At 32.8% G+C, this 88,161-nt stretch carries 94 protein-coding genes (1 of these 94 running past the window's edge); 38 read left to right on the top strand and 56 right to left on the bottom strand.

The genetic code is table 11. The features are described 5' to 3' along the window. Positions 1-877 precede the first annotated feature (877 nt). The 4 genes from ACYQ5R_RS11010 (at position 878) to cmk (ending at position 4,681) form a co-directional block, all read left to right on the top strand. Complete coding sequence (locus ACYQ5R_RS11010) at positions 878-1,066, top strand: hypothetical protein (RefSeq protein WP_460190994.1); 189 nt, start codon at positions 878-880, stop codon at positions 1,064-1,066. A gap of 48 nt (positions 1,067-1,114) precedes the next feature. Next, positions 1,115-2,521 carry an exonuclease domain-containing protein gene (locus tag ACYQ5R_RS11005; RefSeq protein ID WP_460190993.1) on the top strand — a complete coding sequence of 469 codons (1,407 nt, stop codon included), beginning with the start codon at positions 1,115-1,117 and terminating at the stop codon, positions 2,519-2,521. 422 nt (positions 2,522-2,943) lie between these two features. Next, the gene (gene porQ, locus ACYQ5R_RS11000; protein WP_460190992.1) at positions 2,944-3,963 is read left to right on the top strand and encodes a type IX secretion system protein PorQ; all 1,020 of its coding nucleotides are present in this window, start codon (positions 2,944-2,946) and stop codon (positions 3,961-3,963) included. A 19-nt stretch (positions 3,964-3,982) separates the two neighbouring features. After that, on the top strand, positions 3,983-4,681 hold the full coding sequence (gene cmk / locus ACYQ5R_RS10995; protein ID WP_460190991.1) for a (d)CMP kinase: 699 nt from the start codon (positions 3,983-3,985) through the stop codon (positions 4,679-4,681). Here cmk and ACYQ5R_RS10990 read toward each other — a convergent pair. Beyond that, positions 4,678-5,268 (bottom strand): 7-carboxy-7-deazaguanine synthase QueE, encoded by a 591-nt coding sequence (locus ACYQ5R_RS10990; protein WP_460191004.1) that lies wholly within the window; start codon positions 5,266-5,268, stop codon positions 4,678-4,680. The two genes, cmk and ACYQ5R_RS10990, sit on opposite strands and share 4 nt — an antisense overlap. A gap of 175 nt (positions 5,269-5,443) precedes the next feature. Here ACYQ5R_RS10990 and ACYQ5R_RS10985 point away from each other — a divergent pair, with 175 nt between their 5' ends. Together ACYQ5R_RS10985 and ACYQ5R_RS10980 are read left to right on the top strand one after the other, a co-directional pair. Further along, the gene (locus tag ACYQ5R_RS10985) at positions 5,444-6,016 is read left to right on the top strand and encodes a hypothetical protein (RefSeq protein ID WP_460190990.1); all 573 of its coding nucleotides are present in this window, start codon (positions 5,444-5,446) and stop codon (positions 6,014-6,016) included. 11 nt (positions 6,017-6,027) lie between these two features. After that, positions 6,028-6,393, top strand: a complete 366-nt coding sequence (locus ACYQ5R_RS10980; RefSeq protein WP_460190989.1) for a cupin domain-containing protein — start codon at positions 6,028-6,030, stop codon at positions 6,391-6,393. Positions 6,394-6,457: 64 nt separating this feature from the next. On the opposite strand, the gene folD is transcribed toward ACYQ5R_RS10980, so the two are convergent. The 10 genes from folD to ACYQ5R_RS10930 form a co-directional block, all read right to left on the bottom strand. After that, complete coding sequence (gene folD / locus ACYQ5R_RS10975) at positions 6,458-7,333, bottom strand: bifunctional methylenetetrahydrofolate dehydrogenase/methenyltetrahydrofolate cyclohydrolase FolD (protein ID WP_460190988.1); 876 nt, start codon at positions 7,331-7,333, stop codon at positions 6,458-6,460. 36 nt (positions 7,334-7,369) lie between these two features. Next, positions 7,370-8,701, bottom strand: coding sequence for a signal recognition particle protein (gene ffh / locus ACYQ5R_RS10970; protein ID WP_460190987.1), 1,332 nt, complete (start codon positions 8,699-8,701; stop codon positions 7,370-7,372). 105 nt (positions 8,702-8,806) lie between these two features. Beyond that, entirely contained in the window at positions 8,807-10,300 is a 1,494-nt protein-coding gene (locus ACYQ5R_RS10965; RefSeq protein WP_460190986.1) for a YfcC family protein, read from the bottom strand. Positions 10,301-10,307: 7 nt separating this feature from the next. After that, a complete protein-coding gene (locus ACYQ5R_RS10960; RefSeq protein ID WP_460190985.1) occupies positions 10,308-11,348 on the bottom strand; it encodes an endonuclease/exonuclease/phosphatase family protein in 1,041 nt (346 codons plus the stop codon). A gap of 32 nt (positions 11,349-11,380) precedes the next feature. Further along, on the bottom strand, positions 11,381-12,208 hold the full coding sequence (locus ACYQ5R_RS10955) for a rhomboid family intramembrane serine protease (protein ID WP_460190984.1): 828 nt from the start codon (positions 12,206-12,208) through the stop codon (positions 11,381-11,383). Further along, positions 12,208-12,936: a rhomboid family intramembrane serine protease gene (locus tag ACYQ5R_RS10950; RefSeq protein ID WP_460191003.1), complete on the bottom strand. Its 729-nt coding sequence runs from the start codon at positions 12,934-12,936 to the stop codon at positions 12,208-12,210. Before ACYQ5R_RS10950 ends, ACYQ5R_RS10955 begins: the two co-directional genes overlap by 1 nt. After that, positions 12,936-14,777, bottom strand: a complete 1,842-nt coding sequence (mutL, locus tag ACYQ5R_RS10945; RefSeq protein WP_460190983.1) for a DNA mismatch repair endonuclease MutL — start codon at positions 14,775-14,777, stop codon at positions 12,936-12,938. The genes ACYQ5R_RS10950 and mutL overlap by 1 nt, the downstream gene beginning before the upstream one ends. Continuing rightward, complete coding sequence (locus ACYQ5R_RS10940) at positions 14,777-15,061, bottom strand: hypothetical protein (protein WP_460190982.1); 285 nt, start codon at positions 15,059-15,061, stop codon at positions 14,777-14,779. The genes mutL and ACYQ5R_RS10940 overlap by 1 nt, the downstream gene beginning before the upstream one ends. A 102-nt stretch (positions 15,062-15,163) precedes the next feature. Beyond that, complete coding sequence (ribH, locus tag ACYQ5R_RS10935; RefSeq protein WP_460190981.1) at positions 15,164-15,634, bottom strand: 6,7-dimethyl-8-ribityllumazine synthase; 471 nt, start codon at positions 15,632-15,634, stop codon at positions 15,164-15,166. A gap of 18 nt (positions 15,635-15,652) precedes the next feature. Continuing rightward, a complete protein-coding gene (locus ACYQ5R_RS10930) occupies positions 15,653-16,420 on the bottom strand; it encodes a tetratricopeptide repeat protein (protein WP_460190980.1) in 768 nt (255 codons plus the stop codon). Positions 16,421-16,537: 117 nt separating this feature from the next. On the opposite strand from ACYQ5R_RS10930, the gene recF reads away from it, so the two are divergent. Together recF and ACYQ5R_RS10920 are read left to right on the top strand one after the other, a co-directional pair. Further along, positions 16,538-17,617: a DNA replication/repair protein RecF gene (gene recF, locus ACYQ5R_RS10925; protein WP_460190979.1), complete on the top strand. Its 1,080-nt coding sequence runs from the start codon at positions 16,538-16,540 to the stop codon at positions 17,615-17,617. Then, complete coding sequence (locus ACYQ5R_RS10920) at positions 17,617-17,913, top strand: DciA family protein (protein WP_460190978.1); 297 nt, start codon at positions 17,617-17,619, stop codon at positions 17,911-17,913. The genes recF and ACYQ5R_RS10920 overlap by 1 nt, the downstream gene beginning before the upstream one ends. On the opposite strand, the gene ACYQ5R_RS10915 is transcribed toward ACYQ5R_RS10920, so the two are convergent. From ACYQ5R_RS10915 to ACYQ5R_RS10905, 3 genes are all read right to left on the bottom strand, one after another. Further along, positions 17,905-18,288: a hypothetical protein gene (locus ACYQ5R_RS10915; protein WP_460190977.1), complete on the bottom strand. Its 384-nt coding sequence runs from the start codon at positions 18,286-18,288 to the stop codon at positions 17,905-17,907. The genes ACYQ5R_RS10920 and ACYQ5R_RS10915 overlap by 9 nt on opposite strands. A 132-nt stretch (positions 18,289-18,420) precedes the next feature. After that, entirely contained in the window at positions 18,421-18,840 is a 420-nt protein-coding gene (locus ACYQ5R_RS10910; protein ID WP_460190976.1) for a nucleoside-diphosphate kinase, read from the bottom strand. A gap of 65 nt (positions 18,841-18,905) precedes the next feature. Continuing rightward, a complete protein-coding gene (locus tag ACYQ5R_RS10905; RefSeq protein ID WP_460190975.1) occupies positions 18,906-19,937 on the bottom strand; it encodes an alkaline phosphatase D family protein in 1,032 nt (343 codons plus the stop codon). A gap of 76 nt (positions 19,938-20,013) precedes the next feature. On the opposite strand from ACYQ5R_RS10905, the gene ACYQ5R_RS10900 reads away from it, so the two are divergent. The 4 genes from ACYQ5R_RS10900 to ACYQ5R_RS10885 are packed head-to-tail and all read left to right on the top strand — an operon-like array spanning position 20,014 to position 23,273. Continuing rightward, complete coding sequence (locus ACYQ5R_RS10900; RefSeq protein WP_460190974.1) at positions 20,014-21,048, top strand: DHH family phosphoesterase; 1,035 nt, start codon at positions 20,014-20,016, stop codon at positions 21,046-21,048. Beyond that, positions 21,035-21,586, top strand: coding sequence for a gliding motility-associated peptidyl-prolyl isomerase GldI (gene gldI, locus ACYQ5R_RS10895; protein WP_460190973.1), 552 nt, complete (start codon positions 21,035-21,037; stop codon positions 21,584-21,586). Before ACYQ5R_RS10900 ends, gldI begins: the two co-directional genes overlap by 14 nt. Continuing rightward, positions 21,586-22,704 (top strand): peptidylprolyl isomerase, encoded by a 1,119-nt coding sequence (locus ACYQ5R_RS10890; protein WP_460190972.1) that lies wholly within the window; start codon positions 21,586-21,588, stop codon positions 22,702-22,704. Before gldI ends, ACYQ5R_RS10890 begins: the two co-directional genes overlap by 1 nt. Beyond that, positions 22,704-23,273, top strand: a complete 570-nt coding sequence (locus ACYQ5R_RS10885) for a phosphatase PAP2 family protein (RefSeq protein WP_460190971.1) — start codon at positions 22,704-22,706, stop codon at positions 23,271-23,273. Before ACYQ5R_RS10890 ends, ACYQ5R_RS10885 begins: the two co-directional genes overlap by 1 nt. Here the strand turns inward: ACYQ5R_RS10885 and ACYQ5R_RS10880 are convergent, their stop codons facing one another. The 5 genes from ACYQ5R_RS10880 to meaB are packed head-to-tail and all read right to left on the bottom strand — an operon-like array spanning position 23,274 to position 27,906. Next, on the bottom strand, positions 23,274-23,945 hold the full coding sequence (locus tag ACYQ5R_RS10880; RefSeq protein ID WP_460190970.1) for a hypothetical protein: 672 nt from the start codon (positions 23,943-23,945) through the stop codon (positions 23,274-23,276). It abuts the gene before it with no gap. 10 nt (positions 23,946-23,955) lie between these two features. Next, positions 23,956-25,590: an ArnT family glycosyltransferase gene (locus ACYQ5R_RS10875; protein WP_460190969.1), complete on the bottom strand. Its 1,635-nt coding sequence runs from the start codon at positions 25,588-25,590 to the stop codon at positions 23,956-23,958. Then, the gene (locus tag ACYQ5R_RS10870) at positions 25,587-26,207 is read right to left on the bottom strand and encodes a lipid-A-disaccharide synthase N-terminal domain-containing protein (RefSeq protein WP_460190968.1); all 621 of its coding nucleotides are present in this window, start codon (positions 26,205-26,207) and stop codon (positions 25,587-25,589) included. Before ACYQ5R_RS10870 ends, ACYQ5R_RS10875 begins: the two co-directional genes overlap by 4 nt. Further along, entirely contained in the window at positions 26,207-26,920 is a 714-nt protein-coding gene (locus ACYQ5R_RS10865) for a glycosyltransferase family 2 protein (protein ID WP_460190967.1), read from the bottom strand. Before ACYQ5R_RS10865 ends, ACYQ5R_RS10870 begins: the two co-directional genes overlap by 1 nt. Then, positions 26,917-27,906, bottom strand: a complete 990-nt coding sequence (meaB, locus tag ACYQ5R_RS10860) for a methylmalonyl Co-A mutase-associated GTPase MeaB (RefSeq protein ID WP_460190966.1) — start codon at positions 27,904-27,906, stop codon at positions 26,917-26,919. The genes ACYQ5R_RS10865 and meaB overlap by 4 nt, the downstream gene beginning before the upstream one ends. 165 nt (positions 27,907-28,071) lie before the next feature. Between meaB and cysS the strand changes: the two genes are divergently transcribed. The 7 genes from cysS (at position 28,072) to pepE (ending at position 36,285) form a co-directional block, all read left to right on the top strand. Further along, a complete protein-coding gene (gene cysS / locus ACYQ5R_RS10855) occupies positions 28,072-29,550 on the top strand; it encodes a cysteine--tRNA ligase (RefSeq protein WP_460190965.1) in 1,479 nt (492 codons plus the stop codon). Further along, entirely contained in the window at positions 29,551-29,802 is a 252-nt protein-coding gene (yidD, locus tag ACYQ5R_RS10850; protein ID WP_460190964.1) for a membrane protein insertion efficiency factor YidD, read from the top strand. It abuts the gene before it with no gap. A gap of 46 nt (positions 29,803-29,848) precedes the next feature. Beyond that, positions 29,849-30,802 (top strand): prolipoprotein diacylglyceryl transferase, encoded by a 954-nt coding sequence (gene lgt, locus ACYQ5R_RS10845; protein WP_460190963.1) that lies wholly within the window; start codon positions 29,849-29,851, stop codon positions 30,800-30,802. Between the two features lie 135 nt (positions 30,803-30,937). Further along, a complete protein-coding gene (locus tag ACYQ5R_RS10840; RefSeq protein WP_460190962.1) occupies positions 30,938-33,766 on the top strand; it encodes a TonB-dependent receptor in 2,829 nt (942 codons plus the stop codon). 19 nt (positions 33,767-33,785) lie between these two features. Then, positions 33,786-34,568 carry a hypothetical protein gene (locus ACYQ5R_RS10835; RefSeq protein ID WP_460190961.1) on the top strand — a complete coding sequence of 261 codons (783 nt, stop codon included), beginning with the start codon at positions 33,786-33,788 and terminating at the stop codon, positions 34,566-34,568. 28 nt (positions 34,569-34,596) lie between these two features. Further along, positions 34,597-35,478, top strand: a complete 882-nt coding sequence (locus ACYQ5R_RS10830; RefSeq protein ID WP_460190960.1) for a hypothetical protein — start codon at positions 34,597-34,599, stop codon at positions 35,476-35,478. 87 nt (positions 35,479-35,565) lie between these two features. After that, a complete protein-coding gene (gene pepE, locus ACYQ5R_RS10825) occupies positions 35,566-36,285 on the top strand; it encodes a dipeptidase PepE (RefSeq protein ID WP_460190959.1) in 720 nt (239 codons plus the stop codon). Here the strand turns inward: pepE and ACYQ5R_RS10820 are convergent. From ACYQ5R_RS10820 to ACYQ5R_RS10775, 10 genes are all read right to left on the bottom strand, one after another. After that, positions 36,277-36,954, bottom strand: a complete 678-nt coding sequence (locus tag ACYQ5R_RS10820; protein ID WP_460190958.1) for a hypothetical protein — start codon at positions 36,952-36,954, stop codon at positions 36,277-36,279. The two genes, pepE and ACYQ5R_RS10820, sit on opposite strands and share 9 nt — an antisense overlap. A gap of 31 nt (positions 36,955-36,985) precedes the next feature. Continuing rightward, on the bottom strand, positions 36,986-38,113 hold the full coding sequence (gene ribB / locus ACYQ5R_RS10815; protein WP_460190957.1) for a 3,4-dihydroxy-2-butanone-4-phosphate synthase: 1,128 nt from the start codon (positions 38,111-38,113) through the stop codon (positions 36,986-36,988). Continuing rightward, positions 38,110-39,555, bottom strand: a complete 1,446-nt coding sequence (locus tag ACYQ5R_RS10810; protein ID WP_460190956.1) for an LptF/LptG family permease — start codon at positions 39,553-39,555, stop codon at positions 38,110-38,112. Before ACYQ5R_RS10810 ends, ribB begins: the two co-directional genes overlap by 4 nt. 6 nt (positions 39,556-39,561) lie before the next feature. Beyond that, entirely contained in the window at positions 39,562-40,203 is a 642-nt protein-coding gene (locus tag ACYQ5R_RS10805; RefSeq protein ID WP_460190955.1) for a LolA family protein, read from the bottom strand. Positions 40,204-40,206: 3 nt separating this feature from the next. After that, on the bottom strand, positions 40,207-42,660 hold the full coding sequence (locus ACYQ5R_RS10800) for a DNA translocase FtsK (RefSeq protein WP_460190954.1): 2,454 nt from the start codon (positions 42,658-42,660) through the stop codon (positions 40,207-40,209). Between the two features lie 52 nt (positions 42,661-42,712). Beyond that, entirely contained in the window at positions 42,713-43,042 is a 330-nt protein-coding gene (locus ACYQ5R_RS10795; protein WP_460191002.1) for a diacylglycerol kinase family protein, read from the bottom strand. A gap of 52 nt (positions 43,043-43,094) precedes the next feature. Next, on the bottom strand, positions 43,095-43,592 hold the full coding sequence (tpx, locus tag ACYQ5R_RS10790) for a thiol peroxidase (protein WP_460190953.1): 498 nt from the start codon (positions 43,590-43,592) through the stop codon (positions 43,095-43,097). Between the two features lie 95 nt (positions 43,593-43,687). Next, on the bottom strand, positions 43,688-43,945 hold the full coding sequence (locus ACYQ5R_RS10785; protein ID WP_460190952.1) for a DUF6952 family protein: 258 nt from the start codon (positions 43,943-43,945) through the stop codon (positions 43,688-43,690). 18 nt (positions 43,946-43,963) lie between these two features. Next, the gene (locus ACYQ5R_RS10780) at positions 43,964-44,272 is read right to left on the bottom strand and encodes a thioredoxin family protein (RefSeq protein ID WP_460190951.1); all 309 of its coding nucleotides are present in this window, start codon (positions 44,270-44,272) and stop codon (positions 43,964-43,966) included. Between the two features lie 66 nt (positions 44,273-44,338). Continuing rightward, entirely contained in the window at positions 44,339-44,977 is a 639-nt protein-coding gene (locus tag ACYQ5R_RS10775; protein WP_460190950.1) for a redoxin domain-containing protein, read from the bottom strand. Positions 44,978-45,208: 231 nt separating this feature from the next. Here ACYQ5R_RS10775 and ACYQ5R_RS10770 point away from each other — a divergent pair, with 231 nt between their 5' ends. Further along, on the top strand, positions 45,209-46,594 hold the full coding sequence (locus ACYQ5R_RS10770) for an MATE family efflux transporter (protein ID WP_460190949.1): 1,386 nt from the start codon (positions 45,209-45,211) through the stop codon (positions 46,592-46,594). Beyond that, positions 46,581-46,811 carry a hypothetical protein gene (locus ACYQ5R_RS10765; RefSeq protein WP_460190948.1) on the top strand — a complete coding sequence of 77 codons (231 nt, stop codon included), beginning with the start codon at positions 46,581-46,583 and terminating at the stop codon, positions 46,809-46,811. Before ACYQ5R_RS10770 ends, ACYQ5R_RS10765 begins: the two co-directional genes overlap by 14 nt. A 29-nt stretch (positions 46,812-46,840) precedes the next feature. On the opposite strand, the gene ACYQ5R_RS10760 is transcribed toward ACYQ5R_RS10765, so the two are convergent. Both ACYQ5R_RS10760 and ACYQ5R_RS10755 read right to left on the bottom strand, forming a co-directional pair. After that, positions 46,841-48,625, bottom strand: a complete 1,785-nt coding sequence (locus tag ACYQ5R_RS10760) for a DEAD/DEAH box helicase (RefSeq protein WP_460190947.1) — start codon at positions 48,623-48,625, stop codon at positions 46,841-46,843. Positions 48,626-48,765: 140 nt separating this feature from the next. Further along, positions 48,766-50,145 carry a TlpA family protein disulfide reductase gene (locus ACYQ5R_RS10755; RefSeq protein WP_460190946.1) on the bottom strand — a complete coding sequence of 460 codons (1,380 nt, stop codon included), beginning with the start codon at positions 50,143-50,145 and terminating at the stop codon, positions 48,766-48,768. 214 nt (positions 50,146-50,359) lie between these two features. Between ACYQ5R_RS10755 and ACYQ5R_RS10750 the strand changes: the two genes are divergently transcribed. Next, a complete protein-coding gene (locus ACYQ5R_RS10750) occupies positions 50,360-51,985 on the top strand; it encodes an ABC-F family ATP-binding cassette domain-containing protein (protein ID WP_460190945.1) in 1,626 nt (541 codons plus the stop codon). 29 nt (positions 51,986-52,014) lie between these two features. On the opposite strand, the gene ACYQ5R_RS10745 is transcribed toward ACYQ5R_RS10750, so the two are convergent. The 4 genes from ACYQ5R_RS10745 to ACYQ5R_RS10730 are packed head-to-tail and all read right to left on the bottom strand — an operon-like array spanning position 52,015 to position 55,098. Continuing rightward, positions 52,015-52,485 carry a hypothetical protein gene (locus ACYQ5R_RS10745; protein ID WP_460190944.1) on the bottom strand — a complete coding sequence of 157 codons (471 nt, stop codon included), beginning with the start codon at positions 52,483-52,485 and terminating at the stop codon, positions 52,015-52,017. Positions 52,486-52,496: 11 nt separating this feature from the next. Continuing rightward, the gene (locus ACYQ5R_RS10740; protein WP_460190943.1) at positions 52,497-53,039 is read right to left on the bottom strand and encodes a hypothetical protein; all 543 of its coding nucleotides are present in this window, start codon (positions 53,037-53,039) and stop codon (positions 52,497-52,499) included. Position 53,040: 1 nt separating this feature from the next. Further along, positions 53,041-53,583, bottom strand: a complete 543-nt coding sequence (locus ACYQ5R_RS10735; protein WP_460190942.1) for an RNA polymerase sigma factor — start codon at positions 53,581-53,583, stop codon at positions 53,041-53,043. A gap of 57 nt (positions 53,584-53,640) precedes the next feature. Continuing rightward, entirely contained in the window at positions 53,641-55,098 is a 1,458-nt protein-coding gene (locus ACYQ5R_RS10730) for a TonB-dependent receptor (protein ID WP_460190941.1), read from the bottom strand. 93 nt (positions 55,099-55,191) lie between these two features. On the opposite strand from ACYQ5R_RS10730, the gene ACYQ5R_RS10725 reads away from it, so the two are divergent. Beyond that, positions 55,192-55,953: an MBL fold metallo-hydrolase gene (locus tag ACYQ5R_RS10725; protein WP_460190940.1), complete on the top strand. Its 762-nt coding sequence runs from the start codon at positions 55,192-55,194 to the stop codon at positions 55,951-55,953. On the opposite strand, the gene ACYQ5R_RS10720 is transcribed toward ACYQ5R_RS10725, so the two are convergent. Genes ACYQ5R_RS10720 through ACYQ5R_RS10690 form a run of 7 tightly spaced genes read right to left on the bottom strand, consistent with a single transcriptional unit; the run spans position 55,950 to position 64,043 of the window. Then, the gene (locus tag ACYQ5R_RS10720; protein WP_460190939.1) at positions 55,950-56,609 is read right to left on the bottom strand and encodes an alpha/beta hydrolase; all 660 of its coding nucleotides are present in this window, start codon (positions 56,607-56,609) and stop codon (positions 55,950-55,952) included. The two genes, ACYQ5R_RS10725 and ACYQ5R_RS10720, sit on opposite strands and share 4 nt — an antisense overlap. A gap of 1 nt (position 56,610) precedes the next feature. Continuing rightward, the gene (locus ACYQ5R_RS10715) at positions 56,611-56,931 is read right to left on the bottom strand and encodes a hypothetical protein (protein WP_460190938.1); all 321 of its coding nucleotides are present in this window, start codon (positions 56,929-56,931) and stop codon (positions 56,611-56,613) included. A gap of 2 nt (positions 56,932-56,933) precedes the next feature. After that, positions 56,934-58,193: a dihydroorotase gene (locus tag ACYQ5R_RS10710; protein ID WP_460190937.1), complete on the bottom strand. Its 1,260-nt coding sequence runs from the start codon at positions 58,191-58,193 to the stop codon at positions 56,934-56,936. Next, on the bottom strand, positions 58,190-60,145 hold the full coding sequence (locus ACYQ5R_RS10705; protein ID WP_460190936.1) for a BatA domain-containing protein: 1,956 nt from the start codon (positions 60,143-60,145) through the stop codon (positions 58,190-58,192). The genes ACYQ5R_RS10710 and ACYQ5R_RS10705 overlap by 4 nt, the downstream gene beginning before the upstream one ends. A 24-nt stretch (positions 60,146-60,169) precedes the next feature. Next, positions 60,170-60,907: a 5'-methylthioadenosine/adenosylhomocysteine nucleosidase gene (locus ACYQ5R_RS10700; protein ID WP_460190935.1), complete on the bottom strand. Its 738-nt coding sequence runs from the start codon at positions 60,905-60,907 to the stop codon at positions 60,170-60,172. Between the two features lie 18 nt (positions 60,908-60,925). Beyond that, a complete protein-coding gene (locus tag ACYQ5R_RS10695) occupies positions 60,926-61,591 on the bottom strand; it encodes an ABC transporter ATP-binding protein (RefSeq protein WP_460190934.1) in 666 nt (221 codons plus the stop codon). A gap of 22 nt (positions 61,592-61,613) precedes the next feature. Continuing rightward, positions 61,614-64,043, bottom strand: a complete 2,430-nt coding sequence (locus tag ACYQ5R_RS10690; RefSeq protein WP_460190933.1) for a DUF5916 domain-containing protein — start codon at positions 64,041-64,043, stop codon at positions 61,614-61,616. Between the two features lie 189 nt (positions 64,044-64,232). Between ACYQ5R_RS10690 and sucC the strand changes: the two genes are divergently transcribed. Next, the gene (gene sucC, locus ACYQ5R_RS10685) at positions 64,233-65,426 is read left to right on the top strand and encodes an ADP-forming succinate--CoA ligase subunit beta (protein ID WP_460190932.1); all 1,194 of its coding nucleotides are present in this window, start codon (positions 64,233-64,235) and stop codon (positions 65,424-65,426) included. A 52-nt stretch (positions 65,427-65,478) separates the two neighbouring features. Here the strand turns inward: sucC and ACYQ5R_RS10680 are convergent, their stop codons facing one another. From ACYQ5R_RS10680 to ACYQ5R_RS10660, 5 genes are all read right to left on the bottom strand, one after another. Continuing rightward, a complete protein-coding gene (locus ACYQ5R_RS10680) occupies positions 65,479-65,745 on the bottom strand; it encodes a hypothetical protein (protein WP_460190931.1) in 267 nt (88 codons plus the stop codon). Between the two features lie 505 nt (positions 65,746-66,250). Then, the gene (locus tag ACYQ5R_RS10675) at positions 66,251-66,694 is read right to left on the bottom strand and encodes a DinB family protein (protein ID WP_460190930.1); all 444 of its coding nucleotides are present in this window, start codon (positions 66,692-66,694) and stop codon (positions 66,251-66,253) included. Positions 66,695-66,702: 8 nt separating this feature from the next. Continuing rightward, on the bottom strand, positions 66,703-67,308 hold the full coding sequence (locus tag ACYQ5R_RS10670) for a tRNA (guanine-N1)-methyltransferase (RefSeq protein WP_460190929.1): 606 nt from the start codon (positions 67,306-67,308) through the stop codon (positions 66,703-66,705). A gap of 156 nt (positions 67,309-67,464) precedes the next feature. Then, positions 67,465-67,830: a PUR family DNA/RNA-binding protein gene (locus ACYQ5R_RS10665; protein WP_460190928.1), complete on the bottom strand. Its 366-nt coding sequence runs from the start codon at positions 67,828-67,830 to the stop codon at positions 67,465-67,467. Positions 67,831-67,926: 96 nt separating this feature from the next. After that, on the bottom strand, positions 67,927-69,678 hold the full coding sequence (locus ACYQ5R_RS10660) for an ABC transporter ATP-binding protein (RefSeq protein WP_460190927.1): 1,752 nt from the start codon (positions 69,676-69,678) through the stop codon (positions 67,927-67,929). Between the two features lie 93 nt (positions 69,679-69,771). Here ACYQ5R_RS10660 and nusB point away from each other — a divergent pair, with 93 nt between their 5' ends. The 7 genes from nusB (at position 69,772) to ACYQ5R_RS10625 (ending at position 75,576) form a co-directional block, all read left to right on the top strand. Continuing rightward, positions 69,772-70,710, top strand: coding sequence for a transcription antitermination factor NusB (gene nusB / locus ACYQ5R_RS10655; RefSeq protein ID WP_460190926.1), 939 nt, complete (start codon positions 69,772-69,774; stop codon positions 70,708-70,710). Positions 70,711-70,783: 73 nt separating this feature from the next. Further along, positions 70,784-71,245, top strand: a complete 462-nt coding sequence (locus ACYQ5R_RS10650; protein WP_460190925.1) for a DUF1573 domain-containing protein — start codon at positions 70,784-70,786, stop codon at positions 71,243-71,245. A gap of 9 nt (positions 71,246-71,254) precedes the next feature. Then, entirely contained in the window at positions 71,255-71,569 is a 315-nt protein-coding gene (gene yajC, locus ACYQ5R_RS10645; protein WP_460190924.1) for a preprotein translocase subunit YajC, read from the top strand. Positions 71,570-71,645: 76 nt separating this feature from the next. Then, complete coding sequence (locus ACYQ5R_RS10640; RefSeq protein ID WP_460190923.1) at positions 71,646-72,602, top strand: YbbR-like domain-containing protein; 957 nt, start codon at positions 71,646-71,648, stop codon at positions 72,600-72,602. Beyond that, complete coding sequence (gene coaE / locus ACYQ5R_RS10635; protein WP_460190922.1) at positions 72,602-73,207, top strand: dephospho-CoA kinase; 606 nt, start codon at positions 72,602-72,604, stop codon at positions 73,205-73,207. The genes ACYQ5R_RS10640 and coaE overlap by 1 nt, the downstream gene beginning before the upstream one ends. A gap of 91 nt (positions 73,208-73,298) precedes the next feature. Continuing rightward, positions 73,299-74,870 (top strand): sensor histidine kinase, encoded by a 1,572-nt coding sequence (locus ACYQ5R_RS10630; protein ID WP_460190921.1) that lies wholly within the window; start codon positions 73,299-73,301, stop codon positions 74,868-74,870. Positions 74,871-74,880: 10 nt separating this feature from the next. Next, positions 74,881-75,576 (top strand): response regulator transcription factor, encoded by a 696-nt coding sequence (locus ACYQ5R_RS10625; RefSeq protein WP_460190920.1) that lies wholly within the window; start codon positions 74,881-74,883, stop codon positions 75,574-75,576. Between the two features lie 34 nt (positions 75,577-75,610). Here the strand turns inward: ACYQ5R_RS10625 and ACYQ5R_RS10620 are convergent, their stop codons facing one another. After that, entirely contained in the window at positions 75,611-76,492 is an 882-nt protein-coding gene (locus ACYQ5R_RS10620; RefSeq protein WP_460190919.1) for an alpha/beta hydrolase fold domain-containing protein, read from the bottom strand. Between the two features lie 44 nt (positions 76,493-76,536). On the opposite strand from ACYQ5R_RS10620, the gene ACYQ5R_RS10615 reads away from it, so the two are divergent. Then, positions 76,537-77,157: an L-threonylcarbamoyladenylate synthase gene (locus ACYQ5R_RS10615; protein WP_460190918.1), complete on the top strand. Its 621-nt coding sequence runs from the start codon at positions 76,537-76,539 to the stop codon at positions 77,155-77,157. On the opposite strand, the gene ACYQ5R_RS10610 is transcribed toward ACYQ5R_RS10615, so the two are convergent. Beyond that, positions 77,143-78,144, bottom strand: coding sequence for a glycosyltransferase family 2 protein (locus tag ACYQ5R_RS10610; protein WP_460190917.1), 1,002 nt, complete (start codon positions 78,142-78,144; stop codon positions 77,143-77,145). The genes ACYQ5R_RS10615 and ACYQ5R_RS10610 overlap by 15 nt on opposite strands. A 181-nt stretch (positions 78,145-78,325) precedes the next feature. Here ACYQ5R_RS10610 and ACYQ5R_RS10605 point away from each other — a divergent pair, with 181 nt between their 5' ends. Further along, the gene (locus ACYQ5R_RS10605) at positions 78,326-79,141 is read left to right on the top strand and encodes a 5'-nucleotidase, lipoprotein e(P4) family (protein ID WP_460190916.1); all 816 of its coding nucleotides are present in this window, start codon (positions 78,326-78,328) and stop codon (positions 79,139-79,141) included. Between the two features lie 51 nt (positions 79,142-79,192). Here ACYQ5R_RS10605 and ACYQ5R_RS10600 read toward each other — a convergent pair whose 3' ends face one another. After that, positions 79,193-79,384 carry a cold-shock protein gene (locus ACYQ5R_RS10600; protein ID WP_460190915.1) on the bottom strand — a complete coding sequence of 64 codons (192 nt, stop codon included), beginning with the start codon at positions 79,382-79,384 and terminating at the stop codon, positions 79,193-79,195. A gap of 71 nt (positions 79,385-79,455) precedes the next feature. After that, positions 79,456-79,902, bottom strand: a complete 447-nt coding sequence (locus ACYQ5R_RS10595) for a type I restriction enzyme HsdR N-terminal domain-containing protein (RefSeq protein WP_460190914.1) — start codon at positions 79,900-79,902, stop codon at positions 79,456-79,458. A gap of 29 nt (positions 79,903-79,931) precedes the next feature. Here ACYQ5R_RS10595 and holA point away from each other — a divergent pair, with 29 nt between their 5' ends. Beyond that, positions 79,932-80,936 carry a DNA polymerase III subunit delta gene (gene holA, locus ACYQ5R_RS10590; RefSeq protein ID WP_460190913.1) on the top strand — a complete coding sequence of 335 codons (1,005 nt, stop codon included), beginning with the start codon at positions 79,932-79,934 and terminating at the stop codon, positions 80,934-80,936. An 8-nt stretch (positions 80,937-80,944) separates the two neighbouring features. On the opposite strand, the gene ACYQ5R_RS10585 is transcribed toward holA, so the two are convergent. Genes ACYQ5R_RS10585 through ACYQ5R_RS10570 form a run of 4 tightly spaced genes read right to left on the bottom strand, consistent with a single transcriptional unit; the run spans position 80,945 to position 83,798 of the window. Beyond that, complete coding sequence (locus ACYQ5R_RS10585) at positions 80,945-81,724, bottom strand: ABC transporter ATP-binding protein (RefSeq protein WP_460190912.1); 780 nt, start codon at positions 81,722-81,724, stop codon at positions 80,945-80,947. A gap of 5 nt (positions 81,725-81,729) precedes the next feature. Next, entirely contained in the window at positions 81,730-82,749 is a 1,020-nt protein-coding gene (locus ACYQ5R_RS10580; protein WP_460190911.1) for an iron chelate uptake ABC transporter family permease subunit, read from the bottom strand. A 1-nt stretch (position 82,750) separates the two neighbouring features. Next, a complete protein-coding gene (locus tag ACYQ5R_RS10575; RefSeq protein ID WP_460190910.1) occupies positions 82,751-83,323 on the bottom strand; it encodes a non-canonical purine NTP diphosphatase in 573 nt (190 codons plus the stop codon). A gap of 19 nt (positions 83,324-83,342) precedes the next feature. Further along, on the bottom strand, positions 83,343-83,798 hold the full coding sequence (locus tag ACYQ5R_RS10570) for an Lrp/AsnC family transcriptional regulator (RefSeq protein ID WP_460190909.1): 456 nt from the start codon (positions 83,796-83,798) through the stop codon (positions 83,343-83,345). 147 nt (positions 83,799-83,945) lie between these two features. Here ACYQ5R_RS10570 and ACYQ5R_RS10565 point away from each other — a divergent pair, with 147 nt between their 5' ends. Continuing rightward, the gene (locus tag ACYQ5R_RS10565; RefSeq protein ID WP_460190908.1) at positions 83,946-85,229 is read left to right on the top strand and encodes a cystathionine gamma-synthase family protein; all 1,284 of its coding nucleotides are present in this window, start codon (positions 83,946-83,948) and stop codon (positions 85,227-85,229) included. Here the strand turns inward: ACYQ5R_RS10565 and rlmH are convergent. Then, complete coding sequence (rlmH, locus tag ACYQ5R_RS10560; RefSeq protein WP_460190907.1) at positions 85,220-85,693, bottom strand: 23S rRNA (pseudouridine(1915)-N(3))-methyltransferase RlmH; 474 nt, start codon at positions 85,691-85,693, stop codon at positions 85,220-85,222. The two genes, ACYQ5R_RS10565 and rlmH, sit on opposite strands and share 10 nt — an antisense overlap. Before the next feature lie 81 nt (positions 85,694-85,774). Here rlmH and nadC point away from each other — a divergent pair, with 81 nt between their 5' ends. The 3 genes in view from nadC to kdsB are tightly spaced (at most 7 nt apart) and all read left to right on the top strand, a layout consistent with a single transcriptional unit that may run on beyond the window. After that, positions 85,775-86,635: a carboxylating nicotinate-nucleotide diphosphorylase gene (gene nadC, locus ACYQ5R_RS10555; RefSeq protein WP_460190906.1), complete on the top strand. Its 861-nt coding sequence runs from the start codon at positions 85,775-85,777 to the stop codon at positions 86,633-86,635. A gap of 7 nt (positions 86,636-86,642) precedes the next feature. Continuing rightward, positions 86,643-87,575: a YihY/virulence factor BrkB family protein gene (locus ACYQ5R_RS10550; RefSeq protein ID WP_460190905.1), complete on the top strand. Its 933-nt coding sequence runs from the start codon at positions 86,643-86,645 to the stop codon at positions 87,573-87,575. After that, positions 87,572-88,161: the 5' portion of a 3-deoxy-manno-octulosonate cytidylyltransferase gene (gene kdsB / locus ACYQ5R_RS10545; protein WP_460190904.1), read on the top strand. Its footprint extends 142 nt past the window's final position; only the first 590 of its 732 coding nucleotides appear in the window; its start codon is at positions 87,572-87,574; its stop codon lies off the right edge, out of view. Before ACYQ5R_RS10550 ends, kdsB begins: the two co-directional genes overlap by 4 nt.

The following is an 88,161-nucleotide window of genomic DNA, read 5'->3' as shown; positions in this document are numbered from 1 at the left end:
GTTAAGTCTACCAGCGCAGATGGTACTGCCACTAGGTGGGAGAGTATGTCATCGCCTTTCTTTTTTAAAACCTTCAACAAATACGTTGAAGGTTTTTTTTATAGCTAAGAGTAAGTAATGAATTTTCATAAAAAATTTGTAGGGTTGTGCTATTATTGTTTAAGTATTCTCTCATTATACAATGTTCAATACATTTAGTCTTAAAGCATACATGTTATGCAATTCTCAACTAATTAATGCAACTTATGCAATCTTTACTTACATCACTTTAAAGAATCTTTTATTATTTAAAATTTGCTATTTCTGGAAAGGAAATTGAATTTACTTCTGGAAGTATTCGAAGGGCTATAGTATTTTTAGGATTAAATTGAAAGATTTAGTTTTAAGTTGGGCCGTTATGTTTAATTCGATAAAAGTATCTCTTGGAGGTATTGGTCAGTTTTTAATTGGAACATCTAGCTGGGTCTTTCTAATGCTATTAATGAGTGAATTTAGTAGTGAAATTTTAGTTGGTTTTATCATAGCTATTCGCGTGATGATGTTTGTATTTATACGGCTTGAGAATTGAGTAATGTGGCCCCACATTGGTAGGTCAAAATTTAGGCGTAGACAAGCCAAATCGCGCCGAAAATTCTGTTTGTTAGACTGGTAAATACAATGCCTGGTTTATTGGATTGGTTTCAATTATTTATTTTGTATTTACTCCTGAAATAATAAGTTTTTTAATGATGCACCAGAGGTTGTTTTAAATGGAGCTTTATGTTTAGGAGTAATAGCCTTAGATATATATTACGGTTATAGTATGGTCGTTATACAATCAATTAATGGAGTTTGTGACACCAATACACCTACTTATATTAATTTTATCGTCTTTTGTATGCTACAGTTACCATTTATCTATTTAGTTGGAATTACATTAGATTATCGACCATTGGGAGTATATAGTGCTATTACTTTAGCTGAAATTGTTATTGCAATTGTTAGTTTAATATGGTTTAGTAAGGGCAATTGGAAGTCTGTAAAAGTGCTAGGAACTTGTGCTTCTGCTGATTGTTTTATGGTGTAAAAGTTTTGACTTTGTTGTATTTTTATAGTCTCTAAAAATAAATTTAGATTGAATTTTGCAATAGTAGACATAGAAACCAATGGTAAAAATAAGATAACGGAGATTTCTATATTTATTTATGATGGAGAAAAGGTGATAGATGAATTCACTTCTTTAGTTAACCCTGAATCCTATATTCCTCCATTTATAACAAATCTTACAGGTATTAGTGCTCAAATGGTTGAAGATGCACCGAAGTTTTATGAGATTGCAAAAAAAGTAGAGCAAATAACAAAAGAAGCCGTTTTTGTAGCCCATGCAGTTAATTTTGATTACAATATTATTCGAGGAGAATTTAAGGATCTTGGATTTGATTTTAATCGTAAAAAACTCTGTACCGTAAGATTATCTAGAAAAATTTTACCAGGTCATTCATCATATAGTTTGGGGAATATATGTGGAGATTTAGGAATCTCCATTGCAGCTCGTCATAGAGCTCGGGGAGATGCTGAAGCAACTGTTGAATTGTTTGGGGAATTGTTAAAGAATGATCATCAGAATATTATTTCTTCTTTTTTAAATAAGAGATCTAGAGAAGCAACCTTACCACCACTCTTAAGAAAGGAGAATATTGATAACTTGCCTAAAACCACTGGAGTTTATTACTTTATTAATGAACAAAAGGAAATCATTTATGTGGGAAAGGCTATTGATATTAAGCAGCGTGTAATTAGTCATTTTTATGATAAGGCCCGCAAAGAAATTACAATGTCTTTAGAAGTTGTAGAAGTTAAATTTACAGAAACAGGTAGTGAATTATTAGCATTGTTGCTAGAATCATCTGAGATTAAAAAACATTTCCCAAAGTTTAATAGAAAACAGCGTAGAGCTAGAGAAAGTATCGGTTTATTTTCGTATCAGGATAGAAATGGAATTATTCATTTAGCGTTTAACTCTTTAAAAGTTGTTAAGGATCCATTAGTTAAGTTTTACAATAATTCTTCTGCTCGTAATTATATGGAACAATTATGTGAAAATTTTGAATTGTGTCCTAAGTATTGTCATTTACAATCAAATGTAGGAAGCTGTTTTCATTTCCAACTTAAACAGTGTAAAGGAATTTGTAGAAATCAGGAAGCTATAGAAGATTATAATAATCGCGTTTTAGATGCTATCTCTTCTATGCAATACAAAAGGGAAAGTTTTGTCATAATTGATAAGGGAAGAAATTCTAAAGAAGTGTCGTTTGTTTTGATAGAGAATAATATTTATAAAGGATTCGGTTATAAATCAAAACATAAAAAATTCACATATAAAGACTATCTCAAAAATCTAACTCCTTCAAATGATAATAGTGATATTAAAAGAATATTGAATTCATATTTAAAAAAAGATGATATTCAAATTTTACCTTTAACAGTAAATGAACAATTTACAGTATCTACAGACTTATTCAGTTTTAATTTTGACGATTGATTTATTTACTTTCATACTACAGGATTAAAGCAAACAAAAAGAATATGGTAGTTAAACTATGTGTAAATTTCTGAATTGAAACTAGATTTTCGACAGTATTCAATAGTAAATTGAGAATAATAAAGAACTAGTCAAGTTTTATTTACAGCTTCTTTTTGATAGAAGCTAAAAGTTCTTTACTCATGAGCAGTAAAATAAATATAGATATTCATCGTAAGTTGAAATATTTTAAATTTATTAATAATTCTAAAGATTTCAGTTTTCCAATTGTAAAAATATAATTATTCACTTTCATTTTTTTAGTTTTGAAATATCGAGATGAATACTTTATTTTTTCTTTTAATTTAAATCATAAATTCACTTAAAATACGTTAGTTTAAATGTATTTTAGTTAGAAATATATTTTATGTTTGTGGTTGTTTATGAAAAAACTGTTACCCCTTTTAGGTTTATTTACAATTACTAGTTTTTCGCAGGTAGGAGGTGAGAATGTTTATAATTTTTTAAACGTGCCAACATCGGCTAGACAAGCAGCATTGGGAGGTAAAATTCTCACCTTAGTAGATGATGTAAATCAGCCGTTTTGGAATCCAGCGTGTATTAACCTTGACTTAGATAATCAAGCGGGATTAAATTATCTAAACTACTTAACAGATATCAACTTTGCATCGTTGTCTTTTGCACATATGGTTAATCGAAATTTTGGTACTTTACATGGTGGTGTAACTTATGCCAATTATGGAGAGTTTATTGAGGCAGATGAAGATGGTAATGAATTGGGAACTTTTAAGGCTCATGATATAGCTATTTCTATTGGTTATGCATATCAATTGCCATATTCAGACTTTAAAATTGGAGCAAATGTTAAAGTAATTAATTCAGTTATTCATACCTATTCTTCTTTTGGTGTTGCTGCAGACCTTGGAATTATTTATGAAAATGAGTTCAAACCTTATGTTTTTACGGTGGTTGCTAGAAACTTAGGATATCAAATTACAACCTTTGACGGCACTCAAGAAAAAGTGCCCATTGAGGTTGCATTTGGAGCTTCTTATAGAGTAGAAAATGTGCCCATTAGATTACATCTGACAATAGACAATTTGCAAAAATGGAATGTTGCTAAGCCTAATCCTTCAAACAGTATTGCTGATATTGATGGTAATACTGTAGAGGAAGAAATTTCTTTTTTTGATAATATGATGCGTCACATGGTAATTGGTGCGGAGCTGTTTCCAGAAAGTGGTTTTAATTTAAGATTAGGATATAGCTTTAGAAGAGCGAAAGAGCTAAGTTTACAAGAGGTTAGAACATTTGCTGGATTTACAGCAGGATTTGGTTTAAAGATGGGACGATTAAAATTAAATTATGCCTATACTAAATATCATCCAGCCGAAAATACCAGTACTTTTAGTTTATTGATTAATTTTGGTGATCGTAGATAAGCATTAAAAAACTATTAGCATGAAAAAAATTACAATTGCTATTGATGGATATTCATCTACAGGAAAAAGTACTTTAGCTAAACAGTTGGCTAAGCAGTTAGGTTATGTTTATGTGGATACTGGAGCTATGTACAGGGCCGTTACTTTATACGCTATGCAAAATGGATATATAAATCCTTCAAAATTTGATAAAGACGGTTTAAAGGTTGCTCTAGCGAATATTAAAATACATTTTGAATTTAATGATAGACTAGGATTTGCTGAAGTGTTTTTGAATGGCAAAAACGAAGAAAAGAAAATTAGAACCCTAGAAGTTTCTCAATTGGTAAGTCAAGTTTCTACCTTATCAGAAGTACGCGCTAAATTAGTAGAACAACAGCAAGAGATGGGAAGAGATGGAGGTATTGTGATGGATGGTAGAGATATTGGAACCGTTGTTTTTCCTAATGCTGATATTAAATTATTTATGACAGCAACTGCCGATAAAAGAGCAAAACGAAGATATAAAGAGTTATTAGATAGAGGTGAAGAAGAAGTTACTTTTGAAAGAGTATTGAAAAATGTGCAATCTAGAGATTATATTGATTCTACACGAGACGATTCACCCTTAACTAGGGCAGCAGACGCTATAGAAATCGACAATTCAGATATGGGATTGAACGAACAATTTGAGCGTGTTTATAGCTTAGTTAAAATGAGGATTGAAGTTATGAACTAAGGTATATTTAAGTACTTATGTGTTTGTAATGATATTTTCCATTTAGGTTTGTTCATTACATAATCAATAATTAATGGAATCATCTTATCTCGATTACTCCATTCTGGTTGTAAATATAATTCACAGTCTACACCAACTTTAGCAGCTTCTTCTTCTGCAAACTTAAAATCACTTTTATTGTACACAATCATTTTAAGTTCTTGTGCCTTGGGATAAATTTCTTCTAAAGGCAACTTTACTTTTTTAGGAGATAAACATACCCAATCCCAATCACCCGTTAATTTATAAGCTCCAGAAGTTTCGATATGTACTTGCAGTCCATTTTCTTTTAAAGCCTCTGTTAAAGGACCCATATTCCAAGTTAGTGGTTCGCCTCCTGTAACAACTACTGTTTTGGCCCATTTTTTAGCATTAGAAACAATGCTTTCAATTTGTGTGGGAGGGTGTGTTTCTGCATTCCAACTCTCCTTTACATCACACCAATGACATCCCACATCACAGCCACCAATTCTAACAAAATAAGCAGCTTTACCAGTGTGATTTCCTTCACCTTGTATGGTGTAAAACTCCTCCATTAAAGGTAACATTGTACCTTCTTTTACTTGTATTGCAGTTTGTGTATCCACAGTTTAAAAATATCTGCAAATGTACTCATTGATTGGTTTACAAAAAAGTTTTGAATATTTTAAAATTCGTATAAAATAATAGTATGTTTGTAACGTTCAAGATATAGTATTTATACGACCAAAAATTAGCACTACCATGAAACTCCCTAGAATTATCACCCTTTTAGTTGTAAGTGTATTACTGTATAATTGTTCTTCTGGCGACGACTTTTTAGTCGCAAAGAATAAAGTAGGAAAAATTACCAATAAGAATACTGTTTTAGATATTGCATCTATATTTGCTAATGATTCTATTGTAACTCATATGAGTGAAGGTAATTTAGGGAATGAGGAGAGCGAATTGATTCAGGATAATGATGAATTTTTAATTTACTCTAAAGAAGGAAAGCATTTATTAACTATTGTGCCAAGAAACCCTCAAGATAGTACTTCAGCAATTAAGTATATAGAAGTTTTTGATCCTTTATTTAAAACAGATGAAGAAATATCTTTAATGTCTCCATTTAAGGATGTTAATTTACATTATATGATAGATAAAGTTGAGACTTCACTATCATCAGCTACTTTATATATTGATGAGTTAAATGCAACTTTAGCGATTGATAAAAGAGAACTTGGAATGGGTTCAATGGGGATGGAGCCTATTAGTGTTGAGCAAATACCCGATTTAGCTAAAATAAAATCTATGACTATTTGGTTTGAAGAATAATGTCTGATTCTTTGAACAAATATCAAATTCAAACTTCTCCTTTTATTGTTCCAACAACAGATGGGAAACTAATAGAGGAACATTTCGGAAATGCTTCAATTGATGGAGGCGATTTAAGTGTGGCTCATATGGTGGCACCACCGGGTTGGTCCGAACCATTTCAAACTCCAGAATTTGATGAAATAACCTACATTATAAAGGGTAAAAAGCAATTTAATATTGCTGGAGAGATTGTTGTTTTAGAAGCGGGGCAGTCTATTAGAATTCTAAAAAATGTACGCATTCAATACAGTAATCCTTTTGATGAAGCGTGTGAATATATAGCTATTTGTTTTCCTGCTTTTAGTATAGATAAAGTAAATAGAGAAGCAGAGTAGAGTAGTCCAAAACAAAAAAAACATGCTATTTCTTGCAAGTTTTTAATTTATAATAAAACCTTTTTTACTGTTTACGTTCGCAAGCGAATAAAGTATTCTTCATAAGCATTGCAATTGTCATAGGGCCCACACCTCCAGGAACTGGAGTAATAAAACTACATTTAGGACTTACACTCGAAAACTCAACATCACCAGCCAATCTATAACCACGTTTTTTTGTAGCATCTGGCACTCGAGTAATTCCAACATCTACCACAGTAGCACCTTCTTTAACCATATCACCCGTTAAAAATTCTGGTATACCTAAAGCTGCCACAATAATATCTGCTTGCTTGGTAATTTCGGCTAAGTTTTGTGTTCTACTGTGAGCCACAGTAACGGTAGCATTACCAGCGGCTCTTTTTTGACTCATAAGAATACTCATAGGTCTTCCAACAATATGACTTCTACCAATTACAACTACATTCTTACCAGAGGTTTCAACATTGTAGCGTTCTAATAATTCTAAAATTCCGAATGGAGTAGCAGGTAGGTAAGCAGGTAAATCAAGAGTCATTCTTCCTACATTTGTTGGGTGAAATCCATCAACATCTTTATCTGGATTAATAACCATCAACACTTTTTGCTCATCGATATGTTTTGGTAATGGTAGTTGTACTATAAAACCATCAATGTCATCATTGCTATTTAGTTTTTCTATTTCCGCCAACAATATTTCCTCTGATGTTTCCTCAGGTAATTCGACTAAAGTTGAATTAAAACCAACACGTTCACAAGCTTTTACTTTTCCGTTTACATAAGTCATACTTGCACCATCGTTACCAACAAGAATTGCTGCCAAGTGCGGTGTTTTTTTACCTTGCTCTTTTAATTCTTGAACAGATGCTGCAATTTCTACTTTAAGTTCTTCAGAAGTTTTTTTACCGTCTAATAATACCATTGTGTTGATTTAATTTCGAGCTATAATTATTGAAAATTATCTTTTCATTCCTTGCATCATTTGCATCATCTTACGACCACCACCTCCTTGCATCATCTTCATCATTTTACTCATTTGGTTGAATTGTTTTAATAACTGATTCACCTCTTGAATACTTGTACCTGATCCTTTAGCGATACGTTTTTTTCTACTTGCATTAATAGTTGCAGGGGTACTTCTTTCTTCTGGAGTCATAGAATGAATAATGGCTTCAATACCTTTAAAGGCATCATCATCAATATCTACATCTTTCATCATTTTACCAGCACCTGGTATCATACCTACCAGGTCCTTCATGTTACCCATTTTCTTGATTTGCTGAATCTGTTTTAAGAAATCATCAAATCCAAACTGATTTTTTGCAATTTTCTTTTGAAGCTTTCGTGCTTCCTCTTCGTCGTATTGTTCTTGTGCACGTTCTACTAAAGATACAACGTCTCCCATACCCAAAATACGATCTGCCATACGACTTGGGTGGAACACATCAATAGCTTCCATCTTCTCACCAGTACCAATAAACTTAATTGGTTTATCAACTACTGATTTAATAGATAATGCAGCACCACCTCGAGTATCACCATCTAACTTGGTTAATACAACACCATCAAAATTCAAGACATCGTTAAATGCTTTAGCAGTATTTACGGCATCTTGACCTGTCATAGAATCTACTACAAACAATGTTTCTTGTGGACTTACCGCTTTGTGGATGTTTGAAATTTCAGTCATCATCTCTTCATCAACAGCTAAACGACCAGCGGTATCTATAATCACTACATTTTTACCGTTCGCTTTGGCATGTTTAATGGCGTTTTGAGAAATTTCAACTGGGTTTTGGTTACCTTCTTCGGCATATACTTCTACACCTATTTGCTCACCAACCACGCGCAACTGGTTTATTGCGGCAGGACGATAAACATCACAACCAACTAAAAGTACTTGTTTTGTTTTCTTTGTTTTAAGGTAATTGGCCAATTTACCAGAAAAAGTAGTTTTACCAGAACCTTGTAAACCAGACATTAAAATTACCGTTGGGCTTCCTCCTAAGTTAATACCTACAGTGTCACCACCCATTAATTCAGTTAATTCGTCTTTAACGATTTTAACCATTAATTGACTTGGATTTAACGTAGTAAGGACATTTTGACCAATGGCTTTTTCTTTAACACGTTTCGTAAAATCTTTGGCTATTTTAAAGTTAACATCGGCATCTAATAGCGCACGTCTAACTTCTTTTAAAGTCTCTGCAACATTTACCTCTGTTATACTACCATGACCTTTTAATACGTGTAAGGCTTTATCTAGTTTATCACTTAAATTATTAAACATACAAGTCTTGTTTTTTTGCAGCCACAAAGATAAGAAATCTCTGAAGTAAGTAGGTAGATGTTAACATGAAAAATTAATGGACATTTTGTATTAATTGTAAGGTGATTAAATCATCACCATCACTGTCAAGAACACAATACAGAAAATAGTTAATATTAAAAGTAAGCGCCATACAAACTTTAGCCATTTATCGTAACCTACTTTAACGATTGCCAGCGATGCTAGAATTAAACCAGTTGGATTGATTACTTTAAAGAGTCCCATGCCAAATAGATATGCATTTACCACTATTTCTCTGCCAACACCAATGCCATCAGCCAGAGGAGCCATAATAGGCATAGTTAGCACTGCCATTCCGGAAGATGAAGGAATAAAGAACGATAGTCCGCTATAAACACCCATTAACGAACTAGCAAAAACTCCTGAATTCATCCCTTTAGTAAGTGTGCTTGCATAATAGAGTAGGGTATCACTAATAAGGCCAGCATCCATTAAAACAGTAACTCCTCGAGCAATACCAATAATAAATGCAACACCTAATAAATCTGCAGCTCCACTCATAAAAGTATCTATAAATAAGGCTTCTTTCATTTTAGAAATAATACCAATTAGAACAGCAGCAACTAAGAATATGGCAGTCATTTCGTAAAACCACCAATGCAATTTAGAAACGCCAATTACCATAACTACAAATGCAAGACTGAAAACAACTAAAACCAATTTTAGTTTTGTTGTTAGTTTTTGAGCATTGTTTTTTATTGTTGGAAACAGTGCTGCTATTTCATTATGTTGAGAATAGATAATGGATTTGGTGGGATCTTTTTGAATTTTCTTAGCGTAATGTAAAATGTACCAAATGCTTATAATCATTCCTGTAATCAACATGAGAGCTCTTCCTGTAAAACCTGTCGTCCAGTTTATTCCTGCTGCATTAGAAGCAATTATTACACTAAATGGATTTACTGTAGATGCCAAAGTTCCAATGCTAGAACCCAAATAAATACAAGCTACAGCAACAAGTGCATCATAACGAGCCGCTAAAAATATGGGTATTAAAATCGGATAAAAGGCAATGGTTTCTTCTTCTAAACCAAAGGTAGTTCCGCCTATAGCAACTAGCACAGTAACTAGCATAATTAATATATATTCCCTCCCCTTAAGCGCTTGTGCTAAACTAGCAATACCAGCTTCAAAAGCACCTGTTGCATTCACAATACCAATCAATCCGCCAATAATTAGTACTAGTAAGATAATATCTATAGTACCTTCAATCCCCTTTAATGGTGCCATTAAAAAATCTACAAAACCTTGAGGGTTTTCTTCAATTTGTTTGTAAGTATTTGGAATATTTATAGGTTTGTAAATAGCTCCTCTAGTAAAGTTTTCTAAAGGAATTAGAATATCTAATGCGTCGAGTTCTTCTTGACTAGCATTTATTGTTTTAACACCTTCTACAGATTGTATTTCAAAACTTTGATTATCTGAATTATAGCTTAAAGTATCGTATTTACCCGCTGGCACCAACCAAGTTAATCCAGCAACAAACAACGCTATTAGCATTAAGATTGAATGGGCTGTTGGGAATTTTATCTTTTTCATTGTAAAGTTAGTTTGTATTAGTTGTATTTAACCTCGCCATAATAGGGAAATGGTCTGAATACTCAAACTGATAATACGTTTTAAAGTTGTTTACTTTGTAAGAAGGATCTACTAATATAAAATCTATTCTTGCAGGCAGGATAAAATCATATGTGCGACCAAAGCCACCACCAGCTTCTTTAAAAGCATCGATTTTATCACCTTTTAACTGTTTATAGGTCCATGAAAAAGCAGTGTTATTAAAATCTCCCATCATTAAAATTTTATAGGGACAGTTTGCTTGATGTTCTTTTAATTGAGTGACTTGATCCGCTTGTTTTTCAAAGGTCTTTTTAAAACGTTGAAATAATTTGTCTGAGTTGTCTTGTCCTAAATTATCTTTTTCTAAATCAATATGCTGCGATTCTAAATGTACATTGTAAACTCTTACCGTATCTTTTTCTCTAACAATATCAGTATATATAGCGTTATTGGCACTTCCTCTAAAATTTAAAGAACCCTTTTTGATAATCTTGTGTTTGGAGTATATAGCCATGCCAAAATAGCCAACTTGTTTCTGAGGGTTGCTTTGTACGTATCTATATTTATATTCAGAAAATCGAATGTTGTAGCCAGTTAAGTATTCTTGAAAACAAATAATATCTGGATCTTTTTCGTGTATAAAATCTTTTGCCTTTTGAAGTGTTTCCTTTTTACTATCAGTTTTCCATTTATACATGTCAAATAAGCGTACATTAAAGCTCATTACTTTTAAATCATCATTTAAGAAGACTTTGTTTTCGCTGATTCTAAAAAGACTATTGATTGAATTAAAACCTATAGCTAGAACAATTAGTGACAATATAAATTGTTTTTTAAACCCTAATAACCAATATAGCATAAACAATATGTTCAATACAATTACTACAGGAACTGCTAGACTAAATACCGAAACAGATGGATATGATTTAGGCGAAATATAGGGGAGTGCATAGCACACCAATAATAAAAAAGCTATCAATGAATTAAACAAGTAAACCAATTTGTTTAGCCACGATAGTTTTTTCATAAAAAATTAGTTTTTAGGAGGATTATTATGTGTTATTTTCCAGATTGAAATAAAAAGTCTTTTTCTTCTTTAGACAAACTCTCATAACCTGATTTGCTTATTTTGTCTAAAATAGCGTCTATTCTTTGTTGCTTCAATTTTGATTCTTTGTGGGTAGGTTTACGCTTTATACTCGGATTTTTATACACCGTTTTCATTCGCTTATTTTTACTTGAAGATGGTTTGAATAAATTGGCGAAAGAATTTATGATTACTTCTATCCATTTACCAATATCTCTACCCTGTTGTAATTGCTTGGTATAAAGAAATCCAATGAGTGCACCACCTAAATGAGCAATATTACCTCCAAAATTTTCACCTTCTAAATTTGCGATACTAACAAGCACATAGATAGCGGCAAGTGCCCATAATTTTATTCCACCTATTAGTGCAAGTCTAACTTCGTATTGAGGTACTTTAGTTGCTAGCCCAACAATAATTGCCATTAATCCTGCAGATGCTCCTACTAAAAATCCAGAAGGATTAATTAATAAAAAGGCAATCCCTCCTGCTAGAATACCATATATGTAAAAACTGATGAATTGCTTTTTACTAAAAAAGTCTAAAAATAAGTTGCCTAAAAAGTATAGGAAGATCATGTTAAACATGATATGTGGAAAATTACCATGTAAAAAACCATAGGTGATAACAGACCAAGGTTTGCTAATCACATTGTTAAATACACTTGGCAATGCAAACCACTCATACATAAAACTTTTAGCAAAAAGTGTTACGATAAAAATTAAAACATTGGCATATATAATCTTTTCAGCAATTGTAGCTGTTTTAAAAGAAGTTTTTATATCGTTTTGAAATGCCACTAATTCCAGCGTTTAAATTGATTTTGTTTCCAATACCAAGCAATAATAAACCCAATAAGGGCACCACCAATGTGTGCAAAATGAGCAATATTTCCTACTGAGTAACTTGTTAAGCCAAAGAACAAATCACCCAATAATATCAAAGGAATAAAGTACTTTGCTGAAATTGGAACAGGAAAAAATATGAGTGCCAATTTCGCATTTGGAAACATCATTCCAAAGGCTACTAATACGCCATATACTGCACCTGAAGCACCAACAGCAGGTGTATGAAAAGTACTGTAGAATTCGTACATTTTTTCTTGAGGTAGCGTTATAATATTTTCATTGTACACTCCAGTTTCAAGTATTTGACGAATTTCATCTGGAGATACACCAAAAGCCAATATTTGCTCATACAGTGAATTAAACTGAAAATAGTTTACTGCAGTATAAATCAATCCTGCACCAATACCTGCTGAGAAGTAAAAGAATAAAAACTTATTGCGACCCCACATTTGTTCTAACGGTGTGCCAAAAGCCCAAAGTCCGTACATATTAAAAACAATATGCATAAGGCTACCATGCACAAACATGTGTGTTACAAACTGCCAATAACCAAAAGAGTCATTTTTTGGAAAATAAAGGGCAAGCGAATCACTAATTCCAAGCTTAAATCCAAATACGGCTATAAACACTATTACATTAATAATGATAAGGTGTTTAACGGCTTCTGTCATTCTATTCATCATAGACCAAATCTTTTATCTATTTCTTCTAAATCTACTTTTATAAAAGTAGGCTTACCAAAAGGAGAATAATTAGGTTCTTTGCACAAGAAAAGTTTTGCTACAATATCTTCTTGCTCTTCGCTAGTTAATCTTACGCCCGTTTTAATAGCTAAACTTTTCGCAAAACTTTTTGCCATAACATCTAACTGGCTAAAACTACCTTTAGGTAATTCTTGTTGAACATCGTTCAGTAATTGCTCTAGCACAATAGTTACTTGACTCTCTGTAATAGCAGTTGGTATTCCTTTCACTACTAGAGTTTCTTCTTGAAGGTTGTCGAATAAAAACCCTGAACTTTCTATATCTGATTGCATTTCTTTTAAAAGAATAATTTCGTCTTTTGAGAAGTGCAAAGACAACGGAAACAACAATTGTTGACTCGATGCCTCCTCAACAGTCATCTGCTCTAAATACTGCTCATACAAGATACGTTGATGCGCATTGTGTTGATGTAAATATAATACTCCAGAGGAAACACTGCTTACAATGTACTTATGGTGTATTTGATATGTTTTAGAACGTTCACCTTCATTAAAAAGTTGTACATCTACAATTTCTGACTCAACTTCTATTTGGTTTAAATCTTCGGAATGCTGAATTGTATCCGTATTTGTGTCTGAATAAAGTACTTCCCAAGAGGCTTCTTTTTCTCGCTTATATGGATATTTAATTCCTTTTTGACTTTCTGCCTTAAAAGGGTTAAAACTTGGATCTACTTTAATTGCCGGTTCTTTATTTATTACCTTGTCTTTATAGTTATAAGGAATATCGAGATTAGAATCTCTATTAAAGTCGAGTAGGGGCGCTACATTATATTGTCCCAAACTATGTTTAATAGTAGCCCTCAAAATGGCATACAATATTTTTTCGTTATCAAATTTCACTTCAGTTTTTGTTGGGTGAATATTGATATCAATACTTTTTGAAGGTACATTTAAATAAAGGAAATATGAAGGATGATATCCTTGAGAAAGTAATCCGTCGAACGCGCTTACTACAGCATGGTGCAAATAACTATTCTTAATAAATCTGTTATTCACAAAGAAAAATTGTTCACCTCTTTTCTTTTTTGAGAATTCGGGTTTCGCAATAAATCCAGTTAGCTGTACTACATCAGTTTCCTCTTTTACAGGCACCAATTTTTCGTTGGTTTTTTTACCTAAAATAGCAACAATGCGCTGACGTAAGTTAGCTTTTGGTAGTTGATAAACTTCATTATCGTTATGATGCATGCTAAATGCAATATCATGATGTACCAATGCTACTCGTTGAAATTCATCTATAATATGACGTGTTTCAATAGGATTTGATTTTAAAAAGTTTCTACGGGCAGGAATATTGTAAAACAAATTCTTAACAGCAATAGAAGTGCCGGTTGAGGTACTAATAAAATCTTGAGAAATTACCTCGCTACCTTCTATTTTAATGTGTGTACCTAATTCTTCATCGGCTAGTTTAGATTTGAGCTCCACATGTGCAATTGCAGCAATAGAAGCCAAAGCCTCACCTCTAAATCCTTTTGTTTCTAATTGAAACAAATCTTCAGCTGATTTGATTTTAGAAGTTGCATGACGCTCAAAACTCAATCTAGCATCGGTAGGACTCATACCACTACCATTATCAATTACCTGAACCAACGCCTTACCAGCATCTTTAATTATTAACTTTATATTGGATGCACCTGCATCAATAGCATTTTCTAGTAATTCTTTAACTGCAGAAGCAGGACGCTGAACGACCTCTCCAGCAGCAATTTGATTTGCTACGTGATCAGGTAATAGTTGAATGATGTCTGCCATTAAAACAGTGAATGTAGGTCTAAAATATAAGTTGCAATACCCACTAAAATGGTAATAATGATAGCTAAACGAAGTGTTGTACGGCGGTCTGCTGCAGGTTTTTTAGCTTTTGACCATTCATTCCGCAAGTTGCTTTTGCTAAAGGTAATACGAGTGCTATCGGTATCATTACCCTCACTGTATTTTTTCTTTAGATTTTCAATGCGTTCTTTACGCTCGTCGTAATAACGAGGCTTATAATCAAACACATAGTGCTTACGCGATTTAAATGCACTAAAAAACATAACTATATAAACAAATTAGCGGTATTCAAATTTACAGAATTTAATCTGCCTATTCAAACTTTATGAATAAATTTAAGAGAGTTTTAAGAGCTGAAAAAAATACTATAATGCGGCCATCTTAATGGCTGCAACTGCACACTCAACTCCCTTATTACCTAATGCACCACCAGACCTATCGATAGATTGTTGCATGGTATTGTCTGTTAATACACAGAAAATTGTAGGGGTATTGTATGTTAAATTTAAGTCTTTAATACCTTGAGTAACGCCATCACAAACGAAATCAAAATGTTTTGTTTCTCCTTGAATAACACACCCAATAGCAATAACAGCATCTACATTTTGGGTATCTAACATTCTTTTGCAACCATAAATAAGTTCAAAACTACCTGGTACATCCCATCGAATGATGTTGTTAGGTAAGGCACCATTTTCAACAAGGGTATCTAGCGCTCCTTTATAAAGGCCTTCTGTTATTTGTTCGTTCCATTCAGAAACAACAATCCCAAACCGAAAATCTTTCGCGTTTGGGACTTTTCTTTTATCATATGATGACAAATTTGTAGTTGCCATATGTGTATTTTTTAGTGCTTATTCAGCGTATTTTGCTCTATTGATATAGATTGCTATATCTGTAGCTTCTTTTGACTTAGGGTAATCATTTTGAATTTGTTCAAAATAACCTAATGCCTTTTTACTTTCTCCCAAATCTAAAGCAGTATTACCGGCTTTAAATAAGTATAAAGGAGTAGTAAATGAATTGTCTTTTAATTTAGCAGCTGCTTCATAATAAGATAAAGCATCTTCTAATTGCTCTAAATTAGCAAAAGCGTCTCCAATAGCTCCTTTAGCAATTGGTCCTAAATTAGCATCATCTGAACTAAAGTTCTCTAAATAGCTAATTGCTTCTTCGTATTGATTTAATGCTAAGTATGAAATACCTGCATAGTAGTTCGCTAAATTTCCAGCACTTGTACCTGAGTATTCGTCAGCAATATCAACAAATCCATATTTACCATCTGCACCATCTAATGCAAGCGTGTATAATGAATCTGCAGAAACAGTTGAAGTTAAGGCTTGATTAAAATGTTTTCTAGGGAAAGCCAATTCATCAGCAGCTACTTTTTCTCCTGGATCTGCTACGTATTTAGTGTAGCCCATATATGCAATCATACCAACTACAATTAATCCTACTAAACCAAAAATTGCTTTTTGATTTTTTAAGACCCAAGCTTCAGATCTTGAAGCTGATTCATCAAGAGTGTTAAATACTTCAGCAGTAGCACTTTGTTCTTGTACTACTTTTCTTTCACGCTTTGTTCCTTTCGCTTTATTTCCGCTCTTTTTATACGTTGCCATGCTTTGGTTTAAAATTTTGGTAGGCGCAAAAGTATAATTTTTAATTGTAAAGTAAAAGTCTATGTATCGCAAAATTTTAATAATTTGCACTTCCTTATTTCAACCCGAATTACAGCAATGCATTTAAAGAATTTGAGTTTAGTAAACTTTAAGAATTTTGAGTCGAAATCTTTTGATTTTCAAGATACCATTAACTGCTTTGTAGGGAATAATGGCGTTGGAAAAACAAATGTTCTAGACGCGATTTATTACTTGTCTTTTGGTAAAAGTTACTTTAATCCTATTGCTTCTCAGAACATTAGGCACGAAGAGGCATTTTTTTTAGTTGAAGGTAATTATACCATTAATGATAAAACAGAAACAGTGCTATGTAGCTTAAAAAAAGGGCAAAAGAAGATTATAAAAAGAAATGGAAAGGAGTACGAGCGATTTGCAGATCATATTGGCTCTATACCATTAGTAATTATTTCTCCAGCGGACAGAGATTTAATTATTGAAGGAAGCGAAACAAGGCGTAAATTTATAGATGGTGTAATTGCTCAATCTGATAAGAGTTATTTACAGGCTCTATTGAGCTATAATAATATAGTGGCACAGCGGAATACCTTATTAAAATATTTTGCTGCCAATAGAACATTTGATGCACTTAATTTGGAGGTGTATAATGAGCAAATGGCGCATTACGGGAAAGAGATTTTTGAAAAACGTGTAACGTTTTTAGAACATTTCTCACAAATTTTTGAAGCGAGTTACAACGCTATTAGCAGTGGTAAAGAGAAAGTAGCAGTTACCTATAAATCTCAGTTGCATGATGCGAAGATGTTAGATTTGTTGGTACAACAATTAGAACGAGATAGAGTACTGCAATACAGTAGTGCAGGTGTACATAAAGATGATTTATTGTTTACTATTGAAGGATACCCAGTTAAAAAGTTTGGGAGTCAAGGGCAACAAAAATCTTTCTTGATTGCCCTTAAGTTAGCTCAATTTGAATTTTTGAAAATACAATCATCAATGAAGCCATTGCTTCTACTAGATGATATATTTGATAAGTTAGATGACACACGTGTCGGTCAAATTATTAACTTGGTGAATAAAGATACTTTTGGTCAGCTATTTATTAGTGACACTCATAAAGAGCGAACAGAAGAGGTAGTGAAGAGAACTAATCAACCCTATAAAATATTTGAATTGTAATGGCAAGAAGGAACAATGAAGCTTTTAGTATAAAGGATTTGATGAAGGATGTTTTAAAGGAGAACAAACTTACTAAAGGTATGTTAGAACTTTCTGTTAAAGAAGCATGGGATAAACTAATGGGACCGGGAGTTGTCAGTTATACAGAATCTTTGGACCTAAACCAACAAACCTTAACTGTAAGACTTAAATCCTCTGTTCTTAGAGAAGAGTTAAGCTATGGAAAAGAAAAAATAATAGCAATGATTAACGAGGAAATAGGTCAAATCGCTATTAAGAAAATTACTTTACTTTGATATTGCAGTCAAATTGTTTAAAAATTCAATTTCATCCATATTTTCATATAGGTGATAACTCCAAACTAATTTGTCTTGATGTTTCATTATAGATTTAACCATAGATGCCAAATCTGGCTGCGCTGTAACGCAAATAATATCTACATTGCTATTCCAGCTGCTTGTGTACTGAGTAACGATTTGAAGTTTTTCCAAATAGTCAATTGGTGGCGTATACTTTTCGGTGGCCGTACAGTCATAAATTATTTTAGAAAGTTTGCTAATTCTAACAGTTTCGATTATTTCTACAAATGCATGAATTAACTCATCTTTTTTTATTTCTTTTTCAAAAGTAGCAATTACTGAATTGTCTAAGTAATTGATTTTAAAACTCATGGGGGGGCATGTTTTTAAATTGGTTTAATAAAAAAATAATGAACGTAAAGCAAATATAAGAATGCTTTGCTAAAAAACGAAAAAACCAACCTCAAAAAAAGTTGGTTTAACGATGTATTTGAAAAATTTCTTTTAAAATTGCTGTCTTCCTGCGAAATGAAAATCTCCCTCAATTGCAGCATTATCGTCACTATCACTTCCATGAATGGCATTTTCACCTAGAGAAGTAGCATATAATTTTCTAATAGTGCCTTCTGCGGCATCGTCTGGGTTTGTGGCACCAATTAATGTTCTAAAGTCTTCAACAGCATTTTCTTTTTCTAAAATTGCTGCAACAATAGGTCCTCGTGTCATGTATTCAACTAACTCAACAAAAAATGGACGTTCGTTGTGAATAGCGTAAAAAGTTTCAGCATCAGCCTTTGTCATTTGTGTCATTTTCATTGCTACAATACGAAAACCTGAAGCATTGATTTTTTCTAAAATTGCACCGATGTGACCGTTCTCAATCGCATCAGGCTTAATCATTGTAAATGTTCTATTTGTTGCCATTTATAGTTTTATTTTTTCTCGGCGCAAATTTAGCTTTTTCTTTGAATTTAAAAGTTATTTAAATGCTAATATTTTTGCACGTGGTTTTGTTGAACGCTGTCTTTCACACCGCGCATTTCCATTATAGCTTCTTTACGATCTAAATTCAAAGTAATCAAACCGTAACTTGGTTGATTTACAAGATTTCCAATTCTGTATTTGTTAGGTTCTCCTTTATTCATTGTTGCTGAATGGGTAAGACCACTACTGGTAAAATCAATAACAGGATAAGGCAAACCTTCAACTTCGTTTTTAGAGAAATCTGAAATGTGTCTGTCTCCGGATAAGATAATTGTATTTTTAGTTTGTGTTTCTATAAGCAACTTTTCAAGCTTGTCAATTTCATGTGGCATATTAGCCCAAGTTTCCCAACCATGCTCTCCAGATAAAACCTGAATGCTCGAAACAATTATTGTAAAGTCTGTTGAATTGGTTTCTAGTGTATTTTCTAACCATTGCCATTGCTGAGAACCTAATAAGGTTCCTTCACCATATTTATTTGGTGAATAACGTTTATAAAAAACGCTTCTATCTTCTGGAGTTGTATTTCTGTTTAATGGAGTTCTAAAATATCGTGTATCTAATAAAATAATGTTAATACTGTATTCTCCAGCATTAAATACTTCATTGTGATAAGTACCCTCTCTGTTTCTTCTTTCGTCGTTTTTAGGAACATCGAAAAAATTTAGAAAAAGTTGTTGAGCTTCTACTTTTTTTTCGAATTCCTCACCGCCATCATTAACTCCGTAATCATGATCATCCCATACACCAAGAACGGTTCTAGATTTTATAAATTCGGCATATTGAGGATGTGATTTTTGTTTTTGATATTTCGCCTCCATTTCATTCATATCCTTCGTATCGGCATATACGTTGTCTCCTCCCCAAATCCATACATCAGGGTTGTGTTTAGCAATTTCTTGCCACAGTGTATTTTCTAAATCTTGATTGTTACAAGAACCAAATGCAATAGTAAATTTTGAAGGTGTTTTGACTTCTTTTTTTGAGCAACTTACTAAACTTGTTAAAGCACAAATCGTTATTATAATATATTTCATTTTATGGTTGATTTTGGACAAATATACACTCGTAAAAATAAACTGAAGAATATTTAAAGTTGTATATTCGCAGCTTATGACAAAAGACCAAATTAAAGAAGTTAAGGCGTTATTATCTAAGCCAAAAAAAATTGTAATAATTCCGCATAAAAACCCAGATGGCGATGCCATTGGAGCCAGTTTAGCGATGTATCACTTCTTAAAATTGTCGCATCATGTTACAGTGGTTGCGCCAAATGATTATCCGGTATTTTTGAAATGGTTACCTAGTGAGAAAGGAGCGATTAAATTTTTTGATCGTCAAAACAATCAGTCTAAAAAAGCGTTGAAATCCGCGGATATTGTTTTCTTGTTAGATTTTAATGCGTTGCACAGATTAGGTACTGACATGGAGAAGACAGTAGTAAAGTTTGAGGGGACTTTTATTATGATTGATCACCACCAACAACCAGATTCTCTAACTGAATATATTTATTCGGATACTTCTATGAGTTCTACTTGCGAGATGGTGTATAATTTTATTCATATGCTTAATCTTACAGATAGAATTGATTCTGATATTGCGACTTGTTTGTATACAGGTATAATGACGGATACAGGTTCATTTAGATTTTCTTCAACAACATCTGTAACCCATCGTATAATTGCTGAGCTTATTGAAAAAGGAGCTGACAACTCTAGAATTCATACAAGTGTTTATGATAATAATTCTTATGATAGAATACAATTACTTGGTAAGGCTTTGTCGAACATGAAAATTATTCCAGAGTTTAAAACTGCTTATATTACTCTGACAAGCGACGAATTAGTTGCATTTAACTATCAGAAAGGAGATACAGAAGGTGTTGTAAACTATGCTTTATCTGTTGAGGGGGTTATTTTTGCAGCAATTTTTATTGAAGATGTTGAGCAAAGAATTATTAAAATTTCTTTGCGCTCTAAAGGAACATTTTCAGTGAATCAGTTTGCAAGAAACCATTTTAATGGTGGAGGTCATGATAATGCTGCTGGTGGTAGAACTGAGATTTCTATGGTTGATACTGTAACACAATTTTTAGATTTGCTACCTATGTATAAAGTGCAATTATTAAATAGTGATGTCGAAGTCTAAAGCATTTTTACTTTTAATATTAATATTTGTAGCATGGAGTTGTACTTCGCCAAAGCCAAGAAGACCTATTGCACATCGTTCTGATTCATTTTTTCAAAATTCAGTTGCACTTAATAAAAGGATAAATGAAGCTCAAACTAAGGCGATAAGCGAATACATTGTGTTAGATAGTTTAATTAGTTACACCATTTCTCCTCAAGGATTTTGGTATGCGTCAATTAATGAAAATAATGAATCAAGATCTACACCTACTATTGGAGACGAGGTTTTGTTTGAATACGAGATTTTTTCGATGCAAAATCAACTAATTTACGGAAAATCATTAATAGGGTTGCAAGTTTATACGATTGATAAGCAAGAAATGGAGGAGTCCGGATTGCAGAATGGCTTAAAGTTAATGCAACCAGGAGAGGAGTTTAAATTTATTTTCCCTTCTTTTCAAGCATATGGATTTGCCGGAGATCAAGAAAAAATAGGAATAAATCAACCTTTGATATATTACGTTAAATTAATAGAAATAAATAAAAAAGACGAATAATGAGAATTATGAAATTGGCCATATTAGCTATGGTGTTAGTTTTAGGAATTAGCTGCAAAAATGAAAAGTATACCAATTTAGATGATGGTTTATATGCTGTGTTTGAAAATGTAGTTGATAGCGTTGGGGCACTTAGTCCGGTTGTTGTAAAATTAGATTATAAGAATGTGCCTAGTACTGTTGCGAACTTTGTAACATTGGCAGAAGGAACAAATCCAAGAGTTTCAGAAGAGTATGCAGGTAAGCCATTTTATGATGGATTAAAGTTTCACAGAGTTATGAGTTTAGCAAATGGAGATTCTGATGATTTTATGGTTCAAGGTGGTTGCCCTTTTGGGACAGGAATGGGAGATCCAGGATATAAATTTAAAGATGAATTTCCAGAAGATGAAGAAGGAAATTTAATATATAGTCATGATAGAGCAGGTTTAATATCGATGGCAAATGCTGGTCCAAATGGCAATGGAAGTCAATTTTTTATAACCTTATCAGCACGTCCTCATTTAGATAGAAGACATAGCATTTTTGGAGAGGTTGTTGAAGGTTTAGAAGTTGTTCAGAACAATATTGTGGCGAATACAATTATTTCTCATGTTAAAATTATTAGAGTAGGTTCTGAAGCTAAAGTTTTTGATGCTGTAGCAACTTTTAACGCTATGTTTGAAGAAGAAGACAAGCTTAAAGAAGATATAGTAAATAGATTAAATGAATTGTCTACTAACATGACAGAATCTGAGTCTAAATTGAAATATATAGTATTAGATGAAGGTACAGGAGAGAAACCAGCAATTAATGCCGATATAACAATTGCTTACCAAGTATATCATATGGATGGTACTCTTTTAGATACCAATATTAAAGAAGTTGCTCAAAAATGGGGAACGTATAACCAACAGAGAGAAGTTAGAGGAGGGTACACTCCATTTCCTGGTAAATATAGTATGGAAGGTCAGTTGATTCAAGGGTTTAAAGAAGCTATTCAGCAATTAAATTATGGTGGAAAAGTATTTACTCACGTTCCTTATTTCTTGGCTTATGGTGAGCAAGGAAGACCAGGTATTGCTCCAAAGTCTGATTTAATTTTTGAAATTCAAATTTTTAAACCAGAAGCAAAATAGTGTTAGATCGCATTATTGAAATAGATACTCAATTATTGATTTTTATCAATAATCTTGGTACAGAGCAATGGGATGGATTTTGGTTGTTTATGTCAGCCAAATGGGCATCTATCCCATTGTACTGTATTGTACTTTATTTTATGTTTAAACATCTAGGTACAAAAAAAGCTCTTTTTGCCTTATTATTTATTGGTATTTTAATCGCAATGTCAGATCAAACATCAAATCTGTTTAAGTATGGTTTTGAGCGTTTAAGACCTTGCCACAACGAGTCAATTAAAGATTTGATTCGATTGGTAAAACCAAGCTGTGGTGGTAAATACGCCTTTTTCTCTGCGCACGCGTCAACATCTGTGGTAATTGCCGTATTCTGTAGTTTATTGTTGTCTAGCTCAGAACGCTACCTGCCTTATGGTTTGATTGCGTTTGCTGTTTTGGTAGGTTTTAGCAGAATTTATTTGGGCGTACACTTTCCTTTTGATGTTTTATTTGGCTTTTTTATTGGAGCTTCATATGCCTACCTAATGTATAAATTATACAATTGGATGGCTAAAAAATATGATTGGTAATTAATGTTTATAAACCTCTTTATTGTAGGGATACAGGTAAATAAGTAAGAAAATTACGGCAAAGGCTAATTCGTATAATTCCCATTTTTTATTAGAAGGCATAAAGGCCAAAAAGCCGGTTGCTAAAATGAACGCAAGAATGTGTTGTAATTGAGCTATAGGTACAGCAAAATTATTAACTAGATTTTTTATTACTTTAACTTTTCTATATAAAATGGGTAGTATTATTAAATAAATAACCAATACAATGGTTAGGATTTGACTAAAAACAAGTTTATTTATTTTAGTATCGCCAACAACCATATTATGTAAATTCGTTTCTTGCTGGGCGTTATTTTCTTTAAAATATTCAGAAGATTCAATACCAAAAATTCTCTGACCCCAAGAAATTTCTTCTCCTGCACCAAAAAAGAATAATAAAACCATACCTAGTATCCCCAATTTCCAAAGTATACCCTTGTATTTACCAATTTTAATTACTCTAGAAATCAATAGTATGCTAATGCATAATAATAAAATGGCTGTACCGTATTCTGCAAAGCCATCTTCGTTAGCATAATTCTTTAAAAAGAATTCTTCGTTCGTATTAGAAAAATAAATTCCACCAACATATACCAGTGTTATAAGAGCAAAGGCTATTTTTTCAAAACGAGTTACAACAATTTTTTCCATGTGATTTATTTTATTCAAAAGTACGTTTTTTTGTTACGAGGTAATAATTTTCAATAAGCCTGTTCCTAACTTTACTAGTGTAATTCATATCAAAAATGGTATGTAATTCAACAAGATAATCTTTGGAAATTTGCGTAAGAATATCTGTGTCATTTTCAGAAATGAAAATTCCAAAACGCTCATCATTTACTAATTCAATCTCTTCTACAGAATTTAATACTGGCATTTTTTTACCATAGTGCCAAATCATTTCTGGAGTTAGATTCTTGTAACTATAGCTCAAAATTTCTAATGAAGGCTCTATTGTTGATGATAGCTCAGCAATATTCTTAAAATTTTTATTTGTGAAAGTTGCTTTTGTAAATGGCGTTGCAAACAAGAGTAAGCTTAACATCAGTATTGCATTGGCAAAAAAGGCATTTTTAAAATTACTTAGCCTAAACTGGCTTAATAAATACCACCCAATTGTAAAACAACTTATTGATAAAAGAATGAACCAAAGCCATAAGCCATCAAACACCTCACGAAATGCGACAAATAACAGAATTGGTATGGCAAAAGAAACCACAATCATTAAAATAAAATGGGCTCTAACTGGCAATTTTTGATGCTTTTTGAATTGGTTAAAATGTAAAATAATGTTTTCTATGTATACGCCAATAGTTAGAGATAAAGGAAACAAAACTGGTACTAAATATCTTGATTTTTTCTCTGGTATAACGGAAAGTAAGATCAATGCTGCAATGGTCCAAATAAACGCAAAGCGATACCATTTTCTATCTGATGCATATTTTTTTATAAACCCAAAAAATAGGCTTCCCAATGCTAGTATGGTCCAAATACCTGATTGGGTAAAGAAACTCCAGTAGTAATAAAAAGGCCTCACATTATAACTTCCCCAATTAGAAGTCTCTCTTTCTGTTATTGCTAAAAAAGTTTCTGGGTCTGCCATTCTAACGTAAAAAAACCACCAACCACCAATAATAAGTGCTGCAATAATAACGGCAACAAAAGGAACTACTTTAGATTTGAATTTTGTAGGTTTTAAAACTATAAAGTAGGCAATCAAGAAAGGTAAGAACATCACATACAATGAAACGGGACCTTTACTTAAGATAGAAAACCCAATTAAAATTGATGAGAAAAAAATATTTGTTACAGGGTTACCATTATTTCTAAAATAAGATATCAAGTAAAATAATCCTGCTAGCATAAACCCGTGAGTAAATAAATCCCATGGAGCCTCATTTGTGATACCTACAATGTAAAAAGAGGTGATTAATACAAATGCACTAACAATACTTAATAAATTGTTCTTGGTTATAAACTTGGTAATTTTATAGGTAAATATTCCTGAAAATGGTACCATTAGAATAACTGGTAATCTATAGGCTAAAACACTTTTAATACCAAATAGAGCGGCTGATATTGCCGTTAGCCAAGTCGGTAAAGGAGGTTTTTGATATCTAGGTTCTCCATTCATAGTTGTAAGAATCCAATTACTATCAGTAAGCATTTCTCTTGCAGAAATAAAATTTCTAGCTTCCATTATGGTAACAACCAGTGTATCTAAATTTGGTATTAAACAAATTAAACAGATTAAAAATATACTTGATTTAGGATACTTTTCTATAAAACTGATCATGTTGACTTTTTTAAGAGAATAATATTTCTACCATAAACAATGCTACCAAATAAATGACCAATAAATAGTACAGGGTCTTTTCTTACAATTGCATAGCCTAATATTGCCAAAGAACCAATTAAGCTTAATAGCCAAAAACCAAGAGGTAATGAAGATTCTTTATTTTTTTCAGAATAAAGCCATTGGTAAACAAATCGCAATGTAAAAATTATCTGAGCAGCAGACCCCCAAATAAGTAACCACAGAGGTATGGCATCATTTCTAAATAAATTGGCAACATCTATCTTGTTATTGTTAAATCCATAGAGAACAATTGCTATTGGAACAACAATAATTATTGTTCGTAAAAAAAAAGGAGCTTTTTGCCAAGAACCTTGTAGATGCAAATTTCTTATATAAATAAAATAAGTAAGCGTTTGTCCAAGCATTATTGAGAAGTCGTCACGTAAATATCCATAAATAAAAAGTAGTAAGGAGGCCAGTAAACTCATTTGCCAAAATAGGGCAGGGGTAACTACTTTTTTAGCACGTTCAGATAAAGCCCATTGCACCAATAAGCGACCTGAAAATAAAATTTGGGCAAAAAAACCAATGCTTAAAACAATCCAGGTTTTCATTACCCTCTTTTTTCTATTGAATAATTAATGTATTTCTTTTTCATCCATAAATAGGCAAAACAGTCCATGAGTGGGCCAAGGAGACGATTCCATAAACCATATTTAGCTGTTCCAGCAATTCTTGGAAAGTGACTTACAGGTACTTGTTTAATTTTACCGTTTTGTAATAAAATCATAGCCGGCAAAAAACGATGTAAGCCTTTAAACATAGGAATGTTAGATGCGTAACTTGTTTTGATTACTTTAAGCGGACAACCCGTATCGTCCATACCATCATAAGTAAACGTTCTTCTGATGCCATTGGCAATTGTAGAACTTATATTTTTAACAAAAGAATCTTTCCTATTTGCCCTCACTCCCGTTACCAAATCATATTCTGGAATATCTTGTAATAATAGATTGAAATCTTTTGGATCTGTCTGTAAATCAGAATCGATATAACCAACTAATTCAGTCTCTACTGCTTGAAAACCAGCAGCTATAGCTGCACTCAAGCCACAGTTTTTTTCAAAACTGATAAAAGAGAAATCAAAGTTTCTGCTACATATTTCTTCAATCAATTGCTGGCTTTTATCCTTACTTCCGTCATTTACAAATAAAATTTTTGTCCTTACTGATGCTATTTTTAAATAGTCTGTTAATTCAGTTTCTACACGTTTTAAATTGTCCTCTTCATTATAGACAGGAACAACTATTGTAAATTGGTAGGTCATTCAGCGGTGTTTTTTAATAAATACTTCGCAGCAATAAACGGATGTAACTCTTTTTGTTGAATTTTGTTTTTTACGTTTTCTATTTGATTTTTAGTTGTTTTCGAATTTAGAAAGTGCTGGTAGGCACCCTCCTTTAATGTGTCTAAAAACCATTGAATAGCTTGTTTATTTCTACGTGTGCAAAAATACTCATTCTTTTTAGTCAAGTTAAAAAAGTTATCCATTATTAGTGCAATTTGTTCGATTCCTTTATTGTTTAGCGCGCTACAGGTTGCTACTTGAGGGGTCCAATTATTTTCTTTTGGAGGAAATAAATGTAAAGCTCTCTCAAATTCTAATTTGGCAAGTAAGGCTTGTTTTTCAAATACTCCATCTGCCTTATTAATTACAATGGCATCTGCCATTTCAATGATTCCTCTTTTAATTCCTTGAAGTTCATCTCCCGCATTCGCAAGCTTGAGAAGTAAAAAGAAGTCAACCATATTATGCACTGCCCATTCAGATTGACCAACACCAACAGTTTCTATAATTATAATTTCATAGCCAGCAGTTTCACAAAGTAAAATGGCTTCTCTAGTGTTTCTAGCTACACCGCCTAAAGTGTTGCCGGCTGGAGAAGGCCTTATAAAAACATCATTATTAGATGCAAGTATTTCCATTCTAGTTTTATCACCTAAAATACTTCCACCTTGTAAGGTGCTAGAAGGATCAACAGCCAATATTGCTATTTTTTTATTGAGTTTTAAGTAGTATTTACCAAGCGCCTCAATAAAAGTGCTTTTGCCAACACCAGGCACCCCTGTAATTCCAATTCTTAAAGAGTTATTTTTTATTTTATAGCACTGTTCAAGAATTTTAGTTGCCTTGTTTTGGTGCTTTGGATTTGTACTCTCTACCAAAGTAATCGCTCTACTCAATGCGGTAATATTACCGTTTTGAATTGAATCAACAATTTGATTAGCGGATAACGAATTAAAATTTTGCAACGTTAGTAAGATTCTATTTTTATAAACGAAAATAGTTAAAAATAGAAAATGGTCATGATATAATATTTTTAGGGTTAAGAATTCCTCTATTTATACTGTATTTTTTAGGAACTTCTTTAGAAAAATGTTAGTATTTTTACGGCTGTTTTTAATAGTAATAAACGTATGGAGCTTTACGAAAATCAAGAATTAAAAGTTTATAATTCTCTAACAAAATCTAAAGAACTTTTTACACCAATAAACAAAGGTATGGTTGGTATGTATGTTTGTGGTCCAACAGTCTACAGCAATGTACATCTTGGTAATGTGCGTACGTTTATGTCTTTTGACATGATTTTTAGATATCTCAAACATTTAGGCTATAAAGTGAGATATGTTAGAAACATTACGGATGCTGGTCATTTAACCGATGATGATGCCGAAGATAAGATATCAACTAAAGCTCGTTTAGAGAAACTTGAGCCTATGGAAATTGTTCAAAAATACACGGTTGATTTCCATAATATTTTGAACGAGTTTAATTTATTACCTCCGAGTATTGAGCCAACCGCTACGGGTCACATAGTTGAACAAATTGAAGCAATAAAAGATTTAGTTGCTAAAGGAATTGCCTATGAATATAGGGGATCTGTATATTTTGATGTAAAGAAATACAATGAGCAAGGTGGAGATTATGGAGTGTTATCTAAGCGAAATCTTGATGACATAGTAACAAATACGAGAGCTCTTGATGGTCAAGATGAAAAGAAGAACCCTCAAGATTTTGCTTTGTGGAAAAAAGCAAATCCGGAACATATTATGCGCTGGCCATCACCTTGGGGAGTTGGTTTCCCCGGATGGCATCTTGAATGTACTGTTATGAGTACAAAATACCTTGGTGAAAAATTTGATATTCATGGCGGAGGTATGGATTTGAAATTTCCACACCACGAGTGTGAAATAGCCCAAGCAAAAGGATGTTGTGGAGAAGACCCGGTTAATTATTGGTTGCATGCAAATATGTTGACTTTAAATGGACAGAAAATGTCAAAGTCAACCGGAAATAGCATTTTACCTGGGGAGATTATTTCTGGTAATAATGAAATCTTAGGTAAGCCGTTTAGTGCAAGTGTAGTGCGCTTTTTTGTAATGCAGGCACATTACAGAAGTATTTTAGACTTTTCTAGCGAAGCCCTTGAAGCTTCAGAAAAGGGGTATAATAAATTGATGCAAGCAATTGCAGATTTAGATAAAATCGTTGCATGCGATGAAAGTTCATTTAATGTTCAAGAGTGGCAAGCAAAATGTTATGCCGCTATGAATGATGATTTTAATACACCAATATTAATTGCTCATATATTTGAAGCTGTTAAATATATCAATCAATTAAAAGATCAAAAGACAACTATTTCAAAGGATGATTTAGAATTGCTGAAGTGTACTGTTAACGCTTTTGTTTTTGATGTGTTAGGAATAAAATCTACTGTAGATAATTCTCAGAATCAACAAGTTTTAGTAGGTGTTATAGAGATGTTAATTGAAATGCGTAAAACGGCTCGTGAAAATAAAGATTGGGCGATGTCTGATAAGATTAGAGATCAACTTGCCGAGCTGGGTGTTCAATTAAAGGATGGTAAAGATGGAACTACATTTTCAGTAAACTAAATGGAAAAGATAACTAAAATACTTGCTTTACCTTTTATAGGTTTGGTTAGATTTTATCAATATGCTATATCACCCTATACACCTGCTGCATGCAGGTATCGTCCTACTTGTTCAAGTTATACTATTGAAGCATTAAAAGTTCATGGTGTATTTAAAGGCTCCTGGTTGGCAATTAAAAGAATTATAAGTTGTCACCCTTGGAGTAAAGGAGGCTATGATCCAGTACCTGATAAAAAGAATAAGACTTCTTAATTACTTTTAAAAGTAATACTATATTTACCAAAACTAAAATCTTACTATGTTACAATTAGCTGTAAACTGGAATCCTTCTCCAGAGTTATTTTCAATCGGTTCATTTTCAATTCGCTATTACGGATTAATGTTTGTAATTGCCTTTGTTTTAGGAATTCAAATAATGAAGAGAATTTATAAAAATGAAAATGTTCCTGTTGAATATGTTGACTCTTTATTTATGTATACTGTTGTTGCTACATTATTAGGAGCGAGGTTAGGAGATGTTTTCTTTTATAGTTGGGATCATTATCAAAATAATTTGATTGAAATTTTACTGCCAATTAAAGCAGCTGAAGGAGGTTCGTTATTTGGAGTTATAGATGGTTATAGATTTGTTGGTTTTGCTGGTTTAGCAAGTCATGGTGCTGCTATTGGAATTGTATTGGCAATGATTTTGTACAGAAGAAAGTACAATTACAAAAGTTTACTTTGGATTTTAGATCGGGTAGTAATTGCTGTTGCATCAGGAGCCATATTTATTAGACTAGGTAATTTGATGAATTCAGAGATTGTTGGAAAGGTAACTAATTCTGATTTTGGATTTCGATTTATTCGAGATCATTACAGTAAATCTGAAGCACTCTTTAAAACTGGGACCAACGATTACGAACGAGCTTATACCTTAATAGAGGAGAGTTCTAGATTTAAGGATCTGTTAGAAGCTGTACCACTGCGTTATCCAACACAATTGTTCGAATCTTTTAGTTATGTATTTGTATTTTTAATTCTGTGGTTTACATACTGGAAAACTGATAAAAAGGAAAAGTCAGGATTTTTATTTGGACTTTTCATGATTTTACTCTGGACGGTTAGGTTTTTTATTGAATTTTTGAAAGAACCACAAGTAGATGGAAGAGAAGACTTATTTATGACTTTAAATACTGGGCAATTGTTGAGTTTACCTATGATTATTGTTGGATTGTATTTCGTGTTTAGGCCTATTAAAACAACTACTTGATATTATGCTGGGTTTGTAGAATATTGATTATTCTTTAAAATAATTAGTTGAACAGGTATTTTTATTGAAGAAAATATACTTAATTTCAATAAAAACGTATATTTGTTAATTAACTAATTTAAACAAAAAATAATTATGAAAAACAAACTTTACTTTTTCACCATGTTGCTTTTTGTTTCCTTTTCAACACTGGCCCAGAGCTATGAGGTTAGTGGTGTGGTTACAGATAGTGATAATGAACCTTTGCCGGCCGTTTCGGTTTTGATAAAGGGGACTACAAATGGTACTTCTACTGACTTTGAAGGAAACTACTCTTTAGAGGTTTCTCAAGGAGACGTTTTAGTATTTTCATTTGTTGGTTACTCAGATCAGGAAATTACTATGGATGGTGCAACAACACTTAATGTAGTAATGGAGGAAGGAGTTGCTTTAGACGAAGTAGTGATTGTTGGTTCAAGAAATGCCAACCGCTCCGCTGTAGACACCCCAGTTCCTGTAGATATTATAGATATCTCTGAGTTGAAAGCGTCGAGTCCGCAGGTTAATTTAAATCAAATTTTAAATTACGTGGCCCCATCATTTTCTTCTAACACACAAACAATTTCTGATGGAACAGATCATATCGACCCAGCGTCGTTAAGAGGATTAGGACCAGATCAAGTTTTAGTATTGATTAATGGAAAGAGAAGGCATACCAGCTCATTAGTGAATGTTAATGGTACTTTTGGTAGAGGGTCTGTTGGTACAGATTTAAATGCAATTCCAACAGCAGCTATTGAAGATGTTCAAATTCTTAGAGATGGTGCATCAGCTCAGTATGGTTCTGATGCAATTGCAGGTGTAATAAACATTGTATTGAAAAAGAATGTAAATCAATTATCTATCGGTGCTACTGTAGGCGCTAATTTTTCAGAAAACGCAAATGATTTTAAAGGAGGTGTTGATGGAGAATCAGTTAATATAAATGCCAACTATGGTGTGGGCCTTGGTGATAAAGGTGGATACATCAATTTTACAGGAGATTTTGATATAAGAAATCCTACTAGTAGAATGCAAAGTTTTAATGGGATGATTTTCCATGGATATAACGCTATTGAAAGAATAGCATTTAATAGTGGAGAGGATCCTTCAAATTTAAGTTTTGAACAAATTAAATTTTTCGCTCAAGAAGTTGAGCATTTTACACCAGAATTAAAGTCAGCTATTGATGATGCAGCTAATCAACAAGCAATTGTAGACTTACTTTCTAATGAAAGCGGTCCTATTGATTTTACCGAGGCTGAGCTTTCAGCAAGAGGGCAAACAAGAGAAGACTATAATATGAGAGTTGGTCAATCTGAACTGCGTTCAGGTAGATTTTTTGCAAATATGTTGTTGCCATTGGATGATAATGGAACTGAGTTTTATTCTTTTGCTGGTATGAGTTACAGAAAAGGTAATGCTGCAGGATTTTATAGATTGCCTCATCAGTCTCGTTCTTATTCAGCAATTAACTTAAACGGATTCTTGCCAAATATTAATTCAGATATAAAAGATAAGTCTGTTGCAGTTGGTATTAGAGGACAATTAGGAGAATGGTCCACAGACTTTAGTAATACTTGGGGTAAGAATAGTTTTGACTTTACTGTTTCGGAGTCATTTAATGCCTCTCAAGGTAGAGCTTCTGATACAGAATTTAATTCAGGAGGATTTGCTTTTACTCAAAACACCACAAATTTAGATGTAAGTAGATATTTTGAAGATAAATTAGAAGGTGTAAACGTTGCCTTTGGTGCTGAATATAGATTAGAAAATTATGCTATTAACGCAGGTGAAGAGGCGTCATACACCAATTATGATTCTGAACCTGATTTCTTTGGAAGATCTTATCCTGGTGGAGCGCAAGTGTTCCCGGGCTTTAGACCAGATAATGAAAAAGATGAATCTAGAAACTCAGTTGCCGGTTATTTAGATGTTGAGGCAAATATTACTGAAGATTTATTAGTAACAGGTGCATTGCGATTTGAAAATTATAGTGATTTTGGATCAACTTTTAATTACAAGGTATCTTCTCGTTGGAAGTTAACTGATAACTTCAATTTGAGAGGAGCAGTAAGTACAGGTTTTAGAGCTCCATCTTTACATCAATTGTATTACAATGCTACTGCTACACAGTTTGATGATAATGGAGTGCCACAAGAAGTTGGTACGTTCTCAAACGATAGTAGAGTTGCAAAAGAATTAGGAATTCCTGAATTAAAAGAAGAAGAATCTTTTAGTACAAGTTTAGGGTTTACTGCAGTAATACCAAATGCAAATCTTAGAATCTCTGTAGATGGTTATTTTATTGCAATCGAAGATCGTGTAACTTTAACAGATACTTTTATAGCAACAACGCCAGAACTTGAAGAGGCGTTTGAAAGAGCAGGTGCAAGTAGAGCAGCTTTCTTTGCAAATGCAATTGATACAGAATCTAAGGGTATTGATATTGTAGTTAGTCATAAGGCTGAAGGAGATAATGTAAGTGTAAGAAATGATCTTGCAGCAACATTCTCTCAAACTAGACAGGTTGATGATATTCATGCATCGCAGATTTTAGCAGATGGTGATCAATTAGATAGATATTTCAGTGAATCTTCAAGAATTTATCTTGAAGAAGCAGTGCCAAGAACTAAAATTAACTTATCTCATTTAGTATCTTTTGATGAGTGGAATATTTTCTTACGTAATGTATACTTTGGAGAAGTAACGAGTACTACACAGCAAGTATTCAATCCTAAGATTATTACAGATTTGTCAGTTGGTTATAATTTCACGGATTATATGACTGCAACAGTTGGTGCTAATAATTTATTAGATGTATATCCAGATGAAAATTTCCCTGGAAATAATAGTAGTGGTCGCTTTGTATATTCTCGTAGAGCGCAACAGTTTGGAACTAATGGTAGATTCCTTTTTGCTAGATTAACATTTAATTTAAATTAAAATGAAAAAAAATAAGAATATGAAAAAATTAAGATTTATACCATTGTTCTTAATGGCGATTGCGTTAATCACAACGTCTTGTGCCATTGACGACGATGACCCAGTTGTTGGACGTGAAATAATTACTAAAACAGTAAGTTTGGTAGATACAGCACCTATAGTTGTTTCTCAAAGTGTAACTCCTTATAATTTACCGGTAACAACTGACACCGCTTTTGGTACAGATGCATTAGTTGAATATGATATGGGAGCCATTCAAGGATCTGGTATTATTGAAGCTAGTGATTCTCAAGGAGATTTAATGATAGATGTCTCTGAACCTGGCACCTACGAATTAAGTCTTACAAATGTTTCTGTTTTGAATAAACCAGATTATGTAGATGTAGTGATTGGTGATAATAATAAGGTTACAGTTGTTGTAGTACCTTATGAAATTCCTGGTGGTGATCCCAATGCATTACAAGTTTATATGACTTGGAATAATATGGATGTAAATGATTTAGATTTATGGGTTTTAGATGATGCTCTAACTACGGTGTTCGAAACGAGTCAATCTATTACTCCAGTAGAAGATATATCATTTTCTAATTCATATCCAGATGGTATGTATAGTATTCTGGTAAGAGATTGGGCATCAGCGGATGCAGAAGTTAATGTTACCATGGTAGTGATACATCCAGATGGTACTATAGAAGCGTTTTTGGATCATATTGATGCAGGTACAGACTTTAACTATTTTGTTAAATTTGATAAGGTTGGTAGTACATATACATTAACTCAAGTACCGGCTGAACCAATATAATTGCTAATACAAATTTTAAAGAAAACATATGAAAACTATAAATAATTTTAACTATATTTTTTTACTGGCATTGTTGGTTTTTGCTGTATCTTGTTCGGAAGATGATGAAGTTGCAGTAGCGCCTCTTTCTAGTAATATTCAAATGATTGTACAACCATTTGTTTCGATTTCTGGCGATATTATAGGAGAAGAAGGAGAAAATACTGCCGTTTTTAACTTAGGTTTTAAATTAAATGAAGATGCAACTAGCTATTATGGTAGTGATATTATTATTCACTATGATGGTCAGGAGTATCTGATGCATGTTGAAGATGATGATGATGATTCGGATAATGATAATGAAGTCATTATTGGTGCAACTCCTATTGATTTTGTAATTGATCTTCCAGGAGATAATATTCCTTATAATGGTGCCACTATTGTAAGTGAAATAGAATTTGATTCTCGATATGAAATTGAGGTTGTAAATAGACCAAATGATTTGGTTGTTTTAAAACAAGGGGCTCTTGAAGTTAGTGCAACTGTATATGGCCAATTACCGCCAGTAACAGAAGGACAAATTAATTTTTTATTTGATTGGAATCCTAATGATGATGCAGGTAATGATTTAGATTTATTCTTGAGAAATTCACTGGGTATATCAGTTGATAGTTCATTATCGGTTTCCAATTATGAAGACGTTTCTTTAATGGATTCTGATCCAGATGATACGTATGAGATTTCTGCAGATCCTTGGTCTACTATTGGAGGGACTATTGATGGAATTTTGTTTGCTATGCATCCAGATGGTACATTAGAGGTTTTTGAAATGGATTTGACAGGTATTGCATCGCCAACACTTTTAGTAACAGTTGACAAAATGACTGATGCTGGAACGGGTGAAGTTACGTATACTGTAACTCAAGATTAATTTCAATTAGTTAAAAATATAAGCCCACCGATAGGTGGGCTTTTTCATTTATACATATATCTTTACCCTTAAATTAAATAATGAAGAATGTCTAAAAGAGTTATTATAGCTAGTACTTCAACGTTGCATCAACAGTCTTATTTAGAGTATTTATTACCAAAATTGGAACAACTATTTAAGGGTGTTAATGAATTGATTTTTGTGCCGTATGCGCGTCCTGGTGGGATTTCATATGATGACTATACAAAAGTTATTACAACGGCTTTTAAATCAATTAAAATTGATGTTAAGGGAATTCATGAATTTGATAACAGAAGAGAGGCTATAAAGAATGCTCAAGCTATTTTTGTCGGTGGCGGTAATTCATTTGAATTGGTAAATCAATTATATAGAACTGGGCTTTTAGAAGAAATTAAAAATGTTGTTGAAAGTGGAATTCCTTATTTAGGTACCAGTGCTGGATCTAATATCACAGGTTTAAGTATTAAGACTACTAATGACATGCCTATTGTTTATCCTCCTAGTTTTGATACCATGGGATTGATAAATTTTAATATAAATCCGCATTATTTAGATTCAGATCCAACTTCAACTCATATGGGAGAAACTCGAGAGATTAGAATTAAAGAGTTTCATAAATATAATGATGAGCCAGTATTAGGATTAAGGGAAGGTAGTTGGCTTGAGTTATTTGACGAAGAATTATTTTTAAGAGGTAATTTAACTGCCAGATTGTTTGAAAAAGATAAAGAACCGAGAGAGTTAAAAACAAATTCGGATATTAGTTTTATAAACGAATTAATTTAATATGAGAATTTGTTCGATTATTCGGGCCTCTTGTGTGTTTTTAAAAGTATGATCTATTTGCGCATAAAGTTCTTGAGCCTCATGCATGGAAACACGTTCGTTTTTTAATAAATCATGCAATATCATAATAGAAACAAACGAACTTTCATTTGTCTTAATATAAGTAATGGAATGTTCTAGCTGTCTAGTTTCTATGTTTTTGATAGCATTATTAATTTCTAAAATTTTGTCTGAATCATTTGCTAATCTAGCGCGTTGTATTTCTGGGAAGAATGCATCTATTTGAGCATTAATATGTCTAGATTCATTTTTATATTTGATTAGAGCATTGTTATAAAGATCATTATTAATGAGTACTTCTAGTGGGTTAAAATTATTTATAAAAACTTGAAGCGTATCTTTTGAGGCTATAAATACGTTTAAATCATTACTATTCCCTATCCCAAAGCGAGTAAAAGATGTATTAGGAAAATTAATAGAACTAAACTTACTATTTAGATTTATTGAGTCTATAACTTTTACATAAGGCACTAAACGGTAAAGATATATCCATTCATTGTTTAATATCTCAGAATGAATTTCTAAAGTACACAAATCGTCTTTTATTGATTTGTTCTTTTGAGGAGATTCGGTACAGCCTGTAAAGTCAAACAAAATGATGATAATCAAACATTTTATTTTAAGCCACCGCATACCCAATTTAATAGTTTATATATTCAACCACTTCTAATCCGTAACCTGTCATACCGACACGTCTACTCAAGGTTTTAGCATTTGTTAAGACACGTAATTTTGAAACTCCAATATCGTGCAATATTTGCGCACCAATACCATAATCTTTTTTATCCATTTGTTTTGGTTTGGCTTGTTCATCAGATTTAATTTTATTCAGATGCTTCATAAAGTTCATTTTTTGATTGTCTTGATTTATAAATACAATTACGCCGGCATCTTCAGTATTTATTTTATTAAAAATTCGTTTGAACTTTTCTTCTGAGTTTTGCGTTAATACGCCTAAAGCATTATTAATTAAGGTAGAGTTTACTTTAACCGTGACAGGGTCGTTAGGTTTCCAACTTCCTTTGGTTAATGCAATGTGAACTTGATTGTTGTTGGTTTGTCTATAAGCTCTTAATCTAAAATCACCAAAACGAGTTTTTGTTTGAAAGTCTTCAATTTTTTCGATTAACGAATCGTGTTGCATACGGTAAGCAACTAAATCTTCAATTGAAATTAATTTTAAATCAAATTTTTTGGCAACATTAACCAACTGAGGTAAACGAGCCATTGTTCCATCTTCATTTAATATTTCAACCAAAATTCCTGCCGGCTTAAACCCTGCTAGTCGTGCCAAATCAACTGCGGCTTCAGTATGGCCAGTTCTTCTTAAAACACCACCATTACGAGCCCTTAGAGGAAAAATATGACCAGGACGACCCAAATCGAATCCTTTGGTATTTGGATCTACTAGTGCTTGAATAGTTTTAGATCTATCGTGAGCAGAAATTCCTGTAGTACATCCATGACCGATTAAATCAACTGAAACTGTAAATTGTGTATGGTGCATAACAGTATTATTCTGTACCATCATTTCTAGATCAAGTTCTTTACGTCTATCTTCTGTTATAGGGGCACAAATTAAACCTCTACCATGTGTTGCCATAAAGTTGATCATTTCTGGAGTAACCATTTCTGCAGCGGCAATAAAATCCCCTTCATTTTCTCTATCTTCATCGTCAACAACAATTACGACTTCACCATTTTTAATTGCTGCAATAGCATCTTCAATCTTATTTAGTTGTATCCCTTTTTCTACTGCCGATTTCATATATCCTTTTTCTTTTTACTTAATTGTTTCGTTTTGGCGGCTATTCCACTTATAAAAGTCTTAAAGTTAAATATGCCTTTATCTCTTGCTGCTCTTCTTGTTAAAAGGATTCCAAAAGGTAATAAAATTAGCGTGGCTAACCAGCCACCCAGAGCTGCAGAAACTGCACTTTCCTCTGCTAAATTCTTACCTATTGTAGAGAGAACATGATAGATGACAAAAATAATAATTGCTAAAACCATAGGCAAACCGAAGCCTCCTTTTCTAATAATAGAACCAAGGGGAGCGCCAATAAAGAATAGCACCAAGCACGCCAATGCAAAAGCAAGTCTATAGTGGTATTCCATATCAAACAAATTTAGAAATTTCCTTTTCGACTTAAATTGAGTACGAGTTCTGCCTAAACTAGTAATTTCTCGATCAATATTGTTTATAGCATTTTCATAAACCAAAGCACGATCTCTTATTTCGAAATTCTCAAGAATTTCAGGATTCAATTTTTCACTATGCACACTATCTGTAGCTGGTTTTAATTCTTTAATTTGAGAGCCTCTAAGAATTGAAACGTTCCTACTAATAAGGTATTTATCATATTCAATTTTAGTAGTATCAGAATGTTGTTGTAATTGTTTTAAACTCAGCATTTGAGGGTGAGTTTTAAGTTTTGTATCCTCAATACCATCATTACCAAAAGCTGAAACATCTATGTTAATACTGTAGATATCAAATGTAGCTTTAGACCCAGGCATTTTAATTCTAGTAGCCTTTTTATCTTTTTTGGTGCTGTGTTCCTCAAAATAATTTCCGTCAAATAAATTAAAAGTGAGGTATTTACTGCCTTCTTCTGTAAATATTTCCCCTCGTTTAGCTGTAATTACCTTTATTTTTCCTTGATTATCGCTTATATCAGAAATTTGAACTTTATGAAGCAAATTCTGATTCTCCCCATATTTTTCTTCGAAATAAATAACATATCCCGGAATTGCTGTATTAAATGTACCCGGAATTAAGGCCAAAGCAGGTTGTTTCTTTTTTACATTAAGATACATGTTCTTTTGCTTAAGCGTAGCGTGTGGATAGACGTAGTTTAAAAATAAAAAGTTAATACTACTTAAAAGAAAGGCTAGTATAACTAATGGTAGCATAAATCTTCTAAGTGAGATACCAGCAGATTTCATTGCTGCAAACTCGTAGTTTTCAGATAAGTTACCAACAGCCATGATAGATGACAATAAAATACCAATTGGCATTGCCATAGGCACCACTGTTAATGCCAAATATCCTATGAACTTTAGCACAAAGCCCATATCTACACCTTTACCAGCAAGTTCATCAAAACCTCCCCAAAGTGCAACCATTATCAATACAAATAGTATGACAAAAAATGTAGCGAAAAAAGGTTTTAAAAAACTCTTTATGATATAAATATCAAGTTTTTTCAAGGCGTCTTATTTAGGTTCAGAAATACTATATCCTTTTTCTTCATATGCTGCTCTATCAAAAATAAAAGTTGCAGCGTCTAATGTTTGGTTGGTTTTAAATGTTGTTAAAGTGTAAGTAGTAACCGTATCATCCAATCCAGTTTCGATTACTCGATAAATATGATTTGTTTTTGTATCAATTCCAACCAATACATGTTTGAGTTCAGTTTCTTCACTAGTAGGTGTTAATTTAACAAACTGTAGTTTTTTACCAGTAATAGTTTGTTTAATGTCCATACTGTAGTTAAAACCTTTTTTATAAAAGGTCAACATTTTTGAAGGGGTTAGGGTAGATGCATCATCTTCATTATTTGGCTGCTTTATAACAACTTCTTCATCTTCATGAACCATTAAATACACTTTTGCACCATCAAACATTTGTTGAACTCCCATGTACTCAAAATTGTATAAATCACTTTTTAAAGTTACCTTTCCATTTGTAGATTGATGAATATCTGCAATTTCGTTATCTATTTTATGCTCAAACTCAATATAAATATTGTCGTATGATTTCGCTGTTTGTGCCACTTTATCTAGCAATGTTTTTGCGTCCTGCGAAAATCCTAAGGCAGTAATTAATAGTGCAATTAATACACTTGTTTTTTTCATCTTTTAATTTCTTTCGTTCTCTAATAATTCATTTAAGGCCATTTCGTCTGGAATCAGCACTTGGCGAGCCTTACTTCCTTCAAAAGGACCAACAATTCCAGCTGCTTCTAATTGATCGATAATTCTACCTGCTCTGTTGTATCCTAATTTGAGTTTTCTTTGCAATAAAGATGCCGAACCTTGTTGTGCATTAATAATTACTAAAGCAGCATCTTTAAACAAGCTATCTCTATCATTAATATCAATATCTAAACTTGCTCCAGCTTCTTCGCCAACATATTCTGGAAGCATATGGGCCTCAGGATATGCTCTTTGTGAACCAATAAAATCAGTTATTTTTTCTACTTCTGGCGTGTCTACAAATGCACATTGAATTCTCGTTAAGTCATTACCTCCTGAAAATAGCATATCTCCTTTACCTATTAGCTGATCAGCACCGCCACTGTCTAAAATTGTTCTTGAGTCTATTTTAGACGTTACTCTAAACGCTATCCTTGCAGGGAAGTTTGCTTTAATAATACCAGTAATAACATTAACAGAAGGTCTTTGCGTAGCAACTATTAAATGAATACCAATAGCTCTAGCTAATTGTGCTAATCGCGCAATAGGAGTTTCTACTTCTTTACCAGCTGTCATAATTAAATCCGCAAATTCATCTATAACTAAAACGATGTAGGGTAAATAGCGATGTCCGTTTTCAGGATTTAATTTACGTCCTTTAAATTTGGTGTTATATTCTTTAATATTACGAACCATAGCCGCCTTGAGTAAGTCATAACGGGCGTCCATTTCAATACATAAGGAGTTTAGAGTATTTACAACTTTAGTAGTGTCTGTTATAATGGCATCTTCAGCATCTGGTAATTTTGCTAGGTAGTGGCGCTCTATTTTATTGAATAATGTCAGCTCTACTTTCTTAGGGTCAACTAGAACAAACTTAACTTCGGCAGGATGTTTTTTATACAATAAAGATGTCAAAATAACATTCAAACCAACAGATTTACCTTGTCCTGTAGCACCGGCCATTAGAAGATGAGGCATTTTAGCCAAATCAACAACAAAAGATTCATTCGAAATTGTCTTACCAAAAGCTATTGGCAATTCCATCTGAGCACTTTGAAACTTTTTAGAAGCAATCATAGATTTCATTGAAACCATGGTTGCTTTATTATTTGGTACCTCAATACCTATAGTACCTTTTCCTGGAATAGGAGCAATAATTCTAATACCTAATGCAGAAAGTGAAAGTGCAATATCGTCTTCTAAATTCTTGATTTTCGAAATTCGAATACCAGCCTCTGGTATAATTTCATATAATGTAACAGTAGGTCCAACTGTAGCTTTAATTTTAGCAATCCCAATTTTGTAATTGCTAAGGGTTTGTACAATTCTATTTTTGTTGGCTTCAAGCTCTTCTTGATCTACTGCGATACTCTCGTTAAATTCGCGTAATAGATTTAACGTAGGGAATTTGAAATTACCCAACTCCAATGTAGGGTCAAATTCTCCAAAGTCTTTAACAAGTTTATCTGATAGGTTTTTAGACTCAGTTTCTTCTTCGGTAATAGTTTCTATGGCAATTTCAACATCATTTGATTCATTCTGAGTTTCATCAACTTCTGTTTTTAAATGGATATCTAGACTGAGGTCTTCTCCTGTTTCGTTATTAAGAGGCACCTCTTCCTTTCCTAAGTAATTTTTAATAGTTGGTTGTAAATTTTCTACCGATAGTTCAAAGTCAGATTTTTCTTTGTACTCCGTTTTATCTGAGGTGTCATCTATTTGCTTTTGTTCATTCGCTTGTTCAACTTCAATAGACTCAATAGTCTCATTTGAATTCAAATTCTCAACATCCTTTTTCTTTTTAGTAAAAAGACTTACTAAATGACTGCCGTTAAGTTTAAAACGAATAGCAAGATATGCTAGCATTGCAAAACTCAAAACTAAAGCAATTCCCGTCTTACCTAAAAACGGAATTAAATATTGGTTCAATTCATATCCGACAACTCCACTGAGTAATGAGTGAGCGTCTGCAAACAATCCAAAAAATAGAGCAAACCATGTCATACCTAATAAGCCCCATCCCCAAGATTTTCTCATTTTTATTAAACTAATCTGTAACAAAATATAGGCGCCCGTAAAGAAAATAAGAAAGGGTAGAATAAATCCTGCTGCACCAAAACCTTTGTAGATCAATGCTTCACTAATAACATGACCAAATTTTCCTAAAATATTATTTACTCTGGCGTTTGCATCTGTAAACTCAGAAAACTCACTTTGGTCTACCTGCCAGTTAAACATATAAGAAGTAAAGGCCATAAGCATAAAAACACCAAATGCCATCAAAAACAATCCGATAACCGTTTGGGTCTGTCTATTACTCAAAAAAGTTTTAATTTTTTGAAAAGGATTGGGTTTTGTAGCTATTGATTTGGTTGCTTTTTTCTTTCTTGCCATAGGGTGTTGGTGTATTTACAAAAGTAGCTAAATAACGTGTGATTTTTAGGTTTTAAAACGGAATTTTTGGTAGGTATATTATCAAGCCAATAATAATCGCAAATATAGCCGAAATCATAGGAATTCCGGCGGCAATATCTTTTATTTTGCCTACTTGTTTGTGGTAGTTTGGATGAATAAAATCACAGATATATTCAATAGCTGAATTCGTGTCTTCTGCGATCAATACCAATGCAATTGCAGTAATTTGAAACAACCATTCCATTGTAGATAATCCAATTATAAAACCAACAAAAGTCATAATTATTCCAATAGTGAGCTGTACCATAATACTGTGTTCAGTAGAAATTAATAACCACGCTCCTTTAGCGGCATAGCCAATACTTTTAATTCTACCTGAAACAAAAGATGACTTTTATTGATTCTTCATTTTTTTATAGCACCGCTAATGCGGCATTATAATTTGGTTCGTCAACAGTTTCTGCGACTTGTTCTGTGTACAGCACAGTTCCGTCTGAATCAATAACAATTATACTTCTAGAGTGCAATCCTTCTAACGGGCCTGTTGTAAAAGTCAATCCGTTGTCATTACCAAAATTACCTGAAATGAAATCTGATAGCATCACTACATTTTCAATGCCTTCAGCTCCACAAAATCTTCCTTGAGCAAATGGCAGGTCTTTAGAAATACACAAAACTTTCGTGTTTTCTAGACTTGATGCACTTTTATTAAATGTGCGCACAGATTGTGCACAAGTACCAGTATCTACACTTGGAAAAATATTTAGAACCAATTTTGAATCTGCAAAATCACTTAAGTTTTTTTTAGATAAGTCTCCAGCAACAAGGCTAAAGTCTTTTAATTTAGAGCCTACTTCGGGCAATGAACCTACCGTTTCGAATGCAGTTCCTTTTAATGTTACAGTTGCCATTTTATTTAAAATTTAGGTGAGTATCAAAAATAGCCAAAAAAAGAAAACTCTCGAATTTCTTCGAGAGTTTTATAGTTTGTTTATTAACAAAATTCTTATTGATCTATAGAACCTAATACCCGTTTCATAAACCCGTTCATTGCATCTTTTTTAGAAGTTCCTTTCTTTATTTCTTCATTTACTTCTAATGCACCGTACATATTTGAAATTAATTCTCCAATTACATCTAACTCTTCGTCTTTTAAAGAAGCAACTTCAGTTAAATCTTCTAAAACCTCAAGAGTTTCATGAATGTAATCTTCATCATTATTTTCAATAAAAGCAGTTAATTGTTTTATAATAGGTATTTTCATTATTGTTCTGTTTAATTATCAAGTAATTTCTTCTACCAAACTTTTTAAAACGTCAGCCTTATTTGTCTGCGTTTGATTTACTTTTTCTCCATTTTGAAAAATTGCAAATGTTGGTAAATTATCTACTGTTGCTAGTTTACGAGAATTAGGAAACTTTTCGGCATCTGCAATTACAAAAGTCATGTCTTGGTGCTCTGATGCCATACGCTTAAATTTAGGTTTCATAATACGACAATTTCCGCACCATCCAGCACTATATTGAACAACTACCTTTTGGTTGTCTGCAACAATTTGTTCTAAATTATCTTGGCTTAATTCTGTTAACATAACTCGTTTTTTTAAAGTTAAAATAATCTCACCCCGTATTTAAGGGGTAAGATTAAATAGTTATTTTTAATGAACCGCTAAATATTCTGCGGTACTCAATCTATTGGCGTTCATAGCTTCTTTTCCTTCTTCCCAGTTTGCAGGACAAACTTCACCTTTTTCTTGAACATGAGCATAGGCATCGATTAATCTTAGATACTCATTTACATTTCTACCTAATGGCATGTCATTTACACTTTCGTGGAATACTTTACCTTCTTCATCAATTAAATAAGTTGCTCTAAAAGTAACGTTTGAACCTTCAATTGAAATTGTGTCATACTCTTCATTATATGATTCGTTCTCAATATCTAAAATTCCTAAAATACTTGATAAATTACGTGTAGTATCTGCTAATAATGGGTAAGTAACACCTTCAATACCACCTTGATCTTTTGGAGTGTTTAACCATGCAAAGTGTACTTCGTTTGTATCGCAAGAAGCACCGATTACCAATGTGTTTCTTTTTTCAAACTCAGCTAAAGCAGCTTGAAATGCATGTAATTCAGTTGGACAAACAAAAGTGAAATCTTTTGGGTACCAGAATAATAATACTTTTTTCTTGTTGTTTACAGCTTCTTCTAATACGTTAATTCTTAAATCATCTCCCATTTCAGAGATGGCGTCTACAGTTACGTTTGGGAATTTTTTTCCTACTAATGCCATGTTTAAATATTTATAAAATTGATAATTAATTATTTATTTAACGAGTGCAAATCTAATTAATAATCTATCTTGTTTTACACTTACCAATTTTAATTTCTTATCAATTAATAAATGTTCTTTATAGTCGATATGTTGGTATAATTTATACTTATAATTCATAGATTCAAATCATGGTTATCTAAATTAATTTTACGGTAATAATCGTATTTTCGCACTGATAAAAAAATCTATTTGAACCTTTCTGCTTACACATCAGAATTTAAAACAAACCTTAAACTAGCATCTCCTGTGATGGCTGGAATGCTTGGGCATACCTTTGTAAGTTTTATAGACAATGCAATGGTAGGGCAGTTGGGTACCGCAGAGTTAGCTGCAGTTTCATTGGGTAACAGTTTTATTTTTGTAGCAATGTCTTTAGGTATAGGTTTTTCAACAGCCATAACTCCTTTGGTTGCTGAGGCAGATGGAGGTAATAATACGCTTAGAGCAAAGGCAACGTTTAAAAATGGTTTATTCTTGTGCAGTGTTATCGGAGTTTTGTTATTTATAGCAACTCTTTTGGCGAAACCTGTGATGTACCATATGGATCAACCTGATGAAGTAGTTGAGTTAGCAATTCCATATTTAGAATTGGTGGCGGCCTCACTTATTCCATTAGTTGTTTATCAGGGATTTAAACAATTTTCTGAGGGAATGTCTTTAACGAGATTTCCGATGTATGCGACTTTATTAGCGAACGTAATTAATGTGGTGTTAAACTATATTTTAATATTCGGTAAGCTGGGTATGCCACAATTGGGTATCGTTGGCGCTGCAATTGGTACTTTAATTTCACGGATAGTTATGCTTACTTACTTGTGGTGGATGCTTAGAGGGAAAGAAAAAACTAGGGCACTTGTTACAAACATCAAGTTTTGGATTTTAGATATAGAAATGGTAAAGAAGATTCTAAGTCTAGGTTTTCCGAGTGCCATGCAAATGTTTTTTGAGGTAAGTATATTTACTGCTGCTATTTGGTTGAGTGGAATTTTAGGGAAAAATCCGCAAGCGGCAAATCAGATTGCTTTAAACATGGCATCTATGACATTTATGGTGGCCATGGGACTAAGTGTTACAGCCATGATTAGAGTTGGTAACCAAAAAGGTTTATTAGATTATAAAGCTTTGAGAAGAATTGCTTTTTCGATTTTTTTCTTAACAACGATTTTAGAAGTGGCTTTTGCAATTTTCTTCTTTTTATTTCATGAATATTTACCGTATTTATATATAGATATAGAAGACCCAACGAATTATGTAGACAATGTTGAGGTTGTCGAAATTGCGGCTAAATTATTATTGGCTGCAGCCATTTTTCAAATTTCAGATGGACTACAAGTTGTTGCTCTTGGAGCATTAAGAGGGTTGCAAGACGTTCTAATACCGACTATTCTTACTTTTATAGCTTATTGGGGTGTAGGTTTTCCAACGAGTTACTATTTAGGCTTAAAAACGGATATGGGAAGTTTTGGAATATGGATTGGTTTATTAGCAGGCTTATCAGCTGCAGGAATATTGCTATTTTGGCGATTTAATTATTTGACTAAAAAATTAATTAGAATTAAACATGGAACTACCTAAATTTTTGTTAGGCGATAATTCAGATTATCAACAAGCCATTTTTGTTGTTCATACAGAATATCCTAGATTTATAATTAATCTAGTAGATGATGAAATTGAATGGTTAGAAATATTTAAAGAATCGGATGAAGAAATTCTAACAGGTGAAGTTGCTGGACTCATAGAAGAGGCGAGTGCCTTTTACGATAAAGAAATGGAGCAATATGAAAATGAATAGGGTGGTTTTTAACCACCCTATATATTAAATTACTTTCTTCCTCGGCTTCGGCCTTTTCCGCTATCCCGTTTTCTTCCAAATCCGGAAGCATTGATTTTGGCTTTTGCTCTGTTAGACTCTTTTGCTCGTCTATTTGATTTGTTTCTGTGCTTTCTGTCTCCGCCGCTGCCGTTGCGACCTCTTCGGCCACCGCGACTACCTTTTCTTTTTTCAGTAATTTCTACGCTAACACCACGCCCCTCAAAAACTACTTCATTTTTTAAGAATGCATCAACAGTTTCTTGAGTGAAATTTTTATCCAACTCAAAGAATGAGAAGGTGTCTAAAATATCGATATCTCCAATTTCAATATTTGGTGCAATTCTTTGATCGTTGATTAAGCCCATTAATCGAGATGGATTTAATCGATCTTTTCTACCAATATTGATAAAGAAGCGAGTCATGTTCTCATTGTTCGAATTTCTTCTTCTTTCAGATCCACCACCTGTTAAATCATTCAGATCCTTTGCGTTTTCGTAATAACTTAAGAAACTATTGAATTCGATAGAAACAAATCTTTGAATGAGCTCTTCACGAGATAAACCTTCTAATTTTTGCTCAATAGTAGGAATATAATCAGCAATTTCTGCTTCGTTAATTTCTATGTCATGAACTTTATCAATCAAACTAAAAAGTTGCTTTTCACAAATTTCTTTTCCAGTAGGTACTTGTTTTTGAACAAACTCTTTCTTGATCACTTTTTCGATTGCAGTAAGCTTTCTCTTTTCATTTGGATTTACAATAGCGATAGAGACTCCTTTGCTATTTGCTCTACCAGTTCTTCCGCTTCGGTGTGTATATGGCTCTATTTGATCTGGTAGTTTGTAATTTATAACATGTGTAAGATTGTTTACATCCAAGCCACGAGCTGCTACATCGGTTGCAACTAAAAGTTGTAAGTTCTTTTTTCTGAACTTTTGCATAACGGTATCTCGTTGTGCCTGTGATAAGTCACCATGAAGCGCGTCTGCATTATAACCATCTTCAATTAGCTTATCTGCAATATCTTTTGTTTCTCTTCGTGTTCTACAAAATATGATACCATAAATATCCGGATGCATGTCTGCAATGCGCTTTAAAGCCGGATATCTGTTTCTATCCATTACCATATAAAACTCATGTGATACATTGTCTGATCCTGTATTTTTTTGACCCGCCTCTAATTGTGTTGGGTCATGCATATAGTTGCGAGCTATTCTATCAACTTCTTTAGGGAATGTTGCAGAGAATAATAATGTTTGCTTTGTGTCTGGTGTGACCTCTAAAACTTGATCTAGCTCATCTTTAAAGCCCATATTCAACATTTCATCAGCTTCGTCTAAAACCAACCATTGTACATTATGCAGTTTTAAACTACCTCTTTTAATAAGGTCAACCGTTCTGCCAGGAGTACCAACAACAATTTGAGCACCTCTTTTTAATTTTCTAATTTGCTCTTCAATTGCAGCACCTCCATATACGGTTGCTACGCGCACATTTCTCATGTACTTGGAGAAATCTCTGATGTTATCCGCAATTTGAATTGCTAATTCCCTAGTAGGAGATAAGATGATTGCCTGAACAGTTTCATCATTAGCATCAACTTGGTGTAAAATAGGTAAGCTAAACGCAGCTGTTTTGCCTGTACCTGTTTGAGCAAATGCTTTTAAATCTTGTTTAGATTCAATTACTTGTGGAATTGCTTTTTCCTGAATTTCCGTTGGATTTTCGTATCCTAATTCAGTAAGGGCTTCTGTAATTGTTGGGAGTAGCCCTAAACTTTCAAATGTTACCATGGTCTGTATTTAGTGATTTACAGACGCGCCCGCACCCACAAATCTTATTAAGGGCGCAAAAGTACAGCTAAATAACGGATTAAGCATTGTTATTTTAGATTATTATTTGTTACTGAAAATTAAAGGGTTAGAAGCGAGTCTTAATTTTTAATTAAAACTGTAAGCTGACGCTCTAAGTATGGAGATGATAAGTAGGTAAAACTATTTGTTACTTTACCATTTCTATCAATTAAAATGGTTCTTGGTTCTAAACTTTTTACAAAACCATGTGCACTACTATCTTCTGTCAAAAAATACTGATGCTTTAAGGTATTGTTTAGTTTAAGATTAGAAAACTCTGTTGGCTCCAAATTAATACCAACAAACATTAGGTCTGGATATTTCTTCTCAAGATATTTAACACGTTTAATCAACATGTCTGGACTAATCAACTCAGGAGACCAGAAATAAATGACGGTATTTTTGTTTTTTACAACTTTATTAATTCTTAATGTATTATTGTTTACATCAATAATTTCAAAATTGTCTAAACTTTTGTTATGCACTATTTTTTCGCAATCTTCTGCAAGAGCATTGATTTGCTCTTTCATTTTATTATTTGAACATAATGCATTAAAAGTTTCTAGTACTTCAATGTCAATGCTGCAAGCACCGGGTTTATTCCTAAAATTACCATAAACAACTTGACGCAGTAATGTGTTTTTAAAGCGTTCAACTTCAATATGTTTATCGATAGTGTTTAGAATGGCAACTGAGGTATTTTCATGCTTATCTTTATCACTTCTTGCTAAAGCATGAATATAAATGTTGATATAACTATAATATGGAGCAAAATCTATTAATTGCTCATTATTCATATCAATTCCTTGTCTAAAATCGTAATAAGTAGCAGACAATTCTGGATAATCTTCTAATTGAAATCTACTTTTGTGGATGTAGGGATAGCTCTCAAGTAGTTTATACATTGGATAATTTATAGCAACTTGAGCTAGTTCATCAAATTCTTCAGAAACTTCTGTGCCTGATTCTAACATTTGTTGGTATAAGAAGTTGTTTAAAGAAATATTGGATTGAATCTTTTCTTCAAATCTAAATGGAACTTGATTGTAATACGGACTAATTTCGTGTTCTTCTTTTTCGTTTTGAAGATACAAGCCTATCAAAAAATTATTCTTCTGAGCTCCTTTACCTGAGAAAACTAACGACTCGTCAAAATCCCAAGTATTTAAATGAATTAATATACTGTCTCTTGGCTCAAAATAAACATATTGATATTCTAAACCATGATTGAACATATATAATCCGTGGGTATGTGTATCTAGCTGAGTGATGAAGTTATTTTCATTATCTAAGTACATAGTATCAATAACTACATCATTTTTAGATAAAGTAATAAAGGAGTTTTTTGGATTTTTAATATGACCGCCAAAATAGGTTGCTGAGTGACCTTCTTGTGCCGTTGAGCATGAGGCTAATATCAACATAAAAACACCGAAATATAAGAGTTGTTTTATCTTCATATAGGGACTAACTAAAATAGTCTATTTACAATTACAAAAATACAAACGCCCTTTGCATTCGCTGTTAAACACATGTTAAAAGTAAAACGGATTTTATCGACTTTTTTAACATGTTGTAATAAAGTAATTCAGGTTGTTAAGAAGTATTCGAGTTGATGGTTTAGTCCATAAAATTTGTTACTTTTGCGCCACATTTAAAAATTTGTAATATCCTATGCTTTCAGTATCCAATCTATCAGTGCAATTTGGCAAGCGTATATTATTTGATGAAGTAAACACCAAATTTGTTCAAGGTAATTGTTACGGAATTATTGGTGCCAACGGTGCTGGTAAATCTACATTTTTAAAAATACTTTCTAGTGAAATGGAGCCAACTTCGGGTCAAGTGTATCTTGAACCAGGTAAACGTATGTCTGTTCTATCACAGAATCACTTTGCATACGATGAATTTCCTGTTTTAGAAACTGTAATGATGGGTAATAAACCATTGTTTGATTTAAAGAAAGAAATGGATGCTATTTATGCAAAGCCAGATTTTTCTGATGCTGATGGTATACGTGCAGGTGAATTGGGAGAGCAATTTGAAGAAATGGGTGGTTGGACTGCAGAGAGTGATGCTGCAACTTTATTATCTTCTTTAGGAATAAAGGATGAGCAGCATTATACATTAATGGCCGACTTAGATGGTAAATCTAAAGTACGAGTTTTATTAGCGCAAGCCTTGTTTGGTAATCCTGACGTATTAATTATGGATGAGCCTACCAATGATTTGGATTTTGAAACAATTGGTTGGTTAGAACATTTCTTAGCAAATTACGATAATACGGTAATTGTAGTATCGCACGATAGGCATTTTTTAGATGCCGTTTGTACGCATATTTCTGATATAGATTTTGGAAAAATTAATCATTACAGTGGAAATTATACTTTCTGGTATGAGAGTAGTCAATTAGCTGCAAAACAACGTGCACAACAAAACAAGAAAGCAGAAGATAAAAAGAAAGAATTAGAAGAATTTATTCGTCGTTTCTCTGCCAATGTTGCTAAGTCTAAGCAGGCGACAAGTAGAAAGAAAATGATTGAAAAATTAAATGTTGAAGATATCAAGCCATCAAGTAGAAGGTATCCTGCAATTATTTTCGAACAAGAGCGTGAGGCTGGTGATCAAATTTTGAATGTTGAAAATTTAAGCAAATCGGTAGAAGGAGAAGTATTGTTTAAAGAAATTCATTTTAACTTAAATAGAGGAGATAAAGTAGCTTTCATTTCTAAAAATTCAAAAGCGGTCAGTACGTTTTATGAGATTTTAAATAACAGGTTAGATCCAGATACAGGTAAATTTGCTTGGGGTGTAACAACTACTCAATCTTATTTACCAGTTGAAAACTCAGAGTATTTTCAAGATGCTTCTTTGAATTTAGTTGATTGGTTAAGACAATATGCTCAAACAGAAGAAGAACGTGAAGAAGTATTTTTAAGAGGCTTTTTAGGTAAGATGATTTTTAGTGGAGAAGAAGCCTTAAAGAAATGTAATGTGTTGAGTGGTGGTGAAAAAGTGCGTTGTATGTTGTCTAAAATGATGATGACTAGAGCTAATGTGGTAATGTTAGATGAGCCAACTAACCACTTAGATCTAGAATCTATTCAAGCATTTAACAATGGTCTGAAAAACTTTAAAGGAACTGTGTTGTTCTCAACTCATGATCACGAGTTTGCACAAACGGTGGCAAATAGAATTATAGAATTAACTCCAAATGGGATTATTGATAAGTTAAGTACGTTTGACGAATACTTAGATGATTCAAAGGTTAAGGAGCTAAGACAAAAGATGTATTTATAAAGAAAAAGGGAAGTTTTACTTCCCTTTTTTTATTCTTTTTTATTTTCTCTGTTCTTGCCTTCTTTCCGTAAGCGCTGTAAAATACGTCTATTAAAATCAGCTTCAGCTATATGTAGTTTAAGAATTTTTTTAGGAGAAAGAATACCTGTCAAACTTATGTAAAAGTGTTCTTTCTCTTTTTGAATTTTGGTATCGATACTTATAAAATTGTCAATTATTGCAGCTGCCTCTTCATCGGATAAGGCATCAACACCTCCTTTATCTTTAATGCGTTTAAAACTAGATCGACCTTGCTCTTTCCGATATTTTAACATATTATCTTGATGTGCATTATAGAGTGGCCAAAATTTTTCTGCTTCTTCAGAACTTAAATCCAATTCTTGCGTAATATGCGCAATCTTGAGCCCTTTTAATTGTTCTTCACGACCTTTAGGCCCTTGAGCAAATAGCTGAGTTGTAATAAAAATACTCGCTACTAATATGAAGGTAAATTTTTTCATACTTTTTTATTTTAGTTGGTTAATATCAATGATTCAATATCAATATTGTCTAAGTAATTTAGATAATCATCTTCAGAGTAATCTGAGAACAAATCTATAGTTTCTATTTCGTCTTCTAAATAAACTGCGGCAATATCCTCGCTACTAACATCAATACTACCATCATCAATCCAAGATTCTATTTGAGCAGCATCTAAAGATGCAAATACATCTTGATTAGATGGTTGATTGAACACAGTTAGCATCAATAATAATGTAATAGAGGCTGCGACCAATATTGGAGCTACTTTCTTAATAATAATTTGCCTAAACGAAATAACTTTTACTTGTTGTTCACTGTTTATTTTAGCAAAAACATTGTCTTCTATCGTATTAAAATACCCTTCAGGAATCTCAAAATGGGGTTTATGAATGATTTGGAGAATATTAGATTCAATTGAATCGAAATAGTTTTTTGGGGTCTCAAATCCAGTGCCAACACTTCTGTATTTAAAAAGGGTAGGAGCTTCTTTTTCTAGAGAAAAACTATCATTATTTAAGTTATTTGCTGCCATATTATTGGGCTGTTATAATCTTTTCAATTTTTTTTACTGCATGAAAATACGATGCTTTTAAGGCACCAACACTAGTATCTAGTATTTCAGACATATCTGTGTATTTCATATTGTCGAAGTATTTCATATTGAAGACTAACTGTTGTTTTTCTGGTAATGTGGCAATTGCCTTTTGTAAAACTTGCTGAATTTCATCTCCACTAAACAAGGCATCTTCTTGCAGTGTGGCAACTAAATTTTGCTTGTACTCAGAAATATCAATTGTCTGTTGCTTTGCGCGTTTATTAATGAAGGTAATCGACTCATTAGTCGCAATGCGATACATCCATGAATAAATCTTGCTATCCTCTTTAAAATTATGAATACTTCTATACACCTTAACAAACGTATTTTGGAGCACATCATCAGCATCATCATGTGATACGACTATTTTTCTGATATGCCAATACAACCGCTCTTTATACAACTCCATTAATTGCCTAAATGCAATATCTTGGGTTTGCTTATTTTTTAATTGAGCGATTAGTTGTTTTTCGTTTGTCACCTAGGGTATTTTGAATTAAGACCATTAAAAATACAAAAGGTTTAAAAGTAAATGGATTTAAGATGTAGGTTTTTTAAATTTTCTTCTTGAATAACCAAATAAGCGTTCATCTTTAATGATTTCTGAAATTCCTTCTGGTAACATTTTCTCCCAACCTTCTTCACCTTCATGAATCATTTTAAGAACTTTTCTAGAGAATACATTTAAGATGTCTGGATTATAGTTTTCAATATCAATTACTTTACCATTGTATTTAAAGAATTTGTACAATTCTTTCATACGAGGATGCACTTTTAAGTTCTCACTAGTAATCAATTCATCTTTTTCACCATCTTTTAATGGGTATAAGTAGATTTTTAAATCTTTAAAGAACAATTTACCAAAGGCCTCTAAAATTCCACCACTCAGATTACGGTAATATTTTTCGTCAAAAATTTGAACAAGATTGAATACTCCCATTGCCAAACCTAATCGTTCTTTTGTAAATTCAGCATAGTATTCAACTAGTTTGTAATATTCAGAGAAATCGGTTATCATAACATTCTGGCCTAAAGAGCAAAGTAATTCTGCACGGTCTAAGAAGTCTCGTTCATTTATTTCTCCTTCTGCGGAAAGATTAGATAATGTTATTTCAAAAATGATTTTGGCATTATCTTTATCAACCTTTTTTTCAGCAAAGAAAAGTTCTGTAGCACGCTCGAAAATATCCATGTTTACTTTAGTTACAGGTCTAAAGCTTCCTCTTAAGGTCAATATGTTTTTCTTATACAGTTGTTGTGCAGGTAATAAGTTATTGCCATCTGGACCAAACATTACGGCATTTGTCATACCGTTTTTAACTAACTGTAAACTCATTAAACGATTATCTACATAGGCAAATCGAGCTCCAGAGAAATTAATCATGTCTATTTCAATCTGATCTTTATCTAAATTATCATATAAAGATTTTAATAGATCTTTAGGATTATCGTTTAAATAGAAACAACCGTAAATTAAATTAACACCAAGCGTACCCAGTGTTTCTTGCTGTAATTTTGCATCATTTTCTTTAAATCGAACATGCATGATAATTTCGTTATATCCTTCAAGAGGATTCAATTGAAATTTCATACCAATCCAACCATGACCTTTAAATTTCTTTGCAAAGTCAATAGTTGTAACCGTATTGGCGTATGAGAAGAATAATTTTTCAGGGTGTTTTGCTCTACTTAATCGATCTTCTATTAAATGAATCTCGTGCGTAAGCATTTTCTTTAATCGTGATTCGGTAACGTAACGTCCATCATCTTCTAAACCGTATATAGCATCAGAGAAATCTTTATCATAGGCACTCATAGCTTTTGCAATGGTGCCAGAAGCCCCGCCAGCTCTAAAAAAGTTTCTCACGGTTTCTTGTCCTGCACCAATTTCAGCAAAAGTTCCATAAATATTTTTGTTGAGGTTAATGCGTAATGCTTTTCTTTTAACAGAAGGGACGCTTGCAATTTTAAGGTCGCCTGAAATCACTGATGTCATAGCTGAAATATTCTTTACAATTACGTAACAAAAATACGAATTTCGGTTTTTCAAATCACATTTTAAAAGTTAAATTTGTAGAAAATAGAACACTTGAAATTAACTTTTTTAGGCACAGGTACTTCTCAAGGAATACCTGTCATTAATAGCGATCATCCGGTTTGTCACTCAACAGATAATAGAGATAAGAGACTTAGAGTTTCCATTTTGGTTGAGTGGGATGACGTGGCTTTTGTTGTAGACTGTGGTCCTGATTTTAGGTATCAAATGCTACGGGCAAATGTGCATTCTATAAATGGTATTCTATTTACTCATGAGCATGCAGACCATGTAGCCGGAATAGATGATATAAGGCCTTTTTGTTTTCAAATAGGTGCTGTGCCAGTATTTGGATTGCCTAGAGTTTTAGAAACTCTTGCTCTAAGGTTTGACTATATTTTCTCGAATGAAAATAAATATCCTGGTGCTCCAAGTGTGGCTCAGAACCCAATTGGATATAAATCATTTGAATTGCACGGAGTTACAATTACGCCAATTAAAGTGATACATGGTGATTTAGAAATTCTAGGTTATCGATTTGATCAATTAGCCTATTTAACAGATGTAAAAATAATTCCAGAAACTGAAATTGAAAAACTACAAGGATTAGAAATTTTGGTTATAAGCGCATTGAGAAAAGAGCCGCACTATACTCATATAACTTTAGATGAAGCCTTGAGTTTGATTGAAAAAATTCAGCCCAAGCGTGCGTATTTAACGCATATTAGCCATAAGATGGGATTTCACGCAGATGTGGAAAAAGAACTACCAGAAAATGTGTTTTTGGCATACGATGAACTGGAAGTGAAGGTTTAAATTCTCGCTTCTATCCAAGCTTTAAAATCATAAAAGTTCTGCGGAGCAACACCATGTCCTACCATATATTCTTTATAGGTGTGTGGAATGTTTAATTCTTTTAAAAGGGGAGGAGTATTCTGAGCCCATTCAACGGGAATCACTTGATCTACACTACCATGTGATGCGAAAATATCTAAATTACTATAATTAAGCTCATTTAGATTTGGAGGAAGTAAATCGTAATTAACATAACCGCTTAAAGCAACAACATGTTGCGCTTTTTCTGGATTGTTCAATACCAATCCATAACTCAAAATAGCACCTTGGCTAAAGCCAATTAAAAAAGTGTTTTGAGGATCTGTATTGTAAGCTACATGTATTTCATCTATAAAAGTCTTTATTAACTCAATAGATTCTTTAGCCTCATCGGTATCAGAAAATTTACCATTGTTCAAGTCGAAATTAATAGTATACCAAGCATAACCACCCATTTCATGTGATAAAGGTGCTCTTGCGCTCACAACAATTAATTCATCGGGTAATTCTGAAGCAAAAGAGAATAAATCTTGCTCGTTACTGCCATAGCCGTGTAATAATAATGCTAATGGAGGCTTAGAAGAAGTTTGTTTCTTAGGTTGTCTGACTAAATGAATTAGCGATAAATTTTCTTGCATATTAAATGTTTCTAAACCATTGTTGAAACTGTTCTCCCAATAGTGGAATTGGTTTTTCTTCTCCTTTAATTGCGGATAGTAATCCGATTAACCAAAGAACAAACCAGCCAAGAAATAATATAGAACCTCCAATGCCCCAAGCAAATTTGGTAATAAAACTTATAACCAATAAGAGTAGTGCTAAACCAATAGATTGTCTAATATGAAAAGCGGCGTAACTGTTATAATTATTGTTGTTCATTAGGAAAGCAATTAACAAACCAATCCACCAGAAATAACTGATTATTGCCTTTGTTCTTCCTTGCTGTACGTTGTAATCCATAATTACTGGTTTAAAACAATTTGATTATTTGCAATTATACCGTAAGCTTTTCCTTTTGTTGGTTGGCCTAGGTATGCTGAGTTTTTAGAAGTTGATAGGATTTGATTCTCAGTGAATTTATCTTCTCCCTCTGCCGTGAATAAGCTTAATTTAGCTTCTAAACCTTCTGAAACAGAAACAGGTTTTAAATTAAAACGCTCTCGTGGCTTCCTAGTAATTGTTTCAATAAAATCTTCAACAGATAACACAGTGTTTAAACTGCCTATAAGCGACTCTAAACCTAGACTTCCAAATTTAGCAGCACTATATGCTACTTTTTTATGTTCAACATCCATAGGGTTATGATCGGATGTAATAATATCTATGGTGCCATCTTTTACGCCAGCTATCAAAGCATATATATCTTCTTTTGTTCTTAAAGGTGGCGTCACCTTTGTATTCGCGTTAAAGCCATGAAGCATCTCATCAGTAATTGTTAAATGATTTGCACTGACACTGCAAGAAATATCTAGGCCTTTATTTTTAGCTTCTTTAATTAATTCAACAGATTTTTTGGTTGAAATAGTTGGAATATGAAGTTTACCTCCGGCATATTCAAGTAAGAATATATCTCTCGCAACTTGCATAGTCTCGGCTAGGGCAGGAATTCCTTTTAAACCTAATACAGTACTGTTTACACCTTCGTTTGCTAAACCTTCTCTTGCGATACTGCTGTCTTGAGGGAAGCTTTGTACTAATCCATCAAAATTTTGAGTGTACTGTAATGCAATTTTTAAAAGGTTGGCATTGCTTATTGGTTTTTTATAATCTCCAAAAGCAATTGCGCCAAACTGTTTCATATCGTATAATTCTGCTAAATCATACCCGTCAGATTTTACTGTTAAGCATCCAATAGGATGTAAATTTGTTGCATATCCGCTAGCTTTATTTATAAGAAACTGAACTGCTGTAAGATTGTCTGTAGCTGGTTTTGTGTTACCATTAACTGCAACATCTGTAAATCCACTTTTAGCTGCAACAGTCAATCCATTAGCAATTGTTTCGCGTTCTTCGTAACCGGGTTCGCCAAAACTCACACTCGTGTCAAACCAACCAGCAGACACCATTAAATTGGGTAAATTGATTTCTGAATAGTTATTTGGGTTTTTGATGGAGTCGGCAATTTTCGCAATAATGCCATTTTCAATTAAGATGTCTTGTTTTTTAAGATGATATTGACTCAATTTGTCAACTATTGTGGCAGATTTAATCAGCGCGTTCATACTTTAAAAAATTTAAGGATGCACATTTCCAGCAACAAAAATAATACAGCTAAGCTCAAAAACAATTTAAATAATGTTTTAATTTCAAATTGATCTGAAATTTCTAATGCCAAATCTTCATAATTGTCGAAAATGATTATTTTATTTTTGTTTGCGAAAAGTTGGTTTAAATCAGTAGTTGTTAATCTACTTTCTTTTCTGTCGTAATTATAAGCCACTGTTTTAATAGTGGTGTTGTTGTGTGTAATTTGATAATAATCTGCTTCATCTGGTAATGATGTTGTGGTTATGTTTACTGTTTTACCATTGTGGTTTTGCAATGGTATAAATCTTTTGTTATCATTACTGAATTCTAGTATTTCATCTTTGTTTAAGGTGTGATCTAAAGCAATTTCATTTTCATGATTGATAACATAATACAACTGTGGAAAAGGAGCATTTTTTACCGCAAAATTATAGAATAGAGGTACGATTAACGGACTATTTTTAAAATTAGAATTACCTTCTGAAATGGGAGAGCTAAATAAGTAGAGGTTACCAATAGAAGAGTTTAACTCACTTATAAATGGTAGTCTATTGTCAAAACTTAAAATTGATGATGCATTCTTTAATCTGGTATTAAAAAAACCATTAACTAAAGGTGCTTCAAAGTTTGAGACTCTTTTTTCAAAAACATTATCAAATAAGGGGTGGTCATAATAAATGATACTTATGGGTTGCTCGATTTGATTGAAGGAATCAATTTTATTAGAAGAAGATAAATTTAATAATTGGTTATAAGAATTTAGATTTCCATTTATAGCAGGAATCATAACAATTGTTCCTCCTTGCTTAAAATAATCTTCTAACAATGAAATTAGCCTTGGTTCTAAAGACTCGATTTCATTTAAAATTATTAGGCTTTGTTTGCTGATAAAAACGGGGTCTAAATTGTCGTTTTCTTGTGACGTAAAATTGAACTCATTTGAGGTGAAAATACGACTTAAAAAAGAGGAGTTTTTTCCAAGTGAAAGTACGTTTAATTTTGGTGTTTCTTCTATTGAGAATAGAAGGGTGTTATCAAACAAAAGTGTATTGTCATCAATTTCAATTTTTCCATTTACTTTATTTTTTGATGGAAAAGAAAACTGTTTTGAAACTGTAGTTTTATCTGAAAAATCTGCACTTGATTTTGCAACTAGAGTATCGTTTAAAATTAGTGATACAGGTACAGATATATTATTTTTTAGTTGGGAATTTAATTGTACATTTATTGTGATTTCTGAGTTTGTTTTAGCAGCAACATAAACAGAATCAATCCAAATATTGTTGATATTATTTCTTGTGCTGTTTATTAAGGAAATTGAAGGGTTTACATTTGTAACGTTTTGTTTTTTTATTTTTTCAAAACCTTGAAAATCAGAAACTAAAATAGTTTTATATAAAGTATTGGTTTTTTCTTTTAACACCTCATTTATCTGAAGAAAAACTGTTTCGAAGTCTGTATTTTTTGGACTGAATTCTAGGTTAATAAGTCTTTCTTTTAAAGTTTCTGGAGGTAAATTATAGGCTATTTCGTCATTGGTAATTAAAGTTGTATTTTGATTTAAATTGACATTGTCTAAGAAGCCTGAAATTTCATTTTTTAATCGTTCACTTCCATTTTCAAGAGTTGCCATACTCAAAGAATTATCTACATATAAAATCAATTCTTTCGATTGATTTTTTGTTGCGTTTGAAAAATATGGCTGAGCGAATGCTAAAATAATTGAAGAAAATAAACCTAGTCTGCAAAGAAGAATTAACCACTTTTTAAGCTGCGAACTTTTTCTAGTTTTTACCTGTATTTTTTTTAGTAAATCTACATTGGTAAAAGGAACTTTTTTGAAGCGTTGCAATTGAAATAAATGGATGATAATTGGAATAATTAAAAGCCATAAAAAGTTTAAAATTTCAGGGTATATAAATTGCATTGTTTTGGTGCTTCAAAAGTATAGCTATAATACAAAATAGTTTTTGAATATACCCAAGGCGTATTGACTTGCAACATTTTTCATAAAACGAGCAAAATCTATATGAGCATTGTCATTCGCCTTGTCTGATATAATGCGAATAATGTTAAATGGAACGTTATATTCAAAACAAACTTGAGCTACACTAGCTCCTTCCATTTCTACACAGCATACATCTGGTAACTCGTTATTCAATTGAGCTATTTTCTCTAAACTCGAAACAAATAAATCGCCACTGGCTATTGCTTCTGTGTATACTTTGGGCGCAACAATATTAAATTCCTTAGCTTCACTTTCCGAAACAAACTCATTAAATGCTTTCGATAATTTTAAGGCAGAATCCATGAAAGATGAGGGGTTGACTGTACCGAAATATTTTTCTTTTAAAATAGGTACTTCAAACTTCTGGTAAAACGGTCTAGCGTCTAAATCATGTTGATATAGTTTCGTACCAATAATAACATCACCAATATTCAAATGAGGTTTAATAGCCCCTGCAACACCGGTAAAAATAATTTCAGATGGACTGTAATCATTAATTAATTGCGTAGTGGTTGCCGCCGCAGCAACTTTGCCCCATCTAGAAAATACAAGCACCACTTTTTTGCCAAATAGACTACCTTGATAATAGGTCCGCATGCCTTTAGTAGTTTCTTTAGTGTTTTTCAGTTGCTCCAATAAAGCCTGCATTTCTTCTTGCATGGCACTAATTATGGCTATCATCGCTTTATTTAAATGATTTTAGGATCTTATTATATTTCCGTCTCTCATCTCAAGAGTTCTGTCAGCCATTGCCGCCAACTCCTTATTATGGGTAACAATCACAAATGTTTGTCCGAATTCGTCTCGGAGTTTAAAAAATAATTCATGTAAATTTTGCGATGATTCAGAATCAAGATTACCACTCGGTTCATCAGCAAATATTACTCTTGGATTATTTATTAACGCACGAGCAACGGCAACTCTTTGTTGTTCTCCTCCAGAAAGTTCGCTTGGTTTGTGATGGGCTCTCTTTTCAAGTCCTAAAAAACCAAGAAGACGCAGGGCTTCTGTTTCTGCCGATTCTTGAGAGCTACCACCTATGTAGGCTGGAATACAAATATTTTCAATTGCAGTAAATTCAGGTAGCAGTTGGTGAAATTGAAAAATAAAACCAATGTTTTTATTTCTAAATTTTGAAAGCTTTTTGTCTGAAAGTTTCAAAATATTTTTTTCATCAATGGTCACTTTAGTCTCTGCACTTTTGTTGGGTTGATCTAAAGTGCCTAGAATTTGTAATAATGTTGTTTTACCAGCTCCTGAAGGGCCAACAATGGCGACTATTTCACCTTTTTTAATGTGCAAATCAACGCCTTTCAGTACTTCTACAGTGCCATAAGACTTGTGAATATTTGTGGCTTTAATCATAGCTCAAACATACAAAATTTGGTTAAGAATTTTTCTTCTTAAACCAGTACTTCATGTTATTGTAGTCTATAAAGTAAATCATTCGAAGTGAAAGGTTGTGTCCGATTGGTTGTTCGAAAAGATTCGATAGGTTTTCTCCAAAATCTAACTGCGACTGATCGTCGGCATTAAAAATTCGATTTCTATACAGCAGAGTTAATTGACTTCCAGGGGCAAACTCCCAAGCATAACTAAAGTCTATGTTCCAAACATTATAGTTAATATCATGACTTTCGTTGTACGGATGTTCTGTTAAATCACCGTTTTCATCTAAGGCATAAAACTGATGGCTATAAGCAACAGGAGACCAATAGTGTCTAAAAGTGAGATTTAATGAAGATTTTGTGTTGAAGTTGAAACGCCCTGATAAATTGTTCGTTAAACTTCTACGATCTCTAATTCCAAATATTATGGTGTCGTCGTCTAACTGATTTACATAGCCTTGCTCGTTATTTGCATTAAATAATTCGACTTCATATATCATTATAAATCGATCGCTGAAACGATAGCGAGGCTCTGCAGTTATTTCGTAATAATCAGTATCTTGTTTTGGCTGCATACCGTAAAATCCACGTACATCAATAGCAAACTTTTTGTTGTAATTGGTAGATAACCAGGCATTAAAATTGGTTCTAGGTGCTTGTTTTACATATCTGTCAAAAACTCTAGGTTCATAATAATCGTATTGCGTACCTATGTTTCCGTTAATATTTCCGCCAAAGGCCATTTGGTTATGTAATTGACCAAAGAAGCCTATAAAAGAATCATTACCCATGTACGCCCCGTTGCTGAATCGATAATTTAATTCTGTAAAATAATTAATACGCAATCGCATGAAGGTATCGGTCTGTTCAAAGGTTCTATAGACTCCATTTGAGTAGATTTTTTGATAGTCAACAAAGAAATTAAAACCTAAATCATTAATGTCAAAATGCTCGTCAGCCATAGAATAACCAACATTAAAGTTGAAATTACCAGATGATTTTCCGAAGCTATTATCAAACCAATAACCTTTTACTAACTCTCCGTTTTCTCGAACCCTACTTGTTTTAAATCCTCCATTTATGTTAAAGGAATTCCTTTTATTGTTGATATCCCACATTAATGCTGTTGCATTTGCATCTCTAGTACTTCCTTCTCTTAAAACATTGGTATTGGTTAAAGAGATATAAGAGTTTTTATTGAATTGTTGATCAAAAACAATAACACTATAATTGGCCAGTGGTTCTGTAATAAATTCACGTGTTTCACCTGTTAAAGTATCTTTTATTCGTGCAGTTGTTTCTTCTGTAATCGCATTAAATACGCCAACACCTAAACCTTTATTGGTTCTTCCTGAAACTTTGATGGCATTTAGCATATTTACCATATCGGTATTGTCTGTGAAAATTTCATTTTCCTCTAAATCACTGCTTAAACCATAATTAATTGGGCGGTCACCTATTCTTCTAGTATAAAAAAGGTTCCCTTTTTCAAATAGCTCAACACCTTCGGTAAAAAATGGTCTTTGCTCTTGATAAATTTGTTCAAAGGGCCCAAGGTTTAATACTAAATCATCGAAAGCTACTTGACCGAAATCTGGAATTAATGTAGCATCAAGCGTGAAACTTTCGCTGATTCCGTATTTTACATCCAATCCAAAACTTGCATCAAAATTTTCTTCACCATCATAACTGTCATATGCGGATTGGGCATAAGGAGAAAAACTCAATCGAGTAGGAGGATCTATATTTTCTATTCCGGTTAATGTACCCGCATATTGCTGTAATATACCTACTGAACGATCAGCAAAATTCCAGGTGTATTGTTCTCTTGTATTTCTAAAATATCGGTGAAAATTTAATCCCCAAGTTTGAGTTTCTTTGTTAGAAAACCTCAAAGTAGAATAAGGAATTTTCATTTCTACTATCCAACCATTTTCCATAATTTTTGTAGCACTACTCCAAACGGCGCTCCAGCTAAAGTCTTCTCCGTCTGGTGTTGCTTTTGCATCACATTGTGTGCCTGTTACCTGAACAAAAAATTCGGTATCATTTAAAGAATCGTTGTTTGGGTTTATCGCTACAGCAAACCAATCTGCAATTCCAAAATTGTCTCTACTTGAAAATTGTTTCGGAATTTTATCGGGTTCATCATCGTAGCAATAGGCCCCAAAATAGATAGCCTCATCGTCATAAACTATTCTAACTTCTGTACGCTTTTCAAAAGGGATTGGAGTGCCTGAATCAGGTCTGAACATGACAAAATCTGTTGCTATATCAGCTCCTTTCCAAGCATCATCATCTAAAATTCCGTCAATTTTGGGAGCGCTCTTTACACGTTTGGTATCTACGTTTTTTTTGGTTATTTCGGTTTGTGCTGATAGAGAAAGTACAGCTGAAAATAAGCATAATATAAAGAATGCCTTGTTCATTGAAAAAGTAGTTTGCAGTTTTTATACTTAATGCGAAAGTATTTAACATACTGCTTTATATCCCTTAAAATACTGTTAATTATTCTACGATTCTTTATTAAAAGAAAGTGTTACATTTTTTATAAAATCTATGATGAAAATCAGTTGTGATTATATTACATTTGCAATGCAATTAAAACTGTAGAATAAATGAATTTACACGAATATCAAGGAAAAGAATTACTGAGCAGTTTTGGTGTTAGAATCCAGCGTGGTAAAGTAGCGCAGACACCAGAAGAAGCTGTTGAGGCTGCAAAGCGTTTAACTGAAGAAACAGGAACTAGCTGGTATGTAGTAAAAGCTCAAATTCACGCAGGAGGCCGTGGTAAAGGTGGTGGTGTGAAATTGGCAAAATCTATTGATGATGTTAAGACACTTTCTGATGAGATTATTGGAATGATGTTGGTTACTCCTCAAACTTCTGCTGAAGGTAAAAAAGTAAATCAAGTGTTAATTGCAGAAGATGTTTATTATCCTGGTGATAACAAGCCTGAGGAATATTATATGTCTGTTTTATTAAATCGTGGTACTGGTAAGAATATGATTATGTATTCTACAGAAGGAGGTATGGATATTGAGCAAGTGGCTGAAGAAACACCGCATTTAATTTTTACTGAAGAAATAGATCCAGGATTAGGTTTATTGCCTTTTCAAGCACGTAAAATTGCATTTAACTTAGGTTTAAGTGGAGTTGCAATGAAAGAAATGGTAAAGTTTGTTTCATCGTTATACACTGCCTATGTAAAATCTGATTCTTCATTATTTGAGATAAATCCAGTGTTAAAAACATCTGACGATAAAATTTTAGCAGTTGACTCTAAAGTTGTTTTAGATGATAGTGCTTTATTCCGTCATAAAGATTTAGCGGAGTTACGTGATTTGCGTGAAGAAAGTCCAATAGAAGTTGAAGCTAATGCTGCAGGATTGAATTATGTAGACTTAGATGGTAATGTTGGATGTATGGTAAATGGAGCTGGATTAGCAATGGGTACTATGGATTTAATTAAGCAATCTGGTGGTGATCCTGCTAACTTTTTAGATGTTGGTGGTACAGCAGATGCTGAGCGAGTGGAGAAAGGGTTTAGAATTATATTGAAAGACCCAGCAGTTAAAGCTATTTTAGTTAATATTTTTGGAGGTATTGTGCGTTGTGATCGTGTAGCACAAGGTATTGTTGATGCCTATAAAAATATGGGTGATGAAATTCAAGTTCCTATTATTGTGCGTTTGCAAGGAACCAATGCTATTGAAGCTAAAGAATTAATTGATGCTAGTGGATTGCCAGTGCATTCTGTTGTGGAGTTTCAAGAAGCTGCTGATAAAGTGCAAGAAGTTTTAGCGTAAGCTTTAAAATAAATGAGATAAAAAAAAGACCAATCGAAAAGTTGGTCTTTTTTTATTTAGGCATTCCAGACAGATAGATCATGACTCTGCGGCTGTTCTGTACTTTTTTTATATCACCATTATATTGGTCGTTATTCTTTACTTGCGCAATTGAGGCTTCCATTTCTTTTACTAAATAGGTTCTGCATGCAGAAACAACACCTTGCCAAAATACAAAAACCTGTGCGATAGTTATGATGCATGTAAACAACAATATACCAATTTTGAATGGTCTAATAAATGTAGTGGTTAGGAATAGAATCATAGGAGAGAAGAGCATTCCTAAAATGCTTGGATTACTATGTTCTTGATCTTCAAACATCGCGATCGTAGTATTATCGTTAATAGCATTTTTAATGTAGTAAAAGTATCTTTGGGTTTAAAATGGTATAGTGATAAAAACTGCGTACGAATTACTTTTAGATTTATAGGAACATTTCTGGTATCAACAGTGTTTTCTGAAAAATAGATGTTAGCTTCCTACTTTTGAGTGTATTAAAAGCTGGGATTTTAGGATAGTAGTCGGTTAGAGTTATTTTTGAGTTTGAGAACTCTTTTTGTAATTTCTCATTGAACCATAAGATGCTATTATTACCTCTAGAGGTAAGATCTACAATCTCTTATGTTTATTTTTCCAGTAATTATAATAATATGCGTACACAAGGTTTCCAAATCTTAGTACAGTTAGATAAGAACTGTAAAAAGTTTGTGCCATAATTTCTTATTGATTTTAGGAAACCACTTTTAGTCTTCAAATTCCAATAAATATCCTAATTATTTTACTGCTATTGATGAACTATTTGATACACATGATGTTTCATATGTTTGACATAGTCTAGTATTAGAAACTTTAAATAATTGAGGGTTCCTTCTACTTCAATTTCATAGCGTAATGTTTCGTCTGTTTGTATAGAAACAACCTCCATTATACGAGTATTTATACTCAGCCAAAAGCCCAATAATTCTAATATTTCTGCTTCTTGATAGTTGTTTGCTGTAACCAAAGCATCTTGGTTATAAGGTAGGACCATATAGGGTTTCTCAAGGTACTGTGCTTCATTAAATCTATTTAAATTATAAATACCAGAATCAATAAGATGTCCTAAAATTTCGATTTTAGACCATTTGTTGTTTTTTGGTTTATAATAGATTCTTTCATTTGGAGCACTAGCAAAAAATGCCTCAACACAGTTGAGGCATTTTTTAATATCGTTTACAATGTCGTTCATTAGTTTGGTTATTTATCTTTTTTCTGTTTGTTGATTTCGTCCTGCAATTTTCGTCTAATTTGTTGCTCACGCTCCAAAGATCGTTGTCTAAACCCTTCGTATTCTTGCTCAAGGTCGTCAAACTTTTCTTTGGTTTCCTTCGTAACTATATTACTTCTGTTAAATCGAAAGATATATATTGCTAATCCAGCAATAAGTATAGCTATTATACTCCAAAGCAAAGAATTGTATATTGGCTTAGATACAATGGCACCAAAAAGTGTGATTCCATTCTTTTCTTTGTTTAGTTGCTCTATGGTATTATTTTGAGTCGAAAGATTTAAAGAGAGATTATTGATTTCCGAATCTTTTTCGGCTACTAATTTTTCTAAAGAATTGACTTCTAATTCTAATTCGGACAGAGAATCGTTTACTGAACCACGCAACTTATCAATCCATACTCTTTTTACAACTTTGTATTCTTGATAACGATTAGAGTTTTTAATTAGGTAATTAAATTGATCGTCAATAGTTCCGCTATCTATTGTTTGTTTGGTAGTAGTTTCAATCTCTTGACAAAAGCTATTGAAGCCAATAAATAGTGTTATTAAAGTTAAAAAGTTGATTGATTTCATATTCTGTGGAGTTTTATTTACAACATAACTAAACTGTTGTAAAGATACTTTATTATATTTTATTGAAATATTTTTGGGAATTAATTGAAACAAACTGATAAAAAAAACCACTGCAAAAAGCAATGGTTCTTTTATACATAATTAGTTAAGTTTGATTTATATATCCTCAAAGTTAACATCAGTAAAATTGCTGCCTACAGCTGCCTCTTCTGTATTGTTCTCTTTGTGATAATCAGATTGGTGTCTTTCGCTAATAACTTCTTCACCTTTTTCGTTAATGATATAGTCTGTAGCTGCTTGAAGCATTTCATTAAACTCTACAAAGTCTTCTTTGTATAAGTAAATTTTATGCTTTTTGTAATGAAACGAACCGTCGTCGTTTGTAAACTTTTTACTTTCAGTAATTGTTAAGTAGTAATCGTCGGCTCTAGTTGATCGTACATCAAAAAAATAAGTCCTTCTACCTGCTCTTAAAACTTGCGAGAATATTTCTTCTTGCTCATTAAAGTTTTTTTCACTCATAATTGTACGCGAATCTTTTTAGTTGAAATTGATTTGACAAATCTAAAAAAATAAATCACTCCCACAATAAATGCACTATAAAATACCAATGTTTTTTTAAAGATTTTCTTCTAAAAGCTGTTGTTCGTAAAGATCTTTATAAAATCCTTCTTTAGTAGATAGTTGATTGTGAGTCCCTTGCTGAATTATTTTCCCTTCTTCTAGAATTAATATTTTATCAGCATGTTTTATAGATGAAACTCTATGACTAGTTATAATTGTAGTCCTGTTTTTTGTTACGCGCATTAAATTTTTTAGAATTACCTCTTCTGTTTCTGTGTCAACAGCTGAAAGGCAATCATCAAAAATCAAAATTTCAGGGTCTTTAATTATAGCTCGAGCAATAGAAATACGTTGTTTCTGACCTCCAGATAGCGTTACACCACGCTCTCCAACAAAGGTCTTATACCCATTATTAAATGTTTCTATATTATGATGAATATAAGCATCCTTAGCAGCTTGAATAATTTCTTCCTCAGTTGCATCTTCTTTACCAAACTTAATATTGTTTTCAATAGAATCCGAGAATAAGAAAGCATCTTGAGGTACGAACCCTATGTTGTTTCTTAAGTTGTAAACATTATAATCTTTAACATCTTTCCCACCAATGGTGACTAACCCACTTTCTGTGTCATATAGACGAGCTATAAGATTAATAATGGTTGATTTGCCTGATCCAGTTTTTCCTAAAATAGCCAATGTTTTGCCCGCTTCTAACTCAAACGAAACATCTTTAAGTGCTTTAATTTGTGTGTCGTCGTAAATAAACTGCACATTATTAAATGCGATCGAGCCACTGACCGGTGTTTCAGATTCAACCCTATTTTGTATTTCTGGAGTTTCATCTAAAAATTCGTTGATTCTCTTTTGAGATGCTTCAGCTTGTTGAATAATAGAAGTTACCCAGCCTAAAACTGCAACAGGCCAAGTCAAAATATTAACGTATAAAATAAATTTAGCGATATCTCCAAAAGTGATTAGGTCGTCTATATAATAAAGGCCACCAACATAGATAACAATAATATTACTCAAGCCAATGAGTAAAATCATAATTGGAAAAAAGAATGCTTGCACTTTATATAAACTTACATTCTTTTGTCTACTTTGTTCAGCCTCATGTGAAAGTTGTTCTATACTGCTTGGTTCTATTGCGTAAGATTTTAGTATACGAACACCTGAAAAAGCTTCTTGTGCAACTGTTGTTATTTTGGATAGCTGTTGCTGAACAATTGTTGTTCTTTTGTGAATTAATTTACTTAAATAGTAAATTGATACAGATAAAATAGGTAATGGAACCAACGTGTAAACTGTAAGCATTACATTGGTTTTAATCATTAAGATAAATGTAACCACAATCGCAACTAGCGTGTTAAGTGTATACATTACAGCAGGGCCAAAATACATGCGGACTTTACTAACATCTTCGCTAATTCTACTCGTTAAATCACCAGTTCTATTCTTTTTGTAGAAGTTTAATGATAGTTTTTGGTATTGTTGGTAAATTTCGTTTTTAAGATCATATTCAACCAATCGAGAGTTCACAATTATCATTTGTCTTGTAACAAATGTGAGTATCCCTCCAATAATTGCTGTACCAACTATTAATAAAATGTATGTAAGTAATGTGTTTTTAATACTCTCATCAGTTGCAGAACCTTCAAGATGAGCTGCGATTGCATTTACAGACTCTTTAATATAGTCAGGTATTTGAAGTTTTAAAACGTTAGATATAATGCAAATAACGATGCCCAAAGCGTAGCGATATCTGTACTTCACAAAGTATTTATTAACCCGTTTTAAAGCGTTCATATTGGTCTAAAATTTTCCAATAGCGAAGATAGTAGAATAAAAATTAATAGTAATTTTGTAGCGCAAAAAAAATAGAGGTAAACGTTCTTTCATATGATAAACAGAAGACACATTAGAATCAAGGTAATGCAATCCGTATACGCCATGGTTCACACGCAATCTGATAACTTAACAAAAGAAGAAAAGTTTTTGAAACAGAGCATCGATAAAATGAGTGAATTGCATGCTCTTTTATTAAATGCACTTATTGAGGTGCGTCAGAAAGCACTACAGCATATAGAAGTTTCTAAAAAGAAGTATTTAGCCTCTTCAGATGACATTAACCCAAACACGAAATTTGTTGATAATAAAGGGATTTTGGCCCTTCTTGAAAGCCAAAGTTTGGCAAAATTCTCGGATGATAAAAAGTTGACCAATTGGGAGTTAGATGACGAATTTATTAATATTATTTGGAGCGAAATTCGAAATAGTCCGTTATACGAAAGATATATTAATAACGAGTCTCAGAGTTTTGAAGAAGATCAAGAATTCTTGATAGAAGTGTTTAAGCGTATTGTTGCCCCAAATGAAAAGTTAGCTGATTATTTTGAAGATAAGAATCTAACTTGGGTAGATGACATACCATTTGTGAATACCTGGATTGTTAAGGATTTAGGTAACTTAAAGCCAAATAAGCCTTATAAATTAGGTAGGTTGTATAAAGATGAACAAGACGAAGACTTTGTTGTGGACTTATTTAGAAAGGTAATATTGAACTTTAGTGAGTTTGATGTTATTATTGATGAGAAAACTCCAAATTGGGAAACTGAACGTATAGCTGACATAGATTTAATTCTAATGAAAATGGCGCTATGTGAATTTATACATTTTGCTTCTATTCCTACGAGAGTTAGTATTAATGAATATATAGAAATTGCTAAAGATTATTCTTCTCAAAAAAGTAGTTTTTTTATAAACGGTGTATTAGATAAAATCTTAAAACAGTACAACGACGAAGGTAAAATAAAAAAGATGGGAAGAGGATTGTTATAATTATCTTCAATTTATAACCAAGTCAGATAATTTTATATTTTTACCGCGATTTAAGAATAAACAATATAAATAAATGAAAAAAGTAGTGATTATGGTGGCTTTAGCCATCGCAGGAGTTACAATAACATCGTGCTCTAAAGAGAGCGCTGCGTCTAAAGTAAATCAACAGAATGTTGAGGCGGCTAAAGAACGTGATGCAAATAGCAAATTGGATCCGCCAAAAATCGAATGGAACAAGACAGAACATGATTTTGGAAAGTTAAAACAAGGTGATAAAGTTGAAACAGTTTTTACTTTAACAAACATTGGAGATAGCGACTTAGTAATAACAAATGCAAAAGGTAGTTGTGGTTGTACAGTGCCTCAATGGCCGCGCGAAGCTGTTGCTCCTGGTACTTCTGCAGATATTAAAGTTGTATTTAATTCTGCTGGTAAACGCAACAACGCTCAGAATACAGTTACGTTGACTACAAATACAGAAAAAGGAACTGAGCAATTGAGAATTAAGGCCTTTGTAGAAGTGCCTGCTAAATAATTAATTTTTATGTTTTTATCTATATTATTACAAGCTGACGGTGGAGGATTAATGGGGATGTTGCCTTTCTTAGCGATGTTCTTGGTAATTTATTTATTCATGATTCGTCCTCAAATGAGACGTCAGAAGAAAGAAAAAACCTTTCAAAGTGAAATTACAAAAGGGTCTAAAATTATTACTTCTAGTGGAATACATGGTAAGATTGTTGAGGTAAATGACAAAGACGATACTGTGGTTATCGAAACCGGTGCGGGTAAGATTAAAATGGAGCGTTCTTCAATTTCTATGGAACTTTCTAAGAAGTTAAATCCTGAGAAAAAGTAAAGAACACTTTAATCATATTTAAAAAGTGAGCCGAAACGCTCACTTTTTTTTATTTTAGACTTTTTATTGAAAAATTATGGCGATTCAATCAAATAATAGATTAAAAACTAATTTAAAACTAAGACTCTTTTTAGGTTTTTTTGTTTTGTCTGTGCTTTTTTGGTTATTGATTAACCTGTCTAAATCTTACACAGGTCAAATTACTATAGATGTAAGTTATTCTACATTGCCAAAAGATAAAGTTTTTCAGAATGAGCCAATAAAAAGTTTAAATGCTACTGTAACAGCCACTGGGTTTGATTTAATTCGTTACAAATTGCGAGATAGGAAAGTTCAAGTTGACTTAAGTAAAATAGCTTATAAATCAGGTAGCTTGTATTATTATTTACCTAACAGTCAGAAATATGAGTTGCAAAAACAATTATTAGCAGATACAAGATTGGATCAAATACTTCAGGACACTGTATTTATTAGTTTGGGTACAAATGGAAGTAAAAAAGTACCAATAAATTTAGCAGCAAACATTTCATATAAATCTGGCTATAATTCAGTTAATGCATTGTTGTTAACTCCAGACTCAATCACAGTTTTGGGACCTCAAGAGCAATTAGATACTCTCCAAGTAGTTGTTACTTCGATTTTAGAGATGCAAGAAGTGTCTAAAGACATTAATACAACTTTAAAAATTGAAAAACCTAAAGATATGCCTTGGACTTATTCTCAAGATGAGGTTCAGGTATTTGCGCGTGTAGATAGATTTACTGAAGGACAAATTAAAGTCCCTTTTAAGATCATTAATTTACCCAAGAATGCCCAAGTTACTACGTTTCCGAGTGAGGTAGAAGTGTTCTTTCAAGTTGGACTTTCGAATTACAATAAAGTAACTTCAGAAACTTTTGAAATTATTTGTGATTATCAAGAGAGTCAAAATAATAAACTTAATTATTTGATACCTACAGTAAATAAATATCCTGGTTTGGTTTCTAACGTAAAGGTAATTCCGTCTAAAATTGAATTTTTAATAGCAGATTAATGTTGGTAATTGGTCTTACGGGTGGTATTGGTAGTGGGAAAACTACGGTTTTAAAGATGTTTCAAGAACTTGGGGCTGCAATTTATATTACAGATCAAGAGGCTAAGCGATTGATGAATTCAGACACATATTTAATCAGGAGTATTAACGCTTTATTTGGTGAAGAAGCATATAAGAAAAATCAACTAGATCGAAAATTTATAGCTGATAAGGTATTTTTAAATAAGCGTTTGTTGGAAGAATTAAATGCGATTGTTCATCCCGTTGTTAGGGCTGATTTCAAGACATTTATTTCTAAAAGCCAAGCATCATATATAATTTATGAAAGTGCCATTTTATTTGAGTCAGGTAGTGATGCGTTTTGCAATCTTACAATTTCTCTAAGTGCTCCAGAAGATCTTAGAATAAAACGTGTTGTTCAAAGAGATGAATCTTCAGTAGAATTGGTTAAAAATAGAATGCAGCATCAAATAAGTGAAGAGACTCGAAATTTAAAGGCTGATTTTGTTATTACTAATCTAGATCTGCAACAAACTAAAATAGAAGTTCTTAAGCTTCACAACTATTTTATTAAAATTTCAAAAGATTCACAACAAACAAAGTAGATTTTCTTAAAACCTTGTTAAAAACTCAGTATTTTTGTTAAATAAAATAAAAATACTCAATTTTTTTTATTTTAAAATTTAGATTTGTCTTATGAATAAAAAGGTGTTTATACTCATTATTTTCTTGATGAGTATTTCATTAATAGGAATTATTGCAGTTCAGGTATTTTGGATTCGTAATTCGGTGGAGTTAGCAGAAAATCAATTTACGAGTGATGTGAAATCTGCATTGATACAAGTATCGGATAAGATTAGTGAAAGAGAGTTAAATAATTTTTATACAAGAAATTATTCGAGGTTAGCTGATAATAATGATTTTTTGACGGAGTCTGAGATAAAAGACTTTATCTATCAACAAGTAGATACAACTAAGCAAGAAACATTTATTTATGCGCAAACAATATTAGAGGAAAATTATAAGGTTCCTAGTGAGTTCTTTGAAAATGATACGGTAGATTTAAAGAAGTTCTACAGTAAAGAGGAAATTACCATTATTAAAAATGATGTTTCTACAGAAGGAGATATGTCTGGTATGGATGCCGAAGAAAAGTTTGTAAGGTATGATCAATTAGAAGATTATCAAAAACTTAATTTAAAAAGGCAATCACGAATCATGCATGAGCGGTTACCAATTTATTTAAGAGTAAGCAATCAAGAGTTGACGTTTAATCTTCAAAATGAATTGGCGTATAGGGGCATTACAACTAATTTTAAATATGGGGTATACAACGATAAATTAGCGACAAAGTTAAAGTCGGGTTATTTTAGACCAGATGCTCATAAAACTTATATGGTGCCCTTATTTGCTGATGATCAGGGTAAAAGTGATTACCAATTATATGTGAGTTTTCCGAACAAGAAGAATTATTTAATCGCGTCTGTTGGTAGAATTTTAGGGCTTTCCGCTTTGTTTATAATTGTAATTATTTTGGCCTTTATAAGTTCTTTATATCAAATGATTAAACAGAAGCAGTTGTCAGAAATTAAAACTGATTTTATAAACAATATGACACATGAGTTTAAAACGCCCATTGCTACTATTAATTTGGCGGTAGAATCGATTAAGAACCCTAAAATCATTAATGACAATGAAAAGGTGTTGCGTTATATTGGGATGATAAGAGAAGAAAATAAACGCATGCATGCCCAAGTTGAGAATGTTTTACGTATTTCGAAGCTTGAAAAAAATCAATTAGATGTTGAATTGCAAAATCAAGATTTACATGTCTTAATAAAGGAAGCACTTTCACATGTGGATTTGTTAGTGCAAAGTAGAGGTGGTAAAATTACAACTACTTTAAATGCAAATCTATCAGAGATTTTGGCTAATCAGTTTCATTTAACCAATGTCATTGTAAATATGTTGGACAATGCAATAAAGTATTCGCCAAAAGCTCCTGAAATTGAAGTTAGTACAGAGAATACTGTAAAAAACATTGTTCTAAAAATTAAGGATAATGGAATGGGAATGACTAAGAATGTGCAAAAACACATATTTAAGAAGTTCTATAGAGAAGAAACTGGAAATATACATAATGTAAAAGGTCATGGTTTAGGATTGGCCTATGTAAAAAAAATAGTTGAACACCATCAAGGTACAATTCAAGTAGAGAGTGAAAAAGGAAAAGGAAGTACTTTTATTGTGAATTTACCTTTAATATAAACTAGCTTATATGGAAAATAACAAAATTTTATTAGTTGAAGATGATCCAAATTTTGGGACAGTATTAAAAGATTATCTAATATTAAATGATTATGCGGTAACCCACGCTAAGGATGGATTGGAAGGTTTAATCATGTTTAAAAACAATGATTTTGACCTTTGTATTTTAGATGTAATGATGCCTCGTAAAGATGGATTTTCTTTAGCCAAAGATATTAGAGCTGCAAATGCAGATGTACCAATTATTTTCTTGACGGCTAAAACAATGAAAGAAGACGTGTTAAAGGGATATCAAGCTGGAGCTGATGATTATTTAAACAAACCATTCGATTCAGAAGTGTTGTTGTATAAAATGAAAGCTATTTTACAGCGTAAAGAATCAGAAAAAACCGTTGAAGAAGACGTATTCGAATTTAATATTGGTCGTTTTCATTTAAACTCTAAATTACGTCATTTATCATTAGACGGTCAAGAACCTATTAAGCTATCTCCTAAAGAAAGTAAGCTATTAAAAATGTTGGCTGCTCATAAAAATGATTTAATGCCTCGTGAGTTAGCATTGACTAAGATCTGGAGAGATGATAATTATTTTACATCTAGAAGTATGGATGTTTACATTGCAAAATTACGTAAGTATCTGAAGGCTGATGAGAAGGTTGAAATTCTCAATATACATGGAGAAGGCTTTAGATTAATAGAAAATTAGTTAAAAATCCGCTCATCGAGCGGATTTTTTATTTTTAGAAATGTAGATTAATAAAATTTTCTAGCTTCATAAAGGTGTCTTCTAAATTTGCTCCTTCCCAACCATGTCCTTCGTTAGGGTAAAGCGTAAATTCATTTATAACATTTAGAGCATCTAATTTGGCAGCCATATCTACACCTTGAGAAGTTGGTACTAACTCATCTTGTCCGCCATAAAATAATATACTTGGTGGCGCATTTGAAGTAACCACATGATATGGACTTACATTTTCATAATATTCAGGGTTTGTAGCAAAAGGTACTCCCGTAATTAATTGTACAGCTAATACATAATCTGCATATTCAGGATTATCGACATAGTTAGTGTCTGTAAAATTCGTTGGTCCTACGATGCTTGCAACCATATCCACTTCATCATTGTCATCACTTGCATAGCTATAAAGCATAGATAGATGTGCACCGGCACTTAATCCAATAAATCCAAAATCGTTTGATATAAAGTACTCACCTTGTTTAAGTTTAAGATCATTAATAATAGCTTCTATATCATTTATTTGCATAGGAAAGGGTGATAATCCAATTGAAGCCAAGCGATAATTTATATTTACTATGGCATAATCAGGATATTCGTTTTGTAACTCTGCTACTAAAAAGTTTAAGTCATTTTTATCTCCTGCAACCCAAGACCCACCATGTACCAAAACAAAGACTTTTGTTGAACTGCTTCTATTGCTTGGTAAATAAATATCGTATATCTGTGATGGATGACTACCGTAAGAAACATCAAATAAGTTTAACGCTTCCAGAGGATTGGTTGGTAGATTATTACTGTCATCATCTGAACTACAGGCCCATAAAAAGGAGATCGTAAATAAAACCAAAACTAAATGCTTAAATTTGTATTTAGATGCTTTCATATTGTAAATGTTTGAAACAAATGTACTTTAAATAGTAATACCTTATGGCTGAATTTATTAAGATTTATGAAGATAATCCAAATCCTAAGGCAATTGAGCAAGTTGTTCAGATATTGCGTAAGGGAGGAGTTATTATTTACCCCACAGATACTGTTTATGGGCTTGGATGTGATATTACAAATACGAAAGCTCTAGAGAGGGTGGCACGATTAAAAGGCGTTAAATTAGAGAAGGCAAATTTCTCTTTTATTTGTAATGATTTAAGCCATTTGTCAGATTATGTTCGTCAAATAGATACTCCAACATACAAACTTCTTAAGAGAGCTTTACCAGGTGCATATACTTTTATTTTACCGGGTAATAATAATTTACCTAAGGTGTTTAAAAAGAAAAAAACAGTTGGAATCAGAGTACCAGATAATTCAATCGCTTTAGCTATAGTGGAGGCACTAGGGAATCCTATAATTTCAACTTCAATCCATGATGAGGATACCTTGTTAGAATATACAACAGACCCAGAATTAATTTATGAAAAGTGGGATGGCCTTGTAGATATGGTTGTTGATGGAGGCTATGGAGGAAATGAAGCCTCTACAGTAATTGATGTTACCGATTCTACTCCAGAAGTATTACGTGAGGGTAAGGGGAATTTAGATGTGATTTAAATTTTTAAATTTTTTACGTTTACCTACGAAATACTGATATACAATGTTTTTAGAATGATAGTAATCTAAACGTTGTTCTATTTCGCGTTTTTTTAAGTTATGCCTTAATTTTCTGTAAAAGCCTAAATGAGCTTTTAATATAGCAAAGAAATGTTTTGGCTTTAGTTGAATTAAAAATCTAATAGCCGCAATTCCATCTAAACTAAGTCGAACAAAAAGTCTCGAATAGAGTTTTCGCTTTGGTAGATTTTTGGTCAGCATCCATAAACTATTTCTAAAATTTAGCAAAGTTTTCTGAGGGCTTCCTGTTGTTAAAGTTGCGCCACCAATATGATATACCGTGCTTTTAGGTTCATAAACTATTTTGTAGCCAAGATTGTTAAGTCGCCAACATAAATCTATTTCCTCTTGATGTGCAAAAAAATCCGAATCAAATCCACCGACTTGCCAAAATGATACAGATCGAACAAACAAACAAGCTCCAGAGGCCCAAAAGATTTCTTTTGATACATCAAACTGTCCATCGTCTTTTTCTACAGTATCGAATATCCTCCCTTGACAAAAAGGGTATCCATACGCATCTAAAAAACCACCTGCTGCTCCTGCATATTCAAATTTAGATTTGTTTTTGTAGTCCTTAATTTTAGGTTGTACCGCAACGATAGCAGCATCTTTAAATTGGTTTAGTATCGCATCGCACCATTTCGGTGATACTTCTATATCTGAATTAACCAATGCATAGATATCTGCCTTGATGTTTTTTAATGCTTCATTATATCCTTTCGCAAATCCGAAATTTTCAGAATTCTCAATTATTTTGATTGTTGGGAAAAGTTTTTTAACAACCGCTACAGAGTCATCAGTTGATGCATTATCAGCAACATATATAGTTGTATTATCATTCGGACTATGCTTTAAAATAGACGGTAAAAATTGCTTTAATAATTCTTTACCGTTCCAATTTAATATGACAATGGCTAGTTGCAATGCAGTTTGGTTTATTTATTAGACAAATATAACTAGTCTTGTAGTTATAACTGTTTGTAATATAGATTAATTCTTTAATCTTATATGTATAAACTATTTATAGATTTAATTTAAATATATTTTTAGATGCAGATGTTCTATTTTTGCAATCATGGTCCGTAAAAATTAAAGAGAAATAATTATGAAATATTTTGCATTAAGATTATTTGCTATCGTTTGTTTAACAGGAATAGTGAGTTGCTCAGAAATAAATAATACACATCAAAACGCTATAAATGAACTTCCTAAAAAAGAGCATACGTTATCTGCTGTTTTGTGGCAACAAAATGCTGCTGAGTATCGCGCTTTATCTTATCAAGCCTATAATATTGCAAGTCTGAGAATTTCAAATTTAGATAAATCAAATGGTAAGCCTTATGCTATTATTACTGATCTTGATGAAACTGTGATTGACAATAGTCCGTATAGCGCAATGCAGATAAAAGAGGATTTAAATTTTGATAATAGGGATTGGAATGAGTGGGGTAAACTAGAAAATGCTAAGGCTTTGCCTGGAGCAGTTGAATTCTTTAATAATGCGATCAAAGAAGGTGTTGATGTATTCTATATCTCAAATCGTAGTGAGGTACAAATAGAAGAAACTATTGCTAATTTGAAAAAACTTAATCTGCCTAATGCTGATTTAGACCATGTATTTTTAAAAACAAGTACTAGCGAAAAGCAAGAGCGCAGAGATAAAGTATTAGAAAATTATGATGTGGTTCTTTATATGGGAGACAATTTATCAGATTTTTCTTCAGCTTTCGATAATCAGAGTTCGGTAAATAGAAATGCTTCCACAGATGCTTTGAAAGAAAAATTTGGTGAGAAGTATATTGTATTTCCTAATCCAATGTATGGAGATTGGGAGTCGAAAGGAATATATGAGAACCATAGAAATTGGACTGAAAAACAAAAAGACTCAATAAGGAGGGCAAAAATATATTCTTACAAATAAAAAAACCTCCCAATCTGGGAGGTTGTAATCTTGAAAATTTATTATTCGCAGTTAAACTTTTTTCACATTTACTGCGTTTAATCCTTTTCTTCCTTCTTTTAATTCAAACTCAACTTTATCACCTTCAGAAATTGAGTCAATCAATCCAGAAACATGCACAAAGTAATCTGTGTTTGAACCGTCTTCCGTAATGAATCCAAAACCTTTGTCTTCTACGAAAAATTTAACAGTACCGTTTTTCATGTAAATAATATTAAAGTATAAAGGTAATAAATTGAAATATAGAATTGCTCTTTTTTTAAAAAGTTTATTACTTATTTCTCATTATGAGGTAAATTTTCTAAAAAATCATAGTTTTTTTTATGGTTGTTTAAAGTGCAGAAATAGTGATTTAATCCATTAGTTAGCATTAATAGAGGTGCATTTAAACGCATATTATATCGCGCAATTTGATCAAATGTCTCTTGAGTTATAGCAACTTTAGGAGCCTTGCATTCTACTAATATATACGGAAGTCCTTGCGTATCGAAAATAACAATGTCAAACCGTTTTGTGAGTTTATTTACTTTTAACTGTCTTTCTACAGCAATTCTAGATAACGGGTAATTCAACTCTTCAATCAAGTAGTTTACAGTATGTTGACGCACCCATTCTTCAGGAGTTAATACCACATATTTTTTTCGAATACGGTCAAAAATAAAAGGCTTATTTTCGCTACTTTTGAGCTTAAACTGATACGACTTAAAGTTGAGTGGCTGCATAGCACAAATGTGCTAATTTTAATTGAATTATGGCAGATGTAAAGCAAATTACTACTGATATTAAGAATGGCAATATTAAGCCTATTTACTTCTTAATGGGTGAAGAACCTTACTATATTGATAAGATCGCAGATTTTATTGAGAATTCTGTATTAACAGAAGCAGAGAAAGGGTTTAATCAAATGGTAATGTATGGTAGAGATACCACAATAGACGAGATTGTTTCTAATGCCAAACGTTTCCCCATGATGGCAGAGCGCCAAGTTATTATAGTTAAGGAGGCTCAGGATTTATATAAGACAATTGATCAATTAGAAAGTTATGCGGCACAACCAACACCATCTACGGTATTAGTTTTTTGTTATAAATATAAAACGCTTGATAAGCGTAAAAAGGTAACTAAAACTATTGCGGCAACTGGGGTTGTTTTTGAAAGTAAGAGATTATATGAAAATCAAGTGCCAGATTGGATAAGAAGAGTATTGTCTGGGAACAAATATTCTATAGACCCAAAAGCATCGCATATGTTGGTTGAATTCTTAGGAAGTGATTTGAGTAAAATTTCAAATGAACTCAATAAGTTAATGCTAATCATACCTAAAGGAGAAACGATAACACCTCAGCACATAGAGGAGAATATAGGTATAAGTAAAGACTATAATAATTTTGAACTACAAAAAGCTGTTGGTCAAAAAAACATAGTACAAGCGAATAAAATTATTCAACATTTTAGTCATAATCAGAGAAACCATCCAATATTTGTTACAACTGCAGTGTTGTACAGCTTCTTTGTTAAACTATTGCAATACCATGGATTAAAGGATAAAACCCGAGGTAATGTGGCTAAAGCTCTTAGAGTAAATCCATACTTTGTTGAAGATTATATGAATGCAGCAAAGCATTATCCCATGCGTAAGGTTTCTCAAATTATAGGTCTATTAAAAGATGCAGATTTAAAATCAAAAGGGGTAGGGGCTTCTCGAGTACCACATGGCGATATTTTGAAGGAAACATTATTTAAAATTTTGCATTAATTGTTGGATTACTTTTGAAAAATAAATCGCAATTGCTCTTTATTAAAGGTGATATCGTCTTTATCAAACAATGTATCTAAAACTCCAGAATCTATCAAAGATTGTGTCTTTCCACTTGTAAATCGGTTGTCATTCATTAGCCATAAATCTGAGCTAAATTGCAGAGCCAAATCAATTTGATGCGTAGAAACAATAATGGTTTTCTGTAATTTTTCAGAAAGTTCTTTCAGTAATTTAAATGTTTGTAGGCTGTTTACCAAATCTAAATGAGCAGTTGGTTCGTCTAAAATAATTAATGGCGTTTCTTGAGCTAGGGCGCGTGCAATTAATACGCGTTGCAACTGGCCGTCGCTTAATTGAAAATGTTTTTTATGAAGTAGGTCTTCTAATTGTGTTAAGTGAACTACATCGTCAATTATTTTTTTATCAGACTTTTTTAATGCTCCGCTCCAATTGGTGTATGGTTGTCTGCCTAATGCAATCAGTTCATATATGGATAAATTGCTTTCAGGTAGGCGTTCTGTTAGCACCAAGCTTATTTCTTTGGCCAATTGTACAGGCGAATAGGATTGAAGTTCTTTTTCTTTCAATTTTACAGCACCAGCTATGGAAGGTTGTACTTGAGCAATGGTTCGTAATAACGTAGATTTTCCAATTCCATTTTTACCTAAAATGCAAACAAAATCACCTGCGTTAATATTAGTTTCAATATTGTGAGCAACAATTTGCTTTTCCTTTTTTGATTGGTAGCCAATTGTAAGATCTTGTATGGTTAATATGTTTTTCATTTTGCTCATACAAAAAGTCTACGTTTTCTTATAATTAACCAAATAACCACAGGTGCACCAAAAAATGAAGTAATAGCATTTATTGGTAGGGTATAAGCTGAAGTTGGGAGTTGGGCAATAATATCAGCTATCAACATTACAATTGCACCTAATATGCAAGATGCAGGTAAAATAATTTTGTGATTGGCGGTGTTAAAAACCAATTTTGTGAGATGTGGGACAGCTAATCCAACAAACGCAATTGGCCCTGCATAAGCAGTGACACATCCTGTCAATATACTAGTGATTATTAATATGAGCATACGCCATTTTTCGATTGAAACTCCTAAGCTCTTAGCATAATTCTCACCCAGAAGCCAACTGTTTAAAGGTTTTATTAGCCAAAGTGTACCTATGAGTGCCGAACCGCAAATTCCTAACAGAAGAGATACAGCTTTCCAACTTAAATTTCCTAAACTTCCAAATCCCCAAAAGATAAATTGCTGCAGTTGTTCGGCTTGACTAAAATAGGCGAGTACGCTTATAATTGCTGCTGTAAAACTTCCAAACATTAAGCCGATAATTAGAATGGACATAGTGTTACGCACATGTTTTGCAACTAATAGGACTGCAAGCAACACTAAAAATGCTCCTAAACTTGCAGCAATAGCTAATCCGATGCTTGAGTTTGTAGCAATACCAAAACCTAATAAGCTACCTCCCAAAATATATAATGCCACACCTAAACTAGCACCTGAACTTATGCCTAGAACAAATGGTCCAGCCAAAGGATTTCGAAATAAAGTTTGCATTAATAGGCCACTAACCGCTAAAGAGCCACCAACAAAGATAGCAGTAATGGTTTTTGGTAATCGATAGTCTAACAATATCGTAGACCAAGTTTCGGAAGTACTGCTACCAATAAGAGTTTTTAATACATCTTTAATCGGAATATAAACTGATCCGCTACTTAAATTGGCAAACGCAATTAGTAACAAGCTAATTAATAGGATAACAAAAACAGATGTATATGATTTTTGCGGCACGTTAACTTTTTAAGTATGATATAAACTTTTGAACAGCTCGACCTCTATGTGATATTTTAGACTTCTCATCCATCGTCATTTCAGCAAAAGAAGAATCAAAGCCGTTTGGTTTAAAAATAGGATCGTATCCAAATCCTTTTTCTCCATGCTTCTCATGTAATATAACACCATCACAAGCACCTTCAAAATAAAGTAAATCTTTAGAGGTCTTATAAGCGATAACAGTTCTAAATCGGGCTGTTCGATCTTCTGTATTTATTAATGCAGCCAACAGTTTTTGCATGTTGTTTTCTGCGTTAGCAGGTTCACCTGCATATCTAGCAGAATAAACACCAGGTTCCCCATTTAAAGCATCAACTTCTAAACCAGTATCATCTGCAAAACAAGGGAGGCCAAAATTTTGAAATACAAAGTTTGCCTTAATTGCGGCATTACCTTCTAGAGTTGTTGCAGTTTCAGCAATATCTTCTGTACAACCAATGTCCTTAAGTCCAACAATTGTAAATTGAGGTAGCATTTGTTGTACCTCCGCTAATTTATTCGCATTGTTAGTTGCAAATACAATTCTATCCATAGAACAAAAATAAGGCTAATTACTGAATTGGAATATTAGCTGTAGGCTTTACTTCGGTCATTACAAAAGCACTTTGAACTTGCCCCAGATTTTCAATAGAAGCCAACTTTTTGGTTACAAATTCTTGATATGCATCCATGTTGTGAACCATTACCTTTATGAGGTAATCAAACATTCCTGCTATATGATAACACTCAATAACTTCTTCAAACTTTAGTATTTCTTTTTCAAAATTAGAAATCATGGTTGTATCATGGTTTTTAAGGGAAATATTACAAAATGCCACCAAAGAAAGACCAACTTTTTTTCTATTAATTATGGCTTTGTACGAAGTTATGTAACCTTCATTTTCAAGTTTTTTAATACGCTCAAAAATTGGTGTAACTGTCCTGTTTAATTTGGCTGCGAGTTCTTTTATGGTGTATTTGCCATTAGACTGAAGGAGTCTTAGCAATTGTTTGTCCGTTGAATCCATAGAACATTTTTCTTTTTAGATGCATTTTAGATGCTTGTTTCAGAAATAAAATCGTTTATAAGGCATAAATAGGAAAATAATTTCAAAATAACGATATAAATAAGAAATAAATACTTTAATGATTAATTTTGATAAAAATATATCAGTATGAAAACTCCAGATTTTAAACCAGAAAGTTTAATGATGTCATATGGTCACAATCCAAAAGAGGCATTTGGTGCGGTAAAAAGTCCATTGTATCAAACATCTACTTTTGCATTTAATTCTGCAGAAGAAGGTAAGGCATATTTTGAATTGGCTTATGGGCTAAGAGAACCAGAAAAGAATGAGGAGTTGGGAATGATATACAGTAGGTTAAACAATCCGAATTTATCTGTACTAGAAAAGCGTCTATGCCTTTGGGACAAATCTGAGGATGCTGCAGTATTTGAGAGTGGGATGGCTGCTATTAGTACTGTATTTATGGAATTTTTAAATCCTGGGGATTTATTGGTTTATACCTTGCCAACCTATGGTGGTACACATCACTTTATTGAGCATTTCTTACCAAAAATGGGCATACATGCGATAGGGATTTATCCTGACCAAGATATTGAAGAGGTAAAAAAGCTAATTGTAGATAGTGGTAAATCTGCTGCTTTACGAATGATGTATTTAGAAACCCCAGCAAACCCTTCTGGTCATTTATTATCAATTGCAGATTATGCTGCCTTGGCAATGAAATTTTCTCAGGGAGAGCGCGAAGTTTTGACTGTAGTTGATAATACGTTTATGGGGCCCGTTTGGCAACACCCATTAAAGCATGGTGCTGATTTGGTGGTTTATTCTGCAACTAAATATATAGGTGGGCACAGCGATGTTGTTGCTGGTGCGGTGCTTGGTAATGCTGAGTTAATGCAACAAGTTAAAGTGTTACGTACATTTTTGGGCAATATGTGTAGTCCACATACTGCATGGTTATTGCAACGAAGCTTAGAAACCTTGCAAGTTCGTATGGATCGTCAAGCAAAGAACGCAGCCCTAGTGGCCGATTATATTGTAAATCATGAGGAGGTAGCTTACGTAAATTATTTGGGACATTTAAAACCTGAAAGCAAATTATATGATACTTACAAAAAGCAGTGTACAGCTCCAGGTGCAATGATTGCTTTTTATATAAAGGGAGGAGAAGCTGAAACCTTTGCTTTTTTAAATGCTCTCAAACTTGTTAAGTTAGCAGTTAGTTTAGGTGGAACGGAAAGTTTAATTCAGCATCCATATGCGATGACGCATGCTGGAGTAGATCCAGAAATAAAAGAACGAATGGATATTACTGAAAGCTTGGTACGTTTATCTGTAGGTTTAGAGCACCCAGATGATTTAATTGCGGATATAGAACAAGCTTTTAAAGCAATGAAATCTTTGCGAAAGAAAGAGAACCTTTATTCGTGATGGTAAGGCTCATTTTTTAAAATTGTAAACCCGCGATAAAGTTGTTCTATCATAAATAAGCGCACCATTTGGTGTGAGAAAGTCATTTTAGATAGCGAAACTTTACCTTGAGATTTTTGGTAAACATCTTTTGAGAATCCGTAAGGTCCACCAATAACAAAAATCAACTGTTTGATACCGCTATTCATTTTTTTCTGTAGGTATTGGGCAAACTCTACGGATCTGTGCATGGTGCCTTTTTCGTCTAAAAGAACTAAAACATCACTTGGTTGCAATTGTTTTAAAATCAATTGCCCTTCTTTCTCTTTCTGTTGCGATTCAGATAAGTTTTTAACATTCTTAATATCAGGTAGAATGCTCAATTCAAATTTAATGTAGTGCTTTAAACGATTCTCGTAATTCGCAATTAATTGTTGCAATTGCTTATCGTCTGTTTTTCCTATTGCAAGTAGCTTAATTTTCATCTTTAAAATAGTCCATCAAAATTAATGAATTATAAGGCTTTGTTATGTACTTTTAATATTTTTGTTTTATAAATTAGAGGTATGATTTCTGAAGCGCAATTCCAAAAAGAACTAGCTATTATTATTGCCAATGCTATTCGAGAAGATGTAGGTGATGGTGACCATAGTTCTCTATCCTGTATACCAAATAATGCCGAGGGAAAAGCAAAATTATTAGTAAAAGATGATGGTATTATTGCTGGAGTAGAATTTGCATTGATGGTTTTTGATTATGTTGATGCCAATTTGAAAGTAGAAGTGCTTATTCAAGATGGGACAAGAGTATCAAAAGGAGATGTTGTTTTTTATGTTGAGGGGCCTTCTCAGGCGATATTAAAAGCGGAACGATTGGTTTTAAATGCGATGCAGCGTATGAGTGCTATAGCCACTAAAACTGCGCACTACATGGATCTACTTTCAGGGACAGGTACTAAAATTTTAGATACACGAAAAACAACGCCAGGTATAAGAGCCTTAGAAAAATGGGCTGTAAAAATCGGAGGAGGCGAAAATCATCGTTTTGCTTTGTATGATATGATTATGCTAAAAGATAATCATATTGACTTTGCTGGTGGTATTACAAAAGCTATTGCTCAAACGCAGTCTTACTTAAAAGATACCAATCGAGATTTAAAAATTATTGTTGAGGCTAGAGATCTAAATGAAATTGAAGAGATATTAGAGAGCGATGGTGTGCATCGCATTTTAATTGATAATTTTAATTACGAAGACACTAAAAAGGCTGTTGCAATGATTAATGGCAAATGTCAAACAGAATCGAGCGGTGGTATAAATGAGCAAACATTGCGAGAATATGCTTTATGTGGTGTTGATTATATTTCGAGTGGCGCATTAACACATTCCATTTATAATATGGATTTAAGTCTAAAAGCCATAGATTAGCAAATACATGACCAAAAGAATAGAAGATAATTTATTAAAGATACCCGTTTTAAACTGGTTAGTGCGCATTGCTATGCGAATTAAAATACCAGGGATGCAAGGAATGTCTTTATACGATCTTCTCGAAATGTACATTATTGGTATAGTAAATGGTGCTCTAACATCTAGAGCAGGTGCAATTGCATTTAGTTTCTTTATGGCCTTGTTTCCGTTTTTGCTTTTTATTTTAACCTTGATTCCATTTGTGAAAATTGAAGGTTTTCACGAAGATTTTATGACTCTAATTTACGATATGTTGCCCCCAACAACTTCGGAGTCTGTGGATTTAGTGATTCAAGATATTACTAGTAATTCTTATAGTGGCTTATTATCATTTGGTTTTATTACTTCCATATTTTTAATGACAAATGGTGTAAATGCCATTTTTGGAGGTTTTGAATATTCCTATCATGTTAAGGTAACAAGAAACGTTTTGAGACAGTATTTTGTAGCATTGGGAGTATCTTTAATTCTATCTATTCTGTTGTTGTTAACAGTAGCTGTAATGGTCTATTTTGAAATCTTTTTAAAAGGTCTTGAGGCAGACGGAGTGCATTTAGATAGTGCTTATTGGGTAAGATATAGCAGAATATTATTCTTTATCTTCATGATTTATACGGCAGTATCAATTTTGTATAATTACGGAGTAAAAGATTTGAGTCAACGTCATTATTTTACAATTGGTGCAGCTTTAACTACCTTATTAACAATTCTTACTTTTTACCTATTTGGTATTTATGTTGAGAAATTTGCACAATACAACCAATTATATGGTTCCATAGGGACGTTATTAATTCTAATGCTATTTGTATGGTTAAACTCCATCATATTGTTGTTAGGGTTTGAATTAAATGCAGCCATGAACCGTTTGAGATTAAAACATAAAATAGCAAAGCCATGAAAGTAGTCGCTATGATTCCAGCTCGTTTAGGAGCTACAAGATTTCCTCGTAAGTTATTACAAGACTTAAAAGGTAAGACAGTTATTCAAAGAACCTTTGAAGGTACAGTTGCAAGTAATTTGTTTGATGAGGTATATGTGGTTACGGATAGTCAAGAGATATTTGATCATATAGAAAATGTTGGAGGTAAGGTGCTTTTGAGTCAAAAAGAGCATGAATCGGGTAGTGATCGTATTGCTGAAGCTGCTTCTCAGGTAGATGCCGATATTATTGTGAATGTGCAAGGAGATGAACCTTTTATTGCGGTTGAAAGTATTCGTAGTTTACTCAATGTATTTGTAGAAGATATTTCGCAAGAGGTGGATATGGTTTCATTAATGTTTCCAATTTCTGAAAGAGCAACAATTGAAAATCCAAACAATGTAAAGGTGGTTACTGATGTTTCAGATTTTGCTATGTACTTTAGTAGAGCTCCAATACCTTTTGATAGAGATGGTAGTTTAAGTGGTAAATATTTTAAGCACATTGGTATTTATGCCTTTAGAAAAGAAGCTTTATTAAAAGCTACATCACTACCATTAAATCT

This window comes from Urechidicola sp. KH5 (assembly GCF_054661455.1).
The sequence above is the reverse complement of the archived record's forward strand: the minus strand, read 5'-3'. Positions and strand labels throughout refer to the sequence as shown.

Coding starts and splice junctions, on each gene's coding strand:
- tpx (WP_460190953.1), bottom strand. CDS start 43,592: ATGGCAACTGTAACATTAAAAGGAACTGCATTCGAAACGGTAGGTTCA.
- yajC (WP_460190924.1), top strand. CDS start 71,255: ATGTTTTTATCTATATTATTACAAGCTGACGGTGGAGGATTAATGGGG.
- ACYQ5R_RS10745 (WP_460190944.1), bottom strand. CDS start 52,485: ATGAAAAAATTTACCTTCATATTAGTAGCGAGTATTTTTATTACAACT.
- ACYQ5R_RS11010 (WP_460190994.1), top strand. CDS start 878: ATGCTACAGTTACCATTTATCTATTTAGTTGGAATTACATTAGATTAT.
- ACYQ5R_RS10890 (WP_460190972.1), top strand. CDS start 21,586: ATGAGAATTATGAAATTGGCCATATTAGCTATGGTGTTAGTTTTAGGA.
- ACYQ5R_RS10600 (WP_460190915.1), bottom strand. CDS start 79,384: ATGAAAAACGGTACTGTTAAATTTTTCGTAGAAGACAAAGGTTTTGGA.
- ACYQ5R_RS10750 (WP_460190945.1), top strand. CDS start 50,360: ATGCTTTCAGTATCCAATCTATCAGTGCAATTTGGCAAGCGTATATTA.
- ACYQ5R_RS10740 (WP_460190943.1), bottom strand. CDS start 53,039: ATGGCAGCAAATAACTTAAATAATGATAGTTTTTCTCTAGAAAAAGAA.
- ACYQ5R_RS10870 (WP_460190968.1), bottom strand. CDS start 26,207: ATGAAAACCTGGATTGTTTTAAGCATTGGTTTTTTTGCCCAAATTTTA.
- ACYQ5R_RS10665 (WP_460190928.1), bottom strand. CDS start 67,830: ATGAGTGAAAAAAACTTTAATGAGCAAGAAGAAATATTCTCGCAAGTT.
- ACYQ5R_RS10875 (WP_460190969.1), bottom strand. CDS start 25,590: ATGATCAGTTTTATAGAAAAGTATCCTAAATCAAGTATATTTTTAATC.
- porQ (WP_460190992.1), top strand. CDS start 2,944: ATGAAAAAACTGTTACCCCTTTTAGGTTTATTTACAATTACTAGTTTT.
- ACYQ5R_RS10905 (WP_460190975.1), bottom strand. CDS start 19,937: ATGAAATATATTATAATAACGATTTGTGCTTTAACAAGTTTAGTAAGT.
- ACYQ5R_RS10670 (WP_460190929.1), bottom strand. CDS start 67,308: ATGAAATCAATCAACTTTTTAACTTTAATAACACTATTTATTGGCTTC.
- ACYQ5R_RS10780 (WP_460190951.1), bottom strand. CDS start 44,272: ATGTTAACAGAATTAAGCCAAGATAATTTAGAACAAATTGTTGCAGAC.
- ACYQ5R_RS10650 (WP_460190925.1), top strand. CDS start 70,784: ATGAAAAAAGTAGTGATTATGGTGGCTTTAGCCATCGCAGGAGTTACA.
- ACYQ5R_RS10630 (WP_460190921.1), top strand. CDS start 73,299: ATGAATAAAAAGGTGTTTATACTCATTATTTTCTTGATGAGTATTTCA.
- ACYQ5R_RS10920 (WP_460190978.1), top strand. CDS start 17,617: ATGGCAAGAAGGAACAATGAAGCTTTTAGTATAAAGGATTTGATGAAG.
- ACYQ5R_RS10715 (WP_460190938.1), bottom strand. CDS start 56,931: ATGGATTACAACGTACAGCAAGGAAGAACAAAGGCAATAATCAGTTAT.
- ACYQ5R_RS10910 (WP_460190976.1), bottom strand. CDS start 18,840: ATGGCAACAAATAGAACATTTACAATGATTAAGCCTGATGCGATTGAG.
- nadC (WP_460190906.1), top strand. CDS start 85,775: ATGATTTCTGAAGCGCAATTCCAAAAAGAACTAGCTATTATTATTGCC.
- ACYQ5R_RS10960 (WP_460190985.1), bottom strand. CDS start 11,348: ATGAAAAAACTATCGTGGCTAAACAAATTGGTTTACTTGTTTAATTCA.
- mutL (WP_460190983.1), bottom strand. CDS start 14,777: ATGGCAGACATCATTCAACTATTACCTGATCACGTAGCAAATCAAATT.
- ACYQ5R_RS10965 (WP_460190986.1), bottom strand. CDS start 10,300: ATGAAAAAGATAAAATTCCCAACAGCCCATTCAATCTTAATGCTAATA.
- ACYQ5R_RS10830 (WP_460190960.1), top strand. CDS start 34,597: ATGAAAACTATAAATAATTTTAACTATATTTTTTTACTGGCATTGTTG.
- cmk (WP_460190991.1), top strand. CDS start 3,983: ATGAAAAAAATTACAATTGCTATTGATGGATATTCATCTACAGGAAAA.
- ACYQ5R_RS10865 (WP_460190967.1), bottom strand. CDS start 26,920: ATGACCTACCAATTTACAATAGTTGTTCCTGTCTATAATGAAGAGGAC.
- ACYQ5R_RS10930 (WP_460190980.1), bottom strand. CDS start 16,420: ATGGCAACGTATAAAAAGAGCGGAAATAAAGCGAAAGGAACAAAGCGT.
- ffh (WP_460190987.1), bottom strand. CDS start 8,701: ATGTTTAATAATTTAAGTGATAAACTAGATAAAGCCTTACACGTATTA.
- ACYQ5R_RS10585 (WP_460190912.1), bottom strand. CDS start 81,724: ATGAAAAACATATTAACCATACAAGATCTTACAATTGGCTACCAATCA.
- gldI (WP_460190973.1), top strand. CDS start 21,035: ATGTCGAAGTCTAAAGCATTTTTACTTTTAATATTAATATTTGTAGCA.
- ACYQ5R_RS10660 (WP_460190927.1), bottom strand. CDS start 69,678: ATGAACGCTTTAAAACGGGTTAATAAATACTTTGTGAAGTACAGATAT.
- ACYQ5R_RS10550 (WP_460190905.1), top strand. CDS start 86,643: ATGACCAAAAGAATAGAAGATAATTTATTAAAGATACCCGTTTTAAAC.
- ACYQ5R_RS10620 (WP_460190919.1), bottom strand. CDS start 76,492: ATGAAAGCATCTAAATACAAATTTAAGCATTTAGTTTTGGTTTTATTT.
- ACYQ5R_RS10990 (WP_460191004.1), bottom strand. CDS start 5,268: ATGTTACCTTTAATGGAGGAGTTTTACACCATACAAGGTGAAGGAAAT.
- ACYQ5R_RS10625 (WP_460190920.1), top strand. CDS start 74,881: ATGGAAAATAACAAAATTTTATTAGTTGAAGATGATCCAAATTTTGGG.
- ACYQ5R_RS10915 (WP_460190977.1), bottom strand. CDS start 18,288: ATGAGTTTTAAAATCAATTACTTAGACAATTCAGTAATTGCTACTTTT.
- ACYQ5R_RS10695 (WP_460190934.1), bottom strand. CDS start 61,591: ATGATTAAAGCCACAAATATTCACAAGTCTTATGGCACTGTAGAAGTA.
- ACYQ5R_RS10840 (WP_460190962.1), top strand. CDS start 30,938: ATGAAAAACAAACTTTACTTTTTCACCATGTTGCTTTTTGTTTCCTTT.
- ACYQ5R_RS10775 (WP_460190950.1), bottom strand. CDS start 44,977: ATGGCATTAGTAGGAAAAAAATTCCCAAACGTAACTGTAGACGCCATC.
- pepE (WP_460190959.1), top strand. CDS start 35,566: ATGTCTAAAAGAGTTATTATAGCTAGTACTTCAACGTTGCATCAACAG.
- ACYQ5R_RS10760 (WP_460190947.1), bottom strand. CDS start 48,625: ATGGTAACATTTGAAAGTTTAGGGCTACTCCCAACAATTACAGAAGCC.
- lgt (WP_460190963.1), top strand. CDS start 29,849: ATGTTACAATTAGCTGTAAACTGGAATCCTTCTCCAGAGTTATTTTCA.
- rlmH (WP_460190907.1), bottom strand. CDS start 85,693: ATGAAAATTAAGCTACTTGCAATAGGAAAAACAGACGATAAGCAATTG.
- ACYQ5R_RS10640 (WP_460190923.1), top strand. CDS start 71,646: ATGGCGATTCAATCAAATAATAGATTAAAAACTAATTTAAAACTAAGA.
- coaE (WP_460190922.1), top strand. CDS start 72,602: ATGTTGGTAATTGGTCTTACGGGTGGTATTGGTAGTGGGAAAACTACG.
- holA (WP_460190913.1), top strand. CDS start 79,932: ATGGCAGATGTAAAGCAAATTACTACTGATATTAAGAATGGCAATATT.
- ACYQ5R_RS10595 (WP_460190914.1), bottom strand. CDS start 79,902: ATGCAGCCACTCAACTTTAAGTCGTATCAGTTTAAGCTCAAAAGTAGC.
- ACYQ5R_RS10785 (WP_460190952.1), bottom strand. CDS start 43,945: ATGAAAATACCTATTATAAAACAATTAACTGCTTTTATTGAAAATAAT.
- ACYQ5R_RS10900 (WP_460190974.1), top strand. CDS start 20,014: ATGACAAAAGACCAAATTAAAGAAGTTAAGGCGTTATTATCTAAGCCA.
- ACYQ5R_RS10710 (WP_460190937.1), bottom strand. CDS start 58,193: ATGAACGCGCTGATTAAATCTGCCACAATAGTTGACAAATTGAGTCAA.
- ACYQ5R_RS10800 (WP_460190954.1), bottom strand. CDS start 42,660: ATGGCAAGAAAGAAAAAAGCAACCAAATCAATAGCTACAAAACCCAAT.
- folD (WP_460190988.1), bottom strand. CDS start 7,333: ATGGTATTATTAGACGGTAAAAAAACTTCTGAAGAACTTAAAGTAGAA.
- ACYQ5R_RS10705 (WP_460190936.1), bottom strand. CDS start 60,145: ATGCAATTTATATACCCTGAAATTTTAAACTTTTTATGGCTTTTAATT.
- sucC (WP_460190932.1), top strand. CDS start 64,233: ATGAATTTACACGAATATCAAGGAAAAGAATTACTGAGCAGTTTTGGT.
- ACYQ5R_RS10765 (WP_460190948.1), top strand. CDS start 46,581: ATGGAACTACCTAAATTTTTGTTAGGCGATAATTCAGATTATCAACAA.
- ribB (WP_460190957.1), bottom strand. CDS start 38,113: ATGAAATCGGCAGTAGAAAAAGGGATACAACTAAATAAGATTGAAGAT.
- ACYQ5R_RS10565 (WP_460190908.1), top strand. CDS start 83,946: ATGAAAACTCCAGATTTTAAACCAGAAAGTTTAATGATGTCATATGGT.
- ACYQ5R_RS10700 (WP_460190935.1), bottom strand. CDS start 60,907: ATGATAGCCATAATTAGTGCCATGCAAGAAGAAATGCAGGCTTTATTG.
- ACYQ5R_RS10605 (WP_460190916.1), top strand. CDS start 78,326: ATGAAATATTTTGCATTAAGATTATTTGCTATCGTTTGTTTAACAGGA.
- yidD (WP_460190964.1), top strand. CDS start 29,551: ATGGAAAAGATAACTAAAATACTTGCTTTACCTTTTATAGGTTTGGTT.
- ACYQ5R_RS10675 (WP_460190930.1), bottom strand. CDS start 66,694: ATGAACGACATTGTAAACGATATTAAAAAATGCCTCAACTGTGTTGAG.
- ACYQ5R_RS10755 (WP_460190946.1), bottom strand. CDS start 50,145: ATGAAGATAAAACAACTCTTATATTTCGGTGTTTTTATGTTGATATTA.
- ACYQ5R_RS10690 (WP_460190933.1), bottom strand. CDS start 64,043: ATGAACAAGGCATTCTTTATATTATGCTTATTTTCAGCTGTACTTTCT.
- ribH (WP_460190981.1), bottom strand. CDS start 15,634: ATGGCAACTACAAATTTGTCATCATATGATAAAAGAAAAGTCCCAAAC.
- ACYQ5R_RS10720 (WP_460190939.1), bottom strand. CDS start 56,609: ATGCAAGAAAATTTATCGCTAATTCATTTAGTCAGACAACCTAAGAAA.
- ACYQ5R_RS10575 (WP_460190910.1), bottom strand. CDS start 83,323: ATGGATAGAATTGTATTTGCAACTAACAATGCGAATAAATTAGCGGAG.
- nusB (WP_460190926.1), top strand. CDS start 69,772: ATGATAAACAGAAGACACATTAGAATCAAGGTAATGCAATCCGTATAC.
- ACYQ5R_RS10950 (WP_460191003.1), bottom strand. CDS start 12,936: ATGAATAGAATGACAGAAGCCGTTAAACACCTTATCATTATTAATGTA.
- ACYQ5R_RS10680 (WP_460190931.1), bottom strand. CDS start 65,745: ATGCTCTTCTCTCCTATGATTCTATTCCTAACCACTACATTTATTAGA.
- ACYQ5R_RS10985 (WP_460190990.1), top strand. CDS start 5,444: ATGAAACTCCCTAGAATTATCACCCTTTTAGTTGTAAGTGTATTACTG.
- ACYQ5R_RS10615 (WP_460190918.1), top strand. CDS start 76,537: ATGGCTGAATTTATTAAGATTTATGAAGATAATCCAAATCCTAAGGCA.
- ACYQ5R_RS10805 (WP_460190955.1), bottom strand. CDS start 40,203: ATGAAAAAAACAAGTGTATTAATTGCACTATTAATTACTGCCTTAGGA.
- ACYQ5R_RS10940 (WP_460190982.1), bottom strand. CDS start 15,061: ATGTTTTTTAGTGCATTTAAATCGCGTAAGCACTATGTGTTTGATTAT.
- recF (WP_460190979.1), top strand. CDS start 16,538: ATGCATTTAAAGAATTTGAGTTTAGTAAACTTTAAGAATTTTGAGTCG.
- ACYQ5R_RS10570 (WP_460190909.1), bottom strand. CDS start 83,798: ATGGATTCAACGGACAAACAATTGCTAAGACTCCTTCAGTCTAATGGC.
- ACYQ5R_RS10730 (WP_460190941.1), bottom strand. CDS start 55,098: ATGACATCAGTGATTTCAGGCGACCTTAAAATTGCAAGCGTCCCTTCT.
- ACYQ5R_RS10880 (WP_460190970.1), bottom strand. CDS start 23,945: ATGGAAAAAATTGTTGTAACTCGTTTTGAAAAAATAGCCTTTGCTCTT.
- ACYQ5R_RS10835 (WP_460190961.1), top strand. CDS start 33,786: ATGAAAAAATTAAGATTTATACCATTGTTCTTAATGGCGATTGCGTTA.
- cysS (WP_460190965.1), top strand. CDS start 28,072: ATGGAGCTTTACGAAAATCAAGAATTAAAAGTTTATAATTCTCTAACA.